This window comes from Luteimonas salinilitoris, assembly GCF_041300785.1.
In the GTDB taxonomy this organism is placed as follows: Bacteria; Pseudomonadota; Gammaproteobacteria; order Xanthomonadales; family Xanthomonadaceae; genus Luteimonas; species Luteimonas salinilitoris.
In genome coordinates this window covers 223,729-322,745 of record NZ_JBFWIB010000004.1, presented here as the reverse complement: position 1 = coordinate 322,745, position 99,017 = coordinate 223,729, and the positions used below count along the sequence as shown (strand labels likewise).

Genomic DNA, 99,017 nt, shown 5'->3' with positions numbered 1-99,017 from the left:
AAGACGCCCATCGAGCGCATGCAGGAGCTCTCAAAAGCGTTGCACTTGGGGTGTTAATTCACCCGTCATCTCCGAACTCTGACTCGGCTTGCTTTGGCAAGATGTAAACGTCTTTTAGCAGGTGCTCAACAATGTTCATAGCAAGCCCAATCTGCCTGTCGCTGTGCGGCTTCACTTCGTGCGCTGCCAGGTTTCCTAACGTGCGAATCTTGTGGAGGATTGCTGCGCTGGCCGGAGTTAAGACCGACGCACTTACCAGGCTGTCTATTTTCTTAAGCAGGTCATGACCAGTTGCGTCTTTCTCTTTACACACTGTTTCCAGCAAAGCCCTTAGGCCAATCCCCGCCAGCACCGGAGATTGACTGGACAAGGCTTGCAGTGTTTCGTCGTATATCCGTCCAACGTTAGTAGGTAAGTAGTGAGCGTCATCGCCAAGACCTTTAATCCCATCAACCCTCGAAGGGTAAATGCTTTCATCGACGACATACTCCCCTTCGCCGTCGTAGCTTGTTTGGACCCAATCTTCTGAGTTCGAGCTGGCCTTTCGAAAGGAGATGGTTTTGCACCCTAGGCATTGGATGATCTGGTGATCAATGGTCCATTGCATGGAGTTCTGGCCGTCATCATAGTCCCCACGCAGATCATATGAGGCGACGACCTTGTGGGTCGTTTTTCCGCTGCACTTAGTGCACGAGATCTCGTGCTCTTTGTCGGCAGTCGAGTCCTTTGTGTACTCGATTGAATCCATGACACTCTCCAAATGACGTCTATCGCTTAGTAGACCCCGAAATCGGGGTGTATTAGATCAATATTCAGCCTGCCGAAGACGAGTATCAAGGAGAAAACCTGCAAGGAATCATGGCGTTATCCGATGGATCACAGCCGTCGATTGGGACAGGCCGGGCGTGTTATCCGACAGGAACGGCATGGTATGACTTATCCACCGGAAAATGCAGGAATATCCGGGACCGGAATGAAAAGAAGCAAGCCGGACTGTTCGCTGGAGTTCGGCGACGTCTACAAGTCGAACAATTACGAGACGCCCGCTCATCGCGTCCCCCGACACGCCGGAAATCCGGAACATCCCAAAAACACCTCTCCGCTCCGCCGATTCTTGCGCTCCACCATCGCCTTCCCGCAACTGGGACATTCTGGCGCCGCTGCAAGTTCGGCGGGCGCCAGCACCGGCTCGATTCGCTCATGGATCGGGCGTGGCTGCGCTGAAGTCACCTGCACCTCGTGGATCATCCGCAGCAGCATTTCGCCTTCGATCAGTTCGATGGGCTTGCCCGCGGCGAAGCGCTCCGCGTCACGGGTGAACGGCCCGAGCGAGGCGATCAGGACGGCGTCGGCGCCGTGGTGGGCCAGCAGGCCGTACATTTCCCGGACCACGGACACCGGCACCTGGCGACGGCGCCATTGCTTGCATTGCACCAGGTTGCGGCGGCCGTGGCGGCGCAAGATCAGGTCGATGCCGCCGTCGGCGCCGCCGAGGCCGGTTTCCTCCACGACGTAGCCCTGCCTTCGAAAGGCTTCGCCCACCAGCAGTTCGAATTCGCGCCAGCCCAGGGCGGCCAGGCTGTCCAGTCCGGTGCGGGTGTCGAGCAGGCGGCGGCGCTTGCGCCGGCCGAGCCAGGAAGCGAGTGCGGCACCCCAGCACAGGGCCAGTACCGCCCACGCGATGGGTGCGAAGGCGGGCGCCTGTTGCGCGAACGCCTGCCCGAGTGGGCCGCTGGACTGGCCCATCCACCAGGCGATGCCGTGACGGATGGCGAGGAATCCGAGAATTCCCGCGGCGATGCCTGCTGGCCACGGCAATGTGGCCAGGGCCTCGAGTGCACTCTGCTTCCTGCGTGCCATAGATCCCCCCTGTGGGGGAAGATAACGCCATGGGGAGCAGATGTCAGCACGGCTTTCCCGGCGGGCGGAAAAGCACTCGCGCCTTCGGCACTCGCCCCCTCACCCTAGCCCTCTCCCCCGGCCTGCGGCCGGGGGAGAGGGAACGGATCTGCGCCGCTGGGAAGATGGATCAGAGATGCCGCTAGGGAAGCGGCGGCAGCGCGTAGTCGAACGTGTAGTGGTGTGTGCCGTCGACGATGTCGATGGCCATGCGTCCGGTCAAGCCGGCCAGTTGATCGGTCGCCGAGTCCGGCACCACGGCAGCGTGAGCGACGGCTTGCCGCGGTCCATCGTGCCGCTGTGCTGGAAGGTGAAGCTGCCGGTGCGCCCATCTAGGGTGCCGGTCACGCGCTCCAGCGCGACATATCCCGCCGAGCCGTCGACCGCGGTCTGCGTTGCCAGCATCTGCCCCTTGCTGGTGGCCTCCAAAGGACCGTGGAACTGCTTGTCGATCGCCATCCGGGCGATCGACGGGTCGCCGGCCGTGTCGGCCTGCGGCGTCAGCTTCACGTCGAATGTGCCTTTCACTTGGGTCATGGTCACGGTCTTCAGCGTGGCTTGCGGAGCATTGGAAAGATGGGCGGCGACGTCCCCACCTGGATCGTGCCCAGCAACTCGAACCCGTACCGTTCATAGAGCGGGATATTCTTGGGATTGCTGGATTCGAGATAAGCCAGCGAACGGTCACGGTCGCACGGGACAAGGGCGTGTTGCATCAGCGCCGCGCCGCACCCTTTGCCCTGTTGAACCGGATCGACCGCGATGAACGGCAGGAACCAATGCGGCTCCTGCGGATGGTAGCGCGCCATCTGCTCGAAGACCGCAAAGAGATCCTTCTGGACGGGTGCGTACCCGGTGCGCTGCAGCAGATCGACCAGCATCTCTTCGTCAGGGCCGACCCCGGGCGGTAGCCACATGGCCGCGCCTGCGTAGCCGTCAGCGTAGTAGGCGCTGCCGTGGGCAAACGCCTTGCCTCCGAGCGCCCCGACGAAGCTGGGGAAATGCCGGAGGTACTGCTGTGGATCGGGCCATGTCCAGCGGACCGCGGGATCCGCGCTGAATGCCAACGCCACCACGGCGATCAGCGATGCTTCGTCGGATGCGGTAGCCGTCTTGATGCTCTGCTCTGCCATGGTCTGCCTCCCACGTTTCAGCGCCTGCTGGTTCACAGGTCGTCGGAATACCCGGCCTTCAGGCGAGGCCATTGGACGATGGGGCGTTCATCGATGCGGTAAGGATGCTCGCCTTTCCACCGTGGCCAGCCGGCCGGCGACGCCTCCGATGCCTCCTGCCGCCCGTAAACCGTCAGGTCGAGCAAAGCGTAGCTGTTGCCCATGGTCTCGACGCCGCGCCTGGTCGTCCAATAGGTCTCGAACACCTTGGAGCCTTGTCGCAGGTAGCAAACGATATGCATCATGCCTGCCCGGCGTCCGACCAGCAGGGTGTCGAGCGAGTCCTGGGCCGAGTACCAAGGCATCTCCCAGCCCATGAAGTCGCGGTACCGGGCGCTCTCTTCGTAAGGGCCTTGGCAGAACACGGCGTAGGTGACGTCACGCGAGTGCAGGAAGGAAAACTCGCGGACTTGCGATGTATAGAGGGTGCACCCCTCGCACTGCTCGGCCGCCGGACGGCCGGTGTACCACATGAAGTAGTAGGCGATGAGCTGCCGGCGACCCTCGAAGGCATCCAACAGCGTCACCGCGCCACGCTCGCCGATCAGTTGCGTGGCGCCATCCACCTCGACCATCGGGAGCCGCCGGCGGTCGGCCGCAATGGCGTCGCCCTCTCTGGTGTGGGCCTTTTCTCGAGCCCGCAGCATGTCCAGCTCCGCCTGGAAGGTGCGCCGGTCGACGATCCTGGGCGCTCCAAGTTCATCACTCTTGATGTCTTTCACGGCTCGTCTCCTCCTTACGCTGGGTCGCGATGAAGCGTTGGGCGACTACATTCGCCTTCTGTCCAAAAGCGATCGCAGCCTCCTGACAACCGACCGAAGAGGCTCCGTCAGTCGCCATGATCTGGACGAAACTATCGTCTCCAGGGTGTTCGACAGCCTGGCGCATTCCGCCTTGGAAACGCCAAGCGCCTGATCGGAGGCATGCATCCGCTTTTCCAGTTCGCGCTGCTTCTTCTTCAAGTTCCGAATTATGGTCTCGGATTCCCCCAGCGCCAAAGAGGCGGCACACGCCTGCCCCAGGCGCCAGAACATCTGCCTGACCGCCAGCTTGATTTCCTGGTCGTCATCGGCCTCAAAAAGCCGCGTCAAAAGCGGAGGCAACTCCTTCCCCGTTCCAATCAGGCCAAGTCCGCCGCCATGCATGAATTCGAAATGCGGCAAGCCCCGGCATGCCTCGGCATACGAGTCCGCAATGGCGCCGCCCTTCTTGTGCCGGTCTATTCCGTGGACGAGCACGACACTTCTCTCGCTCAATTTCGATTGCAACCCGGCCAGCAGATCAGGCAGATCCCCCTGCTCTACCGGAGCGCAGATGCTGAGCAGGTCGACTGACCCGTCTTCGAGCCGCACGGACCGGGAATCGGCTCGGCCGGACCCTACGCTCGAAAATGCAGAAAAGTTCAACTTGTTGTAGTCACGGAATCGTTGCCGGGCCTGACTGTCGGCGGCATCCTCGCCTTGCTCCCCGACAGACCCCAGATGAAGACAGCGTGCGTCCATGGCCAGGCGCTGGATCGCTTGGCAGCAAGCAAAATACGACGTTCCGCACTCTGCTCCGATCGCCACGACCAGCCCGGGGCGAATCGCCTCGACGAGCCAGAAAACGAAAGGCACATGCTCCGCCAAGTCCGGGTCATCCAGGTAGCCCGGGTGCCAGAACACCGACGGCAACGCGAACGGTTGCAGGTCGACAACGGGTTGTCGCCACCTTTCGCTGACTGCCGTTCCTGTTCCGGCGGAAACTTGCAAGAATTCATTCATTGGGAGCACTCGACGGGAAGGCGCAAGCTTCCCTTGCTGTGGCCGATGCGATCAAACCGGAACCGCATGCTTCGTCACTTCCGCTCTTTCCCTGCATCCGTAGGCACGTACTCATCGGGTATGCCGTAGACCGCGTACCCTCTCTTCCTGGAAATCTCGACAAGCCCTTGCAGCTTGAGCGATGCCACCCAATCGCGCCAGCGATCCGTCCCTTGCTCCTGGATCAAGCAGATGACCCCGGATGTGTCCCGAGCCGCATGCATCCCAGCAACGAAGAGCTGGAGCTCATGCCCTTTGATCCGTTTTTCCATAAAGTGCTCGTCGATCACGATCACATCGAAAGACTGCCTGCGCAGCTGTTCGACCCCGACGCCCAGGGACGCCTCCCATGGCCCGAGACCTATGCCTGCACTGAGATAGTTCACCCTATCGCAGTTGATCAAGCATCGCGCTCCCTGAGGGCTCGGGAACACATGCAGCACCCGCTTCGCGCGCCCCTTTCGCCTCGGGAACATGTCGGAAACGAACTTTGCGTAGACGGCGTTCCTCTCGTCGTCCTCATGGTCGCCGGATGTCGCTTTGCCTTTGCGAGCCGGCGGGTTCTCGAGCAGATCGATGATCTGCCCTGCTCGATGATCGAAGGTATATGTGGATTTCAATCTTTCCCAGCATAGGCGGGCATTTTCGATAATCTCCCGATAGCGCAGCTTGCAGCGCCACATTGCGTCCCAGTATTCCCGTTCGTTCGAGGCATACATGACACCGTCCCCACAAACCTCCCTTAATTCCGAGAACGAGTCACTCAGTACGGGCAGCCCGGACGCCAGGCAGTCGAAGACCCTGTTATTGATGATCCCGAAGTACTGCATGTCCCCCCAATGATCATTGAGACTGAGGCGGTAGGACCTGTATAGCGCCGGCAATTCGGCGTTGTCCACATACTCCCGCTGGACAAGATCTTGCAGGCCGAACTGCTGCCAGCTCCTCCCAATGAGCTCCGGCCGCATGCCGACGTTCATCGCCCATTGCATCATCTCTCGCCGGACGCTGCGACAGCTCGCGACGAAGATGACCCCTCGTCGGCTTTCAATGTCGTCCAGAACATCCTTTTCCGGGAGAGAGAACAGTTTGGTGTCCGTGCACTGGGGCATGAGGCTGAGCGGGACATTCGTCGCCCCTTCCAGCGCCCGAAGATGCGTTTCCGAAGCCGGGCAAACAACCGTGTATGCATCGATCTCGTCGATGCTGATCGCAGCGGGGTGGCTAATCACCCATAGCACCGACAACTCGCCCGGCTTGGGAAAGTACCTGCGCTTTCCGCGCAGCACGATTACAGCGTCGGCATCTCTGCCCTTGTCCCATTCCGGCCAGTAATGCTGCTCCACGGAAGCGCCGCGATCCTCCAACGCCCTTTGCAGGGACTTTCCGAAATGATAGTCCCCCCAAAGTTTCATATTGGGCCCGATGGGAGACGGATTCTTGATGGCAATTCGCATCTTTCGATCGGAACCGCCGAGGCTGCCCTCGGCCTTATCGAATTGCGCTGACGGATTCATCCGACGATGATCGCGCACAAGGGCAATCTTTCCAAGAGCGCCCAACAGATCGCCGCGCCCTATCGTTCAACTGGAACTCTGACCACGCCCAAAGGGCGTGGTTTGCTTCATTGCCAATCAATTCGCTACCCGATGGATCACAATCGTCGACCGGGAATAGCGCTATGGGGTGTGGATGTCAGTACGCTGCCGGTTCCTCGGCAGTGAGTCAGGTGGGGTTGGTCGGGGGTGGCCCGAAGAGGCTTGCCCCCGAGTGCTTTAGTCGGGGGCTGGGCAAGGGTGCGGCGAAGTGGTGGCGAATTGAGCCGTCGCGGCTTCGCCGTACCCTCACCCCAACCCCCGCTCCGCGCCCCGGCCCGCGCCGGCGGCGCGGGCGCTCCACCGCACGCGCGCCAGTGGCGCGCAAGCCGTGCGGTCTCGCCCCGGAGGGAGAGGGGCTTCGAGCCTGCCCCTGCGGTCGCGGGCGTGGCGCGACGACGACGGCCGCCCTACGCCGGCTGCAGGCCCGGGCGGCCGCGCTCGATGACGAAGCTGGCGTGGGTGCGTACCGGGGCGTCGGGAGTCGTCACGCGGTCCAGGACCTTCAGGTCGCCGCGCCAGTGGTCGCGGGTCACGTCGCACAGCACGTAGCCGCGCTTGTCGGTCATCGCCTTGAGGTGCGGGTTGAGGCTGCGCGTGTTGCGGGTGAAGTCGTCGTCCTCGCCCACGCCGTCGGCGCCGGAGGTGATGGAGGTGGCGAGGAACTCGCTGGAGATCACGCCGCCCGCTTCGTCGTCCTGCAGCAGGTCGCTGGCGAAGTGGCGGTGCGCGTCGCCGGAGACGGTGACGACGTTGCCCAAGCCGGCGTCGCGGATGTGGCCGAGCAGGCGCCGGCGGTTGGCGAGATAGCCGGACCACTGGTCGGCCGAATGCACGACCTCGCCGCTGTCGGCGCGGCGCATGGCGAGGTTGGCCAGGCCGACCTGCTGGGCGACGACGTGCCAGCGCTGGTCGTCCGGGCGCAGGCCGTCGTGCAGCCAGGCTTCCTGGCGGGCGCCGAGCATGGTCCGCTCCGGCGCCAGCGTGGCCTCGCCGAATTCGCCGTCGCGGTCGCCGTTGATCTGGTCGCTGCGGTACTGACGGGTGTCGAGGAAGTGCGCGGTCAGCAGGTCGCCCCAGGCGGCGCGGCGGAACATCTGCATGTGGCCGTTCGCGGGCATGGCGCGCCGGCGCAGCGGCATGTGCTCGTAGTAGGCCTGGAAGGCGGCGGCGCGGCGCAGCAGGAACAGTTCGGGCGGGGTGCCGTCCTGGTCCTTGTCCGTGGCCCAGTTGTTGTCGATCTCGTGGTCATCGAAGCTGACGAACCACGGCGCGGACGCGTGCGCGGCCTGCAGGTCGCGGTCGCCGCGGTAGAGCGCGTGGCGGCGGCGGTAGTCGTCCAGCGAATAGATCTCGCCGCCGACGTGGCGGCGCAGCGGCGTGAACGGCCGGCCGTTCATGAGGCGCTCGCCGGGCCCGGTGTCGGCGCCCTCGTAGAGGTAGTCGCCGTAGTGGAAGACGAAGTCCAGCGGCTCCTCGGCGATCCGGCGCCAGGCGGTGTAGTGGCCTTCCTCGTAGTGCTGGCAGCCGGCGACGGCGAAGCGCACGCGGTCCACGCGCGCGCCGGCGGCCGGCAGGGTGGCGCTGCGGCCGACCGGGCTGACGGCGTCGCCGGCGACGAAGCGGTACCAGTAGGGCCGGCCCGGGGCCAGGCCTTCGAGCTCGACGTGCACGGCATGGGCCAGTTCGGGCCGCGCCAGCGCGTGACCGCTGCGGACGACGCGGCGGAAGCCTTCGTCTTCGGCCAGTTCCCACGCGACGGGCATCGGCCGCATCGCCATGCCCCCGCCCTGCTCCAGCGGCTGCGGCGCGAGCCGGGTCCAGAGCACGAAGCCGTCGGAGGCCGGTTCGCCGGAGGCGACGCCGAGCTGGAACGGATCGCGGTCGAAGCGCGGATCGGCCAGCAGGTTGCGCGGCGCGTCCTGGGCGAAGACCTGCTCGAACGGGGCGAGCAGGGTCGCGGCGGCGCCGGCGCCCAGCGCGCGGAGCAGGCGCCGGCGGCTGTTGTCGTGGGTCATGGAAGGGGCTTCCGGAATGGGCGCCGCCACCCTGCCGGGCGGCGGCGCGATGGTGGGTCAGAGCGCGTAGATGGCGTGGACGTACACGCCCTGGCCGTACTCGTCGCGCTGCGAGAGCGTGCCGCCGACGTTGCGGGCGTGGTACCACTCCGGATGCGCGTCGAGCAGGTTGTCGACCTCGTACTTGAACGTCCAGCGCTCGCCCACCTGGTGCCAGAACGAGAAGTCGACGGTGGTCATCTTGTCGACGAACTTGTCGTTCCACGGCGTGGAGCCGATGGAGCCGAGATAGTCGTCCTGGTGGTTGACCGACAGGCGCGCGGTGCCGCGGATGGCCGGGACGTAGTAGGTCAGGGTGAGGTTGGCCATCCAGTCCGGCTGGTGGAGCATGCGCTCGAGGCTGCGGCCGCCGCTGTCGGTCACGTAGTTCATCTCGCCGTCCAGCAGGCTGACGTTGAACGAGGCGCCGAGGTTCGGGTGGAAGCCGAAGGCGCGGTTGACCAGGGCGAGTTCGAGGCCCTGGATGGTCGAGGTCTCGGCGTTCATCGGCTGGCGGATGCGGTCGAGCACGCCGTCGTTCTCCACTTCGGTGGTCAGGGTGAAGATGTCGTCGTCGATGTCCTTGCGGAACGCGGTGAGCGCGACCAGCGCGTTGCCGCCGTCGAAGTAGCGCTCGATGGCGAGGTCGTAGTTGTCGGCGCGGCGCGGGTCGAGATCCGGGTTGCCGCGGGTGATGCTGCAGCCGGTGACCTCCTCGCCGCAGGTGCGGCTCTCGGCCTGGGCGACGTTGCCCGGCGTGGGGCGGCCGATGGTGCGGCTGACCGAGCCGCGCAGCTTCCACCGCTCGTTGAGGTCGTGCACGACGTTGAACGACGGCAGCCAACTCGCGTAGCCGCCGTTCGGGCGGGCGACGTCGCCGGTGAGCTCGCCGTCGAGAGTGAGCGGGGTGCGGCCGTCGAAGGTGGTGTCGTCGTAGCGCAGGCCGAGGATGTAGCGGGTGGCATCGGTGGCGTAGTGCAGCGAGAGGTAGGCGTTGGCGATCTCCTCCTCGTAGGCGTAGTCGGCGATCGTGCTATGGCGGTGGGTGGCCGCCTCGTCGACCGGCAGGCCGGGAAACACGCTGCCGTAGAACCGCTCGTAGTCCGGCCACGGCACGACCAGCCCGCCGCTGCCGTGGTGCGAGTAGTTCGGGTCGTACATGTAGCCAGTGGCGTCGCTGCCGGTGACGCGGCGCAGGCTGTCGACATCCTTGTCCATGCGCAGCCGGCTCCAGCGCGCGCCGGCCTTGAAGCCGAAGCCGGTCGCGCCGGGTGCCAGGTTGAAGGCGTAGTCGGCGCGCAGGTCGAGCACGTTCTGCTGCGCGCGGGTGTGGGTCATCTCGGCGGCGCGCAGCAGGTACGGGTTGGAGAACGGGTCGCCGATGTAGCCGGTCAGCTGCGGCAGCTTGCTCATCAGATAGCTGAAGTACTGGCCGTCCGGCGTGGTGCGCGTCTGCAGGTAGGGCTGGGTGTCCTTGTACTGCTCGCGCGTGTAGCCGGCGCGCAGCGACAGCGTGGAAAGGTCGTCGAGGTGCCAGTCCATGCCGCTGGTCAGCCCGCTGGCGGTGCGGTCCCACTGGTTATAGCGCACCACGGACTGGATGTAGTCGACGGCGACGGTGCCGGTGTCCTGGGTGCGGTCGCGCACGTCGTTGGGGTCGCCGATGATGTTGGTCGAGTTCATCGTCGACGACTCGCGGCGGTTGTACAGATATCCCATCAGGAAGGTGTCGATGTCCTCGCGCGGGCGCCATTCCAGCTTCAGCGAGGCGCCCTTGTTGGTGATGACGTTGCTGTAGTCGCCGTAGGCGAACTTGGCCAGCGAGTTGTTGCCGTCCCAGCCCAGCGCCGGGTCCGGCGCGGCGATCGGCGCGCCGTCGGTGTCGAAGTAGGTGCGGGCGTCGCTCCAGTTCTTGTTGGAGTTGCGCACCCGGTCCTGGTAGCGGGCGGTGAACACCACGCCGAACTGCCCGTCCGCACCGAAGCGGTCGGCGAAGGCGGTCTTCAGGCCCTTGCCCCAGTGCGACTTGCCCGCGCCGCCGGCATTCTCGCCGGCCGGGCCCTCGAACGAGGAGTAGATGCCGTAGCCGTCGACCATGAAGTACGGGCCGGGCGTGGCGAACGCGGAGCGCGAGACGATGTCGATCGCGCCGCCGATGGCGGCGGCGTCCTGTTCGGCGGTGAAGGCCTTGAACACGTCGACGCGCTCGGCGATATCGCTGGGGACCAGCTGCAGGTTGACGCGGCGGCTGCCGGAGCCGTTCTCGCCGGTGGTCGCCAGCGCCAGGCCGTCGAGCGTGGTGACGTTGAGGTCCGAGGAGATGCCGCGGATGGTGATGTAGCGCGGCTCGTCGCCGTCGCCCTCGTAGCTGACGCCCGGCACCTGCACCAGCATCGAGGCGATGGAGTTGTCGCCGGTGGGCGCCTCGATGTCGTCGTAGCTCACCGAGTCGACGATGGTGGGCGCTTCCTGCTTGACGTCGATCGGCTGGTAGCCGTAGTTCGCGGTCACGCGCACCGTGTCGAGGGTGACGGCGTCGTTGGCACCGGTGTCATCGGCGGCGAAGGCCGGGGCCATGGCGGCGAGCGCGAGTACGCCGGCGACGGCGAGGGAGAGTCGGTTCCTACATGCGGTCATCTGGGTTCTGCAAGGCAAGGAAAAAGGAACGCCACCGGGCGGTGGCGTGATGTGGCGATCTTATGGCGCGAATGCTTCACCCAGTTTTCAGTTGCGTTGCTGCAACCGCACGGTAAACACCCCGGCAAAAGCCGGCGGCTTTATGAAGGGATATCTAGAAGCCAATCCTCGCGCCGGCCTGCGCCCTTCCGGAAAGTGACGGGAGTTCTGGGGCCAGCCGTCACATGCCTACCGCTTTGCGCTCGCCCGTCCGCTGGTTCACCTTGACGCGCCACGGATAGTGATCGCCCTCCCCTCCCGAGCCGGCCACCCGCAGATGGTTGGTCACCGCCTTGCGCCATTGCGGCCCGTCGTTGGGGCCGCTCATGTGCGGCGTCTTGGAATGGTGGAAGACCACGTCGCCCCGCGCCATCGGGCAAGCCACGGCACGGCGCTCGTCGACCTCGCAGGTCAGCAGGTCGCTCTGGACGCCGGGGACCAGGTGGTGCGGGAGGATGCCATCCGCATGCCCGCGGTCGATGAAGTGCATGCAGCCGTTGACCTCGTCGACGGCGTGAAGCGGAATCCAGCCGGTGATGCCGCGGTCCTCGAGGTTCCTGCCCCAATAGCCCTCATCCTGGTGCCAGTAGGTCGGGACGCTGTTCTTCGGTGGCTTGCCGAGGAACTGGTCGTACCAGAACTCCATCGGCTGCCGCATCAGCTGCGCGCTGAAATCGACGAGCCAGGCCCGGTAGCGCTGCCTGCCGATGTCGGCCCACAGCTTGGAAGGGGACGCCTGGACGATCCGGAACGAGCGCTTGTCCCGCGCCTCGTTCTGGTCCCAGGCCCAGTCGTTCGCGAGCTCTTCCTTGTTTTCGAGCAGGCGGTCGCACCAGAACTCCAGCGGCTCCAGGTCGGCAGGCGGGATCGCCGAGGTCACCAGCAGGTAGCCGTGCTGCCGGAAGAAATCGACCTGGTCCTGGGTGGCGTCGGGATAGGACATGTTGACCGCACGCTTTTCGTCTGGTCGGCCCAGTCTGCGTTGGACGCCGGGGCGATCAATCGACGGGATCTGTCTTCATTCGATAGGAAAGTTTGCGCGCGACCGCACCCGCGTTCGCCGCCGGCGCTCCGATGCGCCTGGCACCGCCTGTTCACGGCAGGCCGTCCCTCGCGGCATGTCCGCCCCGATCAACGATTCACATCCATCGCGATAAAGAGATACCATTCAGGCGAATCCGACCCGCCTGCCACGATGACCCCGATCTCCTTCGAGTTCTACCCGCCCAAGACCGACGAGCAGCGCGCACAGCTCGACCGCACCGCGCTCAAGCTCAAGGCGTACGCGCCCGAGTACGTCTCCTGCACCTTCGGCGCCGGCGGCTCGACGCTGAGCTACACCCCGGAAACCGTGCGCCGGTTGTACGAGGAACACGGCTTCGACGCCGCGCCGCACCTGTCGTGCGTGGGCGGCACCCGCGAGGAGATCCGCGAGCTGCTGGCGCGCTACCGCGACCTCGGCTGCCGGCGCATCGTGGCGCTGCGCGGGGACCTGCCGTCCGGCATGGGGCACCCGGGCGACCTGCGCTACGCCTCGGACCTGGTGGCCTTCATCCGCGGCGAGTTCGGCGACACCTTCCGCATCGAGGTGGCCTGCTACCCGGAGATCCACCCGCAGGCCGACGATGCGCTGGCCGACCTGCGCCATTTCAAGGCCAAGGTGGACGCGGGCGCGGATGCGGCGATCACGCAGTACTTCTACAGCGCCGAGGCGTACTTCCATTTCGTCGATGCGGCGCGCAAGGCCGGCATCGAGGTGCCGATCGTGCCGGGCATCATGCCGGTCTCCAACTTCTCGCAGCTGCGGCGCTTCTCCGAGACCTGCGGCGCGGAGATCCCGCGCTGGATGCGCAAGCGCATGCAGGCCTACGGCGACGATGCCGAGGCGGTGCGCGAGTTCGGGGCCGACATCGTCGCCACGCTGTGCCGACGGCTGCTCGAGGGCGGCGCGCCCGGCCTGCACATCTACACCCTCAACCTGGCCAAGCCCACGCAGACGCTGCTGTCGCGGCTGGCCGCGCCAGGCAGCCCTTTCCGCCGCAGTGAAGAATGGGCCGTCGCCACGGGCGGTGTCAGTGAATAGCCCGCACCTCAAGCCAACAGGCGAGGTTTTGATCCATCGCGATGGGCTCGGCTATTGATTTGCACCGCCCGTGGCGACGGGCCTTGTCTCGTGTAACGGAAAAGGCTGCCTGGCGCGGCATCGCGCGCATGGTGCGCTCCTACGGGGCGCCGCACATTTCGCGGGCGCGAGGAAGGCGCGCCGTGCGAGCCGCATTGCCCGGCTGAATGCGCCCCGCATCGGTCGTCACTTCCCGACGGGCGGCACGGACGCTAGGCTGGCGCGATGATTCGCCGCACCCTCCCCTGCGTGATCGCCCTCGGCCTGGCAACGGCGGGATTCACGACGTTCTCGGCGGCGCAGGCGCAGATCAACCGCTGCACCACGCCCGACGGCGGCACCATCTATACCGACCGCAGATGCAGCGACCTGGGCGCGGTGGAGCGCACGCCGCGGAACGCCGCGGCGCAGGCATCGCAAGCCTATCGCGGCGGTTGCGCGCGCAACCTGCACGACCTGATCCACGAGATGACCATCGCGATCGACAATCGCGACGTCAACCGCCTGGCCGGCGTCTATCACTGGGCCGGCATGTCCAATGGCGCGGGCTACCGCACCATGGACCGGCTCGACCGGATCGCGCAGCAGCCGCTGGTCGACATCGTCGCGCTGCGCCCGGCAACGCCCGTGGTCGTGACCGAGCACGCCGGCATCAGCGCCAGCGTGACGTCCGGCGACGGGTTCCGCGCGGCCACCAGTCGCCGGCCGGTCGCACTGCGGGTGGAGCAGACCGTCGGCGCAAGCGTGGCGCCGATGCGCACGATTTTCGGCCTGCGCCGGCATCTCGACTGCTGGTGGGTGAGCCTGTAAACCGCACTTTGAAGCGCCTTCCCGCGCGCCTGGGCCGCCGCGAGGCGGCGTTGCGGGCCTTGCCAAGGCGGCCAGCCTTGGCGGCGGCCCGCGCCTTGCCTCGCAGCGGCCCAGACGCGCGGATAAAGCACTCCAAAGCACATGCCACGCTCTAAAATGCGCTGTCCCCCATCCAAGGCGGCCGCAGCATGCAGTACCCCGAATGGATCTGGCACAACGGCGGCATCAAGCCCTGGGCCGAAGCCACCACGCACGTGATGGCGCACGCGCTGCACTACGGCTCCTCGGTGTTCGAGGGCATCCGCAGCTATCGCACCCCGGACGGCCCGGCGATCTTCCGCCTGTCGGACCACAACCGGCGCCTGTTCGCCTCGGCGAAGATCCACGAGATCGAGATCCCGTACACGCTCGACCAGCTCAACGCCGCCTGCCGCGAGGTGCTGCACAGGAATGCGCTCGGCACCGCCTATCTGCGCCCGATCGCCTTCCGCGGCCTGGGCGGGTTCGGCCTGTCCGCGGAAACGCCGGTGGACGTGGCGGTCGGCGCCTGGAACTGGGGCACCTACCTGGGCGAGGGCGTGCTCGAGACCGGCATCGATGCCTGCGTCTCGAGCTGGCAGCGCTTCGCACCGAACACCATTCCCGCCGGCGCCAAGGCCGGCGGCAACTACCTGTCCGGGCAGTTGGTCGCACGCGAGGCGCGCCGGCTCGGCTTCGGCGAAGGCATCGCGCTGGCCTCGACCGGGCTGCTCAGCGAAGGCGCCGGCGAGAACCTGTTCCTGGTGTTCGACGGCGCCCTGCATACGCCGCCGACCAGCGCGGCGCTGCTCGACGGCATCACCCGCCACAGCCTGATCACGCTGGCGCGCGCCGACGGCATCGAAGTCGTCGAGCGCGACCTGCCGCGCGAGTACCTGTACCTGTGCGACGAGCTGTTCATGTGCGGCACCGCCGCCGAGATCACGCCGATCCGCTCGGTCGACGGCCGCCAGGTCGGCGCCGGCAAGCCCGGCCCGGTGACCCGCCGGCTGCAGGCACTGTTCTTCGGCCTGTTCGACGGCAGCACGCCGGACCGGCATGGTTGGCTGGAGCCGCTAAGCCCGCCCCCATCGCCGTAGAGCGGAGCTTGCTCCGCTGCCTTTCTTGCAAACACCGCATCGCGGAAAACGACACCTCATGGGTTCCGGAGCCGAGAGCAGCGGAGCAAGCTCCGCTCTACGGGGGAGCTGGGGCCTGCTGGCGTGTCCGGATCGCACGGAAAGTCAGGTTGATCCGCGCGCCGACCGGCCTGGCGGTCGGCGGCAGCGCATGACGGTAGTGGCGCTGGGTCTCGCCGCGCATCAGCAGCAGGCTGCCATGCGGCAATTCCAGCGCCAGGCGCTCGCCCGAACCGTCGCGACGCTTGAGCAGGAAACGCCGCGGCGCGCCCAGGCTGATCGACGCGATCGTCGGGCGCGGACCGAGTTCCGGCTCGTCATCCGAATGCCAGCCCATGCGGTCGCGGCCGTCTCGATACAGGTTCGCCAGCACGCTGTTGAAATCGATGCTTGCTGCCTCCCGCAGGCGCACGCGCAGCGGCGCGAGCACTTGCGGCCAGGGCCGCGGCTCGAATCGCGTCCCCGAGTAGCGATAACTCGCCTCCGGATCGCCGATCCAGCAGCTCAGCCGCGGACTGTCGACGGTGCGCCCGAACATGCGGATGCGGTGCGTCTCCCACGGCACCTGCGCCAGCAGCGCGGCAAACAGCGCATCGGCCTGCGCCGCATCGAGCCAGGTCGGATCGAAGGCGAGATCGGCGTCGGGCAACGGTACGGAAGTCAACGGCATGGCGCCGGAGCATACGGGAGGACGCGCGCCGGCCGCACCCCGAATAATAGACTGCACCTTCCCCCGTAGAGCGGAGCTTGCTCCGCTGCTCCAGGCTCCGGAGCCAACATAGCGGAGCAAGCTCCGCTCTACGGGCACGGCGACCGGACCTTCGGCCGCGCGATCTGCCCGAACTTGGCGCATTCACGACAAACCCGCGACAATCCCCGGATGCCATCCGCGGAGCCAGCATGAACCAGCCAGCCGAAGCCGAACGCGACGTGATGGAATACGACGTCGTCACCGTGGGCGCCGGCCCCGCGGGGCTGTCATTCGCAATCCGCCTCAAGCAGCTGGATCCGGAGATCTCGGTCTGCGTGATCGAGAAGTCCAGCACCATCGGTGCGCACATCCTGTCCGGCGCGGTGATCGAGCCCGGTCCGCTCGACGCGCTGCTCCCTGGCTGGCGCGACAACCCGCCCCCGGTCTGCGTGCCGGCGAAGGAGGACGAGCTCTGGCTGCTGTCGAAGACCGGCGGCCGCAAGGCGCCGATCGTGCCCCCGGGCATGCGCAACCACGGCAACTTCATCGTCTCGCTGGGCGCGATGTGCGCGTGGCTGGCGCCGCAGGCCGAGGCGCTGGGCGTGGAGATCTATCCGGGCTTCGCCGCCGCCGAAACCCTGCACGACGACGACGGCACGGTCGTCGGCGTGCGCATCGGCGACATGGGCGTCGCCCGCGACGGTTCGCACAAGCCCGGCTACACCCCGGGCATCGACATCCGCGCCAAGGTCACGGTGCTGGCCGAGGGCGCGCGCGGGCATCTCACCAAACGCCTGGTCAAGCGCTTCTCGCTCGATGCCGACAGCGATCCGCAGGCCTACTCGATCGGCATCAAGGAGCTGTGGCAGCTGCCGGACGGACGCGTGTCGCCGGGCAGGATCGTGCATACGCTCGGCTGGCCGGTGGACAACCGCACCTACGGCGGCAGCTTCCTGTATCACCTCGACAACAACCGGGTCGCCATCGGCTACGTCAGCGGCCTCGACTATGCGGACCCCGAGTTCCGGCCATACGAAGCCTTCCAGCAGTGGAAGCACCACCCGACGATCAAGCCGTTGCTGGAAGGCGGCAACATCCTCTCGGCCGGTGCGCGCGCCATCGTCACCGGCGGTTGGCAGTCGCTGCCGAAGGTGGAGATGCCGGGCGCGCTGCTGATCGGCGACACCGCCGGCCTGCTCAACGTGCCCAAGATCAAGGGCACCCACCAGGCGATCCGCAGCGGCATGCTGGCCGCCGAGCACCTCGCCGCCGGCGCGCTCGCGCCCGTCGGCTTCGATGCGAAGCTGCGCGCGTCCGAGGCGATGGCCGAGCTGCGCAAGGTCCGCAACATCAAGCCCGGATTCAAGCGCGGCCTGTGGTTCGGGCTGGCCAATGCCGCCTGGGAGACCGCGACCGGCGGCCTGTCGCCGTGGACGCTGAAGGTGAAGGCCGACTGGTCCTCGCTGGACAAGCTCGACGGGCGCAGCGCCGACGGACGCGAGCCCGATTACGTGCAGCGCGACCTGCCGCCGCGCGACCGCCTGGCCGGCGTGTACTTCGCCGCCACCGAGCACGACGAGGACCAGCCCGTGCACCTGATCGTGCACGACACCGAAGTCTGCGTGACCCGCTGCGCCGAGGAATACGGCAATCCCTGCACCCGCTTCTGCCCGGCCGCGGTCTACGAGATCGTGGAGGACGCCGCCGCCGAGCACGGCAAGCGCCTGCAGATCAACGCCGCCAACTGCGTGCACTGCAAGACCTGCGACATCAAGGATCCGTACGAGATCATCACCTGGGTGACGCCGGAAGGCGGCGCCGGGCCGAACTACCAGAATCTGTGAGCCCGCTCGCATTTGACCGATAACGGTCGCACGCTGCGATCCATGTGGTTCCTACGGCCGACCGATCACGGTCGCACCGGAACGGGCCGGTCGATCCCAAGCTGGTGTTCGCGGAAGCAGCGCGGCAAGATGGTTTCCTGGTCAGCAAGGCGCTCCGGCGACCAGAGAGCCTGCATCTCTCCTCCTGCCGATACGCGCCTCGGGGCCGGAGCCATCCAAGGGACGGCTCCGGGCGCCAACGAGCGTATACCCTGAACCGCTGCAGCGCAGGAAGCAGGTGCACCGGTTAAACTGTGGCGTTCCACTGCACAGGGTCGTTCGCATACATGACCTCCAAGACTTGGTTCGTCACCGGCGGCGCCGGTTTCATCGGCGGAAACTTCGTGCTCGACGCCATCGGACAAGACGTCCGGATCGTCAATCTCGATCTGCTCACCTATGCCGGCAATCCGGATACGCTGGCGTCGCTGCGTGGCAATCCCGCGCATGTCTTCGTGGAGGGCGACATCGGCGACCGCGAGCTCGTGGCGGGGCTGCTGAAGGAATACCGGCCCGATGCGATCGTCAACTTCGCCGCCGAGAGCCACGTCGACCGTTCGATCGACGGCCCGGCCGCCTTCGTCCAGACCAATGTGGTCGGCACCCTGGGCCTGCTGGAGTGCGCGCGCGACTACTGGCGCGCGTTGCCGGAGCAGGAGCGTGGCGGGTTCCGCTTCCTGCATGTGTCCACCGACGAGGTCTACGGCTCGCTCGGAGCGGAGGGCCGGTTCACCGAGACCACGCCCTACGCGCCGAATTCACCTTACTCGGCCTCGAAGGCGGCGTCCGACCACCTGGTGCGGGCCTTCCATCACACCTACGGCCTGCCGACGCTGACCACCAACTGCTCCAACAACTACGGGCCGTACCAGTTCCCGGAGAAGCTCATTCCGCTGGTGATCGCCAAGGCCGCCGCGGGGGACGCGATCCCGGTCTACGGTGACGGCCGCAACGTGCGCGACTGGCTCTATGTGAAGGACCATTGCAGCGCGATCCGCCGGGTGCTCGAGGCCGGCCGTATCGGAGAGACCTACAACGTGGGCGGCAATGCAGAACGCGAGAACATCGTCGTCGTCGAGACGATCTGCCGGCTGCTCGACGAGCGCCTGCCGCGCGAGGACGGCAAGGCGCGGGGGGAACAGATCACCTTTGTGCGCGACCGGCCCGGACACGACCGCCGCTACGCGATCGACACCACCAAGATCAGCCGCGAACTGGGCTGGTCGCCCTCGCTCGGCTTCGAGGAGGGGATCGCGCAAACGGTCGATTGGTACCTGCACAACCATGCCTGGACCACGCGCATCCTCGATGGCGCCTACCGGCTCGAGCGCCTCGGCGAGGGAGAGGCTGCATGAATCGAAAGGGCATCATTCTCGCCGGCGGTTCCGGAACCCGGCTGTATCCGATCACCCAGTGCATCAGCAAGCAGCTGCTGCCGGTGTACGACAAGCCGATGATCTATTACCCGCTCAGCGTGCTGATGCTGGCGGGCATCCGCGAGATCCTGGTAATCAACACCCCGCACGAGCAGGTGTTATTCCAGCGCCTGCTCGGCGACGGCTCGCAATGGGGCGTCGAGCTCCGCTACGCCGTGCAGCCCAGCCCGGACGGGCTGGCGCAGGCGTTCACGATCGGCCGCGATTTCATCAACGGCGATCCCAGCTGCCTCATCCTCGGCGACAACATCTTCTACGGCCACGGCCTGACCGAGACCTTGCGGAATGCCAACGCGCGCGACGCGGGCGCCACGGTGTTCGGCTATTACGTCAGCGATCCCGAACGCTACGGGGTCGCCGAACTCGATGGTGCGGGCAAGGTGATCGGCATCGAGGAAAAGCCCGCGCAGCCGCGCTCCAACTACGCGGTCACCGGACTGTACTTCTACGATGCCGGCGTCTGCGACCGGGCCGCGTCGCTCAAGCCGTCTGCAAGGGGCGAGCTGGAGATCACCGACCTGAACCGCCTCTACCTCGACGACGGGCAGCTGCACATGGAAGCGCTGGGGCGCGGATCGGCCTGGCTCGACACCGGCACCCATCAGTCGCTGCTGCAGGCGGCTTCGTTCATCGAGACCATCGAGTCGCGCCAGGGCCTGCGGATCTGCTGCCCGGAGGAGATCGCCTGGCAGAACGGCTGGATCGACGACGAGGCATTGCTCGCGCTGGCGGAGCCACTGAAGAAGAACGGCTACGGCCAATACCTGGCCGCCCTCGTCGAACGGGGAAGCGCCCTGTGAAGGCGACGGAGACACCGCTTGCGGAATGCCTGCTTATCGAGCCGAAGGTCTACGGCGATGCGCGCGGCTGGTTCATGGAGTCCTGGAACCGTGAGCCTTATGCGGCGCTCGGGATCGGGCCGGAGTTCGTCCAGTCCAACCTGTCGCGCTCGGCGCGGGGCGTCCTGCGCGGGTTGCATTACCAGTGGCCGAATCCGCAAGGCAAGCTGGTCAGCGTGCTCGAGGGCGAGGTATTCGATGTGGCGGTGGACATCCGCAGGGGCTCGCCGACGTTCGGGCAGTGGGCGGGCGTGATGCTTTCGGCGGAAAACCGCTGCCAGTTCTGGGTTCCGGAAGGATTCGCGCACGGCTTCGTCGTATTGAGCGAATCCGCCCTGTTCTCGTACCTGTGCACGGCGCCCTACGATGCCGCCGCCGATGCCAACGTCGCATGGAACGATCCGTCGATCGGCATCGAGTGGCCGGTCGAAGATCCGTCGCTCTCGGCCAAGGACGCGGCGGCGCCGCTGCTGCACCAGATCGCTGGGGATCGGCAGCCCATCTTCACCGGACGGGACTGATGCGCATCCTGCTGCTGGGCGCCAACGGGCAGGTCGGCTATGCGCTGCATCGCAGCCTGGTCGGCCTCGGCGACATCGTCGCGGCCACCCGCGGCGGCCGGCTGCCCGGCTCGGCGCTGCCCTGCGAAGCGGGCGATTTCGAGACGCCGCGTGCACTGGAGGCGCTCGTACAACGCGTCGCGCCCGATGTCGTGGTCAACGCCGCCGCATGGACCGCCGTCGACAAGGCGGAAGCGGAAGCGGAAGTCGCATACCGGATCAACCGCGACGCCGTGGCCGAGCTGGCCGAGGTCTGCGCCGCGCGCGACGCACTGCTCGTGCACTACTCGACCGACTATGTCTTTCCCGGCAACTCGGATCGCCCCTGGCACGAGGACGACGAAACCGCGCCGCTGGGCGTGTACGGCGCGAGCAAGCTCGCCGGCGAGGACGCCGTCCGCGCCAGCGGCTGCCGGCACATGATCTTCCGCACGGCATGGGTCTACGACCACCGTGGGCACAATTTCCTGCGCACGATGCTGCGCCTGGGCGCCGAGCGGGACGCATTGCGCGTAGTGGCCGACCAGATCGGCACGCCGACCCCTGCCGCCTGGGTCGCGCAGGCAACCGCCCTGGCACTGGCGCGCGCGCCGGGATCGACCGGCACCTGGCATCTCGCCGCGGACGGAGAAACCTCCTGGCATGCCTTCGCCGAGGCGATTTTCGAGCGGGCCCTGGCGGTCGGGCTGCTTGCCCGCACCCCTCGCGTGCAACCGATCACCACCGCCGACTATCCGACGCCGGCCCGCCGGCCGGCGTACTCGCGCCTGGACACCTCCCGGCTGGCGCGCGATTTCGGCATCACGCTGCCCGATTGGCGCATCGGTCTGGATCAGGTAATGGCGGAACTGGCGTAACGGGCACGCATCCGACTGCAGCATCTGCGGTCAGTCCTGTTTCGGGGCGAAGGACTCGACCATTCGCAACGCAGCCACGAAAGTGCTGCTTTACAGTGCGGCTCGCGAGCCGTCGGTGACTAAAGCGGGACCGCCGGACATCAGTCGATGGGGCAGCCCGTCTTCTGCCTCAGCTCATCTTCGCTCACGCCCGGTGCCAGTTCGACCAGCTCCAGGCCGGCATCGGTCACATCGAGCACGCCGAGATCGGTGACGATGCGGTCGACCACGCCGACGCCGGTCAGCGGCAGCGTGCACTCGGGCAGGATCTTGTGGCCGCCGTCCTTGGCCACGTGTTCCATCAGCACTACCACGCGCTTGACGCCGGCCACCAGGTCCATCGCGCCGCCCATGCCCTTGACCATCTTGCCGGGCACCATCCAGTTGGCCAGGTCGCCCTTGCCGGTGACCTGCATGGCGCCGAGGATGGCCAGGTCGATGTGGCCGCCGCGGATCATCGCGAACGAGTCGTGGCTGCCGAAATAGCTGGCGCCCTTGCGCGCGGTGACGGTCTGCTTGCCGGCATTGATGAGATCGGCGTCGACCTCCTCCTCGGTCGGGAACGGACCGATGCCGAGCAGCCCGTTCTCCGACTGCAACCAGACGTCGACGCCGTCGGGGATGTGGTTGGCCACCAGCGTCGGCAGGCCGATGCCGAGATTGACGTAGGCGCCGTCGGTGAGTTCCTGCGCGGCGCGTTGCGCCATCTGGTCGCGGGTCCAGGGCATTTTCCATTCTCCGTTCGTTTCGGGAATCGTCGCTGCCGTCCATGGCGAAACACCACCGTCCTTCCAGCCCCGGCCCGGCCATCCATGGCCGGGCGTTCGCGGCTGCGGGCGATGCCGACAGGGCATCGCCCAGGCGCAGTCGCTCACCCTTCGCGGACGGTGCGCTGTTCGATGCGCTTTTCCGGGTTCGGGTTGTGGACGATGCGGTCGACGTAGATGCCCGGCAGGTGCACGTGGTCGGGATCCAGCGCGCCGATCTCCACCACCTCCTCCACTTCCGCCACGCAGACCTTGCCCGCGGTGGCGCAGGCCGGATTGAAATTGCGCGCCGTCTTGCGGAACACCAGGTTGCCGGACCGGTCCGCCTTCCAGGCCTTGACCAGTGCCACGTCCGCGGTGAGCGCGGTTTCCATGACGTAATGGTGCTCGCCGAACTGCCGCGTCTCCTTGCCCTCCGCCACCACGGTGCCGTAGCCGGTGCGGGTGAAGAACGCCGGGATGCCGGCGCCGCCGGCGCGCAGGCGCTCGGCCAACGTGCCCTGCGGGTTGAATTCGAGCTCGAGTTCGCCGGCCAGGAACTGGCGTTCGAACTCCTTGTTCTCGCCCACGTACGACGAGATCATCTTCTGGATCTGGCGCGTTTCCAGCAGCAGCCCGAGGCCGAAGCCGTCGACGCCGGCGTTGTTGGAAATCACCGTCAGTTCCTTCACGCCGGAATCGCGCAGCGCGGCGATCAGCGCCTCGGGGATGCCGCACAGGCCGAACCCGCCGACGGCGAGCGTCTGGCCGTCGGCGACCACACCATCCAGCGCCGCGGCGGCATCCGGATAGAGCTTGTTCTTCGCATCCCCGCTCGACGGGGCAACGGCCTCGGCCATCGGGCGACTCCTCACGCGGAAAGAGGCACAGTCTACCGTTTGGCGGCCGCCGGGCCGACCGTACTTTCGGGCAATGGCGCGGCGCGCGCGACCGTTACACTGAGGGGATGCCACGCATCGCCCTCGCCACCGCCATCGCGGTCACCGGCCACGACGAAGACATGCCCCTGCTGCTGGCGGCCTGCGCCCGCGCCGGATTCGAGGCGCAGGCGCTGGCCTGGGATGACGCGAGCGTCGGCTGGGGCCGCTTCGACCTCGTACTGCTGCGCTCCACCTGGGACTACGCCCTGCGGCGGCCGGACTTCCTGGCCTGGTGCGCGGACGTGGAACGCACCACCACCCTGCTCAACCCGCTGCCGGTGGTGCGCTGGAACAGCGACAAGCGCTACCTGGCCGACCTCGCGGCGGACGGCTTGGCGGTGATCCCGAGTACTTTCGTCGAGCCCGACGCCGAGCCGCTGCCGGCACTGCAGGCCTTCCTGTCCACCGTGCGACACGATCACGGCTTCGTGGTGAAACCGGCGGTCGGCGCCGGCGCCCGCGACGCCCAACGCCATGCCGGGCACCAGGAGGTCGCCGCCGCCAGCCATATCGCCCGCCTGCTCGATGCCGGACGCAGCGTGCTGCTGCAGCCCTACCTGGCCACGGTCGACGAGCTGGGCGAGACGGCACTGGTCTACATCGACGGCGCGTTCAGCCATGCGATCCGCAAGGGACCGCTGCTGACCGAAGGCGGCACCGGGGAAGCGCTTCCGGCCGTCGAGAGCATCGGCCCGCGCCAGGCGGCAGCGGACGAGCGTTCCCTGGCCGACGCCGTGCTGACCACCGTGCGACGCCGCTTCGGACTCGACCGGCCCCTGCCCTATGCCCGCATCGACCTGATCCGCGACGACGGCCACCCGCACCTGCTGGAACTGGAGCTGACGGAGCCGTCGCTGTTCCTGTCCCGCTCGCCCGGCGCCGCCGACCGTCTGGTCGCCGCGCTGGCGGCCCGCCTGCCGGCAGATACGCTAATCGGGCAGTAGCGTCCTCACCAGTCTCTCGGCCAGGATGGCGGCGTCCTCCGCGACCGTGTCGAGGACATGCTCCGGCCGTTCCGGGCGCTCGTAAGGCGAATCGATGCCGGTGAAGTTCCGGATCTGGCCGGCCCGCGCCTTGGCGTAGAGGCCCTTGGCGTCGCGCTGCTCGGCGACCTGCAGCGGCGTGTCCACGAACACTTCCTGGAATTCGCCCTCGTCGAACATCTCCCGCGCCATGCGCCGCTCGGCGCGGAACGGCGAGATGAAGCTGACCAGCACGATCAGGCCCGCATCCACCATCAGCTTCGCGACCTCGGCGACGCGGCGAATGTTCTCGACCCGGTCCTCGTCGGTGAAGCCGAGGTCCTTGTTGAGTCCGTGGCGCACGTTGTCGCCGTCGAGGATGTAGGTGTGATGACCCATCGCCAGCAGGCGCTTCTCCACCAGATTGGCGATGGTGGACTTGCCCGAGCCGGACAGCCCGGTGAACCACAGGCACCTGGGCTGCTGGTGCTTGATGCGGGCACGCGCACTCTTGTCCACGTCGATATGCTGCCAGTGGATGTTGCCGGCGCGGCGCAGGGCGAAGTCGAGCGTGCCGGCGCCGACGGTGCCATTGGTCTGGCGGTCGATCAGGATGAAGGCACCCAGCTCGCGGCTGTCGGCATAGGTCTCGAACGCGATCGGCTGGTCGAGGTAGAGGTTGCAGTAGGCGATCTCGTTGAGCTCCAGGTGCTTGGCGGCCAGCTGGTCCTGGGTGTTGGCGTCGATCTTGTGCTTGATCTCGGTGACCTGGGCGCCGACGGTACGGGTGCCGATCTTCAACCAGTACGGGCGGCCGGGCAGCAGCGGCTGCTCGTCCATCCACAGCAGGTGAACGGCGAACTGGTCGGCGACCTCCGGCGGACTGGAGGCGGCGGCGATGACATCGCCGCGGCTGGCGTCGATCTCGTCGCTCAGCGTCAGGGTGACGGCCTGGCCGGGGAAGGCCCGCTGCAGGTCGCCGTCGGCGGTGACGATGCGGGCCACGCGGGAGCGCTGCCCCGACGGTAGCACCGCGATTTCCTCGCCGACCGAGACCGGCCCGGATGCGACGGTGCCGGCAAAGCCGCGGAAGTCCTGGTCGGGCCGACATACCCATTGCACCGGCAGGCGGAATGCCCCGGTGCCGGACTCACGGCCGGCATCCACGCTTTCCAGGTGCTCCAGCAGGGTCTCGCCCTGGTACCAGGGGGTCGCAGCCGAGCGCTCCAGCATGTTGTCGCCCTTCAGCGCCGACAGCGGAATGCAGGTGACGTTGGGGATGCCGAGCTGACCGGCCAGTGCGCGGTAGCCGGTGACGATGTCGTCGAACACCTCTGGATCGTAATCCACCAGATCCATCTTGTTGACCGCGAGTATCACGTGGCGGATGCCCAGCAGCGAGACGATGTAGCTGTGCCGGCGGGTCTGGGTCAGCAGGCCCTTGCGGGCGTCGACCAGCACGATGGCGAGGTCGGCGGTGGAGGCGCCGGTGGCCATGTTGCGGGTGTACTGCTCGTGGCCGGGGCAGTCGGCAACGATGAACTTCCGCTTGTCGGTGCCGAAGAAGCGGTAGGCGACGTCGATGGTGATGCCCTGTTCGCGCTCGGCGGCCAGGCCGTCGACCAGCAGGGCGAAGTCGATCTCGTCGCCCCGGGTACCGTGGCGCCGGCTGTCGGCCTCGAGCGCGGCCAGCTGGTCGTCCAGCAGCAGCTTCGTGTCGTGCAGCAGGCGGCCGATCAGCGTGCTCTTGCCGTCGTCGACGCTGCCGCAGGTAATGAAGCGCAGCAGGCTCTTGGTCTCATGCCGCTGCAAGTAGGCGGCAACCGCCGACCGGGCCCTCGCAGCCTGTTCGGCGTTACCGCTCATCAGAAGTAGCCCTCCTGCTTCTTCTTCTCCATCGAAGCGCCCGGATCCTGGTCGATCACCCGTCCCTGGCGTTCGGAGGTGGTGGCGACCAGCATCTCGGCGATGACTTCCTCCAGCGTCTCGGCCCCGGACTCGATCGCTCCGGTCAACGGATAGCAGCCCAGGGTGCGAAAGCGGACCTTCTTCATCGCGGGAATCTCGCCTTTCCGCAGCGGCAGACGCTCGTCATCGACCAGGATCAGGGCGCCGTCGCGAGCAACCACCGGGCGCTCGGCGGCGAAATACAGCGAGGGCACCGGGATGCCCTCGCGAAAGATGTAGAGCCAGACGTCCAGCTCGGTCCAGTTGGAAATCGGAAACACCCGCACCGATTCGCCCTTGTGGATGCGGGTGTTGTAGAGACTCCACAGTTCGGGACGCTGGCGCTTCGGGTCCCAGCGGTGCCGGGCGTTGCGGAACGAGAAGATCCGCTCCTTGGCGCGCGACTTCTCCTCGTCGCGCCGGGCACCGCCGATCGCGGCGTCGAAGCCCCACTTGTCCAGCGCCTGCTTCAGGGCCTGGGTCTTCATCACGTCGGTATGCACGGTGGCGCCATGGCTGATCGGGCCGATGCCCTGCGCGAGACCGTCCGGATTGGTCCAGGTTCGCAGTTCGACGCCGGTTTCGCGGGCACGGCGATCGCGGAAGGCGATCATTTCGCGGAACTTCCAGCCGGTGTCCACATGCAGCAGCGGGATCGGCGGCTTCGCCGGGTGGAATGCCTTGACCAGCAGATGCAGCAGGACCGAGCTGTCCTTGCCGACCGAGTACAGCATCACCGGATTGCGGAACTCCGCGGCCACCTCGCGGAGGATCTGGATGCTCTCCGCTTCGAGGCGGTCGAGATGGGAAAGACTGGAGGGATCGGTCATGCGATGGCGGGTACGATTCGTGGACTGGAGCATAGTGGCCACACCGTGCCAGGCGGACAGGGCGACGGTACGTGCGTCCAGTGTCCCCGATCGGCAGCGGATCCGGGCGCGACATTCCGTTATGAGCACATGCCTGTTCAGCCTATAGCAAATGCCGCCTGGCCGGGACCCGCGGCGCAGCCCCATCTCCCGGTCCGGATTGCTCCGCCCATGCCGACCTCTTCGTTCGCCGCCGCCGGCGGGGCGGTCGCCCGGTTTCCGGGCCTCTCGTGTGTCCGGCAAGCCGGCCCCTCCGCCCGTCGCACGGAGGAAACGACGTCTGCCACCGCGCAAGAGTGTGCGCCGCCGCTGCCTGCCGGTTAAAATCGGCGTTCGATCTCGCCCGTGCAGTCGCCAAGGCCGGGCCCTACCAAGGAACCCCTCGCACGATGAAGATCCTCGTCGGCTACAAGCGCGTGGTGGACTACAACGTCCGCATCCAGGTCAAGCCGGACGGCTCCGGCGTGGTCACCGACGGCGTCAAGCTGTCGCCCAACCCGTTCGACGACATCGCCCTGGAGGAAGCCCTGCGCCTGCGCGACAGCGGCGTCGCCACCGAGGTGGTGGTGGCCACGATCGCCCCGGCCGACGCCCAGGCGCACCTGCGCAACGGCCTGGCGATGGGCGCCAACCGCGCCCTGCACGTGGTCAGCGACGGGCCCGTGCAGCCGCTGACGGCCGCACGCACCTTCCTCAAGCTGATCGAGAAGGAACAGCCGGACCTGGTGATCCTCGGCAAGCAGGCGATCGACGACGACGCCAACCAGACCGGGCAGATGCTGGCCACGCTGTGGGGGCGCCCGCAGGCGACCTTTGCCAGCAAGCTGGTCATCGCCGACGGCAAGGCCACGGTCACCCGCGAGGTGGACGCCGGCCTGGAGACGCTGGAAGTCGACCTGCCGGCCGTGGTCACCACCGACCTGCGCCTGAACGAGCCGCGCTTCATCAAGCTGCCCGACATCATGAAGGCCAAGAGCAAGCCGCTGGAGACGATCGCCTTCGCCGATCTGGGCGTGGAGCCGGGCGACTTCCTCGAGACCACCGGCTATGCTCCGCCGCCCAAGCGCAGCAAGGGCGTGATGGTGAAGGACGCCGCGGAACTGGTCGCGAAGCTGAAGGAAAAAGGCCTGCTTTAGCCGTTCATCTTCGTAGGAGCGCACCATGCGCGCGATGGCCGTACCGGGAAAGCCTCGTCACGCGCATGGCGCGCTCCTACAGGACTTCAAAGGAAATTCCGCATGTCCAACGTTCTGATCGTCGCCGAACATCTCGCAGGCAAGCTCAACGGCTCGACCGCCAAATGCGTCTCCGCCGCCCAGGCGCTGAAACCCGAGGCCATCGACATCCTGGTGCTGGCCGCCGATCCCGCTGCCGTCGCCGCCGATGCCGCGAAGATCGCCGGCGTGCGCAAGGTGCTGACCGTCGCCAACGACGCCAACGCCCATCCCGTCGCGCAGGTGCTCGGGCCGCAGGTGGCGAAACTGGCCGAGGGCTACAGCCACGTCTTCGGTCCGTCCACCACCTTCGGCAAGGACCTGATGCCGGCGGTCGCCGCCCTGCTCGGCACCGCGCAGGTGTCGGACCTGATGACGGTCGAGTCGAGCCATGTGTTCACCCGACCGATCTATGCCGGCAACGCCATCGTCACCGTCCAGGCCACGGCCGACCGCCCCGTAGTCGCGACCGTGCGCACCGCCTCCTGGCCGGAAGCCGCTCGCGACGGCGGCGCCGACATCGAGGCCGTCACCGTCGAAGCCGAACTGCCCACCCACACCCGCTTCGTCGACCTGGCGGCCGGCAAGTCCGACCGCCCCGACCTGCAGAGCGCCAAGCGCGTGGTTTCCGGCGGCCGCGGCGTCGGCTCGGAGGAGAACTTCAAGATCATCTTCGACTTCGCCGACAAGATCGGCGCGGCGGTCGGCGCCTCCCGCGCCGCTGTCGACGCCGGCTACGTGCCCAACGAGCTGCAGGTCGGCCAGACCGGCAAGATCATCGCCCCCGATCTGTACATCGCCATCGGCATCTCCGGCGCCATCCAGCATCTGACCGGCATCAAGGACGCCGGCACCATCGTCGCGATCAACAAGGATCCGGACTCGGCGATCTTCGAGATCGCGGATATCGGACTGGTCGGCGACCTGTTCAAGGTGTTGCCGGAACTGGAAGCGGCGCTTTGACCCGCTGCTGTCGAGCCAGGGAGAAGCCGCGCTTGCGCAGCGGCGGCCCCTGGTTCCATCGATTCCACTGATGAGCGTGCAATGAGCAACAAGAAGAAGGTCATGGTGGTGTTCGGCACGCGCCCTGAAGCCATCAAGATGGCGCCGCTGGTGCATGCGCTGCAGGCCCACCCCACCCTTGAGCCCCAAGTGGTGGTGACGGCCCAGCACCGACAGATGCTGGACCAGGTGCTCGAGATTTTCGGTATCACGCCTGCCGCGGACCTTGACCTCATGCAGCCGGGCCAGACATTGCCCGACATCACCGCACGCATCATCCAGAAGATGACCCCGGTGCTCGCGGAACTGCAGCCCGACATGGTCCTGGTGCATGGAGATACATCAACCACCTTGTCCACGGCGCTGGCAGCGTTCTACGCACGCATCCCGATCGGGCACGTCGAAGCCGGCCTGCGTACCGGCAATATGCAGGCTCCATGGCCCGAGGAAATGAACCGCCGCCTGACCGCACCGCTCACCACGGTCCACTTCGCACCCACCCATCGCTCGCAGGACAACCTGCTGCGGGAGGGTATCGCGGCGGAGGCCATCCATGTCACCGGAAATACCGTCATCGATGCCCTGCTCCAGATGGACCAGCGCCTGAAATCGGATGGAGATCTGCGAGCTTCCATGCAAGCGCGCTTCCCGTTCCTCGATCCCGACAAGCGGCTCTTGCTGGTGACCGGCCATCGCCGCGAGAATTTCGGCGAGGGGTTCGAGCGCATCTGCAAGGCGCTGGCACGGATCTCGGAGCGCGGCGATCTTCAGGTCGTCTATCCCGTACATCTCAATCCAAATGTCCAGACACCTGTCCGGAAGTACCTGTCCGGCGCCGGCAACGTACATCTGATCGAGCCGCAGGACTATCTTCCCTTCGTCTACCTCATGCAACAGTCCCACGTGATCGTCACCGACTCGGGGGGCGTACAGGAGGAAGCACCGGCACTCGGAAAGCCCGTCCTGGTAATGCGCAAGACTACGGAACGCCCCGAGGCAGTCGAAGCGGGTACCGTACGCCTGGTCGGCACGGATATCGAGCTCATATGCTCTGAAATCAACGCGCTCGTCGACGACGGCGACGCGTACAGTAGGATGTCCAAGGCACACAACCCCTACGGCGACGGCCGGGCATCGGGACGCATTGCCGGCATCATCGCCGGCATGCTCCGATAATTGCGAAATCCTCCTTGCAGCGGTGGCACATGACCAGGAACGAAGACGCCGAGTTCGACCGCTATGCAAAGGATTATCGCGATCTGCATGCGGAAAGCGTCCGCATCAGCGGAGAAGCTCCCGACTATTTTGCTCGCTACAAGGTGCGGGAAGTTGCCAGATTGAGCGCATTCGCGCGCGTTGACAATGCCGAGCCGGAAATACTCGACTTCGGGTGTGGCGTCGGCGGCACGACCCCCCATTTTTCCGAGCTTTTTCCAGGCGCACGGCTCCATGGCGCCGATGTGTCGGAAGAGAGCCTCGCCCTGGCGAAGGACCGGCATGCCGACATCGCGAAATTCACATGTTTCGACGGTGATCGGCTGCCGTACCCGGATGCGAGCTTCGACATCGTATTCACCTCATGCGTCTTCCACCATATCGAGCCGGATCATTGGCCGGCATCGATGCGGGATATCCTGCGGGTACTTCGGCCTGGCGGCGAGTTCTTTTTCTTCGAGCACAACCCATGGAATCCACTCACGCGAAAGGTCGTTCGGGAATGCCCGTTTGACGAGCATGCGGTACTTCTAAGCGCCCGGCGGGCCACCACCCTGATCCGGGACGCGGGGTTCAGCCGCACCCGCACTCGGTACACCATGTTCTTTCCCCGATCGCTTGCGGCCCTGCGCCCGACAGAGAGGTTCCTTGGCGCGTTGCCGATAGGCGCCCAATATTTCATCCAGGCCCACGGCTAGATGCAATTGAAGCTGATCCAGTTCGCCCTGGTGGGCGTGCTCAATACTGCAGTGGGCCTAAGCATCATCGTAGGCTCCATAGCAGCTGGACTTCATCCGTTGGTCGCGAATGCCGCGGGCTACCTAGTCGGATTCTGCGTCAGCTTCGTTGCGAACTCCCGATTCACCTTTCGGAAGGATCCACGCAGCATCCGGCGGCTGCTCCGGTACCTGCTAGCGTTCCTGGTGTCCTATGCCGGCAACCTCCTGGCGGTTCTAGCCTTGGATAGCGCGTTTCCCGAATATACGATGCTGACGCATGTAGCGGGCATCGTCCCCTACACCATTGTCTTCTTCATACTTGCCGATAGGTTTGTCTTCAATGACGACCCCGCACCTGCGAATCAGGCACCGCATGAATAAATTCTTGATACAGGCGGAGTTGGTCGAATGTTGGGGAACAGATAAATGATCGTCGGCACCGGCTTACTGGCGCGCAGCTTCATGTCCCGCTTCGCCACACGAAGCGATACCCTCATATTCGCGTCCGGCGTCTCGAATTCCCATGAAACATCCCGACTGCAGTTCGATCGGGAGTTCGAGATGCTGGCGGCAATGCGGCGCGATCACACAGGGCGCCTTGTCTACTTTGGAAGCTGCAGCGTCACAGACGACGACCGCCGGCACACTCCGTACGCCCGCCATAAGCTCGCCATGGAGGAGTTCGTCGTTTCCGACGAGGGCGGCCTGGTCGTCCGCCTGCCCCAGGTCGTCGGCCGCACCGAGAACCCACACACCCTTACGAACTTCCTCCATGACAGGATCGAGAGCGGGGAGTCGTTCAGCATCTGGGCCAACGCGGAACGCAACTTGATCGATGTCGATGACGTAGCCGCCATCACTGAGGTAATCATCGCCGGAATGGAACCTTCCGAGAGCCGCGTCGTCACGATTGCTTCGGAGCGTTCGATCTCCATGCCTGCGCTCATGACGACATTCGAAAGAGTACTGGGAAAAAAGGCAAACTACAGTCTCGAGGAGAAGGGGGGGCGGCTGCATATCGATGCCCGCTTTGCCCAACAGATAGCCCGTCAGCTTGGGATTGACCTGGGCGAAGGCTACGTCGAAAGGCTACTTCGGAAATATTATGGCCGACCAAACTGAAATCCAGCTCTCGATCGTCATCCCGGTGTACGGCAGCGCAAGGATCCTACCGGCACTGATCGCAGGCTTGGAGCGCGAGCTGACCGGAGACTACAACCCGGAGTCGTTCGAAGTCGTCCTTGTACATGACGATGGCCCGGACGAAAGCTGGCCGGTCATCCGAAACCTGGCCGCTTCCCGACCATGGCTACGGGGCATTGATCTGAGCCGGAATGCCGGGCAGCACAATGCAATCATGGCTGGCTTGCGATATGCCCGCGGCAGCATTCTCGTCACCATGGACGATGACCTGCAGCACGACCCGAAGGACATTCCGCGACTGGTTGAATCTTTGCAATCCGGCGCGGACGTTTGCTACATGCAATTCGTGTCCCGCAGGCATGCGGCGTGGAAGCGCTTGGGGAGCTGGTTCAACGACCTCGTTGCCAGATGGCTGCTGCGCAAGCCGCCTGGCCTGTATCTGTCACCGTTCCGGGCGTTCCGCAGCCATGTGAAGGAGGAGATGCTGCGTTACGAGGGACCGTTCGTCTATCTCGACGGCCTGATACTGCAGAGCACGACGCGCATCTCCACGATCTCGGGAGAGCACCATGCCAGGCAAGACGGGAGATCCGGCTACAGCCTCCGGAAGTCGATCTCGCTGTGGTTGCAGATGGCGACCAGCTTTTCCGTTGCCCCCCTCCGGCTTGCGTCGATGGCGGGTATTGCATTTTCGCTGCTCGGCTTCTTCTTTGCGGTCGTTCTTGTCGCGCAAAGAATCATGAACCCGACGATAGCAGTGGGCTGGACTTCGTTGATCGTCGCTATCCTGATCATGGGGGGCATTCAGCTCATAGCGCTGGGCGTGATCGGCGAGTACGTCGGCCGGGTCCTGCTGAACGTCGGAAACCGGCCGCAGTTCGTCGCGCGCGAGTACCTGAACATCGATCCTTCCGTCCGATATCACGCCGATCCAAAAAGCGTTCCGTGACCGCCTCTTGTCACAACCGGTACCTTCCCGCGCCCAAGGGCGTGGTCCCGAGAACCTGACAACTACGTGTACCCATGACCCAGCGACCAGTGACTAGATTTTCCGCGGCCTTTGCGCTGCTCCCGCAATCAGTACAAGCCGCCGGGCTCTTGTTGCTGGCTGCTTTCGTTGGTGCGGCGATCCGTCTTCCGGCTGCACAGTTGCTTGGCGACCCGGAAGCTGTCGCGCCGAGCGCGCCCGTGCGAGCCCTCCTGATCGCACTCGTACTCGCGACGCTGGCTTCCGCCATCTATTTGGCCAGGCGACGCTCTCCGCTTCCGATATTGCCGTTTTTCGCTTTCGCGGCGGCGGCGGCAATTCTCGTCAAGGCATTATTGATCGTCACAGTGGAGCCAAGGTGGGCCGGCGACTTCCTGCGGTACTGGGAAAGCACCAAGGCGATGGTTGAAAACGGTGCCGTCAATGCCGGCACGTCGATCTACAAGCAACGCGCATCCGTGGTTCTCTATCCGGTCTACAAGATCTTTGGCGATGCTCCGATCGCGCTGAAGATCGTGAACGCATTCGGCTGGCTGCTCACTGCACTGCTCGCATACGACATGTTGCGAATCTCTCGCAATCACCAGGCGGCACAGGCGTTCACGGTCCTGTTCCTGCTATGTCCCATGCCCGCATTCGATGCGCTGTTTCCGAGCCATGACCTTTGGGGAACCCTGATCCTCACCATGGCGCTTTGGTCGATGACTCGCGCAAGTTATTCGGCGCCCCGCAGGGCCATGGCTTGGCCCAGAGTCATTGCCTACGCACTTGTCTGTGGATTCTCCGTCGTGCTCCTCGAGATCCAGCGGGGGGCGGCGTCCATGTTGCCCTTGGCGATGCTGATCACCGCAGCACTGCTCATGCTCGCTCGCTCGACATCGGACCGCCAGACCAGCGATTGGCAGTTCCGGAAACCCGCGCCGCTCGTCGTCGCCATCACTGCCCTGCTGCTGTTCGCGCCTCTCATCTTCGCAGCAGAACAGGCTGGATTCATGAAATCCAACACGGTCGACCGCGTACGTGCGGCGCCGCTCATGCAGATGGCGGCGCACGGCGGCGTCTTCGGCAATGCGCGAAGTGCCACCTGGGTGCGGTTCGACGAACGCTTCACCGAGAAGCGCGAACAGGGATCGGCAGCAGTGGTCGATTTCGCGCAGTCCATCGTATTGACCAGTTGGGCGGACCCGGAAGGAAGCAAGCTCAGGCTCATCCGCGCAGTGTCTCCACGACTGTTCCAGCTCGGCTACCCAAGCGACTGGGACGTATCCCTCAGATCGCCTGCCGGGATGTCTCCCGAAACCAGGAGCGTACTGGTCGGCTACACCAACGCGTTCGGTTTCATCCTCGCTGTGACGATCACGCTTTCCCTCCTCGTGGCCGCCCTATCGGGCCGGACACCGCCACTTCCAGTCCTGCTGGCCCTGGTGTTCACATTGCTTCTCGCCACATCCTTGCTCGGCTTCTTCGAGAACAAGCCACCGAACCTGTACTCGGGGTGGCTGGCGTATCTCATGCTGATCTCGTGGCTGGCGTCTACGGTGCCGTCCAAACCGGGCATCGCAAGCAAGCGTGGCGTGATCACGTCGGTTGTCGGCGTGGCCCTCCTGTGCGGCACCTACATGACAGCGAGGGCTGCACTTGACGCATTCTACGACGCCGAGGACGGGCGCATCATCACGAACTGGGAGGTCGAAAGGCGCCCCGTCGATGGGCGGCAAGGGCCCGGACACTCACCCCATCCATGGCCGCTCGCGTTCAACACCGAGTACTACGCCAAGGGATCGATCAAGGACTGGATCCGGGAGGACGCCGGGGGCGACTCCAAGCGCCTGGCCAAGTACGCTTCGAATTTCTTCACGATCATGGAACACCCCCTGCCAATGGAGCGGGGTGACCGTATCGTGATGTCGAAACAGGTCTGCACTGATTCGCGGCGGACTTCGTTGGAGTTCTTCCTTTTTGCGCTATACCAGCGCCAGGACCGCCCCGACTCGTTCGTGCTGGAGGTCTCCAGCGACGGCGAAGTGCATCGAAGGATAGGCATACCGTTGAAGGAAAGAAATTTTCGTCTCATCACCGTCGACGGGATCTTCAGTCAGCCTGGCTGCCGCATGGTCGAACTATCCCTGAAGTCGAACGTGAAGAGTACGCGTGACTCCTGGAGACGAGCCTCTCACGTAGAGATATGGAACCCCCGGCTGATCGACAGCTCCGCAACCCATTGAGTTTCGCGAATGAAAAGAATCAGGATCGAGATCAACGCCAGCCGGCGGGGCATTCGCTTCGACGTCCCCGGTACCCGCATGTTCAAGAGTGGCGGGTTCGATCTGCAATACTCGTTCGACACCAGCACGAGCGACCGCGGGCTGTTGTCCATGGGCCTTGGCCTGCTCGCCCCGATCATTGATCGCAACGTCCCCGGCGAGATCGAGATCGTGCTGCCGCAGCCGATGCCCGAGGCGGACGTGCTCGCATGGCGGCGGTACCACATGCTGCCATCGCGCATCCATGTCCGCACCGCAACGACGCAGCACAAGCCGTTGGCCCGCAGCAGCGAACCGTCTGGCAACAGCCCGATCGGGCTCCTGTACGGAGGCGGGAAAGATAGCGTTGCGGCGCTGGTACTGGCGGAGCAACTCTATCCAAACCGCCCCAGGGATCTCCTGCGGATGCACTGGAGCGCCAAGTCTCCCGAGCGTCACAGGGAGGCGTTCGAAAGCCATGTCCTGCCGACGCTGGGGAAGCGCACTTCGTTCGAGTACTTCTCCGTCAGTTCGACGATGCACGCCGAGGTGATCGATCGTGCCGATGCGGCGTCCATCCATCTCGCACGCTATCTTTGCAGCTTCATTCCCTATATCGAGGCGCGACACCCCCACTTCCTCTGCCATGGGTACGATGCACTTGAATTCCATGGCTCGGCGTACCGGCGCGCGCATCCGCAGGTGCTGCGCTACATCGACAGCGTCTATCGGGATCTCGGCGTTCCGACCACCATTCGTTCGCTCTGCTTTGCACTTCCCCCGAAGCTGGGTTTTGGAATGATCGCAAAGCTGCGCCCCGACCTCGTTCCTGCGATCTACATGTGTGAATCACTGGACGCACGATGGTGCTACAAATGCCGCAAGTGCTTCACCTACGGGATCCTCTGCCTGGCCTACGCCGTTGAAGCTGAGGGTTTCGACCTGCAGCGGATGTTCAACCCAGCCGGCTCGTACATGACCAGGATTGCCGCGCAGCTGGAGCGCACCGACAGCTCATACACTCCCTTGGAGCTTGCCGACCTCCTGGCGTACCCGGCGCATTTCCAGGCCGTAAGTGGCTGGGGTGAAGACGTGGTGCGGGGAGCCAGGGTGCTCAAGCTCCCGACGGAGGCGACCTCGTTGCTCGAACGTACGTTCCTGGCAATCCGGAGTCACTCCCGGCTGCACATGGATGAACTCTGGATACAAGCCGCGGCCTATGAGGGAGGGACCGATTTTGCACGTGGGCTTCGCACCATCGGCGAACGCCATGACCTCGGGCTGCTCGACCTGCCCGCAGTTGGCGGAACGGTGAAAGGCAAGAACGTGCGCTATCTGATGTTCGACATCGAATGAGATGTGGGAACAGCGGAAGCTCCCTGCCTCATGCCACGGAAGACGTCGGCCAAGGGAATGCCTCCCGCCACGATTTCGCGACCCACGTCCCAGGAGCCAGTCATGCTCAGGTGCCCGGCGTCGAAGTAGATCGGCGCACTGGCCAGGTAAGGGGAGCACGCTCCCTTCGGGCAAATGATGTCCGACACATCCATGTACTCCACGTGTGAGTACCGGTTGGCCAACTCCTTCAGGCGTTCGTTGATCCGGGGAACGACACCGCCCCCGCTGGCAGCTTCACACTCCAGCGCCGGCTTCGAGATCCTCGCGATCTCACAGTTCTGGTTGAACGAGGCAAACCTGGGGACCTGGCCGAGAAGGACAACTGTTGCGCCATTACGCCCCAGTTCCCGCAACGTGGCGTTCAGATCTTTTTCGAAACCTTCGGTCCTTGAGTGAGATGTCCACTGGGCGCCCAGGAGAACGTAGGGGTACTTCCGAGTCTGCTTGCGTATCTGCGCTCGATAGCGGGAGCAGCCTTGACGGTCCGTCGGCTTTCCGTATTTGTCCCCTCCACCGAATAACGGCGGACAAGACGACACGCTGAGATTGCGGAACGCAAAGCCTTCCGACTCCGCAATAGCCCCCAGCACTCCAATATAGTGAGCCGCATTAGAATCCCCAACCAGCAGGGCGCGAACCGCATTACGCTCGACTGCACCAGCCTCGCCAATCACGCACTTCCTGTGCGTTACCAACTTCGGATCGTAAGTAGATCGCTGACAGTTGTAGTCATAGGCGAACGCCGCCTGCATCCGTTCAGTCAACGCGAGCAGCTGTGCCTCATGTCGGGCAACGATTCTGGACTCTTGCACATCCGACACCTTCACCAACCCGAATGCGACGCCGCCGATCACAAGCACGAATGCGGCGTACGAAGCCAGCGCATGACTTCTCAGCACTCGTGAGGGACGTCCTTGGCGGAACGGGACTTCAATCCATCTGTAGCTGGCGTACGAAGCCAGCAGCATCCCCAGGACGGCAACCAGTTCCATCTGCAGACTGAGGGTGGTCACCGTGTACCGCATCAAGGCCAGGATTGGCCAGTGCCACAGGTACAGCGAGTAAGAGATAAGGCCAATGAATACGACTGGCTTCCAGCGCAGAAAGCGGCTGAAAGAAGGCGTGCCGCCGATTCCTGCATAGATCAGGAGCGCCGTGCCAACAGTCGGGTACAGGGCATTGAACCCCGGAAAGATGGACTCGCTGTCCAGCCCAAACAGGCCCCATGCGATCAGGATCAAGCCAAAGAGTGCGGAGACCTCGGCGGCGAACCTTCCATGCTTGTTGTCATCACCAGCCGGGACTCCACGCAAGGCGAGCAGCCCGCCCACCAACAACTCGCCGGCGCGTGCAGGCAACATGTAGTAGGCGAACGAGGAGTCTGACGTGGCCGCATGCTGCCCAACCAGAAATGAGCCCACGGCTGCCAAGGTTACGCACCACAGCAACGCCGTTCGCCAACCGATCCACCTCCCGAGCAGCAGCAAGACCAATGGCCAGATGACGTAGAACTGTTCCTCGACACCGAGCGACCAGAGGTGAAGGAGAGGAACCTGATTGCTTGCCGTCGCGAAGTATCCGGTGTCCAGGTGCAACCAGAAGTAGACATTCGGCAACGCAAGGGCGCTCCAGCCGGCGGACACTGCGAGACCACGCATATCGTCCGGCAGCAGGACCATACTGCCAGCCAGCAGCGTCGCGATGGTGACAGCAAAGTAGGCCGGAGCAATTCGCAACAGTCGTCTACGATAGAATTCCGCGATTGAGAACCTGCCCGCCCGGATGTCGCGCGCAAGAATCGTGGTGATCAGATAGCCGGAGATGACGAAGAATATATCGACGCCGGTGAAGCCACCTGGCACAAGCGATTCATCTATGTGGTATGCCACCACACTGAGCACGGCCACTGCACGCAGTCCGTCGATGTCCGCCCTGTACGCCGCCGGATCCCGTATAAACGTCTTCACGTGTTCCCCTCAACTGCCTGTTCGTGCGAGCCGGAGCCTGCTTCTTCCGGCTGAGATAATGCCCGAATCGCCCCGCGTTTCGTAGCAACGCTCGCCCAGATCGCGCAGGTCGTCGGTGACCTTGCGATAGCCGTAGACCGTGCCGCTCTCCAGGCAAGCCTCCTTGACCAGCCCCAACAGGCACCGGTCTTCCCCGCGTGCTGTGCGGCTGACGCCGCCACGCATAGAGCCCGCTGCACTGCCACTCGTCAGTCCAGTGTCGTGACGGCCACTATCGTCGACAGCTTCTTGTTCGGGTCGCGGGTCGCGCGGACGAAGCCCTGCACCTGCAAATTTCCAGCATCAGTATTGCCATCCAGCTCGAACTCCACGCTGCGCTGCTTGGAGTACCAACGCGTGGCTTGGCGTTCATGGTTCGCCTTCAAATAAAAAGCGTACTCGACATCGTTCCCCAAGGCAGAAGCGTCGGCCAGCGAAGCGTATGCCTTCACAAGCGAGCCCACGCGCCAGGCCTGCACCTTCAGCGGGCGCCGGGGCGCCTGCCGCGGGGGTTCCGCCCCTCCCGCAACCAACGTTGCGATTTCTCCAACGCTGATGATGTGGGCGGCGATTTTGGCATCCGCGGTGAATCGTTTACCGCTCACGATCTTGGACGCAGCCTTGGTCGCAGCGTTAGCCGGAAACAAGCCCGTACCCTGGGCGGCTTCCGCCTTGTCGAGAAGGTCATTGAGCAGGATATCCCGAAAACTTTCTTGTTTTGAGGCCGAGGTCGAATCTTCCCATGTCGGGGCGGGACCGCAGAAAACGTCAAAATCGCGCAGAAAAGGAGCAATCTCTGGACGGCCCCTGCGGAATGGCGACTGTGCAAAGCGCTCATCCTTGAACGCCTTGTCGTGAGTGTCGAACGGCAGCGTGGCCAGCTCTGGACATGCCAACAGCAGCAGATCCAGCGCTAGTTGTGAGTCGGTCATCGCTTCTCTGGACAGGTGGCGGGTGGCATGTATCAGGTCCGGCGAAGCCAGAGGCGTGACCAGAAGGGAATTGAGGTTGCGGAACGCGCTGCGTCCAAAGTGAAAGCGCGACCGGAAGTGGCGGTAGTGGATCATCATCGAATCGGGCGCATCAGTATCCTGCCCCAGTTCAGCGAATGCCTTTGCCATCTTATCGGCGTAGGCGGCCGCGAGGGCCTGGCCCGGGTACTGACGATTGATGTTCTTTACTAAGGTCGCGGCGGTCGCGCCGTAATAGTCTCGATAGCACTCGCCGCATGCGCCGTGAAAATGCACGGCGTGCTGCGGCACCTGGCCTCTGGCGGCGTATACAGGGTAGTAGACTCCCAGATTCCCGAGCTTCCACATTTCATAGGCCGTTTCAGCGGTGGTGCCGGCAAGACGAACCTGCTTGTTTCGCACCTGGAATCCGAGCACCTCGCCGAGTGCCGATGCCACCTTGTAGTCTTCTTCGTACCGGCGATTGGAAAGGAAGTTCAACTCCGACAACTCGATGCCAGAAGCTGCGAGCAGGGCGAGAACCAGCCTGGAGTCCTGTCCCCCGGTGATATCGAAGCATGCTCTATCGCCAAAGTGCCGGACGATGGCCGCTGAGCGTGACGCCGAACGGGCTACGAACCGGATCAATGTCTCGACGTATTCGTCACGGCCAACGAACCCCTCATTGGAGAGGTCTCCGCAAGGCAGGACTTCAGGTCGGACGGCGGGACGGTCAAGCTGGATGCGCAGGTAGCGATCAGCGGGCAGAACCCTGATTTCTTGTATCCCCGTATCGTTCGATAGCAGTTGCTGCGCCATGGAGTGAGTGATGAGAGGAAGGCGCAACGTGGCATAGTCAGCAGTCAGCCGGACTCCCTGCTGGACGAGATGACGGGCAAGGGCCAGAAAGGAATTTGAAACGGCCCAGGCATCACCCTGGTGAAAGTAATAGAGGATGTCCTGCCCGAGCGCATCCACCCTAGCTTCAAGCCGGTTTCCGTCAAAGCGGATCACGCTGAAGCGTCCTTCGGCGAGGTCGCGCACGTTGTGAGGCGTCTGCTGGCTGTACCGCTCGTAGCCCCAGGAACCGATGATGATGGCGCTATCGGTATAGCAGATTCCGGAGAATTGGTTGCGCCGTGAGGCGGTAGTCCAAGAGGACGCAAGGATGAATCCGCTGGTATCGTCTGGCAAATACATCTGGACGTGCTCTTCTGTGATGTGCGACAGGGTAGGAGATGGCATGCGAGGAAGACCGGATGCATTTCCGGGATTCAAGCATCTTGTCGTACTCGGCCAGGCCATGCAAAATCAGGCCGGCCCAGATGCTACGACTTTAACTTGCTGGAATTTCAGTTCGAGCACCGCACAGCAGCGCAGTTTGAGGCAGCAAAAACAGAGGAGTCGATGAAAACATGCGTCCAGCAGCGACAGGCGGTGATGCTTCGGCTCTACCCACCTTATTTCAGCTCATTCCACATCGACCGACACCGGCTTGGCAGCAGCACCGGCCTCGCAATAGCTGTACTGATCCACGGCAAGGCCGATCTGGCCATCCCCTGGACTCTCGACCCACGCCACGAGATCCCCCATAGTTCGTATGCCGAGCGACGAACGGCTGACAATGGAAGCCCGCACAGGCAGCAATGCTCCCGCACGGTATTGCGGCGCGCCCCTTACCAGTTCCAACCTCTTTTCGGCAAGTGAAAACCTGGTCGATTTCCCGATAACGGAGCTTTCCGCATAAGAGGTTGCCAGCATCAAGTCGAGCAAGTAACAGGGACCGTAGTAGTCGCGCGGATCGTAGAGGGCAACCCATTCATTCTCGACCCGGCGTTCAGAAAACCCGGGATCACCGTTTTCTGGCAGAACAATAGGGATACCGTCGATCTCACATTCTGCATTCACCCATGCAGCAGACGCGACCAGCACGAGAGAACGTTCCTCCCACCGCTGCGCGTTGAACATGGCCACCACCGCACTGGCCTCTTCTCGCGAGGACACCCGGGCAGCCACGCATACAGAAGGCCTCGCCACAGGAACGCTGCCGATCATAGCGCCGGAAATTTCGGACAATCTAATGGATGCGACATGGCGAGACAACACTTCACGTAGCCCACGCAGCCTGAATCGGCATCGCGCGTCATCGTTGTCGCGCAAGGACTTCAGCCTTTCACCCGGGTCGTGGTCTCGACCAGCCATAAGGATACAGTCGCCGAAGACTCGGTCGGCTGCCACACTGAAATTACTGACGGTGATCGTATTGCTCGCCAATAGTTCGTATACCCTGCGCGCCAGCATGGTCGGTGAATCCTTCACCGTATTCACCGTAATCGCGAAGTCTCCCGACTTGTATACCTTTCCGACCTGCCGATAAGGCACTCCCTCCCGAACCATGGGTCGATACTCGGCCGGATACATGAACGACGGATCGCCGCGACCGGTATTGCGGTCATAGATTTCAACAGGGACCACTTTCTTCACCAGCCGCACAAGTTCCTCGAAATCCCTCGCGCGCTCCGGATACTGCGCATACCACGACCCGGCAAATGACGCAATCTGCCTACGCTCGCAGTTCTCCAGTGGATTGTGCATCGCCGGCTGACATGCGAACCCGAGCACCTCAATACGATTATGACCGAGAACATCCCTGTACCGCGGGACACAACGCTGATCGGTGGTGAAAACATGATCGAACAGTCTCGCGGCATCGATGAAATGATCGAAGTGGGAAGGATCTTCCTTGTTCCAGAAGGCCGTTTGGATGCCCCGCCTGCGGCAGCAGCCTACAAGGTGGGCCAGCGCCCCGGATGCGGGATGGATCCGGTCACGCCAATCATCCTCCCGGCCGCGCCATGCCGACTCAACGAGCAAAAGATGCGGCCGAAGCGCGTCCAGAATCGGCTCGAAGCCCTCAGCCGGAAGATTGACGATCTCGCACTCCGGCGAAAAGCACTCGTAGGTAAACTCATCGAGCACCGCAGCGACACGAAGCCCATGGATGGAGTCCGGCGGTAATTCCGGGCTCCGAAGCGGCGCGTCTGCTGCAGCCTGCACCAATACTTCGGGTGGCAGTCGAGTCGACGGCGGCCCATCGTCTTGCGACGCTCGTGTCCGCAGGTGCTTTCGAACCTCCCAGAGCGCACTCGGCAACCTGAGCAATGCTCGCGGCGAATGCGCTGCTGCGGCCAGCGCCAACCCGAGGCGGACACCACCTGAGTTCCGCAGTAGCTGTAACTCGGCGCGTGCCAATGCTTCCGCACGTTCGGCGTCCAGCTTCCCGAAGAAAAAGCACGAGACCCGATCTCGCTCGAGAATCAATTCTTCCAGCAGGCCGGAATCACGCTCCTGGCCAGGAGATGTCTGCTTCTGCATCATTCAGTCTTCCCTGCACCACTCCCATCAGAGGCGAGACGCCGCCACGGCCTCCATGGCGGGCGACGCACTCGCATCTTCAGAGCTTCCAGTATCAAAGCGCCCGAGTACGCCTTCGATGGAATCAACAACCTTGCGCCACGACCTTTCCTCGATGACCCATTTGCGCCCCTGTTTACCCAGTCGCTGGCGCAACGCGGGATCGACGATCAAACGTTCCAGCACTTCGGCCAAGCTGCCCAAACTACCCTTTTCGAACACGAGTCCTGTCTGCCCGTCCGAAATCATTTCCGTCAGGGCTCGGACACTGGACACGACAACAGCCTTTTCCATTGCCAGGGCCTCCAACGGCTTCATCGGCGACACCATCTCGCAAACCGGCCATGGCTTCCGGGGAAACGGGCAGATGTCGAGCAAGGAATAGTAGGACTCCACCAGCTCATGGGGAATCCGCCCTGGCATGATGAGCTTGTCCTCGATCCCGCCTTCCCGCGCAATGCGCAGCACTTCCTCGGTGATCGGTCCGCGCTCCTGCCCCGACGCATTCTCGCTTCCAACGAGAACCAGTCGGAAATCATGTCCCCGCTCGTGCAGTTTGACGCAAGCCTCTACAAGATGCTCCAGCCCTTCGTAGATCACGAAGGTACCGATGTAGCCGATGACCGGAACCGACTCCGGCAAGCCAAGCTGCCGCGCAAGCTCGAGATCCTTCGCGATTGGCTGGAAACGCTCCGCATCGACTGAATTGGGCAGAAGGGTGATGCGCGCCGGGTCCACGCCCCGCGCAATCAACTCTTCTCTCATTGGTTCGGTCAATGTGAATACATGATCCGCCTCGCGTGCGACCGTACCTTCGATATGACGCTGGACATCGAAAGAGACGCTCTTCGCGAACTCTTGGTCACGCGACATCCGCGTGATTTCCCAAAGGCCCCTGACCTCATAGAAGAACGGGACACCCAACTTCCTGGCGGCCACCAGGGCAGGCAGAGCGGTCAGGTAATTGGATGCGCCTTGCACGTACCGCGGCTTCACGCGGCGCAACTCTGCCTCGAGCCGTTCTGTTGCGTCAAGTATGTAGCGATACTCGGCGACCCCTGCCCTGCTTGGCGACACTATGCGCTGGTACTGCACACCGTCGATAGTGTCCACGATCGGGATATCGACCGGCGCCAACTCCGGCTTGATGTCCAGTGGAAATCCGGGCCTGGTAACGCAGACAACCTGGTGCCCACGTTCCGCCAGTCCAACCGCAACGCCATGCGAACGGGTTGCATAGCCACCGGACGAGTACGGAAGGCTGTTGTGGAGGACATAGACGAATCGATCACCTTCAGCTGGAGACCACCGCTCCGGGCGAGGTGGAATTGCCTCCAGCACTGCAATCTTGTACGAGGAGGTAGTCTTGAACTGGTCGATGAAGCCTTCGGCTATCTTGTTGCCGCTTCTCGCTGCATCATGCAGTTCCTTCAACGTATCGCTGGCAGCCTGCATCTGCCGGCAACGCAAAGTCACGTGGAGGAATCCACGCAACATCCCGACCGAGCGCTTGAGCTCGACCGCACGCGAGGCGATTTCGAACTCCAGATCGCGCCGCCCTTCAGCGCCGCAGGCCTGAGCTGCGATCAGGTATGCAAAAGCCAGCCCAGATTCCTCGGCATCGGGGAGACGGGACTGGATAGAGCGCATTACCATCTCCGCGCCACCATGCATCGACTGCCTGGCCTGGTGACGAAGCGCCTCCTTTTCCCAGTCCGTCAGGCCTGTCCGCACTTTCTTCTGCACCTGCACCGTACGGGTACGCCGGCCACGAAACAAACGGGCGAGCGTCATCGGGAGCTTGATGAGCGATCCTGGAGACCGGATCGACATCACCAGGGCGAATCCCAGACGGAACGAGGTGCTTTCGCGCAGCTCGCTCACTTGCCGCTCGGACTCCGCCAACGCTTCGCGCGTATCCTGCAGCTCCTGCTCGATCGTTCGTACCTTGCCGGAGAGCCTGCGCATTTCCTCGGAAGCCGCGAGTTCCGTCGTAGCCAGGATTGAATGCTCATCGACTGTCATCGGCTTCGAGTCCCGAACAAAAACGGACTCGACAAACCCGTCGGACACAGCGAGCCGCTCGACGGAAAACTCAGGAAGCGCCTGGACGAGCATGCCGGGAAATACCGGCTCGGCCGTCCGGCTACCACGACCATCGAACGCGACGACGGCAATCAGGATGGACTGGGGGCTCATCGCCGAAGACAGTAGTGGCAGAAGGCTCTCCAGTTCGAAACGATAGCCGTCGAGAACGACTGCCGCATCGTAGCCATTCTCTGCGAGAGCCTCGCGCAACGTGTTCGAGTCGAGGCCTCGCAACACGTGTGCGACCCCAGATCCTTCCGCAGCGAGCTCCTCGGACAGCGCATCAAAGCCATCGGGCTGCGCATCGAGCAGAGTAATCCCACAACCTTCGCGCACCAGCAACACCGCAAGTGAAGCAAGTTTCGCTCCGATCAGAAGAACCCTGTTCCGTCCTCTGACCTGATCTCGAATCGAGAGAAACCGCTGCCAGACATCAGCGGCAGGCAAACGTACCGACGCGGGCGACTCAATGCGCCGAACACCAGAATCTGTGCTCGAGACGGCGGGTGTTGACATCTGCGGGTCAGGCATCTGCATACTCCAGGCTAGTCAGAGGTCAACACCAGAATCCAACCGGGTCGACCACGATGGCGCCTTCGGGACGGGGACAGGCGAGGAACGCGCTATGAGGCACCAGCACCACGACGATCTGCGCCTTGTCCACGGCGGCATCGATATCTGCAAATGACAAACCCCGGGCCTCCGCTTCCTCCGCAGGCAACACATGGGAATATGGGTCTACACAAAGGACACGCCCTGGATATCTAGCCGATAGGACCGTTGCAATCTCGAGCGAAGGGCTCTCGCGGAAGTCGTCCACATCGGCCTTGTAGCTGAGCCCCAGGCAGGCAATGCTGGCGTCTGGGTTTCGCCTGAGCGCCGACTCGACCTGGGCAACGATGAACTCCGGCTTGCTGTCGTTGACCTCCCGTGCAGCGCGGATGATTCTGGCACGATCGGGTGCACTGGAGACAATGAACCACGGATCCACAGCAATGCAGTGCCCCCCGACACCCGCGCCGGGTTGCAGAATCGACACACGCGGGTGCCGGTTCGCAAACTCGATGACCTTCCATACGTCGACCCCCAGATCATCACAGATCATCGAAAGCTCATTCGCAAACGCGATGTTGACATCGCGAAACGCGTTTTCGGTCAACTTGACCATCTCCGCGATCCTGTCCGTCGAGGCGTGGCAGATGCCGCGAACGAACGTCTTGTAAACTTCCGCAGCTCGCTCCGCGCAGCGCGGGGTCATGCCACCGACGATGCGGTCGTTTTCCACCAGTTCCTTGAGCATCTGTCCCGGGATGATCCTCTCCGGACAGTATGCAAGGCAGATGTCGGCATCTTCACCTGCCTGCTGCGGAAAACTCAGGTCTGGCCGCGCCAGTGCCAGCAGGTCCGCAAGCATCCCGGTCGTCCCCACCGGGGAGGTCGACTCGAGAATCACAAGGTTGCCGGGCTTGAGGAGTGGCGCAATGGCACGGCCAGCAGACTGGATGTACGACACGTCCGGCAAGCGGGAGTCGTCGTGAGCAACCGGCGTCGGCACAGCGATGATGAAGACGTCGGCGGCCTGTGGAGTTGTGGTCGCACGGAGACGCCCGGCTTCGACGCAACGACCGACCAGTTCATCGAGGTTACCTTCCTCGATATGCGCCTTTCCGCTGTTGACCGCATCCACGACCCGTTGACTGATGTCAACACCTATCACGTCGACTCCTGACGATGCGAACATGGCCGCCGTCGGCAGACCAATATAGCCGAGCCCGACTACCGAGAGCGTCCCGATATTCCTGGAGCCGGATGCTGGCTTTGTGCTATCTACCATTTTCAGTTACCTGATCTAGTGTAGGGATTTCCTTCCGGAGAACCGATCAATGAGCCAAGGTTGCAGTGTTGGAGCTGCATGGCTCAACGCCCGAGAGTTTTAGTATCGTCGTACTGGACACACCTATCATCCGGAACAGATGCAGGATCATTGCCGGACCGACTCCCGGAGGTGCATGTCCTGCCTCGCATGTGCTCAGCCCCTGTTTCCAGCGTTTCTTTCTGAAACTACACGGGTCTTTTCTGCTGGCGGTGACGCGCCACCCGCGTCTTTCGGGAAAGATTGCAGGCTCGCACCGGCATCTTCCAGTGCCTCTGTCTTAGCCCTGTTGGCATTGCGGACGATGTCCGCGTAGTGAACGAGCGCGTCCTTGATCGGCCCCAGGTATGCGACCCTACCAGCTTGGAGTACGAGCCCACGATTGCACAACTTCTTGGCGAGCTCGGTGTTGTGACTCGCAACGACCACGATCTTGCTGCCCTCCACTCGGTCGACTAGGCGCTCGCGCGCCTTTCGAACGAACTGCGCGTCACCGGCACCGAACCACTCGTCCAGAAGCATGATGTCGTGCTGGGCCGAGGTCGAAATGGCAAAGCCAAGCCGCATCCGTTGACCGGAGGACAGGGTGAACAGGCGGCGATTCGCCAAGTCTCCGAGTTCGGAAAAATCGAGAATGGAGTCGATCATCGTGCGGACCTGTGCCGCTCGGATCCCCATTGCCGTCGCTCGCAGGTAGATGTTCTCGATCAGGGTGCCCTCCTGATTGAAGCCAAGACCTAGATTCAACAGCGCCTGCTTCGTGCCGCTCATTTCGACATGGCCACGGGTCGGCTGAAAGGCGCCTGTCAGCACCCGCAATAATGTAGTCTTACCCGCTCCATTGCGCCCGATCAGTGCCACCCTATCGCCTTCCTCCATCTCGAAGGAGACATCGTCCAGTAGCGTTGCAAAGTGTCGCTTCGGAACGGACGTGACGGCGCCCAGCAGGGTGCGAAGCCACGATGTGTTTCGTTGCTCCGGCTGGAGATAATATGGGACTTCGAGGCACACTCCCCGGGCCCGGATGTACGCCGTCATCGGGAATCTCCGTTCATATCCAAAGCGGCACGAAGCGCGAGTATCGGCGATACAGGACAGCAGCGAGCACCCACCCCGCCAAGGTCATGGCTGCCACGTATGTGAGACTGATCGTCTCGACGGACTCGCCGAGAATCGGCGCGCGCACGACCGTGATCAGGTGATAGGCCGGATTGCCATGCACGGCCCACCATCCGAATGTGCCCGGCGGAAAACGGTCTCCGACCCACAGGATCGGCGTCAGCAGCATGCCGAAGCGGAGCATGGTGTTGGCCGCTTCACCCGCGTCAGGATGCCGGGCGCCTATCAGCGCTATGCAGGTCGACCACCAGATCATGTTCAGAATGACCAGCGGGAAAGTGATGAGCAGCGTCAACAGGTTCGTTCCGTGCATCTGCGGCGACCACAGCAGCGCCGCCAATACGATCAGCACCGAACAAGCGAAGTAGAAGAACGCCTTCGAAAGTGACCGAAGCACGAAATCAGTCAGCCGGGTGCGCCCATCCATGATGAACGATTTGTGCCCCCGCAGAATGGAGGCGGCCTCATTGGTGCACTGGACCATGAAGCGCCAGACCACGTAACCAGTCGCCAGATATGCAATGTAGTACTCGGGATCGTGCCCCATGATCCTCGAATAGATGCTGCCGATGGCGCCGACGAATACCGCGACCGGCATGAATATCCACGCCAGTCCGAGTCGCGTGCGGCGATATTTGGTGGCGATATCGAGCCAGCTGGAGTAGGCCCAGAACTCGGGATAGCGCATGCTGTCCCGCAGGTGCGTCAAGAAGGATGCCATCGAGGGTCGCTATCCGGAGTGCGTATCAGGGCGCGAGCGCGCATTCGAGGTCGAGTTCGAGGTCTGTCGATTCTTCGACACCCACGCTCAAACGCACCAGGCCAGCACTGAGTCCCATTCTTTCACGCCTCTCCTCCGGCACCGATGCATGCGTCATCACTGCCGGATGATTGACCAGACTCTCCACGCCGCCCAGGGACTCGGCCAGGGTGAACAGCTCCGTCCTCTCGCAAAATCGCTTCGCCGCCTCGAACCCGCCCTTGAGCCAGATCGAGACCATGCCGCCGAAGCCGTCCATCTGCCGCTTCGCCAACGCATGTTGCGGATGCGAGGCGAGGCCCGGGTAGATCACCTTTTCGATCGCCGGATGCGACTCCAGGAACTCCGCCAGCGCCTGCGCGTTTTCACAGTGGGCCTTCATCCGCAGGTGCAGGGTCTTCAGTCCGCGCAGCGCCAGGAAGCTGTCGAACGGGCCCTGCACCGCTCCGACCGAGTTCTGCAGGAAGGTCAGCTGTTCGGCCAGTTCGGCGTCGTCGCCGACCACGACCATGCCGCCGACGACGTCGGAATGGCCGTTGAGGTACTTGGTGGCCGAATGCAGCACGAGATGCGCACCGAGCGCCAGCGGGCGCTGCAGGATCGGCGAGCAGAAGGTGTTGTCGACGACCACGATCAGGCCGCGCTTGCGGGCGATCTCCGCGATACGCGCGATATCCACCAGCTTGAGCAGCGGGTTGGTCGGGGTCTCGATCCAGACCATCCGGGTCTCGGGCCGGATCGCCGCCTCGAACGCAGCCGCGTCGTTCAGATCCATCCAGCTGAAGTCCAGCCCGGCCGAACGGCGCCGCACCCGCTCGAACAACCGGTAGGTACCGCCATAGACATCGTCCATGGCGATCACGTGGCTGCCCGAATCCAGCAGCTCCAGCACCGTGGACGTGGCCGCCATGCCGGAAGCGAAGGCGTAGCCGCGGCTGCCGCCCTCCAGCCCGGCCACGCAGCGCTCGTAGGCGAAACGGGTCGGATTGTGGCTGCGCGAGTACTCGAATCCCTGGTGCTCACCCGGGCTGCGCTGGGCGTAGGTGGAGGTGGCGTAGATCGGCGGCATCACCGCGCCGGTGCTGGGATCGGGCGACTGGCCGGCATGGATGGCCTTGGTCCCCAGACCCCAGTTTTCCGGGCTGGTGTCGGCCGCTCCGCGGTCGTCCGTCATACAGATGAAATCCAGTGAAAACAGGTCGCGAATTCTACCATCGGGCGGGTTGGCCCATACCGGGCACCGCTGCGTGATCGTGGAACCGCCTCACGGCTGCTGGGCCGGGCAGCGTTCAGGTTCGGCGGCGCTGTGGGAGCGACGGCAGTCGCGACGCCCAATGCTTGTTCCGGGTGATTGCTGGGGTTCGAGTGGTATCGGCGTCGCGACTGCCGTCGCTCCCACAGGAACGGCACTGCAACGCCGGGCCCCGCTCACCGCGAGGGTACGCCGGCGAGCCCAAACGCCGGCTACTGCACCCGCCGCCGCAGCCAGTTCAGCAGGTCGATCCGGGTGATCAGGCCCAGGAAGCGGTCGTCGTCGACGACGATCGCCACCTGGCCGCGGTCGAACACCGGCAGCAGCGCCTCGATCGGCGATTTCACGTCCATGATGTCGAGCTTGCTGACCATCGCGGTCGAGACCGGATCCCGGAAACGCGCCTCGTCGCCGTAGACGTGCAGCAGCACGTCCGATTCGTCGAGGATGCCGACGATGTGCTCGCCGTCCATCACCGGCAGCTGCGAGATCTCGTACAGCTTCATGCGCTGGTAGGCGGTCATCAGCAGGTCGCCCGGCGCCAGCACTACCGTGTCGCGCTGCGAGTACGGCCGCAGGATCAGGTCGCGCAGGTCGCCGTACTGCTCGCGCTCGATGAAGCCGTTGTCCAGCATCCAGTAGTCGTTGTACAGCTTCGACAGGTACTTGTTGCCGGTGTCGCAGACGAACACCAGCACCTTCTTCGGTTCGGTCTGCTCGCGGCAGTACTTCAGCGCCGCTGCCAGCAGGGTGCCGGTGGAGGAGCCGCCGAGGATGCCCTCGCTGCGCAGCAGCTCGCGCGCGGCCAGGAAGCTCTCGCGGTCGCTGATCGCGTAGGCCTTCTTCACCCGCGTGAAATCCGAGATCACCGGCAGGAAGTCCTCGCCGATGCCTTCCACCATCCAGCTCGCCGACTTGTCGCTCAGGGTGCCTTCGTTGATGTACTCGGCGAGGATCGAGCCGACCGGATCGGCCAGGATCAGCTCCACCTCCGGCGCATGCCCGGCGAAATGCCGCGACAGTCCGGTCATGGTGCCGGAGCTGCCGCAGCCGAACACCACCGCGTCCAGTCCGCCCACGTCGGCCATCTGCCGCAGGATCTCCGGCGCGGTGCCGTGCTCGTGCGCGGCCGGGTTGTCGGGGTTGCCGAACTGGTTGACGAAATAGGCACCCGGCGTCTCGCGGGCGATGCGCTCGGCCAGGTCCTGGTAGTACTCGGGGTGGCCCTTGGCCACGTCGGAGCGCGTGAGCACCACCTCGGCGCCCATCGCCTTGAGGTTGAAGATCTTCTCCCGGCTCATCTTGTCCGGGACCACCAGCACCAGGCGGTAGCCCTTCTGCTGCGCCACCAGCGCCAGGCCGATGCCGGTGTTGCCGGCGGTGCCCTCGACCAGGGTGTCGCCGGGCCGGATGTCGCCGCGCCGCTCCGCGGCGTCGATCATCGAGAGCCCGATGCGGTCCTTGATCGAGCCACCGGGATTCTGGCTTTCCAGCTTGAAGTACAGCTCGCAGGGGCCGGCATCGAGGCGCTGCGCGCGGACGACCGGGGTGTCGGCGATGAGATCGAGGACGGAATCGTGGATCGGCATGCTGGCTGGAGCCCGCGGGCGTCGTCGGAAGGAGGCGCGATTATCGCACCGCTCCGCCCGCTAAAGGAAGGGGTGTCCTGCGTCAGTGGTGCAGGGTGTCGTACATCCGGGTCAGGCGATCCTTGGCAGCGAGCTTCTCGCGTTTCATCTGCGTCAGGGTGGTGTCGTCGATCGGCAGCACGCCGAGTTCCGCGTCCATGACTTTCTTGTCCAGCTCCTGATGGTGGTGGTACAGGCGCCGGAACTCGGGGTTGGCCTGAAACACCGCGTCGAGCTCTGCCTGGGGTTGCCCTTCGAACATGGAAGCCTCCGTGGGGTGAGGGATCGGAAACAAAAACGCCCCGGCCGGCGAGGGCTCGGGGCGTTGCAGGTGGGTCCGGCCGGAGACGGACTGCGCGGGTCGCCCTTCGTGAGCGTCCGCGCGGACCTTGCTTCCGGCGGCATGCTCCTCGGGGCGGGGCGTCTGGGTCATCGTCATCGGCCTGTCGGCAGGCGGTGACCGGATCGGACGCCGCCTGTGAACTCGACCCTACTCCTCCGGATCGGGACCGGCAAGCGCTCCCGACGGGAGCGCGCGGCGACGCCAATGGGTCTTTCCTGAATGGGCGGACCGGACGCCGGCTGCGATCTCATGGCCGTTTCGAGCGCTCGCCGAAGGCGGGCTCAAGCGGCTGAATCGATTAGAAATTATTCGTTAAACAGCCGGACGGGGTGCATCAATCCTCGTCTTCGACCGCCCGCATCAGTTCCGCCTCACGGCGGGCCAGCTCGGCTTCGCGCGCACGTGCGGCCCGCAGCTTGGCCGCCTGGTCGCTGGCGACCCCGTCAAGCACGATCTCGGCTTCCTGGCGGGCGCTGAATTCCGACTCCGCCGCCATGCGCAGGCGCGCCGCCTCCTCGGCCTGGATCTGCGCCTGCACGCGCATGCGCTCGGCCTCCTGCCGCGCGCGCGCGGCCTCCTGCCGGCTGGCCTCGACCAGCAGGTCGCTGCGCTCGCGATCCAGTTCGCCGATCTCGCGCCGGATCGCCTCGGTGCGCGCGGCCGTCTCGGCGGTCTCCACGCGCCATTCGGCGACCTGCAGCGGTTGGGCGCGATCGCCGCGCGCATTGGCGTAGGCGTCCACGGCCTGCCGTGCCTGCAGGCGCTCGTAGTGGGCGAAACCGCTCTGCACCGGATCGGCGTCGAGCGCCTGCAGGCGCTGCAACAGACGCTGCGCGGCCGGGTCGTCCGCCGCGTGCGCGACGGAAGCACAGACCGGGACGCACAGCAGGGCCAGCAACATCCAGGACGATAGGGTCTTCATGTCAGTCCTCCTCCATACCCAACTGCTCGCGCAGCCGGGAGATCTGCGCCCGGCGCTGCGCCAGTTCGGTATTGGCCACCGCCTCGCGGCTGCGGGCGCGGGCCAGGTCGGCGAGCGCCGAAGCGCTCAGCGCGGCACTGCGCGCGTCGCGTTCGCGGCCGCCGGCCATCGCCGCCTGGGCCTGTCCGAGCAGGGTCCGGGCCTGGGCGATTTCCTCCGGCGCGTACTGATCGGCATCGGCATCGGACGCGCGGGCGACCGACTGCTGCGCGGCCGCCAGTTCGGTCGTGGGCGGCGGCAGACTGGCGCAAGCTGTGAGCGCCAGCACGATCCCGAAGGCGGAGGCCTGCAGGAACACTCTCAATTGTGCAATGCTAGCTGACATTGGCGGCCGTACCGATGGGGAATCTGCGGCCATTGTCGACAGCAGGCGGCCGGATCGCAACGACCGATCACGGCCGAAAGGGGATTCGTTCATGGACATCGGCTATTTCCTGAAGCTGATGACGGAAAAAAACGCCTCGGACATGTTCCTGACCACCGGGGCGCCGGTCTACATCAAGGTCGAGGGCAGACTGTACCCGCTCGGCAACACCGGATTGCCCACCGGCATGGTGAAGAAGATCGCCTATTCGCTCATGGACGAGGGTCAGGTGCCGGTGTTCGAGCGCGAGCTGGAGCTGAACATGGCGCTGTCGCTGCAGGATTCGGGGCGCTTCCGCGTCAACGTGTTCAAGCAACGCGGCGAGATCGGCATGGTGATCCGCGCCATCCGCAGCGTCATCCCCAGCATCGAGGAGCTGCAGCTGCCGCAGGCGCTCAAGCAGATCATCATGGCCCCGCGCGGACTGGTGCTGATCGTCGGGTCCACCGGTTCGGGCAAGTCGACCACGCTGGCGTCGATGATCGATCATCGCAACAGCCACACGTCCGGACACATCCTCACCATCGAGGACCCGATCGAGTACCTGCACAAGCACAAGAAGTCGATCGTCAACCAGCGCGAGGTCGGGCTCGACACCCACACCTTCCACAACGCGCTGAAGAACGCCATGCGCGAGGCGCCGGACGTCATCCTGATCGGCGAGATCCTCGACGCCACCACGATGGAGGCGGCGATCGCCTTCGCCGAGACCGGCCACCTGTGCCTGGCGACCCTGCATTCCAACAACGCCGACCAGACCATCGAGCGCATCCTCAACTTCTTCAACGAGAACGCGCACAAGAACGTGCTGATGAACCTGGCGCTGAACCTCAAGGCGGTGGTCAGCCAGCGCCTGGTGGTCGGCGTCGATGGCCGCCGGCTGCCCGCGGCCGAGGTGCTGATCAACACGCCGATGATCCGCGACCTGCTACGACGCGGGCAGGTGCACGAGATCAAGCAGGCGATGGAGGAGACCCTGGAAGAAGGCATGGAAAGCTTCGACCAGTGCCTGTTCCGGCTCTACAAGGAAGGCAAGATCGAGATGGAGGAAGCGCTGAAGGCCGCCGACTCGCGCGACGGCCTGGCGCTGAAGTTCCGGCTGTCGGAGGGCGGCAGCGGCGAGCACGACCCCTACGCCGATGTCTTCGACAGCGCGCCGGAGAATGAGCACACGTAGCCGGCATTCTCGGATGCAGCCGCCCCCGTAGGAGCGCGCCATGCGCGCGATGCCGCGCCAGGCAGCCCTTTCCGCCGCAGTGAAGACTGGGCCGTCGCCACGGGCGGTGTCAGTGAATAGCCCGCACCTCGAGCCAATGGGTGAGGTGCTGATCCATCGTGAAGGGCTTGGCTATTGATTGGCACCGCCCGTGGCGACGGGGCTTGTCTCACCGCAACGGAAAGAGCTGTTTGGCGCGGCGCGCTCCTACGTGGGCGCATCCGGCTGGCGCTCCGGGCGCGCGGCCTCGAACGCCGGCAGCGCCAGGCAGGCGGCCTCGATGCGGCGGATGGTCGGATACGGCGTCATATCGACGCCGAAGCGGCGTGCGTTGTACACCTGCGGCACCAGGCAGCAGTCGGCCAGGGTCGGCGCATGGCCGTCGCAGAACGCGTCGGTGGAAGGATGATCGGACAACAATGCCTCGAACGCCGCCAGGCCTTCGGTCATCCAGTGCCGCATCCAGACGTCGCGTTCGGGCTGGGGCACGTTCCAATCGTGCTCGAAGAAGCGCATCACCCGCAGGTTGTTGAGCGGATGGATGTCGCAGGCGACCAGCTGCGCCAGCGCGCGCACCCGCTGGCGCTCGCGCGCGGTGGCGGGCAGCAGCGGCGGCGACGGCCAGACTTCGTCCAGGTATTCCAGGATCGCCAGCGATTGCAGCAGGCGGCGGCGACCGTGCTCCAGCATCGGCACCAGCTTCTGCGGATTGGCCGCGGCGTACTCCGGCCTGAGCTGCTCGCCGCCGTTCCGCACCAGGTGCACCGGCACGATCTCGTACGGCAGCGCCTTGAGGTTCAGGCCGATCCGCACCCGATAGGCCGCACTCGAACGCCAATACGAGTACAGCGTGAGCGGCTCCGCCATCTTTCCCTCTCCCATGCGCCCCCTGTGGCCGCCTGTCGTCAACATTAACGCGGAAGCCGCCGCAGTGGCCGTCCACCCGTCGCGTGGCGGCGCCCGTTCGGCTGCCGCGGCCCCGTCCGGTCAGGCGCCGGACTGGCGTTCGATCCGCTGCTCGATGGCGCCGAAGATCGAATGCCCCTCGCGATCGAGCATCTCGATGCGCACGGTGTCGCCGAAACGCATGAACGGCGTCAGCGGCTTGCCGTGTTCCAGCGTTTCCACCGTGCGCTTCTCCGCGAAGCAGGACGCGCCCTTGCCGGTGTCCTGGTTGGCGATGGTGCCCGAGCCGACGATCGTGCCCGCCGACAGCGGCCGGGTGCGGGCCGCGTGCGCCAGCAGCTGGGCGAAGTCGAACTGCATGTCCACGCCCGCCTCCGGCGCTCCGAACCACTCGCCGTTGACGTGGGTCAGCAGCGGCAGGTGCAGCTTGTTGCCGCGCCAGGCCTCGCCCAGTTCGTCTGGGGTCACGAACACCGGGCTCAACGCCGAGCGCGGCTTCGACTGCAGGAAGCCGAAGCCCTTGGCCAGCTCGCCCGGGATTAGGTTGCGCAGGGAGACGTCGTTGACCAGTCCGACCAGCTGGATATGCGCCGCCGCCTGCTCCAGCGTCGCCGCCATCGGCACGTCGTCGGTCACCACCACGATCTCGGCCTCCAGGTCGATGCCGTGGTCCTCGCTGGGCACGCACACCGGGTCGCGCGGACCGTAGAAGCCGGCGCTGGCCGCCTGGTACATCAGCGGATCGGTGTAGAAGCTCTCCGGCACCTCGGCACCACGCGCGCGGCGCACGCGCTCCACGTGCGGCAGGTAGGCGCTGCCGTCGACGAACTCGTAGGCGCGCGGCAGCGGTGCCGCCAGCTGGGCCATGTCGAGATCGAAGGCGCCGGCCGCCTGCCCGTCCTCGAGCCGCTGCGCCAGCGCATTGAGCCGCGGCGCGAGATTGGACCAGTCCTCCAGCGCCCGCTGCAGGGTCGCGGCGATCTCGCCCGCGCGCACCGCGCGCGAAAGATCGCGGGAGACGACGACCAGGGTGCCGTCGCGGCCGCCCTCCTTCAGGGAACCAAGCTTCATCGGGACTCCGTGTTTCCGGCGCCGCAGCGCGATGGTTGCGATTGTAACCGGGACGCCCGAAGGCCCCGGCGCGGCCGCATGTCGGGCTTCCGCCGGCGACGCCCGAAGCGCGGTGATGGGTCCGCCGCGCCTTTGCCGGTTGGTACTGCAAGCGCGGCGTGGTCGTTGCCCCGGAAGCCGGGAAAGGCCCGGCCGGTTCAACGATTCCGGTCGAGGGCGCGTCCTTCTGCGACTGCGCGATTCCATCCTAACTTTCGGAGTACGCCATGAACCTGCAAATCCTGTCCGCCCCTCCCCGCCATCGCCTGTCCTCGGCACTGGCTGTCGCTCTTTGCCTCGCCTTTTCCGGCGCCGCGGTCGCCGGCGAGACCTGCGATCTTTCCACTGCCGGCGAAGACGACGGCGGCGCCAACGCCCCCGGTGCCACTGCCACCGCCTGCGGCACCAGCGCCCAGGCCACCGGCGAGGATTCCACCGCCTACGGCAACGCCGCCACCGCCTCGGGCGATGAAAGCACGGCCACGGGCGAACGCAGCACTGCCTCCGCCGGCATGAGCACCGCCAACGGCACCATGAGCCGGGCGACAGACCTGGGTGCCACCGCGACCGGCGCCTACAGCGTTGCCTCGGGGTCGGGAAGCACCGCCAACGGCAACATCAGCCTGGCCAGCGGCGATTTCGGTACCGCCATCGGCCTGGCCAGTCTGGCCTCGGGGAACTCCGCCACCGCCACCGGCACATTGAGCCAGGCCAGCGGCGCCTCCAGCACCGCCACCGGTGCCTACAGCCTCGCCACCGGACTGTCCGGCACCGCCACCGGCTCGTCGAGCCAGGCCTCGGGCGAATACAGCACCGCCACCGGCAGCAACAGCAACGCCTCGGGCGAGAGGAGCATCGCTCTTGGCGTCGCCAGCCAGGCGACCGGCGAGCACGGCGTCGCCATCGGCGTGCTGAGCCAAGCCAGCGGGCAGTACAGCACCGCTATCGGCACCAACAGCCTGGCCACCGCACAGAACAGCACCGCCGTCGGCGACGGCAGCGAGGCGCTGGCCATGGCCAGCACCGCGATCGGCGCCGACAGCAGCGCCGGGCTGTTCGCCGATGCCGCCTTCGGCATGAGGGCCACGGCCAGCGGCGGATCGAGCACCGCGCTGGGTGCGCTCAGCGTCGCCAGCGGCGTCGGTGCGATCACAGTTGGAACGCAGAGCCTGGCATCGGCGGACGGCAGCATCGCCATCGGCGCCCTGAGTTCGGCCAGCGCCGTCGACAGCACCACGCTCGGCAATCAGAGCCTGGCCAGCGGCCAGAACTCGGTGGCGCTGGGCGCACACTCGGTGGCAGGCCAGGCCGACACGGTGTCGATCGGCAGTGCCGGCAACGAACGCCGCGTGGTGAACGTCGCCGATGGCACCGGCGCGACCGATGCGGTCAACCTGTCGCAGTTGCAGGCCACGCTGGCCACCGCGAACGCCTACACCGACACCGCGGTCGCCACTGGCGGTACCGCGGCCAATGCCTACACCGACGACCGCGAGGCGGCGATCCGCAGCGACATGGAGGCCGGCGATGCCGCCACCCTGGATGCGGCGGAAACCTATGCCGATGCCGGCGACACCGCGACCCTCAACACGGCCAACGAATACACCGACACGCAGATCGCCAGCCTGGTCGGTTTCGACCCGGGCTCGATCAACGGTCGCATCGATGCGCTGGAAGATCGTTTCGACGATGTCGACCGCCGCATGCACCGTCAGGACGCACGCATCGACCGTGCCGGCGCGTTGAACGCGGCGATGATCGGCATGGCCGCCAGCGCGTCGGCAGTCGAAGAGGGGCAGAGCCGCCTCGGCTTCGCCGCCGGCGAATACAACGGCAAGCAGGCGTTCTCGATCGGCCTGCAGCAGCGCATCGGCAGGCGTGTCGCGCTGACCGTCGGCGGCGCGTTCAGCGGTTCGGAGCGCTCGACCACACTGGGCGTGGGTATCGGTTTCTGACGGCTGTCCCAAGTCCGGGCGAGGCCCACGGGCGGCCCGGCGGCGGGCGTGGCGATGACGTCGTCACGCCCGCTTTTTGCATGCCGACGCGAGGCCGGCGTGCGCCAGCCGAAGGCCCTCCGCAGCAGCGTGCCGGCACCACTCGCGGCGAATCGGGTGATGGGTTTGTCGCTGTTTCAGCGGTTGATTGTTCAAGCGCGACAAGGTCACCGCCCCGGAAGCCGGGGGAGGCCCGACCGGATTCGATCTCCAGGTCGAGGGCACGCCCTCTGCGTCCGCGCGATACCTACCCATCAGGAGAGTTCACATGAAGCATCCGAACATGATCATCGCGCGACGCCAGCGTTGCGCCCTGGCCGTTGCCATCGCCCTGTCCTTCGCCGCTACCGGCACGGCATGGGCGGGCGACGTCTGCGACTACGAAACGGCGGGCGAAGGAGGCGGGACCGCAACGGCCGTCGGCTTCAACGCGCTGGCCTGCGGCAACGGCAGCGCCGCCGCCGGCAACGAGGCGGTGGCGTACGGCCTGAACAGCGACGCGAGCGGCAACTTCACGGTCGCGATCGGTTCCAACAGCGAAGCCAGCGGCATCCGCAGCCTTGCCATCGGCGCGTCGGCCACCGCCACGCAGGAGATGAGTACGGCGGTCGGCATGTCCAGCGCAGCGACCGGCGACCACAGTTCCGCATTCGGCGGCGACGCCAACGCCACCGGCGCGCGCGCGACCGCGGTCGGCGCCTACAGCCAGGCCACCGGCGCTGGCAGCACGGCGGTCGGCGGCTGGTACGACGCCGATAACGACGGCGCCCCGGATGCCGGCGAACTGACGCTCGCATCCGCGGACAACGCCAGTGCCTTTGGTGCCGGCGCGCGCGCGACCGGTGCCTTCAGCACCGCTACCGGTGTGAGCAGCAACGCCGCCGGCGGCGGCTCTACGGCGGCCGGCTACCTGAGCTCGGCCGGTGGCTTGTTCGCCGCCGCCAACGGCTACCTGGCCAGGGCCAACGGCAACTACAGTTCGGCCTTCGGTCCCGAAAGCTGGGCCACCGGCCTCAGGGCCACGGCGGTTGGCCATCTGAGCTCGGTGGGCGGCGATAACGCGTCGGCCTTCGGCGCCGAAAGCCTGGCCAGCGCCGACTACGCCACCGCGATCGGCCACCTGAGCGTGGCCAGCGGCCAGGCGGCCACAGCCCTGGGCGTCGGCAGCAACGCCAGCGCCACGCTTTCGGTGGCGGTCGGCGCCTCGAGCATTGCCAGCGCTTCGGCCACCGCGGCGCTGGGCGCGGGCAGCCGGGCCATCGGCCTGGGCAGCACGGCGCTGGGCAATGCCAGCCTCGCCTCCGGCGAACATTCCACCGCGCTCGGCGCCGGCAGCGAGGCCAGCGGCCTTCGCAGCACTGCGCTCGGCGTGCTGAGCGAGGCCAGCGCCGACTACGCCACCGCGGTCGGCCGCGGCAGCAGTGCCACCGGTGCGTACGCCACCGCCATCGGCGTGGACAGCGTCGCCAGCGGCCTGCTCGGCACGGCGCTGGGCTCGACCGCGGTTGCCGGCGGTGAAGCCGGTCTCGCGGCCGGGGCGCTGAGCCAGGCCAGCGGCTTCTGGAGCACGGCCACCGGCACCGCCGCACTGGCCAGCGGTTACTTCGGCAGCGCCTTCGGCGCGAGCAGTCACGCCGAGGGCGACAACAGCACGGCCATCGGCGCGCAAAGCTGGGCGGCGGGCACCGTCAGCACTGCGATCGGCGAGTTCAGCCGCGCACTGGCCGACCGCAGCACCGCGTTGGGCATGCTGAGCCTGGCCGAAGGCGAGTCCAGCCTGGCGCTGGGCATGTCCAGCGCGACCACGGCGGACGCGGTCAATGCCGTGGCGCTGGGCGCCAACTCGGTGGCCAACCAGGCCGATACCGTGTCGATCGGCGGCGCCGGCAGCGAACGCCGGCTGGTCAACCTGGCCGCCGGCAGCACCGACACCGATGCGGTCAATGTCGGCCAGTTGCACCCCTACGCCACGGCACTGGGCGGTGGAGTCGGTTTCGGCGGCGGCGTGTTCACCGCGCCGACATATGTGATCCAGGGCGCCGAGTATCACGACGTCGGCGGCGCATTTGCTGCGGTCGACAATCGGTTGACGGCATTGTCGGACCAGGGCGGCGTTCCGGGCCCTGCGGGCCCGGCAGGGCCCCAGGGGCCGGCCGGCCCTCAAGGCCCGGGAGGCTCCGAGGGCCCGGAGGGTCCTGCCGGTCCCGGCAACCCGTTGGGCGTGGCCTATGAGAACGCCGACATGGACACCATTGCGCTCGAAGGCGCCGACGGCACCCGGATCTCCAACGTCGCCTCTGGCACCGCCGCGAACGATGCGGTCAACAAGGGCCAGATGGACGCGGGCGACGGCGCGACGCTCGCCTCGGCCGCCGTCCATGCCGACGCCGGCGATGCGCAGACGCTGTCCACCGCCAACGCCTACACCGACACCCAGGTGGCCAACCTGATCGGCTTCGACCCGAGCTCCATCAACGGGCGGCTGGATGCCTTGGGTGACCGCTTCGACGACGTCGACCGCCGCCTGCATCGCCAGGACAAACGGATCGACCGGCAGGGGGCGATGGGCGCGGCGATGTTGAACATGGCGATCAACGCCGCCGGCTCGCAGAGCCCGCGCGGCCGCATCGCGGTCGGCGCCGGCTTCCAGGGCGGCGAGCAGGCGCTGTCGGTCGGCTACGGCAAGCGCATCGGCCGACGCGGCTCGTTCTCGCTGGGTGGCGCCTTCAGCGGAGGTGAGCGCTCCGGCGGCATCGGCTTCGGCGTCGACCTGTAATCACCGGTGGCCAGGGACGGCACCGCCTCCATCAACCGCGGCACCTGCGGCTAAGCCGTGTTGTGACTCAGCCCGGGCCGCCCTGCTCGGGCCCGGGCACGGCGCCCTCCAGCGCCTCCGGTCGCTGCAGCAACTCGGCACCGGGCACCAGTTCCCGGCGCAGCCAGGCGCCACTGCGCGCGCGGCTGGCCCGCAGCGTAATGCCATTCGACCTCCGCAGCCGTGCTATCCGCAGCCTGGAGGAAATTTGATGGGTCCGATCCGCTTTCCGCGGTTGTGTGGATGTGACCCCTCCGAACTCTCCGCAGAAAGGACCCGCCATGAATCCATCGACACGCATTCTCGTAGTGTTGCTCGTGTTTGCCGTCTTTCCCGGGGCGACGTTTGCGCAGACGCAGACCGATGCCGAACTCACCCCCGACGGCGGTTTCCAGGTCGGCCCGCCGGAGTCCCAGGCCGACAATCCGGTCACGACGCTGCGGGCAGTCGTTGCTGCACTGGATGCCCAGCTCGGGCGCTCGGACCTGCCGGCCGCCGTGCTCGCGAAGCTGCGCCACGCCCGCAAGCAGGCCGACAATGCGCGAGGGCACTTCCTCGCGCTCGACTCGCGGCTCGACATGGTAGTCGGAGACGTCGCGACGGCCGTGAACGCCTTCGACGCCGCCGCGCGCGTCTCGACCGACCCGGCGCTGCGCGCCGAACTCCGCCGACAGGGGGGACGGCTGGGCGATGTCGCGCAGTCGCTGGCCGCGAACATGCTGAGGGTCGCCCGGGCGGCAGGCGTCGATCCCAGGCAGCTCGCGATGGCCGAAGCGAACCTGGCTTTGGGCGACCGGCTCCTTGCAATCGGAGACCCGGGCGGTGCGGCAAAGTTCTACAAGAAGGTGCTCCCGATCAAGAATGCGCTCGCTTTCGACGTTCCGCAGTTCCGGGCGCGCCTGCGATTCGTGCTCGATGGCCAGACCACCGGCTACGCCGTCGCAGTCAACCAGGGCGGCATGCTGGTGGACAGCTGGGGCAACGGTTTCCGGCGAACGTCCGCGGACTCTAATCCTCCGGTTCCCTTCACACCATCGGACGAACTCAACATCGCCAGCGTCACGAAGACCCTGACGGCGGCGACGGTGCTCGAGCTGCTGCAGGCGCGCGACATCTCGGTCGACGATCCGATCGCGCCGTACCTGCCCTTTGACTGGACGCGCCCGCAGAGTGCCGGCGCTGTGATCGACCCCGGCGAACTGACGTTCCGCCAGCTCATGACGCACACCAGCGGCCTCGGGGGGCGCAACGGCGGGGGCGGGCGGAGAGGCTGCGGGATGAGCTTCGACGGCATCAAGGCCTGCATCGCCGCCGGTGCCCGGATATCGGACCAGGGATTCTTCTACGACAACGGCAACTTCGCGCTCTTCCGCGTGATTCTCATCAACATCATCGGCGGCTGCAACAACGCGAACGACGGCTGCCTGCCACATGAGGACCAGTGGACCGCGCTTGCGTATCGGTTGAAAATCCAGTGCTTCCTGCTGCCCAGGATGGGCCTCTCCGACGGCATCATCATCTTTCCGTACGATACCTGCGAGGGCCCCGCCCTGGCGCCGAACCCGGCGGAGGCCCCGACCACTCGCTTCCATTGGTTCCCACAGACCGTCGGCAGCGTGGAACCTGGCGACTGGCTCTTCAGCGCCGGCAGCGGCGGGTGGTACTTCTCGGCGCTCGAGCTGGCGCAGTTCCTCGCGCACCTGCGCTACAACGACAAGATCCTGAACCCCGTGACGCGGGCGACGATGTACGAGGGATTCCTCGGCTGGATGGATCCGGCGAACTACGGATCCATGGGCACCGGCGTCTTCGGGACGTACCGCATGCACGGCGGCGACCTGTGCTATCCGAACCTGCCCGTGCCGGCGGGAGTCAGCGTATGTGCGGCCGCCGTGCAGCCGCGCGGCGTGGACACCTGCATCGTCGACTTCCCGACCGGCGTGCAGGTGGTCCTGCTCATCAACTCGATGGGCGGCACGTACCCGTACCAGTGCCGGGCGCTGCAGAACGCCCACGACGCCAGCTGGACAAAGAAGTAAGTGACATCAGCACCGGGCTGGCGCCGCAGGACTGCTCGGTGCAGAAGGCTTGTGCGAACGGCACCGAGGCGTCCTGTTCGGCTTCCGGCGAGTTCACCGATTGCGGGAGCATGTGCAACTGGCTGCGGCAAGCGCATCGGTCGGCGCGGTTCGTTCTCCCTGGGCGGCGCCTTCAGCGGTTCGGAACGTTCGGCCGGCATCGGCTTCGGCCTGGACCTGTGATGCCGTGATCCGGCACCGGCGCTGTCGGCACACGGGAGCGGAGACATCATGTCTCCGCTCTCTTTCTTCGACTAACCCGCAGCGCGCACCGCGGACAGAGTGCGCTCCAGTGCGTGCAGGCGCCGCAGCATTTCGTCGTCCGGTACCAGTTCGCGGCGCAGTGGCGGTGCGGCGATCCGAAGCTGCTCATCTGCGGCTTGGAACCGGCCCTGCGCAGCCAGAACCTCCGCGTAGGGCACCCGCCATCTTCCGATCATGACCGGATCGGCCCAGGTTGCGGCGGGTAATGCCAGGAGTCGTTCCCAAGCTTGGCTTGAAGCCGCCCAATCCTGCCGTCGCTGCGCCAACTCGGCCGCCAAGGCGGCGGGGCGCATCGACATCAATGCGTTGTACTCGCCGCGATCGAGATCGATATCGATATCGGCCAGTGCGACATCGGCCTCGTCCAGGCGGTTCTGGGCCAGCAGCCATTCGGCATGACCCAGGCGCACCATCAGTATTCCGGCGTGGTCATCCGGGTAACGCCTCGTCCAGACCGCCAATGCCCGCTCCACCAGAGGTTGCGCTTCCTGCACGCGTCCGCTGCGTGCCAGTATCCGACCGAGCGCGGCTTCGGTCCGCAATACCCGGCGCTCCTCGTCGCCCAGATGAGAGCGGCGGATCGTGATGGCGCGCCGACAGAGCGATTCGGCCTCGTCGACGGCGCCGCGCGCATACTCCAGGCCGGAGAAGTTGTTGAGGATGCGCGCGTAGTCCAGGCTGTCGTCTCCGGTCACCCGCGCCATGATCGTCAGCGCCTGGCGATAGTGCGCACGCGCCCGGCCATAGTCGCCCAGGTTGTGCAGCACGCCCGCTAGATCGACATGTACATTGGCCACCCGGTCGCTGTCCTCGCCGTACAACGCGCGCGCCAGTTGCAGGTTTTCGTCCTGCACCCGTCTGGCGCCAGGGAGCTTGCCTTGCGCGAAGAGGCTCATCGCCAGGCCGTGCAGGCTCGACTGGGTATCGACCGACCGCTCGCCCAGACGACGCCGGATCGCCAGCGCGTCCCGGTAGCTGCGCTCGGCGCGTTCGAGCTCGCCGCGTTGGCGGTACAGCTGGGCAAGATTGTGCAGGGTCCGCGCCTGTTCGGCGGGCGAGGCCGGCGTGGCGCGTTCATCGCGCAGGGCCAGCGCGGCTTTCAGGGCCTGTTCGGCTTCGGCGAAATCCCCTTTCGCCGACAGCGCCAAGCCCAGCGCGTCGTAAGCGTCGGCGGTATCCAACGGGCGCCCCAAGGGTTGCCGCAACGCCAATGCGCGCCGCGCCGCGGCGACAGCCGCCTCTCCGTACTGACGTTGGCTCAACGACCGCGACAGCTCGCTCAGCGCCTGCGCGGCCGGGCCGGGCTGCGCCACCTGCGGATCGAGAAACCCCTCCGCCGCCTGGGTCAGCAGGGCCTCGGCGCGTTGCGACTGGCCGAGATTGCGGTAGGCGCGCCCAAGCACGGCGCGCAGGCGGGCCCGGACTGCCGGCGTCGTATCCAGAGCCTCATCGATGCGTGCGGCGCTGGCGTCGAGTACCTGGCGCGCGCTCACGTCCTCCGTGCCCCGAGCGCCGCGCATGTGCGGATCGGCGGCATCGAACGCAGCCACCAGAAAGTCGCCGACCTGGCCGGCAACTGCCGCTTCCTGCTCGGCGCGTGCGCGCTCTTCGCCCAGGCGCCAGACGAACGTGGCGGCCGCGAGCACGGCGACACCCGCGACTGCGCTCTCGCGCCAATGCCGGCGCAACCAGCGGCCGGACCGGTAGCGCAAGGTGGGCGCGCGCGCCGTGACCGGCTGCCGGGCCAGGTGCCGCTCGATGTCGGCCGCGAACGCCTCCACCGAAGGGTAACGCCGCGCCGGGTCCAGCGCGCAGGCCCGCAGGGCGATGGCATCGAGGTCGCCCGGCAGGCGTTTTCTCCAGGCGCAATCGGCAGCGGCCAGGGCGCTCGGCACCGGCATCGGGCGTTCGCGATCGGCCACGCCGCGGTCGGTGCGGCGACATGCCAGCAATTCCGTGAACAGCACGCCCAGGCCGAACACGTCGCTGACCACGCTGACATGGGCGCCGGCCAACAATTCCGGGCTGGCATAGGCCGGCGTGCAGAAGCCGCCCGTATCGCCATCGCTGCCTTCGCCCATCATCCGCGCGATGCCGAAATCGAGCAGCACCGGCTCGCCGTCCTCGCGCACCAGCACGTTGCTGGGCTTGAGGTCGCAATGCACCACCAGGCGCTGGTGCGCGGCCTGCACCGCCCGGCAGATGCGCAGAAACAGCCGCAGGCGCTGGCGCAGGTCGGGCGCGTGCCGCTCGCAATGGCGGTCCAGCGGCAGGCCGGCGACGTATTCCATCACCAGGTACGGCTGCCCGGAGGGCGTGGTGCCGCCGTCGTACAGGCGCGCGATGTTGGGATGCTGCAGGTCCGCCAGGATCTGGCGCTCCGACGCCAGGCGTTCGGCGACGGCTGCATTGGCCACGCTGCCGCGCAGCAGCTTGATCGCAACCCGCTGCCGGAACAATTCGTCTGCGCGCTCGGCGATGAACACGATGCCCATCCCGCCGCTGGCCAGGCGCTCCACCAGCTGCCAGGCGCCGAGGCGGTCGCCGGCCTGCAGCTCGCTCGCCGACAGCGTCGCGATCAGTTCGCCCAGCGGCTCCAGCGCACGGTCGAAGCTGGCGGTCTGCGCCGTGAGCAGGGCCAGGGCCTCCTCGATCAGGGCCGGATCATCGCTCAGGTCGCGCAGGCGCGGCGCCCATTGCGTCGGCGGCAGGTCGCAGACCGCATCGAACAGTTGCCGCAGGTCCTGCCAGCGTGCCGCTTCCATGATTGTTCGTTCCTCCCCGGCCGTGCGCTATGCCAACTGCTGGTTCAACCAGGCGCGCGCGAAGCGCAGGTCGCGCTCCACGGTGGGCACCGAGACGCCCAGCACGCAGGCGATGTCCTTGCGTTCCATGCCGCCGAAATAGGCCATCTCCAACCCGCGTGCGGCACGCTCGTCGCGTTCGGCCAGGTGCTCCAGTGCCTGGTGCAGCGCCAGCACGTCGATCTCTACGTCGCCGCCGGCCTCGCGGTCGGCGTGCGAGAGCGTGAGCATCGCGACATCGCCGCCGCGCTTTTCCGCGGCGCGCGCACGCGCGTGATCGACCAGCACCGCGCGCATCTTCAATGCCGCCAGGGCGAAGAAGTGGGCGCGGTCCTCCCAGTCGGTGTCGTTGCCGAGCAGGCGCAGCAGGGCTTCGTTGACCACGGCGGTCGGCTGCAGGGTGTGGCTGTTGCGCCCGCGCCCGAGGCGTGCCGCCGCCATGCCGCGCAGTGCGTCGTAGACCTGCGCCAGCAGGCGGTCGCGCGAAGCCTCGTCGCCGGCGCGCCACGCGTGCAGCAGCCCGGTCAAGTCCTGGTCCATGCGCTCGCTCCCCCACGCAGGCGGCCCTCCACCCTGCGCGTCGCATCCTAGCCCAGTCCCGGGAGAAAGGCGCCGTGACGGGCATGCCGGCGCCCGTCCCAGGCTGCCCGAGGCCCCAAAGGCGTACCGCCTGGCACCATCTCCCCTTATAGGAGGGGCTTCAGTCCCGACCGCGCCAGACGCATCTCAGGGTGGCCGCGAAGACAAACGCGCCGCCGCGCGTTGCGAAGGTCGATTGCCGGGCTTTTCCGCTGCCTGTCGGGGCTGAAGCCCCTCCTACAGGGGCGCATGTCGGTCCTAGTCGTCGCCCTGGAAGCCGGCGGCGCGCCAGGTCAGCACCAGGGTGTCGCGGTGGCCGTGATCGCGATCGTCCCCCGGCTGGATCGGGGTGGATTCGTGGATGACGCGGGCATCGTCCAGGAACAGCAGGCTCCACGGCTCGGCCAGGGTGAAGCGCTGACCGTTGGACCCCTCGGCCTCGAATACCCGGGTCTCGCCGCCCTTGATGCCGGTGCGCTCGACCACCAGCACCGCCACGTAGTCGACGCCGTCGCGGTGCGCGCCCTCCGGCGTCGGCCGGCCGATGCCGTCGCTGGTGTCGATGCGGAACTGGTGCGCCTCCACGTACCAGGGCGATACCGGCCGCAGCGCCGAGCACAGCCGCCCGAGCCCGAGCAGCAGGCCGGTCCAGGCCGGGCTGGCGACGACTTCCGGTTCCACCGGTTCGAACCACCGTCGCATGCCGCCGTGCAGGGCGTTGTAGTCGCGCGGCTGCCAGTGCGCGCGGTGCGGCGCCTGGGTGATCACGTCGCCCTCCACCACGAAGCAGGAATGGCGGCGCCGGCGATAGCGCCCGCCGTCCTTGAGGTAGGTGTCCTCGGGCAGCCGGTCCCAGCTGTCGCGCATGGCAGCGAGCGCGGCCGGCGGATGCCCGCAAAGCGCCGCCACGTCCGCCGGCGCAAGCACTCCGAAGCCGCGTTCGCGCATGCCCGCAGGCAGTCCGTCGATCGGTAGGTACGGCGGAGCCAGGAGGGTCGTCATCACGGCATTTTAGGCTCGGCCTGCCTGCGAGCGCAGGCGCCTTTGTGGGAGTGGCGGCGGCATGCCGCCGCCGGGAAGTCGCGACTCCAGGGGGGCCAGTCGCGACTTCCCGGCAACAGCATGCTGTTGCCACTCCCACAAGAGCCGTTGCGCCCCGTTGTGGCCATGCCGCAACTTCCCGACGCCCTGCCCGCATTGAAGAAGGCGGGACAAGGAAGAGCCCCGCCCAAGAAAAAACCCGCCGTCGGCGGGTTTTTTCCGTTCGCACCGCCGCATCGGCGACGGGCGACTCCGTGGTTGGCAGCCCCGGATGGATTCGAACCACCGAATGCCTGAGTCAGAGTCAGGTGCCTTACCACTTGGCGACGGGGCTATGAAACGATTGTAACGCCGATGGATTAACGCTTCGAGAACTGCGTGGCGCGGCGTGCCTTGTGCAGGCCGACCTTCTTGCGCTCGACCTCGCGCGCGTCGCGGGTCATGAACCCGGCCTTGCGCAGCTCGATCTTCAGCGACTCGTCGTACTCCACCAGCGCGCGGGCGATGCCCAGGCGGATCGCACCGGCCTGGCCGGTGGTGCCGCCGCCGAGGGTGGTGACGGTGATGTCGAACTTGTCGGTGTTCTGGGTCAGTTCCAGCGGCTGGCGCACGATCATGCGCGCGGTCTCGCGGCCGAAGAACTCGTCCAGCGGGCGCTGGTTGACGGTAATGTTGCCGCTGCCCTTGCGCAGGAACACGCGGGCGACGGAGGATTTGCGGCGGCCAGTGCCGTAATTCTGCTGAATTGCCATGTTCAAATGTCCAGGATTTGCGGCTGCTGGGCCGTGTGCGGATGCTCGGCGCCCTTGTAGACCTTGAGCTTGCGATACATGGCCCGGCCGAGGGTGTTCTTCGGCAGCATGCCCTTGACCGCGATCTCGATGACGCGCTCCGGGTGGCGCTCCAGCGCCTGGCCCAGGGATTCGGTCTTGAGATTGCCGATGTAGCCGGTGAAGCGGTGGTATTTCTTGTCGGCCAGCTTGTTGCCGGTGACCGCCACCTTCTCCGCGTTGACCACGATGATGTAGTCGCCGGTGTCGACGTGCGGGGTGTAGACGGGCTTGTGCTTGCCGCGCAGACGGCGGGCGATCTCGCTGCTCAGACGGCCGAGCGTCTTGCCGGCGGCATCGACCACGTACCAGTCGCGCTGGACGGTCTCGGACTTGGCGGTGAAAGTCTTCATGACTGGATTCTGGTACTCGGTCGGTGATTCGTCGGGCTGATTCCGGCAGGCCTGCTGGCGGAATTTTGCCGCGCGATGTGAATTGGCGGAACGAAAGAGGCGAAATGATACAGGCGCCGCCCGCCGCCCGCAAGTCGGCCCCGGCCGGAAACCGACCAGAAACCGACCGGGCGCCGCCCGGCTGGCGGCGGGCGGCAGATGGCGGGAAAATGGCGGCGCTGCCTCCCGCCAGGACCGCCCAGCCGCAGCCCCACCCCACCCGGAGGCCCCCATGGACACCGCCCGCTCGCAGTCCCCGCTCGACCGTTTCCTCTTCCAGGCCCAGCACGCACTGGAGACCGTGTTCGGCAACCCGCCGGCCACGCGCCCCAATCCCGCCGGCGATACCGCCGAGGTCGAGCTCCGGCCCGACGAGCGCCGCCACGCCGCCGGCCTGATGCGGATCAACCATGTCGGCGAGATCTGCGCCCAGGCGCTGTACGTCGGCCAGGCGGCGGTGGCACGCGACCCGGCCACCCGCGCCCACCTCATGGAGGCCGCGCAGGAGGAGACCGACCACCTGGCCTGGTGCGCCGACCGCCTGCGCGAGCTCGACGACCGCCCCAGCCTGTTCAACCCGCTCTGGTACGCCGGCAGCTACGCGATCGGCGTCGCGGCCGGATTGCGCGGCGACGGCTGGAATCTCGGCTTCGTGGTCGAGACCGAACGCCAGGTCGAGGCGCACCTGGAGGACCACCTGCAGACCCTGCCCGAAGCCGACCTGCGCAGCCGCGAGATCCTGCGCAAGATGAAGGAGGACGAGGCGCGCCACGCCGACAACGCCGAGATGGCCGGCGCGCGCGTGCTGCCGCAGCCGATCCCGTCGGTCATGGCGCTGGCATCGAAAGTGATGAAGACGGTGGCTTACCGGATCTAGGGCGGGCCGTAGGCCCGCCCTAGATCCGGCGGGAATGGGGAATCGGGAATGGGGAATCGGAACGGCAGGAGCAAGAGCCAGTACCGGGCATCCAACTCCCGGCAGCCTCGATCGCGAACGTCCGCATTACCGGGCCGTTTGCTTGCAGGGCAACATCTGCTTTGCCGATTCCCTATTCCCGATTCCCCATTCCCGGAACCTCGTCAATCGACGAGGTTCCTGCCGTGGTACAGCTCCTCGATCTCGCGCTTGAGCCGCGCCTCGATCTTCATCCGTTCCTTGAACGACAGGTTGCGCGCCTTTTCCTCGAACAGGTACTGGTCGAGGTCGAAGTCCTTCAGGTGCATCTTGGTATGGAAGATGTTCTCCTGGTAGACGTTGACGTCGAGCATCTCGTAGCGCGACTTGATGTTCTTGGCCAGGTAGTCCTGGATCGAATTGATCTTGTGATCGATGTAGTGCTTCTTGCCCTTGATGTCGCGGGTGAAGCCGCGCACCCGGTAGTCCATCACCACGATGTCGGACTCCAGGCTCTCAATCAGGTAGTTCAGCGCCTTCAGCGGCGAGATCACCCCGCAGGTGGCCACGTCGATGTCCGCGCGGAAGGTCGCGATGCCGTTGTCGGGGTGCGTCTCCGGATAGGTGTGCACGGTGATGTGCGACTTGTCCATGTGCGCGACCACCGCGTCGGAGATCACGCCCTTGGCATCCTTCCGGTCGATCACCGGCTCCTCGGAAATCAGGATCGTGACCGACGCGCCCTGCGGATCGTAGTCCTGGCGCGCGATGTTGAGGATGTTGGCGCCGATGATCTCCGCCACGTCGGTGAGGATCTGGGTCAGGCGGTCGGCGTTGTAGGCCTCGTCGATGTACGCGATGTAGCGCTGCCGCTCGTCCTCGGACGCGGCATAGCAGACATCGTAGATGTTGAAGGACAGGGCCTTGGTGAGATTGTTGAAGCCCTGCAGCTTCAGGCGAGGCAGCGGTTTGACCACGATGGTCGTCCCCCGGTGGGTACAGGCGAAAACGTGAATTATGGGGCAAACGGTGTTGGCTTCGCGACAAAGGGTTTGCCCGATCGTCCGCAACCGCCTACTCTCGCATCTTCCCCCGATCTGTTCAGGTAATGAACCCGACCGCCGTGGCCCTGATCAATCCCTACCAGCACGCTTCGCATCCGCTCATGCCGTCACCGGCGACCATCGAGCGCTTCCTCGCCCACTGCCATCGGCGGCGCTACCCGCCGCGCACCGATGTCTTCCGTCCAGGCGATCCTGCCGGCACGCTCTATTACGTGGTCAGCGGCTCGGTCAGCATCATCGCCGAGGAGGACGACGGCCGCGAACTGGTGCTGGGTTACTTCGGCAGCGGCGAGTTCGTCGGCGAGATGGGGCTGTTCATCGAATCCGACAAGCGCGAGGTGATCCTGCGTACCCGCGTGCAGTGCGAGCTGGCCGAGATCAGCTACGAGCGGCTGCAGCAGCTGTTCGAAGGCACGCTGGTCAACGACGCCACGCAGGTCCTGTACGCGATCGGCGCGCAGCTCTCGCGCCGCCTGATCCACACCAGCCGCAAGGCCGGGCGCCTGGCGTTCCTCGACGTCACCGACCGCATCACCCGCACGCTGCACGACCTGACCCACGAGCCGGAGGCGATGAGCCACCCGCAGGGCACCCAGCTGCGGATCTCGCGCCAGGAGCTGGCGCGGCTGGTCGGCTGCTCGCGCGAGATGGCCGGGCGCGTCCTGAAGAAACTGCAGATCGACGGCAAGCTGCACGCCCGCGGCAAGACCATCGTCCTCTACGGAACCCGCTGACCATGCCCCGGTTCGACCTGGAGGCACTGCCGCAGGCCGACCTGCGCAGCGCCTCCCTGGTCGACGCCGACGACGTCGCTGCGCTGCTGACCGAGATGGGCTACCCGTGCGATCCGCAGGACGCGGCCGGGCGCATCCGCAGCATCGTCGACAACGACCGCCAGGCGCTGGTAGTGGCCCGCTTCGACGGCGTGGTCTGCGGGCTGCTGGCGCTGGATTTCATGTACTACCTGCCGCTGGATACGCTCACCTGCCGCATCACCGCACTCGTGGTGCGCAACGACTCACAGGGCCGCGGCCTCGGCCGCCAGCTGCTGCGCGAGGCCGAACGCCGGGCCCGCTTCGCCGGCGCCGCCCGCCTGGAAATCACCAGCGGCTCGCAGCGCACCGACGCGCACGCCTTCTACAGGGCCTGCGGCTACAGCGATGGCACGCTGCGCTTCATCAAGCGCCTGGGCGATGCCTGAGCCGGCCTCAGGAGAAGCCTTTTTGCCGCGGATTTGCGCGGACACACGCGGATCGGGAAAGCAGGCCGCGCGGCCGGGAGGCGAGTTCCCGGCTTTGCCGTATGCCTTTGAATCCGCGCGTGTCCGCGCAAATCCGCGGCCAATCGGCTCTCAGGCCTTGGTGACCGGATCCCCACCGCGGTCGGCGCAGCCCCAGTTGAGGATCGGCGTGCCCGGCGGCAGCACGCGCCGGAACATGTCGACGGCGCCGCGCTTGGGGTTGACCACCACCGGCGCGCGCGCGGCCTTCAGCAGCGGCAGGTCGGCACGGCTGTCGGAATAGGCGATGTCGACCGAGGCGTAGCCGGCCTTGGCCAGCATGCGCATCTTCTCTTCGGCATGGCAGTGGCGGGTGGCGGTCACCGCACCGAAGCGCGGGCCGACCGCGCTGCCGATCACCGGCACCTCCTCGTGGGCGACGAAGGCCAGGATCGCCCGCGCCAGTTCCGGCGGCGCCCCGGTGGCGATGACCACGCGGTCGCCGGCGCTGCGGTGCCGGTGCAGCACCGCCAGCGCGTGCGGCAGCAGGCGGGCGCGGATGCCGTCGCGGTCGTGCGCGACATAGCGGTCGATCAGCGCGTTCAGCGTGCGTGGCCGGTGCAGGCCGACGGTACCGATCCAGACGAAACCGGAGATGCCGTGGCGGCGCGTGGGCAGGAACGCGATCATCGGCCCGAGCACCGGCGCCGCCAGCAGCGCCAGCGCCGTGCGCCAGGCGCTGCGCCGGATCAGCCAGGCGAACAGGTGGCTGCCGGAATCGCCGTCGTAGAGGGTGTGGTCGAAATCGAACACGATCGTCGGCGCATCCGCCCGCGTTTCGGGGAAATTCCCGCTCATGCCGGGCGCACTCATGCCGGAAAGAACAGCTGCCGCAGCGCGGCGCCCGGGTCCGGCGCGCGCATGAAGGCCTCGCCGACCAGGAACGCCTCGACGCCGGCGCCGCGCAGCCTGGCCACGTCGGCGGCGGTGTGGATACCGCTCTCGGCCACCAGCCGGCGATCGTCCGGCACCGCCGTGCGCAGCGCCAGGGTGGTGTCGAGCGACACTTCGAAGGTGCGCAGGCTGCGGTTGTTGACGCCCAGCAGCGGTGCCCGGCCCGCGGCCGGCCCGATCCGGAGCGCGCGCTCCAGTTCGTCGCGGTCGTGCGCCTCGACCAGCACGTCCAGGCCCAGCTCCAGCGCCAGCCCGGCGAGGTCGGCCAGGCGCGCGTCCTCGAGCGCGGCGACGATCAGCAGGATGCAGTCGGCGCCGAGCACGCGCGCCTCGTACGCCTGGTACGGATCGATCGTGAAATCCTTGCGCAGCACCGGCAGCGCGCAGTGCTGGCGCGCGTTCACCAGGTATTCGTCGGCGCCCTGGAAGAAATCGGCATCGGTCAGCACCGACAGGCACGTCGCGCCGCCTTCCTCGTAGCTGCGCGCGATCTCGCCGGGGCGGAAATCCGCGCGGATCACGCCCTGCGACGGGCTGGCCTTCTTGACCTCGGCGATCACCGCCGGGTCGCCAGCGGCGATCCTGGCCTCGATGGCGCGGGCGAAGCCGCGCGGGGGCGGCGCATCGGCGGCACGCGCGGCCAGTTCGGCCAGCGGCCGCGCCGCCATGCGCTCGTCGACCTCCTCGCGCTTGCGGCGCAGGATCCGGTGGAGCACGTCGCTCATCGCGTCGCTCCATCTCCATCCTGCCCGGCGAGACCGCGGGTGGCGGCGACGAAGGCCTCCAGTTTCGCCCGCGCCGCGCCGGACGCCATCGCTTCCCGCGCGCGCTCGATGCCGGCGGCGATCGAGTCCGCGATGCCGGACACGTACAGCGCGGCCCCGGCGTTGAACGCTACGATCTCGCGCGGCAGGCCGTCCTGCCCGTCCAGGGCGGCCAGCAGCATCGCCTTCGAGCCGGCCGCATCGTTCACGCGCAGGTTGCGGCTGGCGGCCATGGCGATGCCGAAGTCCTCGGGATGCACTTCGTACTCGCGCACCTGGCCGTCGCGCAGCTCGCCCACCAGGGTCGCCGCGCCGAGCGAGATCTCGTCCATGCCGTCGCGGCCCCATACCACCAGCGCGCGCTCGGCGCCCAGTTCCTGCAGCACGCGCACCTGGATGCCGACCAGGTCGGGGTGGAACACGCCCATCAGGATCGCCGGCGCGTTGGCCGGGTTGGTCAGCGGTCCGAGGATGTTGAACAGCGTGCGCACGCCCATCTCGCGCCGCACCGGTGCCACCGCCTTCATCGCCGGATGGTGCACCGGCGCGAACATGAAGCCGATGCCGGTGGCGTCGATGCAGCGCGCCACCTGCTCCGGCTGCAGTTCGATGCTGGCGCCCAGCGCCTCCAGCACGTCGGCGCTGCCGGACTTGGACGACACGCTGCGGTTGCCGTGCTTGGCGACCTTGGCGCCGGCGGCCGCGGCCACGAACATGCTGGCGGTGGAGATGTTGAAACTGTGCGCGCCGTCGCCGCCGGTGCCGACGATGTCGACCAGGTGGCGGCGGTCGGCCACCTGCACCGGCCGCGCGAACTCGCGCATCACCGTGGCCGCGCCGGCGATCTCGCCGACCGTCTCCTTCTTCACCCGCAGCCCCGACAGGATCGCCGCGGTCATCAGCGGCGACACCTCGCCGCGCATGATCTGCCGCATCAGCCAGACCATCTCGTCATGGAAGATCTCGCGGTGCTCGATGGTGCGCTGCAGGGCTTCTTGCGGAGTGATGATGGACATGGGGAGTGCCGGAATCGGGAATCGGGAATCGGGAATCGGGAATCGGGAATCGGGAATCGGGAATCGGGAATCGGGAATCGGGAATCGGGAATCGGGAATCGGGAATCGGGAATCGGGAATCGGGAATCGGGAATCGGGAAGAGCATAGCCGCTTTGCCCGTCGTCCCAGCGCAAGCTGGGATCCATTTTGATCTTGTTGTTGCCTTCTTAGCCAAAGCCAAGCAAAGCAAAAATGGATCCCGGCTTCCGCTGGGACGGCGGTGCAGGCTACCGCGCGAGAAAATTCTTCAGCAGCGCATGCCCGTGCTCGGTCAGGATCGACTCCGGATGGAACTGCACGCCTTCCACCGGATGCTCGCGATGGCGCAGGCCCATGATCTCCTCGAAGTCGCCGCCCTCCAGCTCGGTCCAGGCGGTGACCTCCAGGCAGTCCGGCAGGCCGTCGCGCTCGACCACCAGCGAGTGGTAGCGGGTGGCTTCGTAGCCGTCGGGCAGCGCCGCGAACACGCCCTGCCCCCGGTGCCGCACGGGCGAGGTCTTGCCGTGCATGATCCGCTTGGCGCGGATCACGCGCCCGCCGTAGGCTTGGCCGATGGCCTGGTGGCCGAGGCAGACGCCGAGGATCGGCGTGGTCGACCCCAGGCGCTCGACCAGCTGCAGCGACACCCCGGCCTCGTTCGGCGTGCACGGCCCCGGCGAGATCACGATACGCTCGGGACGCAACCGCTCGATCTCTTCGACGCTCAACGCATCGTTGCGCTCCACCCGCACCTCGGCCCCGAGCGCCTGCAGGTACTGCACGAGGTTCCAGGTGAAGCTGTCGTAGTTGTCGATCATCAACAGCATGGTGGCGAGCGCAGGACGCGTGGGGAGGAAAAAAGGTGCGACAGCTTAGCAGCCGGTGACGGCCACGCGCCGCCACGGCCGATGCGCCCGCGTCGGTCCCGGCGCATTCCGGCAGCGGTTCGCGGCCGCCTGGCCTCCCAGCCGCCTTGTCAAAAAGCGACGCCCTCTATCGCTCTGGGCCGGCGGTGCACTCACCGTCCCGGTACAGCGCCCACTCCTCGCAGGTCCGGCCATTGGGCAGACGGCACATGCCATATTGCCCGCCGTCCGCATCGGTACGGATTTCCAGGCTGCCGCCCAGTGCTTCGCAGTGGACGGATGCGGGATTCGGCATGCCCGTCATGGGCGTGCGATCCCGGTCTTCGGGCATGCGGGCTTCACCCGCGTCCGCACCTGGTCGTGCGGAACATGCCGATGCGGTCAGGGCGACCAACGTCACCGCGAGAAAGGCGTTGTGCAACAGGCGCATGACAGCTCTCCATGATCGTTCGTACATCGTCGGTGGATCGGGAATGACGGCCGCGTGGAATCCCGAGGAAGTTCCTTCCGGCCGCACCGTCACAATCCCTTCGCCGCCTCGGCCACGGCGCGGAACAACGCGCGCCCCTTGCTCATCGTCTCCTCCCATTCCTTCTGCGGGTCGGAGTCGTGGACGATACCGGCGCCGGCCTGCACGTGCAGGCGGCCATCCTGGATGACGGCGGTGCGGATGGCGATGGCGGTGTCGGCGTCGCCGTTCCAGCCGAGGTAGCCGACCGCGCCCGAGTACACGTTGCGCTTGACCGGCTCCAGCTCGCGGATGATCTCCAGCGCGCGGATCTTGGGCGCGCCGCTGACGGTGCCGGCCGGGAAGGTCGCGCGCAGCACGTCGGCATAGCTCAGGCCGTCCTTCAGCCGCCCGGTCACTTCGCTGACGATGTGCATGACGTGGCTGTAGCGCTCGATGCCGAAGCGCTCTCCGACCTGCACCGTGCCGGCCCGGGCGACGTGGCCGACGTCGTTGCGACCGAGATCGATCAGCATCAGGTGTTCGGCGCGCTCCTTGGGGTCGGCCAGCAGCTCGGCCTCGAGCGCGGCATCCTCCTCCGCGTCCCTGCCCCGCGGGCGCGTGCCGGCGATCGGGCGCACGGTGACCAGGCCGCCCTGCCCCGCGCCGGGATGCTCCAGCCGCACCAGGATCTCCGGCGAGGAGCCGACCACCTGGGTACCGCCGACGTCGAGGAAGTACATGTACGGCGACGGGTTGAGCGCGCGCAGGGCCCGGTAGACGTCGACCGGGCGCGCGGTGAACGGCACCGACAGCCGCTGCGACAGCACCACCTGGAAGATGTCGCCGGCGCGGATGTACTCCTTCGACTTCTCGACCGCGGCGATGAAACCCTCGCGGGTGAAGCCGGAGACGAAGTCCGCCTCCTCCAGCGCCGCCGGCTGCAGCGTCTCGGGATACCCGGCACCGGCATGACGCAACCGGTGCGCGAGGGCGTCGAGGCGGCGATTGGCGCGTGCCCAGGCCTGCGGCCGGCGCGGGTCGGCATGCACGATCAGGTACAGCCGTCCCTTGAGGTTGTCGAAGACCGCCACCTCTTCCGACTGCATCAGCAGGATGTCGGGCGTGCCGAGCTCGTCCGGCTTGTCGCCGTCGGCCAGGCGGTCCTCGATGTAGCCGATGCACTCAAAGCCGAACCAGCCGACCAGGCCGCCGGCGAAGCCCGGCAGGCCGTCCAGCACCGGCACCGAATGCTCGGTGCGCAGGCGCTCGACCTCGGCGAACGGATCGTCGATCGCGCGCGTCTCCACCACCTCGCCGTGTTCGCAGACCTCCAGCGTGCGGCCGCGGAACGCGTATACGCGCGCGGCAGGCAGGCCGATGATGGAATAGCGGCCGAAGCGTTCGCCGCCCTCGACCGATTCGAACAGGTAGGTATGCGGGCCGTCGGCGAGCTTGAGATAGACCGACAGCGGCGTGTCGAGGTCCGACAGCACCTCGCGCACCACCGGGATGCGGGTATGGCCGTCAGCGGCGTACTGCTGGAACTGCGATTGCGTGATCACGCGGCGTGTCCTCGGAAGGCGAAGGGGCGGGGGCGGCGGCGCTTCGCCACCATCGCCAGGCCCTGGCCTTGGGAGAACGTCGGAACGGGGGGATGTCCATGGCCGCTACTTTAGCCGGTCGCGCGAAGTTCCGCCGCCGGGCGATGCGCTTTGGACTGGCGCGGAAACGGCGGCGAGGCGATCAGCGCGTTGCGGACAGCAGCGCACAGTCCGGCGGCAGGTGCATCCGCAGGCGCGCGTGCACGCAGTCGATGCGGAAGCGGCGCGCCTGGATCGGCTCGCCGTCGAGGTTGAGGACGAGCGGCTCCGGCGCGTCGATCTCCACCCAGGGCAGCCGCGCGCGCACCGCCACCTGTTCGAGCGCCGCCTCGCGACCCGCGCTGACCACGGTGCCGAGGGTGGCAGCCACCCCGCCCTCCAGTTCCGGCACCACGGTCAGGTCGAGCAGGCCGTCGTCGACCAGCGCATCCGGGCACAGCACCTGGCCCCCGCCCGCCTGGCGGCCGTTGCCGATGCCGAGCGCGATGAAGCCGCCCTGCCAGGAGAAGTCCGGCCCGGCGATGCGCGCCTGCAACGGCTCGATCCGGCCGACCTTGGCAATGCCGGTGACCAGATAGGCCAGGCCGCCGAGCATCTTCTTCAGCCCCTCGTCGGTCTCGACGGTGATGCGCGTGCCGAAACCGCCGCTGGCCAGGTTGGCGCACCAGTGCACCGCACCGTCGGCCTCCAGCCCGAGCAGATCGAACGGCCGCGGCGGCTGCGCCCGCACCAGCTCGAACGCGGCCAACGGTTCGGCCGGGATCCCGGCCGATGCGGCGAAATCGTTGGCGGTGCCGAGCGGTACCAGCGCCAGCGCCGGCAGCGCCTCGGCGGCTTCGTCGCGCCGCGCGAGCGCGCCGGCGACATCGCTCAGGGTGCCGTCGCCGCCGCCTGCGATCACCGTGTCCACGCCATCGGCGATCGCCTCGGCGAGATAGCGCCCGGCGTCGCCGGGCTCCCAGGTCACGCGCACCTCCAGGGCGATGCCGCGATCGCGCATCGCATGGACGGCTTCGCGCAGCGGTTCGTCTTCGGCGGACTTGCCGTTGAGGATCAGGCGCCAGTGCCGGGACGGCATGGGTCGGACTCGGCTTGGGGGAGCCGCAGGCTAGCAGCGTCCGGGCGACGCGCGCCGTGAATGTCATGCGGACGTCATCATCGACGTGGAGCATGGGAGTCCATCGCAGGGACGACGGACGGAGGCGGGATTGCCTCCAGCGGCAGCGCCGGGGGGCTTCCCACCGGCGCTGTTTTTTTTTCAGCCGCCCGCGACGATCGCCCGGCGCATGCGCGCGATGACGTCGGCGTAGTCCGAATGGCCGAAGATCGCCGAGCCGGCGACGAAGGTGTCGGCGCCGGCGGCGGCGATCGCGCCGATGTTGTCCGGCTTCACCCCGCCGTCGATCTCCAGGCGGACGGCGCGGCCGCTGGCGTCGATGCGCTCGCGCACGGTGCGCAGCTTGTCCAGCGCCGACGGAATGAACGCCTGCCCGCCGAAGCCCGGGTTGACCGACATCACCAGCACCAGGTCCAGGTCCTCGAGCACGTAGTCGAGCACGTCCACCGGCGTGGCAGGGTTCAGCACCAGCCCGGCCCGGCAGCCTTCGCCCTTGATCAGCTGGATGGTGCGGTGCACGTGGCGGCTGGCCTCGGGGTGGAAGCTGATCAGGCTGGCACCGGCCCGGGCGAAGTCCGGCACGATGCGGTCCACCGGCTCGATCATCAGGTGGACGTCGATCGGGGCGGTGACCCCGTGCTTGCGCAGCGCCTCGCAGACCAGCGGGCCGATGGTGAGGTTGGGCACGTAGTGGTTGTCCATCACGTCGAAGTGCACCCAATCGGCGCCGGCGGCGAGCACGGCGTCGACTTCCTCGCCAAGACGGGCGAAATCGGCGGAGAGGATCGACGGGGCGATGACGGCTGGTTGCATGAGGGAGCTCGGCTCTGGAGCGATGGGGGGTAGGGCTGAGGAACGAAAGATAAGGAACGAGAAACGAGTCGGGGCAGTTCTCAGCTCTAGTTCCTCGTTTCTCGTTCCTCGTTCCTCGTTTCTCGTTACCCGTTTCTCATCTTCGGCGCAGCGCCTTGATCCGGTCGTAGGCGCCGTTGATCTCCTGGGCCTTCTTTTCCGCCTGCGCGCGCAACTCGGGCGCGGCGCCGGACAACCGGTCCGGGTGGTGCTGCGCCATCAGCCGCCGATAGGCCTGGTCGATCTCGGCCTGGCTGGCGTCGTCGCTGACGCCGAGCACGCGATAGGGCGCCGCGCGCCGCGGGAACAGCCAGTCGGCATCGAAGGCATGGCCGATCAGCAGGCCGATCAGTCCGCCCGCCGGGTGGCGCATCAGCAGCCAGCCGGCGATGAAGCCGAGCAGTTTTCCGTACCAGCGTCTCATCGCCGCTAGTGTAGTGGCACCCGCCTGCGGCGGCGAGACGCGGCGGCGGCGGACGGGCGCCCGCGGACCCGGCCGGACATGCACCTCGGCGGCAACCGCACTACACTGCCCAGCCCGATTCCGTCTGGGTACTGCCTTGGCCACGACCCTGCTCGATGCCGACCTGCCTGGCCTGGCCCTGCGCCACCGCGGCAAGGTGCGCGACGTGTTCGATCTCGGAGACGAGCCGCTGCCGCCGGGCGCGCGCGGCCACGCCGGTTCCGAGTCCACCGGCGGCCATCTGCTCATCGTCGCCACCGATCGCATTTCGGCCTTCGACGTGGTGCTGCCCGATCCGATCCCGGGCAAGGGCGAGATGCTGTGCCGGATCAGCAATTTCTGGTTCGGCAAGACCGCGCATCTGATGCCCAACCACCTGACCGGCATCGACGTCGCCTCGGTGCTGCCGGCCGGCGTCGATCCGGCGCCGTACGCGCAGCGGTCGATGGTGGCGAAGAAGCTGCGCCCGGTGCCGGTGGAGGCGATCGCCCGCGGCTACCTGATCGGCAGCGGCTGGAAGGACTACCAGCGCACCGGCTGCGTCAGCGGCATCCGCCTGCCCGACGGCCTGCGCCAGGCCGAGCAACTGGCCGAGCCGGTCTTCACTCCATCGACCAAGGCGGCGGTCGGCGAGCACGACGAGAACATCGACTTCGACACCGCCGTGCGCCGGATCGGCGCCGACCTGGCCGAGCAGATCCGCGACGCCACCCTGCGCCTGTACCGGTTCGCCGCCGCCTACGCCGCCGAGCGCGGCATCCTGCTGGCCGACACCAAGTTCGAGTTCGGCACCGACGCCGACGGCCGCCTGTACGTGATGGACGAGATGCTCACGCCGGACTCCTCGCGCTACTGGCCGGCGGACGAATACCAGGTCGGCAGCAGCCCGCCGAGCTACGACAAGCAGATCGTGCGCGACTGGCTGGAAACGCAGGACTGGGACAAGACCGCGCCGGGCCCGCACCTGCCGCCGGAAGTGATCGAGCGCACCCGCGCCCGCTACGCCGAGGCGCTGCGGCGGTTGGCGGACATCGAGATCGACTGAACCAACCAGGCGCGGCATCGCGCGCATGGCGCGCTCCTACGGATGAACAGCCGGCGGCGGCTGCGGAGAGGTGCACCGCAGCGCTGCGTCTCGACGCCGGCGCACCGGCGGTCGCGATATGCTCTGCGAGCGGGATTGCCGCTGCCGGCAACCAACCTGGAGGCCACCATGACCGCGACCGCAGAGCACACCGGACGCCCGATCGACCGCTGGTTCGCCAGCTACTCGGGCGATCACCGGAACGACACCAACCAGATCATCCACGTGTTCGCGGTGCCGGCGATCCTGTGGAGCGTGATCGCGCTGCTGTGGTGCATCCCGTCCACCGGCGCGTTCTTCCGCCCCGGCATCTGGGCCGGCGTGGCGATGTTCGCCTCGTGGCTGTTCTATTACCGCTCCTCGCGCTCGCTCGGGCTCGGCATGCTGGTCGTCTACCTGCTGTTGGGCGCGCTGACGTGGTGGCTGTACCAGGTGCTCGGCACGCGCGGACTGCTGGTACTGGCGATCGCGGTGTTCGTGGTCGCCTGGATCGCGCAGTTCATCGGCCACAAGATCGAAGGAAAGAAGCCGAGTTTCCTCACCGACCTGGTGTACCTGCTGATCGGCCCGGCGTGGGTGCTGTCCAAGCTCTATCGCAGGCTGGGCTGGCGCTGGTGAGGGCGTGAACGCCGGCGCGCGTGGACTCGGCGGGCGCGACTTCACACTGGTCCTGCTGATCTGCCTGTTCTGGGCGGTCAATCTCCTGACCTCCGCCTACGCGCTGCGGGAGATTCCGCCGTTCCTGTTCACCGGCGTGCGCATGGCGTTCCTGGCCGCATTGCTGGTGTGGTTCGTCAAGCCGCCGCCGCGCGCGCAGTGGCCGCTGTTGGCGGCGGTGGCGCTGGTCAACGGCGTGCTGCATTTCGGCACAAGCTTCCTGGCGCTGCACATGGCCGGCAACCTGTCGTCCCCGGCGATCGTGATGCAGAGCTACGTGCCGATGGCGGCGCTGCTGGCGTGGTGGCTGCTCGGCGAACGCTTCGCCTGGCGCACCGGCTTCGCGATCGCGCTGAGTTTCGGCGGCGTGCTGGTGCTGGGATTCGATCCGATGGTGCTGGCGGTACCGGCGGCGCTCGCGGTGATGCTGGTGTCGTCGCTGCTGCTGGCGCTCGGGACGGTGCTCATGCGCAAGTTGCGCGGCATCGACATGATCAGCCAGCAGGGCTGGACCGCGATCATCGGCCTGCTGCCGCTGCTGGCGATCAGCGCAGTGTTCGAACCCGGCAGCTTCGCCCAACTGCGCGCGGCCAGCTGGATCGGCTGGGGCGGCGCGCTGTATTCAGCGGTGTTCGCATCGCTGCTCGGCCATGGCGTGTTCTACCTGCTGGTGCAGCGGCATCCCGTGGCGCAGGTCACGCCTTACCTGCTGATCACGCCGGTGATCGCGGTGGCGCTGGGGATCGTGTTCTGGGGCGACCGGCCCGGCCCCGCGATGTGGATCGGCGGCGCAATGGTGCTGGGCGGGGTGCTGGTGATCGCGCTGCGCACGTTGCGCAAGGCACGCACGCCGGTGAACGACGCCAGTCCGGCGGCCTGAACCGAACGCACCGTAGAGCGGAGCTTGCACCGCTACACTGGCTCCGGAGCCGAGATCCGTAGAGCCGAGCTTGCTCGGCTACGCAGGCTCCGGAGCCCGGAGCAGCGGAGCAAGCTCCGCTCTACGGGCCGGCGACGAACATCTCGGCACGCGGCGCGAACGGGCGCGGCGCGTAGCCCAGGTCGCGCCGTGCCGGGGCGGCATCGAACACCAGGTCCTCGCGCATGCGCGCGACCGCGCCGGGAGGCAGCCCGCGCAGGCGTCCGCCGGCGTGCGCGGCCGACAGCGCAAGCCGGAACAGCGGCGACGGCAATTCCAGCAGCCGCGGCGGCGGCGTCAGTGCCGCCAGGGTGCGCGCGACCATGTCACGGTACGGCAGGGTTTCACCGCCCGGCAGGGCATAGCCGCGGCCCACGCTGGCGGGCTGATCGAACGCGGCCAGCGCGGCGGCCGCCAGATCGTCGACGTGCACCGGCTGGCGCAGCCCGCGGGCGCCGCGCGGCAGCAGGAAGAATCCGGTGCGCGCGGCGAGTGCGACGATGCGGGACAGGTTGCAGTCGCGGCCGGCGCCGTAGATCAGCGTCGGCCGCAGCAGCGTGGCCCGCGTGCCGCGCGCGGCGGCGACCTCGAAGATCCGCGCCTCCGCCTCGCGCAGACGCTGCGCCAGCGCGCGCTCGTCGGGATCGGCGGCGGCGTGCTTGGTTTCCATGCTGGTCGAACCGAACGCGATCACGCGCGGGCAGTCGATGCGCGCCTGCGCATGCCAAAGCGAGAACAGGTCCAGCGGGCCGCAGCTGAAGACTGCGTCGCAGGCGCCCGGCAGCGCCGGCAGCGCCGCGAACTCGCCGCACAGCCAACGCAGGCCGGCGCCGTCGGCGGGCGGCTTGCGCGAAAGCGCGACGACCTCCCAGCCCGATGCGCGCAGCCGCCCGACCAATGCCGCGCCGATCTGGCCGCTGCCGCCGAACACCAGGGCGTGCCGCACCGAGCTCATGACGCGGAACGCGCCGGGCACGGGCGCAAAGCATGCCGGGACATGGCGGGCCGGACTGACATGACGCAAGCATAGGCGATGCGGCGGGCCGGGAATCGGGAATCGGGAATCGGGAATCGGGAATCGGGAATCGGGAATCGGGAATCGGGAATCGGAAGAGCCTAGCGCTCTGACTCGTCATCCCAGCGCAAGCTGGGATCCATTTGCGGCGGCGCTGCTGCTCAAGGCAACCGCAAGATCAAAAGAGATCCCAGCTTGCGCTGGGATGACGGGCAAGAGCAGTCATGCTCTTCCGACTCCCCATTCCCCATTCCCGCTTTCCGGCGAGGGCCGAACCGGCGGCGCGAAGCCGCCTGCTAGAATCGCCTTCCTCTGCGCGTCCCCACGGCGCAGCCGACGCCCAGAAAGGAGACCGATGCTCGAACTCTTGCTGGCCCTGCCCTTCGTGCTGGCACTGGTGGTCGCGGTCCTGCGCGATGTGCCGCGCGCGGCGACCGCATGGCTGGCCGCATCGGCGCCGCTGCTCGGGCTGGCGATCCTGGCGTGGCTGACTCCGGCGGTGATGGCGGGCGAGATCCCGCAGGTCAGCTACGACTGGATCCCGCAGGCGGGCCTGCTGTTCGACCTGCGCCTGGACGGGCTCGCATGGATGTTCGCCGGGCTGATACTCGGGATAGGCGTGCTGATCGTCATGTACGCGCGCTACTACCTCAGCAGCGCCGACTGTGCGCCGCGCTTCTTCGCCTACCTGTTGCTGTTCATGGGCGCGATGCTGGGCATGGTGCTGGCCGGCAACCTGCTGCTGCTGGTGGTGTTCTGGGAGCTGACCTCGATCAGCTCGTTCCTGCTGATCGGCTACTGGACCCAGCGCAAGGACGCCCGCGAGGGCGCGCGCATGGCGTTGGCGATCACCGGCGGCGGCGGGCTGGCGCTGCTCGGCGGCGTGCTGCTGCTGGGGCAGATCACCGGCAGCTTCCAGCTCGACGTGGTACTGGCCTCGGGCGATGCGATCCGCGCCCATCCGCTGTACGCGCCGATGCTCGGCCTGGTGCTGCTCGGCATCTTCAGCAAGAGCGCGCAGTTCCCGCTGCACTTCTGGCTGCCGCACGCGATGGCGGCGCCGACGCCGGTCTCGGCGTACCTGCATTCAGCGACCATGGTCAAGGCCGGCGTGTTCCTGCTGGCGCGGCTGCATCCGGCGCTGGCCGGCACCGACCTGTTCTTCTACACCGTCAGCGGCGTCGGCGCGGCAACCTTGCTGGTCGGTGCCTGGAACGCGATCTTCCAGCACGACCTCAAGGGCCTGCTGGCCTACTCCACCATCTCGCACCTGGGCCTGATCACGCTGCTGTTCGGGCTGTCGACGCCGATGGCGGTGGTCGCCGGCGTGTTCCACATCCTCAACCACGCGGTGTTCAAGGCGTCGCTGTTCATGGCCGCCGGCATCATCGACCACGAGGCCGGCACCCGCGACATGCGACGCCTCGGCGGTCTGCGCAGGCTGATGCCGTTCACCAGCGCGCTGGCGATCATCGCCTCGCTGGCGATGGCCGGCATCCCGCTGCTCAACGGCTTCCTGTCGAAGGAAATGTTCTTCGCCGAGGCGCTCGAGATCAGCGGCCACGACGCGATGCGCCTGGGGCTGTCGCTCGTGGCGTTCCTGGCCGGCGTGTTCGGCGTCGCCTACAGCCTGCGCTTCGTGCACGACACCTTCTTCGGCGACGGGCCGCGCGCGGTCGACCGCGAGATCCACGAGCCGCCGCGCTGGATGAAGATCCCGGTGGATATCCTGGTGGTGATCTGCCTGGCGGTGGGCATCGTGCCGGCATGGACGGTCGCGCCGGTGCTGGCGACCGCGGCGCGCGGCGTGCTCGGCGACGCGCTGCCCGCGTACAGCCTGTCGGTCTGGCACGGGTTCAACCTGCCGCTGCTGATGAGCATCGGCAGCATGGTGTTCGGCGTGGCGCTGTACTTCGGCTTGCGCCGGCTGTTCAACCTCCACGCGATCATCCGGCGCTCGCTTGGACACCGGCTGTTCCGGATCAACGTCAAGGCGCTGCTGATGCTGGCCTGGCGCTTCACCTCCGCCATCGCCAACGGCAGCCTGCAGCGTTACCTGCTGTTGATGGTGCTGGCGACACTGGTGCTGGCGGCGGCGCCGTTCGCGGCCGGGCTCCTGTCCGGAACCCCCGGCGCAACGCCGCTGCAGGGCGGCGGCGGCCAGCCGATGCCGGCGCTCGGGTGGCTGCTGTGGCTGGTGATGGTGGTGGCGGCGATCGCGACCGTGGCGTTGCACCGGCAGCGCCTGCTGGCACTGATCATGATCGGCACGGTCGGCCTGGCGGTGAGCCTGGTGTTCGTGTTCCTGTCGGCGCCGGACCTGGCGTTGACGCAGCTGCTGGTGGAGGTGGCGACCATCGCGCTGATGCTGCTGGCGCTGAACTACCTGCCCAAGGCATCGCCGCGCGGGCGCTCGACGCTGCGGCGCTGGCGCGACACCGCGATCGCCGCGGCGGCCGGGCTCGGCGTCACGGCGCTGGTGTACGCGGTGATCACCCGCCCCACGCAGACCATCGCCGGCGAGCTGCTGGCGCGTTCGCTGCCGGAGGCCTGGGGCAGCAACGTGGTCAACGTGATCCTGGTCGATTTCCGCGGCTTCGATACGCTGGGCGAGATCACCGTGTTCGGCATCGCCGGCCTGGTGGTGCACGCGCTGCTGCGGCGCACGCGGCTGACGGCGGACGAGGTGATCCCCGGCGATCCGATCGCACTGCCGATGCCGGCGCAGCTCAGCCACCTGTTGTTCCCGCTGGCGCTGGCGGTGTCGGTGTACCTGTTCCTGCGCGGCCACAACCAGCCCGGCGGCGGCTTCATCGCCGGCCTGGTATTGGCGATCCCGCTGCTGCTGCAGTACGTGATCCAGGGCTCGGCGTACGTGCAGCAACGACTGGGGTTCGACTACGCGCGCTGCATCGGCATCGGCCTGCTGGCGGCGGTGGGCACCGGCGTCGCGTCGATGCTGTTCGACGCGCCGTTCCTCACCAGCGGCCATGCCGACCCGCACCTGCCGCTGATCGGCGAAGTGCCGCTGGCCAGCGCGCTGGGCTTCGACGCCGGCGTGTACCTGGTGGTGTTCGGCGGCGCGATGCTGATCCTGTCGATGATGGGCGCGGTGAAGTCCAAGGATGCCCCGCCGGCGCAGGGGAACGCAGCCTGATGACGTACCTACCGGACAACCTGGCGCCATGATCGAACTCGCATTGGCCAGCGGCATCGGCGTGCTGACCGCGTGCGGCGTCTACCTGCTGCTGCGCGCGCGCAGCTTCGACGTCATCCTCGGCCTGACCCTGCTGTCCTACGCCACCAACCTGCTGATCTTCGCGTCCGGGCGCCCGGTGATCGGCAAGCCGCCGGTGTTGCGCGAAGGCGTGGCCGAGACGCTGGCCAACTACACCGATCCGCTGCCGCAGGCGCTGGTGCTGACCGCGATCGTGATCGCCTTCGCGATGACCGCGGTCGCGATCGTGGTGGCCATGCGCAGCCGCGCCGACAACCGCAGCGACCACGTCGACGGCCATGAGCCGGAAACGCCGGAGACGGAGCGATGAACCACCTGCCGGTCCTTCCGGTGCTGCTGCCGCTGCTGGCCGCCGCGTTGGCGCTGCTGGTCCCGCGCCGGAGCGTCGCCGCGCAGCGGCTGGTGTCGTGGTTGTCCATGGGTGCGCTGCTGGCGGTCGCGATCCTGCTGGCGCGGCAGGCCGGCCAGGGCGAGGTGCTGGTCTATCTGCTCGGCGACTGGCCGGCGCGGCTGGGAATCGCGCTGACGGTGGACCGGCTCGGCGCGATGATGCTGCTGACCACCGCCCTGCTCGCCATCCCCTGCCTGCTGTACGCCTGCGCCGGCTGGGACCGCCGCGCGCTGCATTTCCACGCGCTGTTCCAGCTGCAGCTGGCCGGGCTCAACGGCGCCTTCCTGACCGGCGACCTGTTCAACCTGTTCGTATTCTTCGAGGTGCTGCTGATCGCCTCCTACGGGCTGATGCTCAGCGGCGGCCGCGGCCCGCGGATGAGCGCCGGCCTGCACTATGTCGCCTTCAACATCACCGCCTCGACCCTGTTCCTGGTCGCCCTCGGCCTGCTCTACGGCCTGACCGGGACGCTCAACATGGCGGAGATGGCATTGCGCGTGGCCGAGGCCGATCCTGGCGACGTCGCGCTGATCCAGGCCGCGTCCGGCATCCTGCTGGTGGTGTTCTGTGCCAAGGCGGCGCTGCTGCCGCTGTACCTGTGGCTGCCGGAGACCTACGCGCGCGCGCCGGCGGCGGTCGCCGCGCTGTTCACGGTGATGACCAAGGTCGGCGTGTACGCGGTGCTGCGCGTGTACGCCCTGGTGTTCGGCAGCGAGGCGGGCGCGCTGGCCGGCTGGGCCTGGGACTGGCTGCTGCCGGCCGGCATCGTCACCCTGGTGCTGGCGTCGCTGGGCGCGCTGGCCTCGCCGACGCTGCGCGCGCAGGCCGCGTGGCTGGTGATCGCCTCGGCGGCGACACTGTTCATCGCCTTTTCCCTGGGCACCCCCGGGACGTTGTCGGCCGGGTTGTACTACCTGATCCAGAGCACCTTCGCGGTCGCGGCGCTGTTCCTGATCGCCGACATGATCCGCCGCCAGCGCGGCAAGGCCGGCGACCGCCTCGACATCGCCGCGCCGCTCGGGCACAAGACCGCGCTCGGCCTGCTGTTCCTGGTCGCCGCGGTGTCGATCAGCGGACTGCCGCCCCTGCCGGGCTTCATCGGCAAGTTCATGCTGCTGGCGGCGGTGCCGGAGACGCGGTTGGCTTGGGTGTGGAGCACCGTCCTGATCACCAGCCTGCTGGCGGTATTGGCGCTGGCGCGCTCGGGCAGCCAGCTGATCTGGCGCGCGGAGACGTTCGCCGACACGGCCGCCGCGCCGCGGCCGCCGCGCGCGCCGCAGCGCATCGCCGTGGCGCTGCTGCTGGGCTACGGTGTCGTGCTGATGCTGGCCTCCGGCCCGGCGCTGCGCTATACCCAGGCCGCCGCCGAACAGGTGCTGGCGCCCGCCGACTACATGCAGCAGGTGCGCGGCACCGCGCCACAAAGGAGGGCGCCGTCGCCATGAGACGTTTCCTGCCGTCGCTGCCGCTGAGCATCGCGGTCCTGGCGCTGTGGCTGCTGCTGGTCTCCGACTTCGGTCCCGGGCAGCTGGTCATCGGCCTGGTGCTGGCGATCGCATTGCCGCTGTTCGCCGACATGCTCAAGCCCGAGCGCGCGCACATCGGCCGCCTGCTGATGGCGCTGCGGCTGGGCGGCACCGTGTTCGTCGACATCGTGCGCTCCAATATCGAGGTCGCGCGGCGGATCCTCGGCCCGGAGCGCGCGATCACCCCCGGCTTCGTGCAGGTGCCGCTGGAACTGGGCAACATCCACGGCATCACCGTGCTCGCCAGCATCATCACGCTGACGCCGGGCACGGTGTCGGCGGAACTGAGCGACGATCGTCGCCATCTGCTGGTGCACTGCTTCAACCTCAAGGACGCCGACGATGTGATCGACACCATCAAGACGCGCTACGAGGCCGCACTGAAGGAGATCTTCCCGTGATCGAGACCGCCGTCGCCGTGGCGCTGTATGCGGTCGGCCTGGCGATGCTGATGAGCCTGTGGCGACTGCTGCGCGGGCCCAGCGTGCCGGACCGCATCCTGGCGCTGGACACCCTGTACGTGAACACGATCGCCTTGCTGATCCTGTTCGGCATGTATCTGGATTCGTCGATCTACTTCGAGGCCGCGCTGATCATCGCCATGCTCGGCTTCGTCAGCACGGTGATGCTGAGCAAGTACGTGTTGCGCCGGGACATCGTCGAATGAGCGCCGCCTTCGAGATCCTGCTGGTGGCGCTGCTGGCCGTGGGCACCTTCTTCGTGCTGGTGGGCTCGATCGGCCTGGTCAAGCTTTCGGAATTCTTCAAGCGCCTGCACGGCCCGACCAAGGCCACCACCCTGGGCGTAGGGTGCATCCTGTTGGCGTCGATCGGCCACCACGCGGCGCTCGGCGACGGCCTCGGCCTGCGCGAGCTGTTGATCACCGGCTTCCTGTTCATCACCGCGCCGATCAGCGCCCATCTGATGGCCAAGGCGGCGCTGTCGCTGGCCGACGAGAACCCGCGGCCGCCGACCACGGAGAGCGACCGCAACGACCAGCCCCCCCCGTAGAGCGGAGCTTGCTCCGCTGCGTGGGCTCCGGAGCCTAAGGCAGCGGAGCAAGCTCCGCTCTACGGGATGAGGTCACGGGGCGTGTGGTCAGATCAGGAGCAATTCGAACGCGACCCACGCCGCGAACGCGGCCACGAGGATGCCGCCCTCGAGGCGGCTGATCCGCAGGTCGCCGCGCAGCATCGGGTACAGGGCGAGCACGAACGCGATCGCCACCGGCAGTTCCAGCCGCACGAAGGAGGCGGGCAGCGGCTGCGGCCGCAGCGCGGCCATGCCGCCGACCACCACCAGCAGGTTGAACAGGCTGGAACCGAGCACGTGCCCGGCGACCATGTCGCCGCGCCCATGCCGCGCCGCCATGATGGCCGCCGCCGCTTCCGGCAGCGCGGTGCCGATCGCCACCGGCAGCAGTCCGACCAGCAGCGGTGACAACCCCCACACCGCGCCCAGCCCGAGGCCGCCCTGCACGACGTATCCGGCGCCGAAATACAGCAGCGCCGCCGCCACCGCGATCCGGACCAGGTTGAGACCGAGCAGCGGACGCGTGGCCACGTAGCCGGCGATCTCTTCGCGCACGCCGGCGTCCTCGCGCCGCGCACGCGCCAGCAGGAAACCGAGCATCGCGGCGAAACCCAGCAGCAGTCCGGCGCCTTCGAGGCGGCCGATGCGGCCGTCGAGCCCGAAGGCGATCGTCGCCAGCGTCGCCGCCGCCAGCAGCACCAGCATCGGCGCCAGCAGTCGCATCCGCAGCACCAGCGGCGCGACCAGCGCCGCCAGTCCCAGGGTCAGGCCGAAGTTGACGATGTTGCTGCCGACCGCATTGCCCAATGCCAGTTGCGATTCGCCGATCGCGAACGCACGTGCATTGACCGCCAGCTCCGGCAGCGACGTGGCGAAGGCCAGCAGCAGCAGGCCGGCGACGAACGGCGACACGCCCAGGCGCCGCGCCAGGCCCGAGGTCCCCTTGACGATCGAATCGCCACCGAGCGCCAGCAGCGCCAGGCCGAGTACGAACCAGCCGATCGACTCCATCATCATCGCCGGACTCCTTTAGCTGAAAGCCAGGAACGAGAAACGAGGAGTGAGAAACGAGTAAAAGCGAACGCCCTGCGCCTCGTTCCCGTTTCCTGCACTTGAGGGCGGCTCTCGGCGTAGCCCACCTCGCAGACTCCTCGCCGCGGGTCTGCCGCGATTCCAGGCGCGGAACAGAAACGAGAGGAATGAACGAGTACGGACCAAGGCTCTTCTCTCGTTTCTCACTCCTCGTTTCTCGTTCCTAGCCCTTAAGAGCACCCTTCGACGTAGTCCACCTGCGGCGGCACGCCGATGCGCCATTCGGTCACCCGGCCGTCGGCGTCGGTGGCGAACAGCAGCACGCCCTCGCCGCCCGCCTCGTCGGCGATGCGCAGGTATTTGCCGCCCTCGATGTACTTGTGCGGACGCGTCTCGACCCGGCCAGGATACAGCGCCTCGATCTCGTCGGCGTTCATGCCCGCCCGGCCTCCGCCCGGTGCGGCGATGTCGTCGGCGCGCACGTCGATGCGCGAGAAGCGATCGCCCTCGATCATGAAGGCGAGACGATAACCGTCGGATGGCTGCGGCTGCGGCATCAGGTAATAGCAACCGCCGGGCTCCGAGGGCGTGGCCTCGCCGAGGTCGGCGCCCCAGGCCATGCGCACCTGCTCCTGGTCGGCGCCGAACGCGGCCGGGCCGAAGCCCTCGAAGGTGATCGCACCTTCGGCAGGCATCCCCATCGCCGCGACCGCATCGGCCGCGGTCGCCGGCGGTACGTCCTCCTCGGGCTGGTCGAGCGGCGGCGGTGCCGCCGGATCGTCCATGGCGTCGCCGGCCGGGGCCGCAGGTGCATCTCCGACGGGGTCGGGGGCCTTCTCGCCTTGGCAGGCGGTCAGCGCGAATGCAAGCAGTGCAGCGGCGAAGAGCGAAATCCGCATCTTCATGACGTGGCTCCTGGCCGGATGGTGACGGCAAGCGTACGCGATCGCGAGCGGCGCGGCGCAGATTGGTACGGCCGGCCCGTCCGGTGCCCCGACCGCGGAAGCGCCGGGCGATAACCCGCAGCCATCTCGCCACCAACATCGTCACCGACAGTCCGCACCCCGTCATTCCAGCGCAAGCTGGAAGCGCTTTACAACAGCGAAGCTGGTCATCCATTTTGCTTTGGCCTCGACGCCGGCGACAAAATCACATTGGATCCCAGCTTGCGCTGGGATGACGGCCAGGCGCTTCTCATCCACGGATTACGCGTTGTTATCGCTCCCGGCGAGGCAGCGTGAAATGCTTCTCCAGCCCCACCCAGCAGGCCTGGTAGTCGCGCTGCCGGTGCCCGGCATCGATTGCCTGCTGCGTCGGCCGGATCACCGCGCGGGTCTCGAACATGAAGGCCATGGTGTCGGCGATCACGTCCGGCTTCGACAGGTCGGCGTTCGACGCCTTCTCGAACGTCGCCGCGTCCGGCCCGTGCCCGCTCATGCAGTTGTGCAGCGAGCAGCCGCCGGGCGCGAACCCTTCCGCCTTGGCATCGTAGGCACCGTGCACCAGGCCCATGAACTCGCTGGCGACGTTGCGGTGGAACCACGGCGGCCGGAAGGTGTGCTGCGCCACCAGCCAGCGCGGCGGGAAGATCGCGAAGTCCATGTTGGCCGTGCCCGGGGTGTCGCTGGGCGCGGTGAGCACCGTGAAGATGCTCGGATCGGGATGGTCGAAGCTGATCGAGCCGATCGCGTTGAAGCGGCGCAGGTCGTACTTGTAGGGCGCGTAGTTGCCGTGCCAGCCGACCACGTCGAGCGGCGAGTGGTCGATGTCGGCGCGCCACAGGTGCCCCTGGAACTTGGCGACCAGTTCGAAATTCTTCCCAACAGCCGCGCTTTCCACGTCCTCGTAGGCCGCGCAGGGCGTGAGGAAATCGCGCGGATTGGCCAGGCCGTTGGCGCCGATCGGCCCCAGGTCCGGCAATCGCAGCTGCGCACCGAAGTTCTCGCACACGTAGCCGCGCGAGGGCCCGTCCGGCAGTTCGACGCGGAAGCGGATGCCGCGCGGGACCACCGCGATCTCCTGCGGCTCGACCTCGAGCAGGCCGAGCTCGGTGGCGATGCGCAGCCGCCCCTGCTGCGGCACGATCAGCAGCTCGCCATCGGCGCTGTAGAAGAAACGCCCCTCCATCGAGGCGTTGGCGGCGTAGACATGGATGCCGACGCCCTGCTGCGCGCCGGCATGGCCGTTGCCGCCCATGGTGAACAGTCCATCGACGAAATCGACCGGCGCCTCCGCGGGAATCGACATCGGGCTCCAGCGCAGCTGGTCGGGGGAAACCGGGCCGTGGACGAAATCGTCGTGCAGGCGCGGCTGCTCGAACGGCGCGAAGCCGCCGTGCGTCAGCGCCGGCCGGATCCGGTACAGCCAGCTGCGCCGGTTCACGCCGCGCGGTGCGGTGAACGCGGTGCCGCTCAGCTGCTCGGCGTAGAGCCCGTGCGCGACCTTCTGCGGCGAGTTCTGCCCGACCGGCAGGGTGCCGGGTTCGGCCTCGGTGGCGAACTCGTTGCCGAAGCCGGACATGTAGCGCGTGTTCACCACATCACTCCTTCAAAGCATTTTCGCCACGGATCCACACGGATGAACGCGGATCAACCATAGCCAAGAGATATCCGCGTTCATCCGCGCAAATCCGTGGCCGAATCGATCGCCTACAGCACGCCGCGCTTCATCTGGTCGCGCTCGATGCTCTCGAACAGGGCCTGGAAGTTGCCCTCGCCGAAGCCTTCGTTGCCCTTGCGCTGGATGATCTCGAAGAAGATCGGGCCGATCGCGTTCCGGGTGAAGATCTGCAGCAGCAGGCGCTGCTTGGTCTCGGCGTCGGCGTCGATCAGGATCTTGTTGCGCGCCAGGCGCTGCACGTCCTCGCCGTGGTTCGGAATGCGCTGGTCGATCACCTCGAAGTAGGTGTCGGGCGTGTCCAGGAACTCGACACCCGCCGCGCGCATCTTTTCCACCGTGACGTAGATGTCGTCGGTGAAGCAGGCAATGTGCTGGATGCCCTCGCCCTTGTACGCGTCGAGGTATTCGTTGATCTGGCTCTTGGGATCGCTGGACTCGTTGAGCGGGATGCGCACGACGCCGTCCGGCGCGGTCATCGCCTTCGACACAAGGCCGGTCTTGGCGCCCTTGATGTCGAAATAGCGGATCTCGCGGAAGTTGAACAACCGCTCGTAGTAGTCGGACCACTTCTGCATGTTGCCCTGGTACAGGTTATGGGTCAGGTGGTCGATGAAGGTCAGCCCGAAACCGGGCGGATCCTGGTCGGCACCTTCGACCGGCACGAAGTCCTCGTAGACCGTGCCCTTGCCGCCGTAGCGGTCGACCAGGTACAGCATGCAGTCGCCGATGCCCTTGACCACCGGCACGTCGACGGCCCTGGTGGATGCCTTGTTGTCCACGGCCTTGCCGCCGTTCTCCAGCACCTTGTCGAACACCTCGGTGGCGGGCTTGGCGAAGCGGATCGCGAAGCCGCAGGCGCAGGGCCCGTGGGCGGCGGCAAAATCGGCGGCGAACGAATCCGGATCCTCGTTGACCAGGAAGTTCACCCCGCCCTGGCGATAGACGGTGATCGCGCGCGACCGGTGCCTGAGCACGGCGCTGAACCCCATCTTGCGGAAGTAGTCGTGCAGCATCGCCCCCCGGCCCGCGGGGGCGGCGAACTCGACGAACTCGAAGCCGTCGATGCCCATCGGGTTCTCGAACGTGGTCACCTGCATGCCGAGGTTGGGGCCCTGGGTCTGCGCGTGGGGTTGGGCGCTCATGATCGACTCCTGCTGTGCGGGCACGGCGCGCTACAGTGCGCCATGCGATTGACGAATCTCCTTTATAGTTTCATATGCAACCATTTGCAAGGTGCAATGCAGCATGAGCCGTGACCCCACGCCACCCCAGGACCGCGCCGCCGCGCACGAAGTGCTGGAGCTCGAGCGCTTCCTGCCCTACCGGCTGAGCGTGCTGTCCAACCACGTCAGCCAGACCATCGCCACCGCCTATGCCGAGCGCTTCGGCATCGGCATCACCGAGTGGCGGGTGATCGCGGTGCTGGGCCGCTATCCGGAACTGTCGGCGAACGCCGTCGCCGACCGCACCGCCATGGACAAGGTGGCGGTGAGCCGCGCGGTGGCGCGGCTGCTGCGGCGCGGGCTGCTCGAGCGCGAGATGCACGGCAGCGACCGCCGCCGCTCGGTGCTGCAGCTGAGCGAGGCCGGCTACCGGGTCTACGACGAGGTGGTGCCGCTGGCGCTGGGCTACGAGCGCAACCTGCTGGCACGGCTGGACGACGAGGAGCGCGCCATGCTCGACCGGCTGCTGACCAAGCTGGACCTGGCCTCGCGGCCGTAGCGACCGCGCACTTCGCTCCGTCGCCGCTGCGGCGGCCCCGCGTCGCCGCTTCCGCCCGGCTATTGACGTGGAACAATCGCGGAGGCCATGGTGCCCGGGTTTGTCCATCCGGAAGTCCATCCATGAACCAGTCGGCAGCCGCCCAGGCGAAACACCCACCCGGTCTCTACACCCTGTTCTTCCTGGAAATGTGGGAGCGCTTCTCCTACTACGGGATGCGGGCGATCCTGTTCCTGTTCATGGTCGCCGCGGTCGAGGCCGGCGGCCTCGGATTCACCGAGCAGCACGCCGGCGCGGTGTACGGGCTCTACACCGCGGGCGTGTACCTGCTGGCGGTGCCCGGCGGATGGGTCGCCGACCGGCTGATCGGGCAGCAGAAGGCGGTCTGGTACGGCGGCATCATCATCGCCCTGGGCCACTTCAGCCTCGCGGTGCCGAACCTGCCGTTCTTCTATCTGGGCCTGTTCCTGATCGTGATCGGCACCGGCCTGCTCAAGCCCAACGCCTCGACCATCGTCGGCGAGCTGTATCCGGAAGGCGGCGCGCGCCGTGATGCCGGCTTCTCGCTGTTCTACATGGGCATCAATCTCGGCGCCTTCGTCGGCCCCCTCGCCGTAGGCTGGCTGGCGCAGAAGGTCCAGTGGCACTACGGCTTCGCCGCCGCCGGCGTGTTCATGGTGCTCGGCGTCATCCAGTACCACGTCCAGCGGCCCAAGCTGGGCGACGCCGGCGCACGGCCGACCCGGGATTTCGACGACCCCGTCGACGCGTCGCGGCTGCGCAACGAGTGGCGCGGGCTCTGGATCGCGGTGGCGGCGATGGCGGCGATGGTGGTCGCAGTGTTCGCCGGCGTGGTAACGATCGATCCGGAGCTTGTCGCGCGCAGCGCGGCTGCGGTGATCATCGGCATCGCGGTGGTGTACTTCACCTACATCCTGCTGTTCGGCCGCGTCGACGCGCAGGACAAGCGCAGGGTCTGGCTGCTTGCGATCCTGTTCATCTTCTCGGCGATGTTCTGGGCCGGGTTCGAGCAGGCCGGCTCCTCGCTCAACATCTTCGCCCAGCGCTATACCGATCGCATGATCTTCGGCTGGGAGATGCCGGCGTCGTGGCTGCAGTCGATCAACCCGATCTTCATCATCCTGCTGGCGCCGGTGTTCGCCGCCATCTGGCTCCGGCTCGGCGCGCGCAACCTCAATCCGTCGGTGCCGTTCAAGTTCGCCCTCGCCCTGGTCTCGCTGGGGCTCGGCTTCGCGGTGATGGCCCTCGCCGCCACCTTCGCGGCTGCCGGCGAGCAGGTACTGCCGCTGTGGCTGGTACTGACCTACCTGCTGCACACCACCGGCGAGCTGTGCCTGAGCCCGGTCGGACTGTCGGCGGTCACCAAACTGGCGCCGCGCAAGTTCCTCGGCCAGATGATGGGCCTGTGGTTCATCTCGGTCTCGCTCGGCAACCTGTTCGCCGGTCTGATCGCCGGACAGTTCGACCACGAGTCACTGCCGCAGATGCCCGGCATGTTCCTGTCGATCTTCCTGTGGACCGCGGGACCGGGCGTGTTCCTGCTACTGCTGTCGCGTTGGCTCAAGGGTCTGGCCGGCGGCCGCACCTGAGGGCTTTGGCATCGTCCACCGTGCCGTCCATGGCGGAACAATCCCGGCTCCGGGCCGCCCGGCCCGGCTTGCCTGCCCCGGCCCCGCGCAGCGCGCGGGGCGTTCGCCCGAGGCGCGAGGCAATGCCTCGCAAACGCCTCGTGCTCACCCCGGATAAACGTAACTCGCGCCCACGCCCAGCGGGATGCCCAGCGCCCAGAAGCCGATCAGGAACGCGGTCCACACCACCAGCAGCGTGATCGAGAACGGCAGCATCAGCGCCAGCAGGGTGCCGATGCCGCTGGACTGCACGTAGCGCCGGCAGAACACCACCACCAGCGGGAAATACGGCATCAGCGGCGTGATGATGTTGGTGCTGGAGTCGCCGACGCGGTAGGCGGCCTGGGTCAGGTCCGGCGAGACGCCCAGCTGCATCAGCATCGGCACCATGACCGCGCCGATCAGCGCCCACTTCGCCGAGGCCGAGCCGACCATCAGGTTGACGAAACTCGACAGCAGCACGATGCCGACCAGGGTCACCCCCATCGGGAAGTTCATCGCCTGCAGCCAGGCGGCGCCCTTGATCGCCATCAGCGCACCCAGGTTGCTCTGCCCGAAGGCGTAGATGAACTGCGCGGCGAAGAACGCCATGACGATGTAGTACGCCATGCTGCCCATCGCCTTGCTCATGCCCTGGATGACGTCGCGGTGGCTCTTGACCGTGCCGGCCACGTAGCCGTAGATCACGCCCGGAATCAGGAAGAAGATGAAGATCAGCGGCACGATCGACTGCATCACCGGCGCCGCGGCGACCAGCAGCGGGTGCCCGCCGGGCGGCACCGCGTCGGCCGGCGCGCGCCACGCCGAGGTCTCCGGCATCATCGACACCGCGAACACCACCACCGCCGCCACCATTCCGAGCACCGCCAGCAGCAATCCCTTGCGTTCTCGCGGCTCGAGCGCGTCCATGGTCTGGAATTCGCTGACGTCGCCGTCGACCTCGGTACGGCGCAGGCGCGGCTCGATCACCTTGTCGGTCAGGAACCAGCCGATCGCGACCACCAGGAAGGTCGAGGCGGTAGTGAAGACATAGTTGTTCAGCGGGTTCACGACCACCGTCGG

The 99,017-nt window shown here is 66.6% G+C and carries 87 protein-coding genes, 1 tRNA gene and 2 pseudogenes (1 of these 90 running past the window's edge); 37 read left to right on the top strand and 53 right to left on the bottom strand.

Annotated features, from left to right (window positions below):
* Nucleotides 1–58 precede the first annotated feature (58 nt).
* The 7 genes and pseudogenes from AB5T46_RS09805 to AB5T46_RS09775 all read right to left on the bottom strand — a co-directional run bounded on the left by AB5T46_RS09805 (nt 59) and on the right by AB5T46_RS09775 (nt 6,390).
* Nucleotides 59–748 carry a DUF4145 domain-containing protein gene (locus AB5T46_RS09805; protein WP_370563723.1) on the bottom strand — a complete coding sequence of 230 codons (690 nt, stop codon included), beginning with the start codon at nt 746–748 and terminating at the stop codon, nt 59–61.
* Nucleotides 749–1,047: 299 nt separating this feature from the next.
* Complete coding sequence (locus tag AB5T46_RS09800; protein ID WP_370563722.1) at nt 1,048–1,860, bottom strand: restriction endonuclease; 813 nt, start codon at nt 1,858–1,860, stop codon at nt 1,048–1,050.
* 181 nt (nt 1,861–2,041) lie between these two features.
* Nucleotides 2,042–2,436 (bottom strand): annotated as a pseudogene (locus AB5T46_RS09795) (DUF3224 domain-containing protein).
* Nucleotides 2,437–2,447: 11 nt separating this feature from the next.
* The gene (locus AB5T46_RS09790) at nt 2,448–3,032 is read right to left on the bottom strand and encodes a GNAT family N-acetyltransferase (protein ID WP_370563721.1); all 585 of its coding nucleotides are present in this window, start codon (nt 3,030–3,032) and stop codon (nt 2,448–2,450) included.
* Nucleotides 3,033–3,064: 32 nt separating this feature from the next.
* Entirely contained in the window at nt 3,065–3,793 is a 729-nt protein-coding gene (locus tag AB5T46_RS09785) for a DUF899 family protein (protein ID WP_370563720.1), read from the bottom strand.
* A 45-nt stretch (nt 3,794–3,838) separates the two neighbouring features.
* Complete coding sequence (locus AB5T46_RS09780; protein WP_370563719.1) at nt 3,839–4,834, bottom strand: hypothetical protein; 996 nt, start codon at nt 4,832–4,834, stop codon at nt 3,839–3,841.
* 74 nt (nt 4,835–4,908) lie between these two features.
* Complete coding sequence (locus AB5T46_RS09775) at nt 4,909–6,390, bottom strand: glycosyltransferase family protein (protein WP_370563718.1); 1,482 nt, start codon at nt 6,388–6,390, stop codon at nt 4,909–4,911.
* Between the two features lie 6 nt (nt 6,391–6,396).
* Here AB5T46_RS09775 and AB5T46_RS09770 point away from each other — a divergent pair, with 6 nt between their 5' ends.
* The gene (locus tag AB5T46_RS09770) at nt 6,397–6,597 is read left to right on the top strand and encodes a hypothetical protein (protein ID WP_370563717.1); all 201 of its coding nucleotides are present in this window, start codon (nt 6,397–6,399) and stop codon (nt 6,595–6,597) included.
* 281 nt (nt 6,598–6,878) lie between these two features.
* Here AB5T46_RS09770 and AB5T46_RS09765 read toward each other — a convergent pair whose 3' ends face one another.
* From AB5T46_RS09765 to AB5T46_RS09755, 3 genes are all read right to left on the bottom strand, one after another.
* A complete protein-coding gene (locus AB5T46_RS09765) occupies nt 6,879–8,486 on the bottom strand; it encodes an alkaline phosphatase D family protein (protein ID WP_370563716.1) in 1,608 nt (535 codons plus the stop codon).
* Between the two features lie 57 nt (nt 8,487–8,543).
* On the bottom strand, nt 8,544–11,162 hold the full coding sequence (locus AB5T46_RS09760; RefSeq protein WP_370563715.1) for a TonB-dependent receptor: 2,619 nt from the start codon (nt 11,160–11,162) through the stop codon (nt 8,544–8,546).
* A 220-nt stretch (nt 11,163–11,382) separates the two neighbouring features.
* Entirely contained in the window at nt 11,383–12,144 is a 762-nt protein-coding gene (locus AB5T46_RS09755) for a phytanoyl-CoA dioxygenase family protein (protein WP_370563713.1), read from the bottom strand.
* A gap of 252 nt (nt 12,145–12,396) precedes the next feature.
* Here AB5T46_RS09755 and metF point away from each other — a divergent pair, with 252 nt between their 5' ends.
* The 3 genes from metF (at nt 12,397) to AB5T46_RS09740 (ending at nt 15,251) form a co-directional block, all read left to right on the top strand.
* The gene (gene metF / locus AB5T46_RS09750; protein WP_370563712.1) at nt 12,397–13,284 is read left to right on the top strand and encodes a methylenetetrahydrofolate reductase [NAD(P)H]; all 888 of its coding nucleotides are present in this window, start codon (nt 12,397–12,399) and stop codon (nt 13,282–13,284) included.
* Nucleotides 13,285–13,548: 264 nt separating this feature from the next.
* Entirely contained in the window at nt 13,549–14,133 is a 585-nt protein-coding gene (locus tag AB5T46_RS09745) for a hypothetical protein (protein ID WP_370563711.1), read from the top strand.
* A 188-nt stretch (nt 14,134–14,321) separates the two neighbouring features.
* Complete coding sequence (locus tag AB5T46_RS09740; RefSeq protein WP_370563710.1) at nt 14,322–15,251, top strand: branched-chain amino acid transaminase; 930 nt, start codon at nt 14,322–14,324, stop codon at nt 15,249–15,251.
* Between the two features lie 97 nt (nt 15,252–15,348).
* On the opposite strand, the gene AB5T46_RS09735 is transcribed toward AB5T46_RS09740, so the two are convergent.
* Nucleotides 15,349–15,960, bottom strand: a complete 612-nt coding sequence (locus tag AB5T46_RS09735; protein ID WP_370563709.1) for an alpha-ketoglutarate-dependent dioxygenase AlkB family protein — start codon at nt 15,958–15,960, stop codon at nt 15,349–15,351.
* 230 nt (nt 15,961–16,190) lie between these two features.
* Here AB5T46_RS09735 and AB5T46_RS09730 point away from each other — a divergent pair, with 230 nt between their 5' ends.
* From AB5T46_RS09730 to rfbD, 5 genes are all read left to right on the top strand, one after another.
* Complete coding sequence (locus AB5T46_RS09730) at nt 16,191–17,825, top strand: electron transfer flavoprotein-ubiquinone oxidoreductase (RefSeq protein ID WP_370563708.1); 1,635 nt, start codon at nt 16,191–16,193, stop codon at nt 17,823–17,825.
* Between the two features lie 326 nt (nt 17,826–18,151).
* Nucleotides 18,152–19,219, top strand: coding sequence for a dTDP-glucose 4,6-dehydratase (gene rfbB / locus AB5T46_RS09725; RefSeq protein WP_370563707.1), 1,068 nt, complete (start codon nt 18,152–18,154; stop codon nt 19,217–19,219).
* The gene (rfbA, locus tag AB5T46_RS09720; RefSeq protein WP_370563706.1) at nt 19,216–20,100 is read left to right on the top strand and encodes a glucose-1-phosphate thymidylyltransferase RfbA; all 885 of its coding nucleotides are present in this window, start codon (nt 19,216–19,218) and stop codon (nt 20,098–20,100) included. The genes rfbB and rfbA overlap by 4 nt, the downstream gene beginning before the upstream one ends.
* The gene (rfbC, locus tag AB5T46_RS09715) at nt 20,097–20,660 is read left to right on the top strand and encodes a dTDP-4-dehydrorhamnose 3,5-epimerase (RefSeq protein ID WP_370563705.1); all 564 of its coding nucleotides are present in this window, start codon (nt 20,097–20,099) and stop codon (nt 20,658–20,660) included. The genes rfbA and rfbC overlap by 4 nt, the downstream gene beginning before the upstream one ends.
* Entirely contained in the window at nt 20,660–21,556 is an 897-nt protein-coding gene (gene rfbD, locus AB5T46_RS09710) for a dTDP-4-dehydrorhamnose reductase (RefSeq protein ID WP_370563704.1), read from the top strand. The genes rfbC and rfbD overlap by 1 nt, the downstream gene beginning before the upstream one ends.
* Before the next feature lie 140 nt (nt 21,557–21,696).
* On the opposite strand, the gene AB5T46_RS09705 is transcribed toward rfbD, so the two are convergent.
* On the bottom strand, nt 21,697–22,323 hold the full coding sequence (locus tag AB5T46_RS09705; protein ID WP_370563703.1) for a CoA transferase subunit B: 627 nt from the start codon (nt 22,321–22,323) through the stop codon (nt 21,697–21,699).
* A gap of 143 nt (nt 22,324–22,466) precedes the next feature.
* Nucleotides 22,467–23,201 (bottom strand): CoA transferase subunit A, encoded by a 735-nt coding sequence (locus AB5T46_RS09700; protein WP_370563702.1) that lies wholly within the window; start codon nt 23,199–23,201, stop codon nt 22,467–22,469.
* Nucleotides 23,202–23,308: 107 nt separating this feature from the next.
* Here AB5T46_RS09700 and AB5T46_RS09695 point away from each other — a divergent pair, with 107 nt between their 5' ends.
* Nucleotides 23,309–24,226: an ATP-grasp domain-containing protein gene (locus AB5T46_RS09695; protein WP_370563701.1), complete on the top strand. Its 918-nt coding sequence runs from the start codon at nt 23,309–23,311 to the stop codon at nt 24,224–24,226.
* Here the strand turns inward: AB5T46_RS09695 and cysN are convergent.
* On the bottom strand, nt 24,212–26,110 hold the full coding sequence (gene cysN / locus AB5T46_RS09690; protein WP_370563700.1) for a sulfate adenylyltransferase subunit CysN: 1,899 nt from the start codon (nt 26,108–26,110) through the stop codon (nt 24,212–24,214). The genes AB5T46_RS09695 and cysN overlap by 15 nt on opposite strands.
* Nucleotides 26,110–27,021 (bottom strand): sulfate adenylyltransferase subunit CysD, encoded by a 912-nt coding sequence (gene cysD, locus AB5T46_RS09685; RefSeq protein ID WP_370563699.1) that lies wholly within the window; start codon nt 27,019–27,021, stop codon nt 26,110–26,112. The genes cysN and cysD overlap by 1 nt, the downstream gene beginning before the upstream one ends.
* A 428-nt stretch (nt 27,022–27,449) precedes the next feature.
* Between cysD and AB5T46_RS09680 the strand changes: the two genes are divergently transcribed.
* The 9 genes from AB5T46_RS09680 to AB5T46_RS09640 all read left to right on the top strand — a co-directional run bounded on the left by AB5T46_RS09680 (nt 27,450) and on the right by AB5T46_RS09640 (nt 36,940).
* Complete coding sequence (locus AB5T46_RS09680) at nt 27,450–28,196, top strand: electron transfer flavoprotein subunit beta/FixA family protein (protein WP_370563698.1); 747 nt, start codon at nt 27,450–27,452, stop codon at nt 28,194–28,196.
* Nucleotides 28,197–28,298: 102 nt separating this feature from the next.
* Nucleotides 28,299–29,237 (top strand): electron transfer flavoprotein subunit alpha/FixB family protein, encoded by a 939-nt coding sequence (locus AB5T46_RS09675; protein WP_370563697.1) that lies wholly within the window; start codon nt 28,299–28,301, stop codon nt 29,235–29,237.
* 81 nt (nt 29,238–29,318) lie between these two features.
* Nucleotides 29,319–30,452 (top strand): non-hydrolyzing UDP-N-acetylglucosamine 2-epimerase, encoded by a 1,134-nt coding sequence (gene wecB / locus AB5T46_RS09670; RefSeq protein ID WP_370563696.1) that lies wholly within the window; start codon nt 29,319–29,321, stop codon nt 30,450–30,452.
* Between the two features lie 29 nt (nt 30,453–30,481).
* A complete protein-coding gene (locus AB5T46_RS09665) occupies nt 30,482–31,189 on the top strand; it encodes a class I SAM-dependent methyltransferase (protein WP_370563695.1) in 708 nt (235 codons plus the stop codon).
* Nucleotides 31,190–31,591, top strand: coding sequence for a GtrA family protein (locus AB5T46_RS09660; RefSeq protein WP_370563694.1), 402 nt, complete (start codon nt 31,190–31,192; stop codon nt 31,589–31,591). It abuts the gene before it with no gap.
* A 45-nt stretch (nt 31,592–31,636) separates the two neighbouring features.
* Nucleotides 31,637–32,332 carry an NAD-dependent epimerase/dehydratase family protein gene (locus AB5T46_RS09655; RefSeq protein ID WP_370563692.1) on the top strand — a complete coding sequence of 232 codons (696 nt, stop codon included), beginning with the start codon at nt 31,637–31,639 and terminating at the stop codon, nt 32,330–32,332.
* The gene (locus AB5T46_RS09650; protein ID WP_370563691.1) at nt 32,316–33,302 is read left to right on the top strand and encodes a glycosyltransferase family 2 protein; all 987 of its coding nucleotides are present in this window, start codon (nt 32,316–32,318) and stop codon (nt 33,300–33,302) included. Before AB5T46_RS09655 ends, AB5T46_RS09650 begins: the two co-directional genes overlap by 17 nt.
* 74 nt (nt 33,303–33,376) lie before the next feature.
* Nucleotides 33,377–35,566, top strand: coding sequence for an ArnT family glycosyltransferase (locus tag AB5T46_RS09645; protein WP_370563690.1), 2,190 nt, complete (start codon nt 33,377–33,379; stop codon nt 35,564–35,566).
* A 9-nt stretch (nt 35,567–35,575) separates the two neighbouring features.
* Complete coding sequence (locus AB5T46_RS09640; protein ID WP_370563689.1) at nt 35,576–36,940, top strand: hypothetical protein; 1,365 nt, start codon at nt 35,576–35,578, stop codon at nt 36,938–36,940.
* On the opposite strand, the gene AB5T46_RS09635 is transcribed toward AB5T46_RS09640, so the two are convergent.
* From AB5T46_RS09635 to AB5T46_RS09575, 13 genes and pseudogenes are all read right to left on the bottom strand, one after another.
* On the bottom strand, nt 36,916–38,949 hold the full coding sequence (locus AB5T46_RS09635) for an acyltransferase family protein (RefSeq protein ID WP_370563688.1): 2,034 nt from the start codon (nt 38,947–38,949) through the stop codon (nt 36,916–36,918). The two genes, AB5T46_RS09640 and AB5T46_RS09635, sit on opposite strands and share 25 nt — an antisense overlap.
* Nucleotides 38,950–39,021: 72 nt before the next feature.
* Nucleotides 39,022–39,184 (bottom strand): annotated as a pseudogene (locus AB5T46_RS09630) (IS3 family transposase); the annotation flags it as partial.
* A 13-nt stretch (nt 39,185–39,197) separates the two neighbouring features.
* Complete coding sequence (locus AB5T46_RS09625) at nt 39,198–41,138, bottom strand: hypothetical protein (RefSeq protein ID WP_370563687.1); 1,941 nt, start codon at nt 41,136–41,138, stop codon at nt 39,198–39,200.
* 270 nt (nt 41,139–41,408) lie between these two features.
* Nucleotides 41,409–43,316: a CgeB family protein gene (locus AB5T46_RS09620; RefSeq protein ID WP_370563686.1), complete on the bottom strand. Its 1,908-nt coding sequence runs from the start codon at nt 43,314–43,316 to the stop codon at nt 41,409–41,411.
* A 24-nt stretch (nt 43,317–43,340) separates the two neighbouring features.
* Nucleotides 43,341–45,971 (bottom strand): glycosyltransferase family 4 protein, encoded by a 2,631-nt coding sequence (locus tag AB5T46_RS09615; protein WP_370563685.1) that lies wholly within the window; start codon nt 45,969–45,971, stop codon nt 43,341–43,343.
* 25 nt (nt 45,972–45,996) lie between these two features.
* Nucleotides 45,997–47,274: a UDP-N-acetyl-D-mannosamine dehydrogenase gene (gene wecC, locus AB5T46_RS09610; protein WP_370563683.1), complete on the bottom strand. Its 1,278-nt coding sequence runs from the start codon at nt 47,272–47,274 to the stop codon at nt 45,997–45,999.
* Nucleotides 47,275–47,469: 195 nt separating this feature from the next.
* On the bottom strand, nt 47,470–48,351 hold the full coding sequence (locus tag AB5T46_RS09605; protein ID WP_370563682.1) for an ABC transporter ATP-binding protein: 882 nt from the start codon (nt 48,349–48,351) through the stop codon (nt 47,470–47,472).
* 13 nt (nt 48,352–48,364) lie between these two features.
* Nucleotides 48,365–49,153 (bottom strand): ABC transporter permease, encoded by a 789-nt coding sequence (locus AB5T46_RS09600; protein WP_370563680.1) that lies wholly within the window; start codon nt 49,151–49,153, stop codon nt 48,365–48,367.
* 25 nt (nt 49,154–49,178) lie between these two features.
* A complete protein-coding gene (locus tag AB5T46_RS09595; RefSeq protein WP_370563679.1) occupies nt 49,179–50,366 on the bottom strand; it encodes a cystathionine gamma-synthase in 1,188 nt (395 codons plus the stop codon).
* A gap of 290 nt (nt 50,367–50,656) precedes the next feature.
* Nucleotides 50,657–52,033 carry a pyridoxal-phosphate dependent enzyme gene (locus tag AB5T46_RS09590; RefSeq protein WP_370563678.1) on the bottom strand — a complete coding sequence of 459 codons (1,377 nt, stop codon included), beginning with the start codon at nt 52,031–52,033 and terminating at the stop codon, nt 50,657–50,659.
* 82 nt (nt 52,034–52,115) lie between these two features.
* Nucleotides 52,116–52,334 (bottom strand): YdcH family protein, encoded by a 219-nt coding sequence (locus tag AB5T46_RS09585; RefSeq protein ID WP_370563739.1) that lies wholly within the window; start codon nt 52,332–52,334, stop codon nt 52,116–52,118.
* A 415-nt stretch (nt 52,335–52,749) separates the two neighbouring features.
* Nucleotides 52,750–53,337, bottom strand: coding sequence for an SPFH domain-containing protein (locus tag AB5T46_RS09580; RefSeq protein ID WP_370563677.1), 588 nt, complete (start codon nt 53,335–53,337; stop codon nt 52,750–52,752).
* A gap of 1 nt (nt 53,338) precedes the next feature.
* Complete coding sequence (locus AB5T46_RS09575) at nt 53,339–53,695, bottom strand: DUF4398 domain-containing protein (RefSeq protein WP_370563737.1); 357 nt, start codon at nt 53,693–53,695, stop codon at nt 53,339–53,341.
* Nucleotides 53,696–53,813: 118 nt separating this feature from the next.
* On the opposite strand from AB5T46_RS09575, the gene AB5T46_RS09570 reads away from it, so the two are divergent.
* A complete protein-coding gene (locus AB5T46_RS09570; protein WP_370563676.1) occupies nt 53,814–54,938 on the top strand; it encodes a PilT/PilU family type 4a pilus ATPase in 1,125 nt (374 codons plus the stop codon).
* A gap of 246 nt (nt 54,939–55,184) precedes the next feature.
* On the opposite strand, the gene maiA is transcribed toward AB5T46_RS09570, so the two are convergent.
* Nucleotides 55,185–55,844: a maleylacetoacetate isomerase gene (gene maiA, locus AB5T46_RS09565; RefSeq protein WP_370563675.1), complete on the bottom strand. Its 660-nt coding sequence runs from the start codon at nt 55,842–55,844 to the stop codon at nt 55,185–55,187.
* Between the two features lie 120 nt (nt 55,845–55,964).
* A complete protein-coding gene (locus tag AB5T46_RS09560; protein ID WP_370563673.1) occupies nt 55,965–56,954 on the bottom strand; it encodes a fumarylacetoacetate hydrolase family protein in 990 nt (329 codons plus the stop codon).
* Nucleotides 56,955–57,220: 266 nt separating this feature from the next.
* Between AB5T46_RS09560 and AB5T46_RS09555 the strand changes: the two genes are divergently transcribed.
* The 3 genes from AB5T46_RS09555 to AB5T46_RS09545 all read left to right on the top strand — a co-directional run bounded on the left by AB5T46_RS09555 (nt 57,221) and on the right by AB5T46_RS09545 (nt 63,841).
* Nucleotides 57,221–58,948 carry a YadA-like family protein gene (locus AB5T46_RS09555; RefSeq protein ID WP_370563672.1) on the top strand — a complete coding sequence of 576 codons (1,728 nt, stop codon included), beginning with the start codon at nt 57,221–57,223 and terminating at the stop codon, nt 58,946–58,948.
* 307 nt (nt 58,949–59,255) lie between these two features.
* A complete protein-coding gene (locus AB5T46_RS09550; RefSeq protein WP_370563671.1) occupies nt 59,256–61,763 on the top strand; it encodes a YadA-like family protein in 2,508 nt (835 codons plus the stop codon).
* A 320-nt stretch (nt 61,764–62,083) separates the two neighbouring features.
* Nucleotides 62,084–63,841, top strand: coding sequence for a serine hydrolase (locus AB5T46_RS09545; protein WP_370563670.1), 1,758 nt, complete (start codon nt 62,084–62,086; stop codon nt 63,839–63,841).
* A 293-nt stretch (nt 63,842–64,134) separates the two neighbouring features.
* Here AB5T46_RS09545 and AB5T46_RS09540 read toward each other — a convergent pair whose 3' ends face one another.
* The 6 genes from AB5T46_RS09540 to rplM all read right to left on the bottom strand — a co-directional run bounded on the left by AB5T46_RS09540 (nt 64,135) and on the right by rplM (nt 69,751).
* The gene (locus AB5T46_RS09540; RefSeq protein WP_370563669.1) at nt 64,135–66,909 is read right to left on the bottom strand and encodes a tetratricopeptide repeat protein; all 2,775 of its coding nucleotides are present in this window, start codon (nt 66,907–66,909) and stop codon (nt 64,135–64,137) included.
* A 27-nt stretch (nt 66,910–66,936) separates the two neighbouring features.
* Nucleotides 66,937–67,488 carry an ECF-type sigma factor gene (locus AB5T46_RS09535; protein ID WP_370563668.1) on the bottom strand — a complete coding sequence of 184 codons (552 nt, stop codon included), beginning with the start codon at nt 67,486–67,488 and terminating at the stop codon, nt 66,937–66,939.
* 297 nt (nt 67,489–67,785) lie between these two features.
* Nucleotides 67,786–68,529 carry a 2OG-Fe dioxygenase family protein gene (locus AB5T46_RS09530; RefSeq protein WP_370563667.1) on the bottom strand — a complete coding sequence of 248 codons (744 nt, stop codon included), beginning with the start codon at nt 68,527–68,529 and terminating at the stop codon, nt 67,786–67,788.
* A 298-nt stretch (nt 68,530–68,827) separates the two neighbouring features.
* Nucleotides 68,828–68,902, bottom strand: a tRNA-Gln gene (locus AB5T46_RS09525).
* A 25-nt stretch (nt 68,903–68,927) separates the two neighbouring features.
* Complete coding sequence (gene rpsI, locus AB5T46_RS09520; RefSeq protein WP_149194728.1) at nt 68,928–69,320, bottom strand: 30S ribosomal protein S9; 393 nt, start codon at nt 69,318–69,320, stop codon at nt 68,928–68,930.
* A gap of 2 nt (nt 69,321–69,322) precedes the next feature.
* Nucleotides 69,323–69,751, bottom strand: coding sequence for a 50S ribosomal protein L13 (gene rplM / locus AB5T46_RS09515; protein ID WP_149194727.1), 429 nt, complete (start codon nt 69,749–69,751; stop codon nt 69,323–69,325).
* A gap of 271 nt (nt 69,752–70,022) precedes the next feature.
* Here rplM and coq7 point away from each other — a divergent pair, with 271 nt between their 5' ends.
* Complete coding sequence (gene coq7 / locus AB5T46_RS09510) at nt 70,023–70,667, top strand: 2-polyprenyl-3-methyl-6-methoxy-1,4-benzoquinone monooxygenase (RefSeq protein WP_370563666.1); 645 nt, start codon at nt 70,023–70,025, stop codon at nt 70,665–70,667.
* Between the two features lie 203 nt (nt 70,668–70,870).
* Here coq7 and speD read toward each other — a convergent pair whose 3' ends face one another.
* Complete coding sequence (gene speD / locus AB5T46_RS09505) at nt 70,871–71,662, bottom strand: adenosylmethionine decarboxylase (RefSeq protein ID WP_370563665.1); 792 nt, start codon at nt 71,660–71,662, stop codon at nt 70,871–70,873.
* 188 nt (nt 71,663–71,850) lie between these two features.
* On the opposite strand from speD, the gene crp reads away from it, so the two are divergent.
* Together crp and AB5T46_RS09495 are read left to right on the top strand one after the other, a co-directional pair.
* A complete protein-coding gene (crp, locus tag AB5T46_RS09500) occupies nt 71,851–72,483 on the top strand; it encodes a cAMP-activated global transcriptional regulator CRP (protein WP_370563736.1) in 633 nt (210 codons plus the stop codon).
* A 2-nt stretch (nt 72,484–72,485) separates the two neighbouring features.
* Complete coding sequence (locus AB5T46_RS09495) at nt 72,486–72,950, top strand: GNAT family N-acetyltransferase (protein ID WP_370563664.1); 465 nt, start codon at nt 72,486–72,488, stop codon at nt 72,948–72,950.
* Between the two features lie 150 nt (nt 72,951–73,100).
* On the opposite strand, the gene AB5T46_RS09490 is transcribed toward AB5T46_RS09495, so the two are convergent.
* The 9 genes from AB5T46_RS09490 to AB5T46_RS09450 all read right to left on the bottom strand — a co-directional run bounded on the left by AB5T46_RS09490 (nt 73,101) and on the right by AB5T46_RS09450 (nt 81,032).
* Nucleotides 73,101–73,826: a haloacid dehalogenase-like hydrolase gene (locus AB5T46_RS09490; protein WP_370563663.1), complete on the bottom strand. Its 726-nt coding sequence runs from the start codon at nt 73,824–73,826 to the stop codon at nt 73,101–73,103.
* An 11-nt stretch (nt 73,827–73,837) separates the two neighbouring features.
* Nucleotides 73,838–74,647, bottom strand: a complete 810-nt coding sequence (trpC, locus tag AB5T46_RS09485) for an indole-3-glycerol phosphate synthase TrpC (RefSeq protein ID WP_370563662.1) — start codon at nt 74,645–74,647, stop codon at nt 73,838–73,840.
* Entirely contained in the window at nt 74,644–75,702 is a 1,059-nt protein-coding gene (trpD, locus tag AB5T46_RS09480; protein ID WP_370563661.1) for an anthranilate phosphoribosyltransferase, read from the bottom strand. Before trpD ends, trpC begins: the two co-directional genes overlap by 4 nt.
* A gap of 267 nt (nt 75,703–75,969) precedes the next feature.
* Nucleotides 75,970–76,548 (bottom strand): anthranilate synthase component II, encoded by a 579-nt coding sequence (locus AB5T46_RS09475; RefSeq protein WP_370563660.1) that lies wholly within the window; start codon nt 76,546–76,548, stop codon nt 75,970–75,972.
* A gap of 166 nt (nt 76,549–76,714) precedes the next feature.
* Nucleotides 76,715–77,017, bottom strand: coding sequence for a putative hemolysin (locus AB5T46_RS09470; protein WP_370563659.1), 303 nt, complete (start codon nt 77,015–77,017; stop codon nt 76,715–76,717).
* Nucleotides 77,018–77,106: 89 nt separating this feature from the next.
* Nucleotides 77,107–78,600: an anthranilate synthase component I gene (gene trpE, locus AB5T46_RS09465; RefSeq protein WP_370563658.1), complete on the bottom strand. Its 1,494-nt coding sequence runs from the start codon at nt 78,598–78,600 to the stop codon at nt 77,107–77,109.
* Nucleotides 78,601–78,781: 181 nt separating this feature from the next.
* Nucleotides 78,782–79,717: a lipid kinase YegS gene (gene yegS / locus AB5T46_RS09460; RefSeq protein WP_370563657.1), complete on the bottom strand. Its 936-nt coding sequence runs from the start codon at nt 79,715–79,717 to the stop codon at nt 78,782–78,784.
* 180 nt (nt 79,718–79,897) lie between these two features.
* On the bottom strand, nt 79,898–80,569 hold the full coding sequence (rpe, locus tag AB5T46_RS09455) for a ribulose-phosphate 3-epimerase (RefSeq protein ID WP_370563656.1): 672 nt from the start codon (nt 80,567–80,569) through the stop codon (nt 79,898–79,900).
* Nucleotides 80,570–80,705: 136 nt separating this feature from the next.
* Nucleotides 80,706–81,032, bottom strand: coding sequence for a J domain-containing protein (locus AB5T46_RS09450; RefSeq protein WP_370563655.1), 327 nt, complete (start codon nt 81,030–81,032; stop codon nt 80,706–80,708).
* Between the two features lie 136 nt (nt 81,033–81,168).
* Between AB5T46_RS09450 and AB5T46_RS09445 the strand changes: the two genes are divergently transcribed.
* The 3 genes from AB5T46_RS09445 to AB5T46_RS09435 all read left to right on the top strand — a co-directional run bounded on the left by AB5T46_RS09445 (nt 81,169) and on the right by AB5T46_RS09435 (nt 83,692).
* Nucleotides 81,169–82,116, top strand: a complete 948-nt coding sequence (locus tag AB5T46_RS09445) for a phosphoribosylaminoimidazolesuccinocarboxamide synthase (protein ID WP_370563654.1) — start codon at nt 81,169–81,171, stop codon at nt 82,114–82,116.
* Between the two features lie 168 nt (nt 82,117–82,284).
* A complete protein-coding gene (locus tag AB5T46_RS09440) occupies nt 82,285–82,773 on the top strand; it encodes an Mpo1 family 2-hydroxy fatty acid dioxygenase (RefSeq protein WP_370563653.1) in 489 nt (162 codons plus the stop codon).
* A 4-nt stretch (nt 82,774–82,777) separates the two neighbouring features.
* The gene (locus tag AB5T46_RS09435) at nt 82,778–83,692 is read left to right on the top strand and encodes a DMT family transporter (RefSeq protein ID WP_370563652.1); all 915 of its coding nucleotides are present in this window, start codon (nt 82,778–82,780) and stop codon (nt 83,690–83,692) included.
* A gap of 121 nt (nt 83,693–83,813) precedes the next feature.
* On the opposite strand, the gene AB5T46_RS09430 is transcribed toward AB5T46_RS09435, so the two are convergent.
* Entirely contained in the window at nt 83,814–84,686 is an 873-nt protein-coding gene (locus AB5T46_RS09430) for an NAD-dependent epimerase/dehydratase family protein (protein ID WP_370563651.1), read from the bottom strand.
* A 415-nt stretch (nt 84,687–85,101) separates the two neighbouring features.
* On the opposite strand from AB5T46_RS09430, the gene AB5T46_RS09425 reads away from it, so the two are divergent.
* From AB5T46_RS09425 to AB5T46_RS09400, 6 genes are read left to right on the top strand one after another with little or no spacing between them, the layout of a single operon-like run.
* On the top strand, nt 85,102–87,903 hold the full coding sequence (locus AB5T46_RS09425; protein WP_370563650.1) for a monovalent cation/H+ antiporter subunit A: 2,802 nt from the start codon (nt 85,102–85,104) through the stop codon (nt 87,901–87,903).
* 31 nt (nt 87,904–87,934) lie between these two features.
* Entirely contained in the window at nt 87,935–88,294 is a 360-nt protein-coding gene (locus AB5T46_RS09420) for a Na+/H+ antiporter subunit C (protein ID WP_370563734.1), read from the top strand.
* On the top strand, nt 88,291–89,820 hold the full coding sequence (locus AB5T46_RS09415; protein ID WP_370563649.1) for a monovalent cation/H+ antiporter subunit D: 1,530 nt from the start codon (nt 88,291–88,293) through the stop codon (nt 89,818–89,820). The genes AB5T46_RS09420 and AB5T46_RS09415 overlap by 4 nt, the downstream gene beginning before the upstream one ends.
* Nucleotides 89,817–90,302 (top strand): Na+/H+ antiporter subunit E, encoded by a 486-nt coding sequence (locus AB5T46_RS09410; RefSeq protein ID WP_370563648.1) that lies wholly within the window; start codon nt 89,817–89,819, stop codon nt 90,300–90,302. The genes AB5T46_RS09415 and AB5T46_RS09410 overlap by 4 nt, the downstream gene beginning before the upstream one ends.
* Nucleotides 90,303–90,346: 44 nt before the next feature.
* Nucleotides 90,347–90,568 carry a K+/H+ antiporter subunit F gene (locus AB5T46_RS09405; RefSeq protein WP_370563733.1) on the top strand — a complete coding sequence of 74 codons (222 nt, stop codon included), beginning with the start codon at nt 90,347–90,349 and terminating at the stop codon, nt 90,566–90,568.
* On the top strand, nt 90,565–90,912 hold the full coding sequence (locus AB5T46_RS09400; protein WP_370563647.1) for a Na+/H+ antiporter subunit G: 348 nt from the start codon (nt 90,565–90,567) through the stop codon (nt 90,910–90,912). Before AB5T46_RS09405 ends, AB5T46_RS09400 begins: the two co-directional genes overlap by 4 nt.
* 87 nt (nt 90,913–90,999) lie before the next feature.
* Here the strand turns inward: AB5T46_RS09400 and AB5T46_RS09395 are convergent, their stop codons facing one another.
* The 5 genes from AB5T46_RS09395 to hppD form a co-directional block, all read right to left on the bottom strand.
* Nucleotides 91,000–91,950 (bottom strand): sodium:calcium antiporter, encoded by a 951-nt coding sequence (locus tag AB5T46_RS09395; protein WP_370563646.1) that lies wholly within the window; start codon nt 91,948–91,950, stop codon nt 91,000–91,002.
* Between the two features lie 245 nt (nt 91,951–92,195).
* Nucleotides 92,196–92,870 (bottom strand): hypothetical protein, encoded by a 675-nt coding sequence (locus tag AB5T46_RS09390; protein ID WP_370563645.1) that lies wholly within the window; start codon nt 92,868–92,870, stop codon nt 92,196–92,198.
* Between the two features lie 162 nt (nt 92,871–93,032).
* On the bottom strand, nt 93,033–93,167 hold the full coding sequence (locus AB5T46_RS09385; protein ID WP_370563644.1) for a hypothetical protein: 135 nt from the start codon (nt 93,165–93,167) through the stop codon (nt 93,033–93,035).
* Between the two features lie 13 nt (nt 93,168–93,180).
* Nucleotides 93,181–94,485 carry a homogentisate 1,2-dioxygenase gene (gene hmgA / locus AB5T46_RS09380; RefSeq protein ID WP_370563731.1) on the bottom strand — a complete coding sequence of 435 codons (1,305 nt, stop codon included), beginning with the start codon at nt 94,483–94,485 and terminating at the stop codon, nt 93,181–93,183.
* Nucleotides 94,486–94,613: 128 nt separating this feature from the next.
* Complete coding sequence (gene hppD, locus AB5T46_RS09375; protein ID WP_370563643.1) at nt 94,614–95,726, bottom strand: 4-hydroxyphenylpyruvate dioxygenase; 1,113 nt, start codon at nt 95,724–95,726, stop codon at nt 94,614–94,616.
* 103 nt (nt 95,727–95,829) lie between these two features.
* Here hppD and AB5T46_RS09370 point away from each other — a divergent pair, with 103 nt between their 5' ends.
* Complete coding sequence (locus AB5T46_RS09370) at nt 95,830–96,306, top strand: MarR family winged helix-turn-helix transcriptional regulator (protein WP_370563642.1); 477 nt, start codon at nt 95,830–95,832, stop codon at nt 96,304–96,306.
* Nucleotides 96,307–96,428: 122 nt separating this feature from the next.
* Nucleotides 96,429–97,916, top strand: a complete 1,488-nt coding sequence (locus AB5T46_RS09365) for a peptide MFS transporter (protein ID WP_370563641.1) — start codon at nt 96,429–96,431, stop codon at nt 97,914–97,916.
* A 144-nt stretch (nt 97,917–98,060) separates the two neighbouring features.
* Here the strand turns inward: AB5T46_RS09365 and AB5T46_RS09360 are convergent, their stop codons facing one another.
* A protein-coding gene (locus AB5T46_RS09360) for an AbgT family transporter (RefSeq protein WP_370563640.1) crosses the window boundary here: on the bottom strand, nt 98,061–99,017 show its 3' portion. The gene runs 624 nt beyond the window's last position; the window shows 957 of its 1,581 coding nt (coding positions 625–1,581); its start codon lies off the right edge, out of view; the stop codon is at nt 98,061–98,063.

What these genes read in the sequence shown, in the direction of transcription:
- AB5T46_RS09805 (WP_370563723.1), bottom strand. Translation starts at nt 748, where the DNA reads ATGGATTCAATCGAGTACACAAAGGACTCGACTGCCGACAAAGAGCAC.
- AB5T46_RS09800 (WP_370563722.1), bottom strand. Translation starts at nt 1,860, where the DNA reads ATGGCACGCAGGAAGCAGAGTGCACTCGAGGCCCTGGCCACATTGCCG.
- AB5T46_RS09790 (WP_370563721.1), bottom strand. Translation starts at nt 3,032, where the DNA reads ATGGCAGAGCAGAGCATCAAGACGGCTACCGCATCCGACGAAGCATCG.
- AB5T46_RS09780 (WP_370563719.1), bottom strand. Translation starts at nt 4,834, where the DNA reads ATGAATGAATTCTTGCAAGTTTCCGCCGGAACAGGAACGGCAGTCAGC.
- AB5T46_RS09775 (WP_370563718.1), bottom strand. Translation starts at nt 6,390, where the DNA reads ATGAATCCGTCAGCGCAATTCGATAAGGCCGAGGGCAGCCTCGGCGGT.
- AB5T46_RS09770 (WP_370563717.1), top strand. Translation starts at nt 6,397, where the DNA reads ATGATCGCGCACAAGGGCAATCTTTCCAAGAGCGCCCAACAGATCGCC.
- AB5T46_RS09765 (WP_370563716.1), bottom strand. Translation starts at nt 8,486, where the DNA reads ATGACCCACGACAACAGCCGCCGGCGCCTGCTCCGCGCGCTGGGCGCC.
- AB5T46_RS09760 (WP_370563715.1), bottom strand. Translation starts at nt 11,162, where the DNA reads ATGACCGCATGTAGGAACCGACTCTCCCTCGCCGTCGCCGGCGTACTC.
- AB5T46_RS09755 (WP_370563713.1), bottom strand. Translation starts at nt 12,144, where the DNA reads ATGTCCTATCCCGACGCCACCCAGGACCAGGTCGATTTCTTCCGGCAG.
- metF (WP_370563712.1), top strand. Translation starts at nt 12,397, where the DNA reads ATGACCCCGATCTCCTTCGAGTTCTACCCGCCCAAGACCGACGAGCAG.
- AB5T46_RS09745 (WP_370563711.1), top strand. Translation starts at nt 13,549, where the DNA reads ATGATTCGCCGCACCCTCCCCTGCGTGATCGCCCTCGGCCTGGCAACG.
- AB5T46_RS09740 (WP_370563710.1), top strand. Translation starts at nt 14,322, where the DNA reads ATGCAGTACCCCGAATGGATCTGGCACAACGGCGGCATCAAGCCCTGG.
- AB5T46_RS09735 (WP_370563709.1), bottom strand. Translation starts at nt 15,960, where the DNA reads ATGCCGTTGACTTCCGTACCGTTGCCCGACGCCGATCTCGCCTTCGAT.
- AB5T46_RS09730 (WP_370563708.1), top strand. Translation starts at nt 16,191, where the DNA reads ATGAACCAGCCAGCCGAAGCCGAACGCGACGTGATGGAATACGACGTC.
- rfbB (WP_370563707.1), top strand. Translation starts at nt 18,152, where the DNA reads ATGACCTCCAAGACTTGGTTCGTCACCGGCGGCGCCGGTTTCATCGGC.
- rfbA (WP_370563706.1), top strand. Translation starts at nt 19,216, where the DNA reads ATGAATCGAAAGGGCATCATTCTCGCCGGCGGTTCCGGAACCCGGCTG.
- rfbD (WP_370563704.1), top strand. Translation starts at nt 20,660, where the DNA reads ATGCGCATCCTGCTGCTGGGCGCCAACGGGCAGGTCGGCTATGCGCTG.
- AB5T46_RS09705 (WP_370563703.1), bottom strand. Translation starts at nt 22,323, where the DNA reads ATGCCCTGGACCCGCGACCAGATGGCGCAACGCGCCGCGCAGGAACTC.
- AB5T46_RS09700 (WP_370563702.1), bottom strand. Translation starts at nt 23,201, where the DNA reads ATGGCCGAGGCCGTTGCCCCGTCGAGCGGGGATGCGAAGAACAAGCTC.
- AB5T46_RS09695 (WP_370563701.1), top strand. Translation starts at nt 23,309, where the DNA reads ATGCCACGCATCGCCCTCGCCACCGCCATCGCGGTCACCGGCCACGAC.
- cysN (WP_370563700.1), bottom strand. Translation starts at nt 26,110, where the DNA reads ATGAGCGGTAACGCCGAACAGGCTGCGAGGGCCCGGTCGGCGGTTGCC.
- cysD (WP_370563699.1), bottom strand. Translation starts at nt 27,021, where the DNA reads ATGACCGATCCCTCCAGTCTTTCCCATCTCGACCGCCTCGAAGCGGAG.
- AB5T46_RS09680 (WP_370563698.1), top strand. Translation starts at nt 27,450, where the DNA reads ATGAAGATCCTCGTCGGCTACAAGCGCGTGGTGGACTACAACGTCCGC.
- AB5T46_RS09675 (WP_370563697.1), top strand. Translation starts at nt 28,299, where the DNA reads ATGTCCAACGTTCTGATCGTCGCCGAACATCTCGCAGGCAAGCTCAAC.
- wecB (WP_370563696.1), top strand. Translation starts at nt 29,319, where the DNA reads ATGAGCAACAAGAAGAAGGTCATGGTGGTGTTCGGCACGCGCCCTGAA.
- AB5T46_RS09665 (WP_370563695.1), top strand. Translation starts at nt 30,482, where the DNA reads ATGACCAGGAACGAAGACGCCGAGTTCGACCGCTATGCAAAGGATTAT.
- AB5T46_RS09660 (WP_370563694.1), top strand. Translation starts at nt 31,190, where the DNA reads ATGCAATTGAAGCTGATCCAGTTCGCCCTGGTGGGCGTGCTCAATACT.
- AB5T46_RS09655 (WP_370563692.1), top strand. Translation starts at nt 31,637, where the DNA reads ATGATCGTCGGCACCGGCTTACTGGCGCGCAGCTTCATGTCCCGCTTC.
- AB5T46_RS09650 (WP_370563691.1), top strand. Translation starts at nt 32,316, where the DNA reads ATGGCCGACCAAACTGAAATCCAGCTCTCGATCGTCATCCCGGTGTAC.
- AB5T46_RS09645 (WP_370563690.1), top strand. Translation starts at nt 33,377, where the DNA reads ATGACCCAGCGACCAGTGACTAGATTTTCCGCGGCCTTTGCGCTGCTC.
- AB5T46_RS09640 (WP_370563689.1), top strand. Translation starts at nt 35,576, where the DNA reads ATGAAAAGAATCAGGATCGAGATCAACGCCAGCCGGCGGGGCATTCGC.
- AB5T46_RS09625 (WP_370563687.1), bottom strand. Translation starts at nt 41,138, where the DNA reads ATGTATTTGCCAGACGATACCAGCGGATTCATCCTTGCGTCCTCTTGG.
- AB5T46_RS09620 (WP_370563686.1), bottom strand. Translation starts at nt 43,316, where the DNA reads ATGATGCAGAAGCAGACATCTCCTGGCCAGGAGCGTGATTCCGGCCTG.
- AB5T46_RS09615 (WP_370563685.1), bottom strand. Translation starts at nt 45,971, where the DNA reads ATGCCTGACCCGCAGATGTCAACACCCGCCGTCTCGAGCACAGATTCT.
- wecC (WP_370563683.1), bottom strand. Translation starts at nt 47,274, where the DNA reads ATGGTAGATAGCACAAAGCCAGCATCCGGCTCCAGGAATATCGGGACG.
- AB5T46_RS09605 (WP_370563682.1), bottom strand. Translation starts at nt 48,351, where the DNA reads ATGACGGCGTACATCCGGGCCCGGGGAGTGTGCCTCGAAGTCCCATAT.
- AB5T46_RS09600 (WP_370563680.1), bottom strand. Translation starts at nt 49,153, where the DNA reads ATGGCATCCTTCTTGACGCACCTGCGGGACAGCATGCGCTATCCCGAG.
- AB5T46_RS09595 (WP_370563679.1), bottom strand. Translation starts at nt 50,366, where the DNA reads ATGACGGACGACCGCGGAGCGGCCGACACCAGCCCGGAAAACTGGGGT.
- AB5T46_RS09590 (WP_370563678.1), bottom strand. Translation starts at nt 52,033, where the DNA reads ATGCCGATCCACGATTCCGTCCTCGATCTCATCGCCGACACCCCGGTC.
- AB5T46_RS09585 (WP_370563739.1), bottom strand. Translation starts at nt 52,334, where the DNA reads ATGTTCGAAGGGCAACCCCAGGCAGAGCTCGACGCGGTGTTTCAGGCC.
- AB5T46_RS09580 (WP_370563677.1), bottom strand. Translation starts at nt 53,337, where the DNA reads ATGAAGACCCTATCGTCCTGGATGTTGCTGGCCCTGCTGTGCGTCCCG.
- AB5T46_RS09570 (WP_370563676.1), top strand. Translation starts at nt 53,814, where the DNA reads ATGGACATCGGCTATTTCCTGAAGCTGATGACGGAAAAAAACGCCTCG.
- maiA (WP_370563675.1), bottom strand. Translation starts at nt 55,844, where the DNA reads ATGGCGGAGCCGCTCACGCTGTACTCGTATTGGCGTTCGAGTGCGGCC.
- AB5T46_RS09560 (WP_370563673.1), bottom strand. Translation starts at nt 56,954, where the DNA reads ATGAAGCTTGGTTCCCTGAAGGAGGGCGGCCGCGACGGCACCCTGGTC.
- AB5T46_RS09555 (WP_370563672.1), top strand. Translation starts at nt 57,221, where the DNA reads ATGAACCTGCAAATCCTGTCCGCCCCTCCCCGCCATCGCCTGTCCTCG.
- AB5T46_RS09550 (WP_370563671.1), top strand. Translation starts at nt 59,256, where the DNA reads ATGAAGCATCCGAACATGATCATCGCGCGACGCCAGCGTTGCGCCCTG.
- AB5T46_RS09545 (WP_370563670.1), top strand. Translation starts at nt 62,084, where the DNA reads ATGAATCCATCGACACGCATTCTCGTAGTGTTGCTCGTGTTTGCCGTC.
- AB5T46_RS09540 (WP_370563669.1), bottom strand. Translation starts at nt 66,909, where the DNA reads ATGGAAGCGGCACGCTGGCAGGACCTGCGGCAACTGTTCGATGCGGTC.
- AB5T46_RS09535 (WP_370563668.1), bottom strand. Translation starts at nt 67,488, where the DNA reads ATGGACCAGGACTTGACCGGGCTGCTGCACGCGTGGCGCGCCGGCGAC.
- AB5T46_RS09530 (WP_370563667.1), bottom strand. Translation starts at nt 68,529, where the DNA reads ATGACGACCCTCCTGGCTCCGCCGTACCTACCGATCGACGGACTGCCT.
- rpsI (WP_149194728.1), bottom strand. Translation starts at nt 69,320, where the DNA reads ATGGCAATTCAGCAGAATTACGGCACTGGCCGCCGCAAATCCTCCGTC.
- rplM (WP_149194727.1), bottom strand. Translation starts at nt 69,751, where the DNA reads ATGAAGACTTTCACCGCCAAGTCCGAGACCGTCCAGCGCGACTGGTAC.
- coq7 (WP_370563666.1), top strand. Translation starts at nt 70,023, where the DNA reads ATGGACACCGCCCGCTCGCAGTCCCCGCTCGACCGTTTCCTCTTCCAG.
- crp (WP_370563736.1), top strand. Translation starts at nt 71,851, where the DNA reads ATGCCGTCACCGGCGACCATCGAGCGCTTCCTCGCCCACTGCCATCGG.
- AB5T46_RS09495 (WP_370563664.1), top strand. Translation starts at nt 72,486, where the DNA reads ATGCCCCGGTTCGACCTGGAGGCACTGCCGCAGGCCGACCTGCGCAGC.
- AB5T46_RS09490 (WP_370563663.1), bottom strand. Translation starts at nt 73,826, where the DNA reads ATGAGCGGGAATTTCCCCGAAACGCGGGCGGATGCGCCGACGATCGTG.
- trpC (WP_370563662.1), bottom strand. Translation starts at nt 74,647, where the DNA reads ATGAGCGACGTGCTCCACCGGATCCTGCGCCGCAAGCGCGAGGAGGTC.
- trpD (WP_370563661.1), bottom strand. Translation starts at nt 75,702, where the DNA reads ATGTCCATCATCACTCCGCAAGAAGCCCTGCAGCGCACCATCGAGCAC.
- AB5T46_RS09475 (WP_370563660.1), bottom strand. Translation starts at nt 76,548, where the DNA reads ATGCTGTTGATGATCGACAACTACGACAGCTTCACCTGGAACCTCGTG.
- AB5T46_RS09470 (WP_370563659.1), bottom strand. Translation starts at nt 77,017, where the DNA reads ATGCGCCTGTTGCACAACGCCTTTCTCGCGGTGACGTTGGTCGCCCTG.
- yegS (WP_370563657.1), bottom strand. Translation starts at nt 79,717, where the DNA reads ATGCCGTCCCGGCACTGGCGCCTGATCCTCAACGGCAAGTCCGCCGAA.
- rpe (WP_370563656.1), bottom strand. Translation starts at nt 80,569, where the DNA reads ATGCAACCAGCCGTCATCGCCCCGTCGATCCTCTCCGCCGATTTCGCC.
- AB5T46_RS09450 (WP_370563655.1), bottom strand. Translation starts at nt 81,032, where the DNA reads ATGAGACGCTGGTACGGAAAACTGCTCGGCTTCATCGCCGGCTGGCTG.
- AB5T46_RS09440 (WP_370563653.1), top strand. Translation starts at nt 82,285, where the DNA reads ATGACCGCGACCGCAGAGCACACCGGACGCCCGATCGACCGCTGGTTC.
- AB5T46_RS09430 (WP_370563651.1), bottom strand. Translation starts at nt 84,686, where the DNA reads ATGAGCTCGGTGCGGCACGCCCTGGTGTTCGGCGGCAGCGGCCAGATC.
- AB5T46_RS09425 (WP_370563650.1), top strand. Translation starts at nt 85,102, where the DNA reads ATGCTCGAACTCTTGCTGGCCCTGCCCTTCGTGCTGGCACTGGTGGTC.
- AB5T46_RS09415 (WP_370563649.1), top strand. Translation starts at nt 88,291, where the DNA reads ATGAACCACCTGCCGGTCCTTCCGGTGCTGCTGCCGCTGCTGGCCGCC.
- AB5T46_RS09410 (WP_370563648.1), top strand. Translation starts at nt 89,817, where the DNA reads ATGAGACGTTTCCTGCCGTCGCTGCCGCTGAGCATCGCGGTCCTGGCG.
- AB5T46_RS09405 (WP_370563733.1), top strand. Translation starts at nt 90,347, where the DNA reads ATGCTGATGAGCCTGTGGCGACTGCTGCGCGGGCCCAGCGTGCCGGAC.
- AB5T46_RS09400 (WP_370563647.1), top strand. Translation starts at nt 90,565, where the DNA reads ATGAGCGCCGCCTTCGAGATCCTGCTGGTGGCGCTGCTGGCCGTGGGC.
- AB5T46_RS09395 (WP_370563646.1), bottom strand. Translation starts at nt 91,950, where the DNA reads ATGATGATGGAGTCGATCGGCTGGTTCGTACTCGGCCTGGCGCTGCTG.
- AB5T46_RS09390 (WP_370563645.1), bottom strand. Translation starts at nt 92,870, where the DNA reads ATGAAGATGCGGATTTCGCTCTTCGCCGCTGCACTGCTTGCATTCGCG.
- hmgA (WP_370563731.1), bottom strand. Translation starts at nt 94,485, where the DNA reads ATGTCCGGCTTCGGCAACGAGTTCGCCACCGAGGCCGAACCCGGCACC.
- hppD (WP_370563643.1), bottom strand. Translation starts at nt 95,726, where the DNA reads ATGAGCGCCCAACCCCACGCGCAGACCCAGGGCCCCAACCTCGGCATG.
- AB5T46_RS09370 (WP_370563642.1), top strand. Translation starts at nt 95,830, where the DNA reads ATGAGCCGTGACCCCACGCCACCCCAGGACCGCGCCGCCGCGCACGAA.
- AB5T46_RS09365 (WP_370563641.1), top strand. Translation starts at nt 96,429, where the DNA reads ATGAACCAGTCGGCAGCCGCCCAGGCGAAACACCCACCCGGTCTCTAC.